Annotated in this window: 110 protein-coding genes (1 of these 110 only partly in view); 32 read left to right on the top strand and 78 right to left on the bottom strand. The window is 66.0% G+C overall.

Features of this window, described 5'->3' with window-relative positions:
- Positions 1-121: 121 nt before the first annotated feature.
- The 4 genes from VOI27_RS01155 to VOI27_RS01140 are packed head-to-tail and all read right to left on the bottom strand — an operon-like array spanning position 122 to position 2,648.
- A complete protein-coding gene (locus VOI27_RS01155) occupies positions 122-961 on the bottom strand; it encodes an ATP-binding protein (protein ID WP_323763438.1) in 840 nt (279 codons plus the stop codon).
- Complete coding sequence (gene tatC, locus VOI27_RS01150; RefSeq protein ID WP_323763437.1) at positions 961-1,881, bottom strand: twin-arginine translocase subunit TatC; 921 nt, start codon at positions 1,879-1,881, stop codon at positions 961-963. Before tatC ends, VOI27_RS01155 begins: the two co-directional genes overlap by 1 nt.
- On the bottom strand, positions 1,881-2,417 hold the full coding sequence (gene tatB, locus VOI27_RS01145; RefSeq protein ID WP_323763436.1) for a Sec-independent protein translocase protein TatB: 537 nt from the start codon (positions 2,415-2,417) through the stop codon (positions 1,881-1,883). The genes tatC and tatB overlap by 1 nt, the downstream gene beginning before the upstream one ends.
- 6 nt (positions 2,418-2,423) lie before the next feature.
- Complete coding sequence (locus VOI27_RS01140) at positions 2,424-2,648, bottom strand: twin-arginine translocase TatA/TatE family subunit (RefSeq protein ID WP_323763435.1); 225 nt, start codon at positions 2,646-2,648, stop codon at positions 2,424-2,426.
- Between the two features lie 201 nt (positions 2,649-2,849).
- Between VOI27_RS01140 and VOI27_RS01135 the strand changes: the two genes are divergently transcribed.
- A complete protein-coding gene (locus VOI27_RS01135; RefSeq protein WP_323763434.1) occupies positions 2,850-3,512 on the top strand; it encodes a helix-turn-helix transcriptional regulator in 663 nt (220 codons plus the stop codon).
- Here the strand turns inward: VOI27_RS01135 and VOI27_RS01130 are convergent.
- The 3 genes from VOI27_RS01130 to VOI27_RS01120 form a co-directional block, all read right to left on the bottom strand.
- A complete protein-coding gene (locus VOI27_RS01130) occupies positions 3,509-5,608 on the bottom strand; it encodes a DEAD/DEAH box helicase (protein WP_323763433.1) in 2,100 nt (699 codons plus the stop codon). The two genes, VOI27_RS01135 and VOI27_RS01130, sit on opposite strands and share 4 nt — an antisense overlap.
- Positions 5,609-5,751: 143 nt before the next feature.
- Positions 5,752-6,810, bottom strand: coding sequence for an ABC transporter ATP-binding protein (locus tag VOI27_RS01125; protein ID WP_323763496.1), 1,059 nt, complete (start codon positions 6,808-6,810; stop codon positions 5,752-5,754).
- A 182-nt stretch (positions 6,811-6,992) separates the two neighbouring features.
- Entirely contained in the window at positions 6,993-7,772 is a 780-nt protein-coding gene (locus VOI27_RS01120) for an SDR family oxidoreductase (protein WP_323763432.1), read from the bottom strand.
- A 182-nt stretch (positions 7,773-7,954) separates the two neighbouring features.
- Between VOI27_RS01120 and VOI27_RS01115 the strand changes: the two genes are divergently transcribed.
- On the top strand, positions 7,955-8,959 hold the full coding sequence (locus tag VOI27_RS01115; RefSeq protein WP_323763431.1) for a Hint domain-containing protein: 1,005 nt from the start codon (positions 7,955-7,957) through the stop codon (positions 8,957-8,959).
- A 110-nt stretch (positions 8,960-9,069) separates the two neighbouring features.
- On the opposite strand, the gene VOI27_RS01110 is transcribed toward VOI27_RS01115, so the two are convergent.
- Positions 9,070-9,321 carry a Rho termination factor N-terminal domain-containing protein gene (locus VOI27_RS01110; RefSeq protein ID WP_323763430.1) on the bottom strand — a complete coding sequence of 84 codons (252 nt, stop codon included), beginning with the start codon at positions 9,319-9,321 and terminating at the stop codon, positions 9,070-9,072.
- Between the two features lie 97 nt (positions 9,322-9,418).
- On the opposite strand from VOI27_RS01110, the gene VOI27_RS01105 reads away from it, so the two are divergent.
- The 4 genes from VOI27_RS01105 to VOI27_RS01090 all read left to right on the top strand — a co-directional run bounded on the left by VOI27_RS01105 (position 9,419) and on the right by VOI27_RS01090 (position 15,653).
- A complete protein-coding gene (locus VOI27_RS01105; protein WP_323763495.1) occupies positions 9,419-11,026 on the top strand; it encodes a peptide chain release factor 3 in 1,608 nt (535 codons plus the stop codon).
- Positions 11,027-11,159: 133 nt separating this feature from the next.
- A complete protein-coding gene (locus VOI27_RS01100) occupies positions 11,160-12,980 on the top strand; it encodes a glycosyltransferase family 2 protein (RefSeq protein ID WP_323763429.1) in 1,821 nt (606 codons plus the stop codon).
- The gene (locus tag VOI27_RS01095) at positions 12,977-13,921 is read left to right on the top strand and encodes a glycosyltransferase family 2 protein (protein ID WP_323763428.1); all 945 of its coding nucleotides are present in this window, start codon (positions 12,977-12,979) and stop codon (positions 13,919-13,921) included. The genes VOI27_RS01100 and VOI27_RS01095 overlap by 4 nt, the downstream gene beginning before the upstream one ends.
- Positions 13,922-14,129: 208 nt before the next feature.
- Positions 14,130-15,653, top strand: coding sequence for a DEAD/DEAH box helicase (locus tag VOI27_RS01090; RefSeq protein WP_323763427.1), 1,524 nt, complete (start codon positions 14,130-14,132; stop codon positions 15,651-15,653).
- A gap of 53 nt (positions 15,654-15,706) precedes the next feature.
- Here the strand turns inward: VOI27_RS01090 and VOI27_RS01085 are convergent, their stop codons facing one another.
- The 39 genes from VOI27_RS01085 to VOI27_RS00895 all read right to left on the bottom strand — a co-directional run bounded on the left by VOI27_RS01085 (position 15,707) and on the right by VOI27_RS00895 (position 49,409).
- The gene (locus VOI27_RS01085; protein WP_323763426.1) at positions 15,707-16,132 is read right to left on the bottom strand and encodes an OsmC family protein; all 426 of its coding nucleotides are present in this window, start codon (positions 16,130-16,132) and stop codon (positions 15,707-15,709) included.
- Positions 16,133-16,338: 206 nt separating this feature from the next.
- A complete protein-coding gene (locus VOI27_RS01080) occupies positions 16,339-18,006 on the bottom strand; it encodes a ribonuclease J (protein ID WP_323763425.1) in 1,668 nt (555 codons plus the stop codon).
- Positions 17,996-18,784 (bottom strand): type III pantothenate kinase, encoded by a 789-nt coding sequence (locus tag VOI27_RS01075; protein ID WP_323763424.1) that lies wholly within the window; start codon positions 18,782-18,784, stop codon positions 17,996-17,998. Before VOI27_RS01075 ends, VOI27_RS01080 begins: the two co-directional genes overlap by 11 nt.
- A 14-nt stretch (positions 18,785-18,798) precedes the next feature.
- The gene (locus VOI27_RS01070; RefSeq protein WP_323763423.1) at positions 18,799-19,554 is read right to left on the bottom strand and encodes a biotin--[acetyl-CoA-carboxylase] ligase; all 756 of its coding nucleotides are present in this window, start codon (positions 19,552-19,554) and stop codon (positions 18,799-18,801) included.
- Between the two features lie 111 nt (positions 19,555-19,665).
- Positions 19,666-21,105 carry an NADH-quinone oxidoreductase subunit NuoN gene (gene nuoN, locus VOI27_RS01065; RefSeq protein ID WP_323763422.1) on the bottom strand — a complete coding sequence of 480 codons (1,440 nt, stop codon included), beginning with the start codon at positions 21,103-21,105 and terminating at the stop codon, positions 19,666-19,668.
- Between the two features lie 11 nt (positions 21,106-21,116).
- Positions 21,117-22,658 (bottom strand): NADH-quinone oxidoreductase subunit M, encoded by a 1,542-nt coding sequence (locus VOI27_RS01060; protein ID WP_323763421.1) that lies wholly within the window; start codon positions 22,656-22,658, stop codon positions 21,117-21,119.
- A complete protein-coding gene (gene nuoL, locus VOI27_RS01055; protein WP_323763420.1) occupies positions 22,658-24,871 on the bottom strand; it encodes an NADH-quinone oxidoreductase subunit L in 2,214 nt (737 codons plus the stop codon). The genes VOI27_RS01060 and nuoL overlap by 1 nt, the downstream gene beginning before the upstream one ends.
- 4 nt (positions 24,872-24,875) lie before the next feature.
- On the bottom strand, positions 24,876-25,181 hold the full coding sequence (nuoK, locus tag VOI27_RS01050) for an NADH-quinone oxidoreductase subunit NuoK (protein ID WP_323763419.1): 306 nt from the start codon (positions 25,179-25,181) through the stop codon (positions 24,876-24,878).
- A gap of 255 nt (positions 25,182-25,436) precedes the next feature.
- Positions 25,437-26,039 (bottom strand): NADH-quinone oxidoreductase subunit J, encoded by a 603-nt coding sequence (locus tag VOI27_RS01045; RefSeq protein WP_323763418.1) that lies wholly within the window; start codon positions 26,037-26,039, stop codon positions 25,437-25,439.
- A complete protein-coding gene (locus VOI27_RS01040; protein ID WP_323763417.1) occupies positions 26,036-26,443 on the bottom strand; it encodes a carboxymuconolactone decarboxylase family protein in 408 nt (135 codons plus the stop codon). Before VOI27_RS01040 ends, VOI27_RS01045 begins: the two co-directional genes overlap by 4 nt.
- Positions 26,440-26,934, bottom strand: a complete 495-nt coding sequence (nuoI, locus tag VOI27_RS01035) for an NADH-quinone oxidoreductase subunit NuoI (protein WP_323763416.1) — start codon at positions 26,932-26,934, stop codon at positions 26,440-26,442. Before nuoI ends, VOI27_RS01040 begins: the two co-directional genes overlap by 4 nt.
- Entirely contained in the window at positions 26,934-27,191 is a 258-nt protein-coding gene (locus VOI27_RS01030) for a hypothetical protein (protein ID WP_323763415.1), read from the bottom strand. The genes nuoI and VOI27_RS01030 overlap by 1 nt, the downstream gene beginning before the upstream one ends.
- 1 nt (position 27,192) lies before the next feature.
- Positions 27,193-28,233 (bottom strand): NADH-quinone oxidoreductase subunit NuoH, encoded by a 1,041-nt coding sequence (nuoH, locus tag VOI27_RS01025; RefSeq protein WP_323763414.1) that lies wholly within the window; start codon positions 28,231-28,233, stop codon positions 27,193-27,195.
- A 6-nt stretch (positions 28,234-28,239) separates the two neighbouring features.
- A complete protein-coding gene (locus VOI27_RS01020) occupies positions 28,240-28,647 on the bottom strand; it encodes a hypothetical protein (protein ID WP_416374623.1) in 408 nt (135 codons plus the stop codon).
- A complete protein-coding gene (nuoG, locus tag VOI27_RS01015; RefSeq protein WP_323763413.1) occupies positions 28,644-30,665 on the bottom strand; it encodes an NADH-quinone oxidoreductase subunit NuoG in 2,022 nt (673 codons plus the stop codon). Before nuoG ends, VOI27_RS01020 begins: the two co-directional genes overlap by 4 nt.
- 5 nt (positions 30,666-30,670) lie before the next feature.
- A complete protein-coding gene (locus VOI27_RS01010; RefSeq protein ID WP_323763412.1) occupies positions 30,671-31,066 on the bottom strand; it encodes a DUF5333 domain-containing protein in 396 nt (131 codons plus the stop codon).
- Entirely contained in the window at positions 31,063-31,404 is a 342-nt protein-coding gene (locus tag VOI27_RS01005) for a hypothetical protein (protein ID WP_323763411.1), read from the bottom strand. Before VOI27_RS01005 ends, VOI27_RS01010 begins: the two co-directional genes overlap by 4 nt.
- Positions 31,405-31,409: 5 nt before the next feature.
- Positions 31,410-32,708: an NADH-quinone oxidoreductase subunit NuoF gene (gene nuoF, locus VOI27_RS01000; protein ID WP_323763410.1), complete on the bottom strand. Its 1,299-nt coding sequence runs from the start codon at positions 32,706-32,708 to the stop codon at positions 31,410-31,412.
- Between the two features lie 15 nt (positions 32,709-32,723).
- Positions 32,724-32,942, bottom strand: coding sequence for a DUF5337 domain-containing protein (locus VOI27_RS00995; RefSeq protein WP_323763409.1), 219 nt, complete (start codon positions 32,940-32,942; stop codon positions 32,724-32,726).
- Positions 32,943-32,952: 10 nt separating this feature from the next.
- A complete protein-coding gene (locus tag VOI27_RS00990; RefSeq protein ID WP_323763408.1) occupies positions 32,953-33,534 on the bottom strand; it encodes a hypothetical protein in 582 nt (193 codons plus the stop codon).
- A 43-nt stretch (positions 33,535-33,577) separates the two neighbouring features.
- A complete protein-coding gene (locus tag VOI27_RS00985; RefSeq protein WP_323763407.1) occupies positions 33,578-34,861 on the bottom strand; it encodes an NADH-quinone oxidoreductase subunit E in 1,284 nt (427 codons plus the stop codon).
- Positions 34,861-35,415 carry a hypothetical protein gene (locus VOI27_RS00980; protein WP_323763406.1) on the bottom strand — a complete coding sequence of 185 codons (555 nt, stop codon included), beginning with the start codon at positions 35,413-35,415 and terminating at the stop codon, positions 34,861-34,863. The genes VOI27_RS00985 and VOI27_RS00980 overlap by 1 nt, the downstream gene beginning before the upstream one ends.
- 34 nt (positions 35,416-35,449) lie before the next feature.
- A complete protein-coding gene (locus VOI27_RS00975) occupies positions 35,450-35,740 on the bottom strand; it encodes a hypothetical protein (RefSeq protein ID WP_323763405.1) in 291 nt (96 codons plus the stop codon).
- On the bottom strand, positions 35,737-36,966 hold the full coding sequence (locus VOI27_RS00970; RefSeq protein WP_323763493.1) for an NADH-quinone oxidoreductase subunit D: 1,230 nt from the start codon (positions 36,964-36,966) through the stop codon (positions 35,737-35,739). Before VOI27_RS00970 ends, VOI27_RS00975 begins: the two co-directional genes overlap by 4 nt.
- Before the next feature lie 2 nt (positions 36,967-36,968).
- Positions 36,969-37,142, bottom strand: coding sequence for a hypothetical protein (locus VOI27_RS00965; protein WP_323763404.1), 174 nt, complete (start codon positions 37,140-37,142; stop codon positions 36,969-36,971).
- Positions 37,142-37,771 (bottom strand): NADH-quinone oxidoreductase subunit C, encoded by a 630-nt coding sequence (locus VOI27_RS00960; RefSeq protein ID WP_323763403.1) that lies wholly within the window; start codon positions 37,769-37,771, stop codon positions 37,142-37,144. The genes VOI27_RS00965 and VOI27_RS00960 overlap by 1 nt, the downstream gene beginning before the upstream one ends.
- Positions 37,772-37,780: 9 nt before the next feature.
- Positions 37,781-38,257, bottom strand: coding sequence for an NADH-quinone oxidoreductase subunit B family protein (locus VOI27_RS00955; protein WP_323763492.1), 477 nt, complete (start codon positions 38,255-38,257; stop codon positions 37,781-37,783).
- 122 nt (positions 38,258-38,379) lie between these two features.
- Entirely contained in the window at positions 38,380-38,745 is a 366-nt protein-coding gene (locus VOI27_RS00950; protein ID WP_323763402.1) for an NADH-quinone oxidoreductase subunit A, read from the bottom strand.
- A 293-nt stretch (positions 38,746-39,038) separates the two neighbouring features.
- The gene (locus tag VOI27_RS00945; RefSeq protein WP_323763401.1) at positions 39,039-39,818 is read right to left on the bottom strand and encodes a crotonase/enoyl-CoA hydratase family protein; all 780 of its coding nucleotides are present in this window, start codon (positions 39,816-39,818) and stop codon (positions 39,039-39,041) included.
- Positions 39,811-40,677: a hydroxymethylglutaryl-CoA lyase gene (locus tag VOI27_RS00940; protein ID WP_323763400.1), complete on the bottom strand. Its 867-nt coding sequence runs from the start codon at positions 40,675-40,677 to the stop codon at positions 39,811-39,813. Before VOI27_RS00940 ends, VOI27_RS00945 begins: the two co-directional genes overlap by 8 nt.
- Complete coding sequence (locus tag VOI27_RS00935) at positions 40,674-41,336, bottom strand: glutathione S-transferase family protein (protein ID WP_323763399.1); 663 nt, start codon at positions 41,334-41,336, stop codon at positions 40,674-40,676. The genes VOI27_RS00940 and VOI27_RS00935 overlap by 4 nt, the downstream gene beginning before the upstream one ends.
- Positions 41,333-43,276, bottom strand: coding sequence for an acetyl/propionyl/methylcrotonyl-CoA carboxylase subunit alpha (locus VOI27_RS00930; protein ID WP_323763398.1), 1,944 nt, complete (start codon positions 43,274-43,276; stop codon positions 41,333-41,335). The genes VOI27_RS00935 and VOI27_RS00930 overlap by 4 nt, the downstream gene beginning before the upstream one ends.
- Complete coding sequence (locus tag VOI27_RS00925; protein WP_323763397.1) at positions 43,269-43,694, bottom strand: ASCH domain-containing protein; 426 nt, start codon at positions 43,692-43,694, stop codon at positions 43,269-43,271. Before VOI27_RS00925 ends, VOI27_RS00930 begins: the two co-directional genes overlap by 8 nt.
- Before the next feature lie 8 nt (positions 43,695-43,702).
- Complete coding sequence (locus VOI27_RS00920; RefSeq protein WP_323763396.1) at positions 43,703-45,310, bottom strand: carboxyl transferase domain-containing protein; 1,608 nt, start codon at positions 45,308-45,310, stop codon at positions 43,703-43,705.
- A gap of 106 nt (positions 45,311-45,416) precedes the next feature.
- Positions 45,417-45,983: a hypothetical protein gene (locus tag VOI27_RS00915; protein ID WP_323763395.1), complete on the bottom strand. Its 567-nt coding sequence runs from the start codon at positions 45,981-45,983 to the stop codon at positions 45,417-45,419.
- A 25-nt stretch (positions 45,984-46,008) separates the two neighbouring features.
- The gene (locus VOI27_RS00910) at positions 46,009-46,737 is read right to left on the bottom strand and encodes a flavodoxin family protein (protein ID WP_323763394.1); all 729 of its coding nucleotides are present in this window, start codon (positions 46,735-46,737) and stop codon (positions 46,009-46,011) included.
- 35 nt (positions 46,738-46,772) lie between these two features.
- A complete protein-coding gene (locus VOI27_RS00905; RefSeq protein ID WP_323763393.1) occupies positions 46,773-47,177 on the bottom strand; it encodes a DUF1622 domain-containing protein in 405 nt (134 codons plus the stop codon).
- A gap of 61 nt (positions 47,178-47,238) precedes the next feature.
- Positions 47,239-48,402, bottom strand: a complete 1,164-nt coding sequence (locus VOI27_RS00900; RefSeq protein WP_323763392.1) for an isovaleryl-CoA dehydrogenase — start codon at positions 48,400-48,402, stop codon at positions 47,239-47,241.
- Between the two features lie 359 nt (positions 48,403-48,761).
- Positions 48,762-49,409: a DUF1236 domain-containing protein gene (locus VOI27_RS00895; RefSeq protein ID WP_323763391.1), complete on the bottom strand. Its 648-nt coding sequence runs from the start codon at positions 49,407-49,409 to the stop codon at positions 48,762-48,764.
- A gap of 357 nt (positions 49,410-49,766) precedes the next feature.
- On the opposite strand from VOI27_RS00895, the gene VOI27_RS00890 reads away from it, so the two are divergent.
- The gene (locus VOI27_RS00890; RefSeq protein WP_323763390.1) at positions 49,767-50,243 is read left to right on the top strand and encodes a CreA family protein; all 477 of its coding nucleotides are present in this window, start codon (positions 49,767-49,769) and stop codon (positions 50,241-50,243) included.
- Here VOI27_RS00890 and VOI27_RS00885 read toward each other — a convergent pair.
- A complete protein-coding gene (locus tag VOI27_RS00885) occupies positions 50,219-51,424 on the bottom strand; it encodes a DegT/DnrJ/EryC1/StrS family aminotransferase (RefSeq protein WP_323763389.1) in 1,206 nt (401 codons plus the stop codon). The two genes, VOI27_RS00890 and VOI27_RS00885, sit on opposite strands and share 25 nt — an antisense overlap.
- Positions 51,425-51,476: 52 nt before the next feature.
- Positions 51,477-52,151, bottom strand: coding sequence for an HAD-IA family hydrolase (locus tag VOI27_RS00880; RefSeq protein WP_323763388.1), 675 nt, complete (start codon positions 52,149-52,151; stop codon positions 51,477-51,479).
- Positions 52,152-52,260: 109 nt separating this feature from the next.
- Between VOI27_RS00880 and glmU the strand changes: the two genes are divergently transcribed.
- The 4 genes from glmU to VOI27_RS00860 are packed head-to-tail and all read left to right on the top strand — an operon-like array spanning position 52,261 to position 56,667.
- Entirely contained in the window at positions 52,261-53,616 is a 1,356-nt protein-coding gene (gene glmU, locus VOI27_RS00875) for a bifunctional UDP-N-acetylglucosamine diphosphorylase/glucosamine-1-phosphate N-acetyltransferase GlmU (RefSeq protein ID WP_323763387.1), read from the top strand.
- Positions 53,616-55,439 (top strand): glutamine--fructose-6-phosphate transaminase (isomerizing), encoded by a 1,824-nt coding sequence (glmS, locus tag VOI27_RS00870; protein WP_323763386.1) that lies wholly within the window; start codon positions 53,616-53,618, stop codon positions 55,437-55,439. Before glmU ends, glmS begins: the two co-directional genes overlap by 1 nt.
- A complete protein-coding gene (locus VOI27_RS00865; RefSeq protein WP_323763385.1) occupies positions 55,439-55,990 on the top strand; it encodes a pyridoxamine 5'-phosphate oxidase family protein in 552 nt (183 codons plus the stop codon). The genes glmS and VOI27_RS00865 overlap by 1 nt, the downstream gene beginning before the upstream one ends.
- Positions 55,987-56,667 (top strand): DNA alkylation repair protein, encoded by a 681-nt coding sequence (locus VOI27_RS00860; protein WP_323763384.1) that lies wholly within the window; start codon positions 55,987-55,989, stop codon positions 56,665-56,667. The genes VOI27_RS00865 and VOI27_RS00860 overlap by 4 nt, the downstream gene beginning before the upstream one ends.
- Here the strand turns inward: VOI27_RS00860 and VOI27_RS00855 are convergent.
- Positions 56,657-57,154, bottom strand: a complete 498-nt coding sequence (locus tag VOI27_RS00855) for a hypothetical protein (RefSeq protein ID WP_323763383.1) — start codon at positions 57,152-57,154, stop codon at positions 56,657-56,659. The genes VOI27_RS00860 and VOI27_RS00855 overlap by 11 nt on opposite strands.
- A gap of 82 nt (positions 57,155-57,236) precedes the next feature.
- Here VOI27_RS00855 and moaA point away from each other — a divergent pair, with 82 nt between their 5' ends.
- Positions 57,237-58,244 carry a GTP 3',8-cyclase MoaA gene (gene moaA / locus VOI27_RS00850; RefSeq protein ID WP_323763382.1) on the top strand — a complete coding sequence of 336 codons (1,008 nt, stop codon included), beginning with the start codon at positions 57,237-57,239 and terminating at the stop codon, positions 58,242-58,244.
- 158 nt (positions 58,245-58,402) lie between these two features.
- Here the strand turns inward: moaA and VOI27_RS00845 are convergent, their stop codons facing one another.
- On the bottom strand, positions 58,403-59,209 hold the full coding sequence (locus VOI27_RS00845; RefSeq protein ID WP_323763381.1) for a glycosyl transferase: 807 nt from the start codon (positions 59,207-59,209) through the stop codon (positions 58,403-58,405).
- A gap of 156 nt (positions 59,210-59,365) precedes the next feature.
- Here VOI27_RS00845 and VOI27_RS00840 point away from each other — a divergent pair, with 156 nt between their 5' ends.
- Together VOI27_RS00840 and rsgA are read left to right on the top strand one after the other, a co-directional pair.
- Positions 59,366-59,740, top strand: a complete 375-nt coding sequence (locus VOI27_RS00840; protein ID WP_323763380.1) for a DUF2934 domain-containing protein — start codon at positions 59,366-59,368, stop codon at positions 59,738-59,740.
- A gap of 207 nt (positions 59,741-59,947) precedes the next feature.
- Positions 59,948-60,982 (top strand): ribosome small subunit-dependent GTPase A, encoded by a 1,035-nt coding sequence (gene rsgA, locus VOI27_RS00835; protein ID WP_323763379.1) that lies wholly within the window; start codon positions 59,948-59,950, stop codon positions 60,980-60,982.
- A gap of 223 nt (positions 60,983-61,205) precedes the next feature.
- Here rsgA and VOI27_RS00830 read toward each other — a convergent pair whose 3' ends face one another.
- On the bottom strand, positions 61,206-62,369 hold the full coding sequence (locus VOI27_RS00830; RefSeq protein WP_323763378.1) for a M20 aminoacylase family protein: 1,164 nt from the start codon (positions 62,367-62,369) through the stop codon (positions 61,206-61,208).
- A gap of 53 nt (positions 62,370-62,422) precedes the next feature.
- Positions 62,423-64,240 carry an ABC transporter ATP-binding protein gene (locus tag VOI27_RS00825; protein WP_323763377.1) on the bottom strand — a complete coding sequence of 606 codons (1,818 nt, stop codon included), beginning with the start codon at positions 64,238-64,240 and terminating at the stop codon, positions 62,423-62,425.
- Positions 64,241-64,497: 257 nt separating this feature from the next.
- On the opposite strand from VOI27_RS00825, the gene VOI27_RS00820 reads away from it, so the two are divergent.
- The 4 genes from VOI27_RS00820 to VOI27_RS00805 all read left to right on the top strand — a co-directional run bounded on the left by VOI27_RS00820 (position 64,498) and on the right by VOI27_RS00805 (position 69,554).
- Positions 64,498-66,195, top strand: a complete 1,698-nt coding sequence (locus VOI27_RS00820) for a peptide ABC transporter substrate-binding protein (RefSeq protein WP_323763376.1) — start codon at positions 64,498-64,500, stop codon at positions 66,193-66,195.
- A gap of 86 nt (positions 66,196-66,281) precedes the next feature.
- Positions 66,282-67,319: an ABC transporter permease gene (locus tag VOI27_RS00815; protein WP_323763375.1), complete on the top strand. Its 1,038-nt coding sequence runs from the start codon at positions 66,282-66,284 to the stop codon at positions 67,317-67,319.
- Positions 67,312-68,262 (top strand): ABC transporter permease, encoded by a 951-nt coding sequence (locus VOI27_RS00810; protein WP_323763374.1) that lies wholly within the window; start codon positions 67,312-67,314, stop codon positions 68,260-68,262. The genes VOI27_RS00815 and VOI27_RS00810 overlap by 8 nt, the downstream gene beginning before the upstream one ends.
- A 209-nt stretch (positions 68,263-68,471) precedes the next feature.
- Positions 68,472-69,554: a YeeE/YedE family protein gene (locus VOI27_RS00805; protein ID WP_323763373.1), complete on the top strand. Its 1,083-nt coding sequence runs from the start codon at positions 68,472-68,474 to the stop codon at positions 69,552-69,554.
- Here VOI27_RS00805 and VOI27_RS00800 read toward each other — a convergent pair.
- The 7 genes from VOI27_RS00800 to VOI27_RS00770 form a co-directional block, all read right to left on the bottom strand.
- Complete coding sequence (locus tag VOI27_RS00800; RefSeq protein ID WP_323763372.1) at positions 69,481-70,770, bottom strand: DUF3422 domain-containing protein; 1,290 nt, start codon at positions 70,768-70,770, stop codon at positions 69,481-69,483. The two genes, VOI27_RS00805 and VOI27_RS00800, sit on opposite strands and share 74 nt — an antisense overlap.
- 488 nt (positions 70,771-71,258) lie before the next feature.
- Positions 71,259-72,692, bottom strand: coding sequence for an NAD(P)(+) transhydrogenase (Re/Si-specific) subunit beta (locus tag VOI27_RS00795; protein ID WP_323763371.1), 1,434 nt, complete (start codon positions 72,690-72,692; stop codon positions 71,259-71,261).
- A gap of 13 nt (positions 72,693-72,705) precedes the next feature.
- Positions 72,706-74,277, bottom strand: coding sequence for a Re/Si-specific NAD(P)(+) transhydrogenase subunit alpha (locus VOI27_RS00790; RefSeq protein WP_323763370.1), 1,572 nt, complete (start codon positions 74,275-74,277; stop codon positions 72,706-72,708).
- A gap of 250 nt (positions 74,278-74,527) precedes the next feature.
- Positions 74,528-75,385: a lysophospholipid acyltransferase family protein gene (locus VOI27_RS00785; RefSeq protein WP_323763369.1), complete on the bottom strand. Its 858-nt coding sequence runs from the start codon at positions 75,383-75,385 to the stop codon at positions 74,528-74,530.
- 138 nt (positions 75,386-75,523) lie between these two features.
- Entirely contained in the window at positions 75,524-78,232 is a 2,709-nt protein-coding gene (locus VOI27_RS00780; protein WP_323763368.1) for a M1 family metallopeptidase, read from the bottom strand.
- A 71-nt stretch (positions 78,233-78,303) separates the two neighbouring features.
- Positions 78,304-78,714, bottom strand: coding sequence for a CopD family protein (locus VOI27_RS00775; RefSeq protein WP_323763367.1), 411 nt, complete (start codon positions 78,712-78,714; stop codon positions 78,304-78,306).
- Positions 78,715-78,718: 4 nt separating this feature from the next.
- Positions 78,719-78,991: a DUF2312 domain-containing protein gene (locus tag VOI27_RS00770; RefSeq protein WP_323763366.1), complete on the bottom strand. Its 273-nt coding sequence runs from the start codon at positions 78,989-78,991 to the stop codon at positions 78,719-78,721.
- Positions 78,992-79,107: 116 nt separating this feature from the next.
- Between VOI27_RS00770 and VOI27_RS00765 the strand changes: the two genes are divergently transcribed.
- The gene (locus tag VOI27_RS00765) at positions 79,108-79,323 is read left to right on the top strand and encodes a hypothetical protein (RefSeq protein ID WP_323763365.1); all 216 of its coding nucleotides are present in this window, start codon (positions 79,108-79,110) and stop codon (positions 79,321-79,323) included.
- Positions 79,324-79,435: 112 nt separating this feature from the next.
- Here VOI27_RS00765 and VOI27_RS00760 read toward each other — a convergent pair whose 3' ends face one another.
- Positions 79,436-79,651, bottom strand: coding sequence for a hypothetical protein (locus tag VOI27_RS00760; protein ID WP_323763364.1), 216 nt, complete (start codon positions 79,649-79,651; stop codon positions 79,436-79,438).
- Positions 79,652-79,892: 241 nt separating this feature from the next.
- On the opposite strand from VOI27_RS00760, the gene VOI27_RS00755 reads away from it, so the two are divergent.
- A complete protein-coding gene (locus VOI27_RS00755; RefSeq protein ID WP_323763363.1) occupies positions 79,893-80,324 on the top strand; it encodes a TIGR01244 family sulfur transferase in 432 nt (143 codons plus the stop codon).
- Between the two features lie 14 nt (positions 80,325-80,338).
- Here VOI27_RS00755 and VOI27_RS00750 read toward each other — a convergent pair whose 3' ends face one another.
- The 5 genes from VOI27_RS00750 to VOI27_RS00730 all read right to left on the bottom strand — a co-directional run bounded on the left by VOI27_RS00750 (position 80,339) and on the right by VOI27_RS00730 (position 86,440).
- The gene (locus VOI27_RS00750) at positions 80,339-81,445 is read right to left on the bottom strand and encodes a FliM/FliN family flagellar motor C-terminal domain-containing protein (RefSeq protein WP_323763362.1); all 1,107 of its coding nucleotides are present in this window, start codon (positions 81,443-81,445) and stop codon (positions 80,339-80,341) included.
- A gap of 67 nt (positions 81,446-81,512) precedes the next feature.
- Positions 81,513-84,230: an ATP-binding protein gene (locus tag VOI27_RS00745; RefSeq protein ID WP_323763361.1), complete on the bottom strand. Its 2,718-nt coding sequence runs from the start codon at positions 84,228-84,230 to the stop codon at positions 81,513-81,515.
- Positions 84,227-84,502 (bottom strand): hypothetical protein, encoded by a 276-nt coding sequence (locus VOI27_RS00740; RefSeq protein WP_323763360.1) that lies wholly within the window; start codon positions 84,500-84,502, stop codon positions 84,227-84,229. Before VOI27_RS00740 ends, VOI27_RS00745 begins: the two co-directional genes overlap by 4 nt.
- Positions 84,499-84,867 carry a response regulator gene (locus VOI27_RS00735; protein WP_323763359.1) on the bottom strand — a complete coding sequence of 123 codons (369 nt, stop codon included), beginning with the start codon at positions 84,865-84,867 and terminating at the stop codon, positions 84,499-84,501. The genes VOI27_RS00740 and VOI27_RS00735 overlap by 4 nt, the downstream gene beginning before the upstream one ends.
- 259 nt (positions 84,868-85,126) lie before the next feature.
- Positions 85,127-86,440 (bottom strand): helix-turn-helix domain-containing protein, encoded by a 1,314-nt coding sequence (locus VOI27_RS00730; RefSeq protein WP_323763358.1) that lies wholly within the window; start codon positions 86,438-86,440, stop codon positions 85,127-85,129.
- A gap of 223 nt (positions 86,441-86,663) precedes the next feature.
- Here VOI27_RS00730 and VOI27_RS00725 point away from each other — a divergent pair, with 223 nt between their 5' ends.
- The 9 genes from VOI27_RS00725 (at position 86,664) to aat (ending at position 95,364) form a co-directional block, all read left to right on the top strand.
- On the top strand, positions 86,664-88,010 hold the full coding sequence (locus VOI27_RS00725; RefSeq protein ID WP_323763357.1) for a substrate-binding protein: 1,347 nt from the start codon (positions 86,664-86,666) through the stop codon (positions 88,008-88,010).
- Positions 88,011-88,112: 102 nt separating this feature from the next.
- Complete coding sequence (locus VOI27_RS00720) at positions 88,113-89,144, top strand: branched-chain amino acid ABC transporter permease (protein WP_323763356.1); 1,032 nt, start codon at positions 88,113-88,115, stop codon at positions 89,142-89,144.
- A gap of 4 nt (positions 89,145-89,148) precedes the next feature.
- Positions 89,149-90,366, top strand: coding sequence for a branched-chain amino acid ABC transporter permease (locus VOI27_RS00715; protein ID WP_323763355.1), 1,218 nt, complete (start codon positions 89,149-89,151; stop codon positions 90,364-90,366).
- A gap of 12 nt (positions 90,367-90,378) precedes the next feature.
- Positions 90,379-91,137, top strand: a complete 759-nt coding sequence (locus VOI27_RS00710) for an ABC transporter ATP-binding protein (RefSeq protein WP_323763354.1) — start codon at positions 90,379-90,381, stop codon at positions 91,135-91,137.
- 78 nt (positions 91,138-91,215) lie between these two features.
- The gene (locus tag VOI27_RS00705) at positions 91,216-91,971 is read left to right on the top strand and encodes an ABC transporter ATP-binding protein (RefSeq protein ID WP_323763353.1); all 756 of its coding nucleotides are present in this window, start codon (positions 91,216-91,218) and stop codon (positions 91,969-91,971) included.
- A gap of 197 nt (positions 91,972-92,168) precedes the next feature.
- Positions 92,169-92,648: a hypothetical protein gene (locus VOI27_RS00700; RefSeq protein WP_323763352.1), complete on the top strand. Its 480-nt coding sequence runs from the start codon at positions 92,169-92,171 to the stop codon at positions 92,646-92,648.
- Between the two features lie 221 nt (positions 92,649-92,869).
- Positions 92,870-93,355, top strand: coding sequence for an acetyl-CoA carboxylase biotin carboxyl carrier protein (gene accB, locus VOI27_RS00695; protein WP_323763351.1), 486 nt, complete (start codon positions 92,870-92,872; stop codon positions 93,353-93,355).
- Positions 93,356-93,365: 10 nt separating this feature from the next.
- Complete coding sequence (gene accC / locus VOI27_RS00690) at positions 93,366-94,712, top strand: acetyl-CoA carboxylase biotin carboxylase subunit (RefSeq protein ID WP_323763350.1); 1,347 nt, start codon at positions 93,366-93,368, stop codon at positions 94,710-94,712.
- Between the two features lie 4 nt (positions 94,713-94,716).
- Entirely contained in the window at positions 94,717-95,364 is a 648-nt protein-coding gene (gene aat, locus VOI27_RS00685; protein WP_323763349.1) for a leucyl/phenylalanyl-tRNA--protein transferase, read from the top strand.
- Here the strand turns inward: aat and VOI27_RS00680 are convergent.
- The 7 genes from VOI27_RS00680 to VOI27_RS00650 all read right to left on the bottom strand — a co-directional run bounded on the left by VOI27_RS00680 (position 95,331) and on the right by VOI27_RS00650 (position 101,434).
- The gene (locus VOI27_RS00680; RefSeq protein WP_323763348.1) at positions 95,331-95,687 is read right to left on the bottom strand and encodes a DUF2155 domain-containing protein; all 357 of its coding nucleotides are present in this window, start codon (positions 95,685-95,687) and stop codon (positions 95,331-95,333) included. The genes aat and VOI27_RS00680 overlap by 34 nt on opposite strands.
- Positions 95,684-96,136 (bottom strand): outer membrane lipid asymmetry maintenance protein MlaD, encoded by a 453-nt coding sequence (gene mlaD, locus VOI27_RS00675; protein WP_323763347.1) that lies wholly within the window; start codon positions 96,134-96,136, stop codon positions 95,684-95,686. The genes VOI27_RS00680 and mlaD overlap by 4 nt, the downstream gene beginning before the upstream one ends.
- Positions 96,137-96,146: 10 nt before the next feature.
- Positions 96,147-96,530, bottom strand: coding sequence for an NADH:ubiquinone oxidoreductase subunit NDUFA12 (locus tag VOI27_RS00670; RefSeq protein WP_323763346.1), 384 nt, complete (start codon positions 96,528-96,530; stop codon positions 96,147-96,149).
- Between the two features lie 96 nt (positions 96,531-96,626).
- Complete coding sequence (gene clpX, locus VOI27_RS00665; RefSeq protein WP_323763345.1) at positions 96,627-97,892, bottom strand: ATP-dependent Clp protease ATP-binding subunit ClpX; 1,266 nt, start codon at positions 97,890-97,892, stop codon at positions 96,627-96,629.
- Between the two features lie 125 nt (positions 97,893-98,017).
- The gene (locus VOI27_RS00660; RefSeq protein ID WP_323763344.1) at positions 98,018-98,647 is read right to left on the bottom strand and encodes an ATP-dependent Clp protease proteolytic subunit; all 630 of its coding nucleotides are present in this window, start codon (positions 98,645-98,647) and stop codon (positions 98,018-98,020) included.
- A gap of 116 nt (positions 98,648-98,763) precedes the next feature.
- A complete protein-coding gene (locus tag VOI27_RS00655) occupies positions 98,764-100,737 on the bottom strand; it encodes an ATP-binding protein (protein ID WP_323763343.1) in 1,974 nt (657 codons plus the stop codon).
- Between the two features lie 109 nt (positions 100,738-100,846).
- Positions 100,847-101,434 carry a riboflavin synthase gene (locus tag VOI27_RS00650; protein ID WP_323763342.1) on the bottom strand — a complete coding sequence of 196 codons (588 nt, stop codon included), beginning with the start codon at positions 101,432-101,434 and terminating at the stop codon, positions 100,847-100,849.
- 81 nt (positions 101,435-101,515) lie between these two features.
- On the opposite strand from VOI27_RS00650, the gene VOI27_RS00645 reads away from it, so the two are divergent.
- The 3 genes from VOI27_RS00645 (at position 101,516) to VOI27_RS00635 (ending at position 106,132) form a co-directional block, all read left to right on the top strand.
- Complete coding sequence (locus tag VOI27_RS00645) at positions 101,516-102,826, top strand: capsular biosynthesis protein (RefSeq protein ID WP_323763341.1); 1,311 nt, start codon at positions 101,516-101,518, stop codon at positions 102,824-102,826.
- Positions 102,827-102,923: 97 nt separating this feature from the next.
- Entirely contained in the window at positions 102,924-104,093 is a 1,170-nt protein-coding gene (locus VOI27_RS00640) for a polysaccharide biosynthesis/export family protein (protein WP_323763340.1), read from the top strand.
- A gap of 5 nt (positions 104,094-104,098) precedes the next feature.
- Entirely contained in the window at positions 104,099-106,132 is a 2,034-nt protein-coding gene (locus tag VOI27_RS00635) for a capsular polysaccharide biosynthesis protein (RefSeq protein ID WP_323763339.1), read from the top strand.
- Between the two features lie 62 nt (positions 106,133-106,194).
- On the opposite strand, the gene ribD is transcribed toward VOI27_RS00635, so the two are convergent.
- The 5 genes from ribD to VOI27_RS00610 form a co-directional block, all read right to left on the bottom strand.
- Positions 106,195-107,295 (bottom strand): bifunctional diaminohydroxyphosphoribosylaminopyrimidine deaminase/5-amino-6-(5-phosphoribosylamino)uracil reductase RibD, encoded by a 1,101-nt coding sequence (gene ribD / locus VOI27_RS00630; RefSeq protein WP_323763338.1) that lies wholly within the window; start codon positions 107,293-107,295, stop codon positions 106,195-106,197.
- A 16-nt stretch (positions 107,296-107,311) separates the two neighbouring features.
- Positions 107,312-107,779 carry a transcriptional regulator NrdR gene (gene nrdR / locus VOI27_RS00625; protein ID WP_048532372.1) on the bottom strand — a complete coding sequence of 156 codons (468 nt, stop codon included), beginning with the start codon at positions 107,777-107,779 and terminating at the stop codon, positions 107,312-107,314.
- A 431-nt stretch (positions 107,780-108,210) separates the two neighbouring features.
- Positions 108,211-109,020, bottom strand: coding sequence for a hypothetical protein (locus VOI27_RS00620; RefSeq protein ID WP_323763337.1), 810 nt, complete (start codon positions 109,018-109,020; stop codon positions 108,211-108,213).
- A 159-nt stretch (positions 109,021-109,179) separates the two neighbouring features.
- Entirely contained in the window at positions 109,180-110,838 is a 1,659-nt protein-coding gene (locus tag VOI27_RS00615; RefSeq protein ID WP_323763336.1) for a hypothetical protein, read from the bottom strand.
- 17 nt (positions 110,839-110,855) lie between these two features.
- Positions 110,856-110,946 carry the 3' portion of a phage tail protein gene (locus VOI27_RS00610; protein ID WP_323763335.1) on the bottom strand. It continues 3,233 nt past the right edge of the window, so only the last 91 of its 3,324 coding nucleotides appear in the window; its start codon lies beyond the right edge, outside the window; its stop codon occupies positions 110,856-110,858.

Genomic DNA, 110,946 nt, shown 5'->3' with positions numbered 1-110,946 from the left:
CCTTGTTCCGGGCCGGCGCATACCGCGAACGGAGCAGAGGGAGATGGAGGCCCGACCGTGAATAGCCGCCTCTCCTCCGACTGACATCCTAACCTTGATGTGAGCCGGGCCGACGCAAGCCTCAGCCGAGCGTCGCGCCGTGACGTCCCGCGAGATCGGTAAAGAACTGCCAGGCCACCCGGCCAGACCGCCCGCCGCGCGTCGCCTGCCACTCGACCGCTTCGGCGCGCAGAGCGTCGTCGGCGATCTCCAGCCCGTAGGCGTCGCAATAGCCGCGGATAATCGACAGGTATTCGTCTTGCGAGCAAGGGTGGAACCCGAGCCACAACCCGAACCGATCCGAGAGCGAGACCTTCTCCTCGGTCGCCTCGGACGGGCTGATTGCCGAGGAGCGCTCGTTCTCGATCATGTCGCGCGGCATCAGGTGGCGGCGGTTCGACGTCGCATAGAACACCACGTTCTCAGGCCGCCCTTCGATCCCGCCGTCCAGCACCGCCTTCAGCGACTTGTAATGCTGGTCGTCATGGGAAAACGACAGGTCGTCGCAGAACAGCACGAAGCGCTCGCTACGGCCCCGCAACAGCCCAAGCAGACGACTCACCGAGGGCAGGTCCTCGCGCTGCAGCTCGACGATCTTGAGCCCTTCACCCTGCCGCAGCACCTCAGCATGCACCGCCTTGACCAGCGAGGACTTGCCCATGCCCCGCGCGCCCCACAAGAGCGCGTTGTTCGCCGGCAACCCGCGGGCGAACTGCAGCGTGTTGGCGAGCAGCGTGTCGCGCGCCCGGTCGACGCCGATCAGCAGGTCGATCGCCACCCGGCTGACCTCGGGCACCGGTTGCAGGCGGTCGGGCTCGACGTGCCAGAGAAAGGCCTCGGCGGCGTCGAAATCAGGTGCGGCCAGCGGAGCGGGCGCCATCCGCTCCAGCGCGTCGGCGATGCGTTTCAGTGCTTTGCTCATCAGCTCTTGTCCGGTTTTCCGAGATCATCTTCGTCCTCATCGAATTCCGACATCAGCGGGTCATCGGCAAGGTCGTCGGCCTCTTCGTCATCCTCGAACCACAGGCCTTGGGCGCGCAGGTCCTTCTCGCGCTTGCGGTCGACCCGGCGAACCAGAAAGATCGAGACCTCGTAGAGCCCGTAGACCACCACGAAGAGGATCACCTGGGTGATCACGTCGGGCGGGGTCACCAGCGCGGCCAGCACGAGGATCGCGACCACGGCGTATTTGCGCACCGCGCCCAGGCCCTCGGCATTGACCAGTCCGGCCTTGCCCATCAGCGTCAGAAGCACCGGCAACTGAAAGCACAGGCCGAAGGCGACGATGAACTTGATGGTGAGGTTGAGGTATTCCTGAGCCGAGCCCTGGAAGACCACCGAAAGCCCCTGGGTGACCTCTTCGCCGACCACCGCCTCGCCCTCGGCCCCGAACTGCTGGAAACCGAGGAAGAAGTCATAGGCCAGCGGCGTCACCACGTAAAAGGCAAAGGACGCGCCGAGAAAGAACATGAAAGGCGAGGCCACCAGGAAGGGCAGAAAGGCGCCCTTTTCCGACTTGTAGAGCCCCGGTGCCACGAAGCGCCACAACTGGTTGGCAATGAACGGAAATCCGAGCATGAAGCCGCCCAGGAACGAGACCTTGATGGCGACGAAGAAACCCTCCTGCGGCGAAATGAAGATCAGGTCGCAGTCCTGCCCGCGCTCGGCCAGCACCTGGCAGAGCGGATTGGTCAGGAAGTTGAAGATCGGCGTGGCGACGGTGAAACAGATCACCATGCCGATCAGGAAATAGACCACGCAGCGAATAAGCCGCGTGCGCAGTTCCGCCAGATGCTCGATCAGCGGGGCCGAGCTGTCTTCGATCTCGTCGGGATGGCTCATCAAAGGTCTTTCTGGTCCTGCGCGGGCGCACCCGCCGCGGCTTCTGCCGCCTCGGCGGCCTTGACCGCCTCGTCGGCCTCGCGCCGCTTGCGCTCGGCGGCGGCGCGGGCGGTGGCGGCCTGGATCTTCTTGGCCTGGGCGTCGCGCTTGGCGGTCTCGGACGCGTCGACCTTGGGCGCTCCGGCCTTGTCAGCGGTCGTGTCACCGGCCTTTGGCGTTCCCGGCTTCGCCTTGTCCGCCTTCTTGCCGTTTTCCAGGTCGCCCAGCGGGTCGGCCACCTGCCGGGCGGCGTCCTTGACCCCGTCCATCGCCGATTTCATCGGGTTGGTCGCGGTGTGGATGGTCTTCTTGATGTCGCTCACCCCGGCCTCGTCGGCGGCCTCGTTCATCGCGCGGCTAAACTCGCGCGCCATGCCACGGGCGCGGCCGACGAACTCGCCGGCGCGGCGGAACAGCACCGGCAGGTCCTTGGGGCCGACGACGATCAGCGCCACCACCCCGATGACCAGAAGCTCGGTCCAGCCAAGGTCGAACATCGGGGCTTATACCTTGTCTTTTTCGTCGTGCGGGGTGACGTCCTTGGCGGTGTCGCCGGTCTTGTCATCCAGCTCGTCACTCTCTTCGCTGCCGTCCTTCACGCCTCTTTTGAACGCGGTGATGCCCTTGCCCACCTCGCCCATCAGCGATGAAATCTTGCCGCGGCCAAAGAGCACCAGCACGACGACGGCAATCAGAAGAAGGCCGGGAAGGCCGATATTGTTCAGCATGGGTTCTGTCTCCACCTCTCGCTTCCGCGCCAGCCGCGCGGCTTCTCGGTATCGTGCATAAAGCCTTCGCCCCGGCCCTGAAAGTGGCAAAACACCCTATTGAGGGGCACGGGGCGTGGCAATTTCGGGCGCATTCTGACATTCAGGTGTCAGGTGACAGATTAATGTCAGTAATGGGCGAAACCGCGGAGCGAATCACGCATGAAACGGGCCGATCGGCTGTACCGACTGATGGAGCGTCTGAAGGATGGCACCTTGCACCGCGCCGAGGATCTGGCGCGCGATCTCGGCGTCTCGGTGCGCACGATCTATCGCGACATGGACACGCTGATCGACAGCGGCGTGCCGGTGATCGGCGAGCGGGGCCTGGGCTATTCGGCGCAGGCGGCAATCACCCTGCCACCGATCAACCTCACCGATGCCGAGCTCGAGGCCTTGCACCTGGGGCTCGCGGTGGTGGCGCAATCCGGCGAGGATGAGATGGCCGAGGCGGCACGCGCGCTCTCGGCCAAGATCGACGCACTCCTGCCAGAGGATCACGCGGCCCCGGCGCAGTTCGCCTTTGCCGCCTACCCGTTCGAGGCGGCGGCGCGCGGCTTTCGCCACATGCCGGCGTTTCGCGCCGCCATCCGGTCGCGGCAGAAGCTGCGGATCACGCTCGAGGACGGCACGCGGCACGACCTGCGGCCGCTGGAACTGCGCTACTGGGGGCGGATCTGGGCCTGTGTCGGCTGGAGCGAGAGCCTCGGCGATTTCACCAGCTTCCGCATCGACCAGATCGAGACATTGGCGCCCCTGCCCGGCCTCTTTGTCGAGGAGCCGGGCAAGAGACTACAGGATTACCACGCGCGGCCGGGCCGTTAGGGCTTGCGGCGCGGCGGCTGGCTGCCGCCCTTGCGGGGGGCGGCGGGCTTGCCCGGCGGGGTGAAGCGCTTGGAGGTATCGGAGGCACTGGCGCGCGGCTTGGCGGGCTTGCTGAAGCCCTTCGCCCCCGGACCCTTGCCACCGGGAGCCTTGCCTGCCAGCGCCTTGCCCGGCACAGGTTTGCCACCGGGTTTGCCGCCGGGCTTGCCAGCGGGCTTGAACGGCTTGCCACCGCCGGCTTTCGGCCCCTTGTCAAAGCCACGCGGTTTGTCGTCGCGGCGCGGTGCCTCGGCGGGTTTGGCGCGTTTCTTGGCCGGACCGTGGGTCTCGGGATCGGCGGGCTTGTACTCTTTCGGTGCCGGACGCGGCGCTTTCGGAGCCTCGTCGCGCGGCGGGCGCGGGCTGTCGAAGTCGCGTTTTGGGCGCGGGCTGTCAAAATCGCGCTTCGGACGCGGGCCGTCGAAGTCACGCTTCTGGCGCGGCTTGCCGGGTCCGCGGTCGTCCCGCGGCGGGCGCGGACCCTGCGGCGGCGCCTCGGCGGGGCGGACGGTGACGTTTTCATCCAGCACGTTGTCGGCGCCAAGCGTCGCCATCAGGCTCGGCAGCGCGGCCTCGGTCAGTTCGACGAAGGTCTCGTTCTGCTGCACCCGGATGGCGCCGATCGAATCCTTGTCGAGCCCGCCGGCACGGCACAGCAACGGCAGGATCCAGCGCGCCTCGGCGCGGTCATCGCGGCCCACCGAGAGCGCCACCCAAGCGCTTGGTCCGAAGGGCTTGCGTTCCTTGCGCTCGGGGCGGGTGTTGGGATCGGAGAGCTCCTCGGGCGCGGAATGGCGCGAGCGGGCCAGCCGCAGATAGGCCGCGGCGATCGCCTCGGGCGTATGCAGGTCGAGCAGGCGCTTGGCAAACTCGCTCTCGTCCTCGCGGATCGCCTCGGACCAGGTGGGATCGTTCAGCAGCCGCTCCTCGTCGCGGCGCAGGATCTCGTCGGCACCGGGCGCCACGGTCCATTCGGCGGACACCTTGGCCATCTTGAGCAGCCGCTCGGCCTTCTTGGCAACCTTGGGCGGCACGATCAGGGCGGAAATCCCCTTGCGCCCGGCGCGGCCGGTGCGGCCCGAGCGGTGCAGCAGGCTCTCGAAGTTCGACGGCAGCTCGGCATGCACCACCAGTTCGAGATTGGGCAGGTCGATGCCGCGCGCCGCCACGTCGGTGGCGACGCAGACCCGGGCGCGGCCGTCGCGCATCGCCTGAAGCGCATGGGTCCGCTCGGTCTGGCTCAGCTCGCCAGACAGGCAGACGACGGAAAAGCCGCGGTTGGCAAAGCGTGCGGTCAGCCGGTTCACCGTGGCGCGGGTGTTGGCAAAGACGATGGCGTTCTGCGCGTCGTGATAGCGCAGCACGTTGATGATGGCGTTCTCGGCGTCCTGCTGGGCGACCCGCAGCGCCTGATAGGCGATGTCGGCGTGCTGGCCCTTTTCGGCCAGAGTGGTCACCCGCACCGCGTCGCGCTGGTAGTTCTGCGCCAGTTTGACGATCATCGGCGGCACGGTGGCCGAGAACAGCAGCGTGCGGCGCTCTTCCGGCGCCTCGCCCAGCATGAACTCGAGGTCTTCGCGGAAGCCCAGATCGAGCATTTCGTCGGCCTCGTCGAGCACCACCGCGCGCAGCTCGGTCATGTCGAGCGAGCCGCGCTGGATGTGGTCGCGCAGCCGGCCGGGGGTGCCCACGACGATATGCGCGCCCCGCTCCAGCGTGCGGCGTTCGTCGCGCATGTCCATGCCACCGACGCAGGAGGCGACCCGCGCGCCGGTCTTGCCATAGAGCCAGTCAAGCTCGCGCGTCACCTGGAAGGCGAGCTCCCGGGTCGGTGCGACCACCAGCGCCAGCGGCGCCGCGGCGCGGCCGAACTGGCCGTCATCGTCGAGGATGGTCGGGCCGATGGCGAGGCCGAAGCCCACCGTCTTGCCCGAACCGGTCTGGGCGGAAACCAGCAGGTCGGAGCCGGAAAGCTCTGGGTCGGTGACTGCCGTCTGCACCGGGGTCAACGTGTCATAGCCACGCTCGGCAAGCGCATCGGACAGGGTCTGGATCATGTGGAAAACCGTTCTGAGTGGCGGGCGGGGCAGGATGCCGGCCCATCTGCCCCTAAGGACAGGTTGCGAAACCGCTTGCCTAACGCAAAGCGGCGGGAATGTACATGGTCAATCGCACCGCGCGCGATCTGTCGCAGCGGGGCTCAGCCCACGCGGGGAAAGACGAAACAGCGGTCGCGGCGGATCGACAGCCACAGCGGCGTGCCCTTCTTGGGCAGAAAAACGTTGGGCACGGTGGCGCGCAGGGTGGTGTCGTCATGGTCCATGCGGAACTCCACAAGGCTCTCCTTGCCCATGAAGCGCGCGCGCTCGACCACGCCGCGCGCCGCCACGCCGCGCTCGGCGGTGGGATGCGGGCCTTGGCCCGCACGGTCGAAGTCGATGCCGACATGCTGCGGCCGGAACACGATCTCGACCTGGGCGCCATCGGGCAGACCGGGGGCCAGGAAATCGCCGAAGGGCGTATCCACCAGCGCCCCGTGAACTTCGCTCTCGATCACGTTGATATCGCTGAAGAAAGCCACGGCAGCCTTATCCTTGGGCGCGCGGTAGATATTGTAGGGCGCGCCCTGCTGCACGATCCGCCCGTCGCGCATCAGCGCGATCTCGTCGGCCATGCGCATTGCCTCTTCCGGCTCATGGGTCACCAGCAGGACGGCGGTGTCCTCTTCCTTGAGCACCGCCAGCGTCTCGTCGCGGATGCCGTCGCGCAGCCGGTTGTCGAGACCGGAAAACGGCTCGTCCATCAGCATGATCTTGGGCTGCGGCGCCAGCGCCCGGGCCAGCGCCACCCGCTGCTGTTCGCCACCAGAAAGCTCATGCGGATAGCCGTCGATGAAGCGCTCGAGACCCACCTTGGCCAGCATCTCCTCGGCCCGGGCCCGCGCTGCGGCGCCCTTTTCGCGCAGCCCGAAAGACACGTTGCGCCCCACCGTCAGATGCGGAAACAGCGCGAAATCCTGAAACATCAGCCCGATCGAGCGGCGCTCCGGCGGGACACGAAACAGCGTGTCGCAGATCAATTGGCCGTCGACATAGATCTCGCCGGCGTCCTGCATGTCGACCCCCGCAATCATCCTCAGCGTCGTCGACTTGCCACAGCCAGAGGGACCGAGCAGGCAGGTCACCTGCCCCGGCTGGATCGACAGCGAGACGTCGTCGACCACCCGGCGGCCCTCGAAATTGCGCACGAGATTGCGGATTTCAAGGCGCGGCGGCGGCGGGGCGGGCCGCGCCTCGTGGCTGGGGGCGGGCCGCGCGTCGGCTCTGGGGTCTGGCTTGGGTTCGGGCGGCAAGGGGGCCTCTCGCTTTTCCGATCAAAACAATCGGCTTCGGCGTCAGATAACAACCCCCGCCCCGCCCTGCAAGCATCCGCCGGCGCGGTTCAGAGCGTGCTGTTCACCCCGCCACCGTCGAGCAGCAGGTTCTGACCGACGATGAACCCGGCATGGCCCGAGCAGAGAAAGGCGCAGGCGGCGCCGAATTCCTCGGCGGTGCCGTAGCGGCCGGCGGGAATGGACTTGCAGCGCTGCGCCTTGGCCTCTTCCGGGGTGATCCCCTGCTGGTCGGCAACGCCCTTGTCGAGCGAGACGGCGCGGTCGGTGGCATGGATGCCCGGCAGGAGGTTGTTGATCGTCACGCCGCTGCCCGCCACCTGCCGCGAAGTGCCCGCGACAAAGCCGGTAAGCCCGGCACGGGCCGCATTCGACAGGCCCAGCACCGGGATCGGCGCCTTGACCGATTGCGAGGTGATATTGACCACCCGACCCCAGCCGCGGTCCATCATGGCCGGCACCAGCGCCTGGATCATCGCGATCGGCGCCAGCATGTTGCCGTCGAGCGCCTTGATGAAATCCTCGCGGTCCCAGTCCTGCCACATGCCCGGCGGCGGGCCCCCGGCGTTGTTGACCAGGATGTCGGCCTCGCCCGCGGCTTCGAGCACCTTGGCCCGGCCCTCTTCGGTGGTGATGTCGGCGGCCACCGCCGTCACCTCGACGCCATGTGCGTCGCGGATCGCCTGCGCGGTTTCTTCCAGCGCCTCGGCGCCGCGGGCGTTGATCACAAGGTTGACACCGGCCTCGGCCAGCGCCATGGCGCAGCCGCGGCCCAGACCTTTCGACGCCGCGCAGACCACCGCGCGTTTACCGCTAATTCCCAAATCCATCAGATATCTCCCTGTTCCGCTTCGCATCTGTCGGGCTTTGCCCTAATGTTGTCAATCACGGGCGCCTGCACGCCATGGCCGGAAAATCGCCCGGCGGTTTTCCCAGTGGTGCCACAATCGGCGATCAGAGTAAGCCCCGTAACAGAGTTTTCCCGTCCTTGCGCGGGCATTCGGAGATCGGCATGGCACGCGGTACGACCCAGACCCTTTCGGTGTATCAGTCCGGCGACCTGACGGTCGTCGACGGCGCCAACCTTGGCGATCCGCTGGGGTTCGGCGCGGATCTGCAGCATGACGACGTCTATCACCTCACCGCCGGGGCCCGCTGCCGCGAACTGCGGACCGGCCAGAGCGGGCCGCGCAGCCTGCACCTGGCCGAAGGCACGCGGCTGGGCCGGGCTGGCCGCGCGGTCTATGTCGATTGCTGCATCACCTTCATGTGCAACGACGGCGATACCGTCGATCTGATCGTGCTGGTCGAGGTCGACGCCGACGGCATGGTGGCGGCGACATATGGCCTGCCGCTGGGCCCGCTGCGCGCCAAGACCGACTACCGCATCATCGGCCTCGATTACGACACGCCCGAGCGGCGCTTTGCCGAGGTTGCCTGCGTGTCCTTTACCCATGGCACGATGATCACCCTTGCCAGCGGTGCGCAGAAACCGGTGCAGGACTTGCTGGCCGGTGACCGGGTGCTGACCCGAGATGACGGGCCGCAGCCGCTGCGCTGGATCGGCCAGACCACCCGACGCGCCACCGGCGAGGACGCGCCGATCCTGATCCGCGCCGGCACGCTCAACAATGTCGACGACCTGCTGGTCAGCCCCGATCACCGGCTCTTTGTCTACCAGCGCCACGATCACATGGGCGCCGGTCGCTCAGAAGTGCTGGTCAAGGCGCGCCATCTGGTCAACGGCGACAGCGTGCGCCGGATCGAGGGCGGGTTCGTTGAGTATTTCCAGCTGCTGTTCGACGACCATCAGATCATCTATGCCGCCGGCATCGCCGCCGAGACCCTGCTGGTCGACACCCGCACCCGGGCCGCCCTGCCGCAGGCGCTTGACGCCACCCTGAGCGCAGCCTTGCCGGCCCATGACAACCGTCTGCGCAGCGACTTCGAGCTGAGCGAAAGCCTCGCCAGTCGCCCCGACGCCGCCGAACTGCTGCGCCGCGCCTCGACCCGCTAGACACCCCCGCCCCGGACCTGATCCGGGGCCTCGTCCCTTGCCTCCTGTCACAGGGCTCAGGCCCGGCTCAGGCACGTCGCGCCCTGTCGGTTCCGAGACCGGACTCACCCCTACTTGCGCAGCGCCGCGATCAGCTCGTCCTTGTCCATGTCGCTGCGGCCCTCGATGTCGAGCTCCTGCGCCCGGTCATAGAGCTCCTCCTTTGTCCAGTCCTCATAGGGCGGCTGCTTGCCACCCTTCTTCGACGGCTGCTGCTCGTCATTGGCCTGGGCATTGGCGATCCGGGCGGCCTTTTCCTTTGACGCACCATCGTCGCGCAGCGATTGATAGGTCTCTTCGTCCTTGATGCTGGGGTTGGGCATGACCCTGCTCCTTTCCGTTGCACGTTCCCGCGAGGCCAGGGGTGCGGACACGCCGCGCCATATTGCGCCGCGACCGGGCAGGCTCTATACGCGCGCCATGCTTGACGTGACGCCAAACCGCCCTGACCTGCCCCGGGAAATAGCCCGGCGGCGCACCTTTGCCATCATTTCGCACCCCGACGCCGGCAAGACCACGCTGACCGAGAAATTCCTGCTCTACGGCGGTGCGATCCAGATGGCCGGACAGGTGCGCGCCAAGGGCGAGGCACGGCGCACGCGCTCGGATTTCATGCAGATGGAGAAGGACCGCGGCATCTCGGTCTCGGCCTCGGCCATGTCGTTCGATTACAAGACCTTCCGCTTCAACCTCGTCGACACGCCGGGCCACTCGGATTTCTCCGAGGACACCTATCGCACGCTGACCGCGGTCGATGCGGCGGTGATGGTGATCGACGGCGCCAAGGGGGTGGAAAGCCAGACCCAGAAGCTGTTCGAGGTCTGCCGGCTGCGCGACCTGCCGATCCTGACCTTCTGCAACAAGATGGACCGCGAGAGCCGCGAGACCTTCGAGATCATCGACGAGATCCAGGAGAACCTGGCGATCGACGTCACCCCTGCGAGCTGGCCGATCGGCGTCGGGCGCGATTTCATCGGCTGCTACGACCTGATCAACGACCGGCTCGAGCTGATGGACCGCGCCGACCGCAACAAGGTGGCTGCATCGATCGAGATCAAGGGGCTGGACGATCCGCTTCTGGCCAAGCACGTGCCGGCCGAGCTGCTCGAGCCGTTCCTCGAAGAGGTCGAGATGGCGCGTGAACTGCTGCCCAAGCTCGACCCGCAGGCGGTGCTCGAAGGCCATATGACACCGATCTGGTTCGGCTCGGCGATCAACTCCTTCGGCGTCAAGGAGCTGATGGAAGGCATCGGGACGTATGGTCCCGAACCTCAGCCGCAACGCGCCACCCCGCGCGAGATTTCGCCCGAGGAAACAAAGGTTTCCGGCTTTGTCTTCAAGGTTCAGGCGAACATGGACCCCAAGCACCGCGACCGGGTGGCCTTTTTGCGGATGGCCAGCGGGCATTTCAAGCGCGGCATGAAGCTGACCCATGTGCGCACCAAGAAACCGATGGCGGTGTCGAACCCGGTGCTGTTTCTCGCCTCGGACCGCGAACTGGCGGAAGAGGCCTGGGCCGGCGACATCATCGGCATTCCCAACCACGGCCAGCTGCGCATCGGCGATACGCTGACCGAGGGCGAGGCGCTGCGCGTCACCGGCATCCCGTCCTTCGCGCCAGAGCTGCTGCAGACCTGCCGCGCCGGCGATCCGATGAAGGCCAAGCATCTGGAGAAGGCGCTGATGCAATTCGCCGAGGAAGGCGCGGCCAAGGTGTTCAAACCCTCCTTCGGCTCGGGCTTCATCGTCGGCGTCGTCGGCGCGCTCCAGTTCGAGGTCCTCGCCAGCCGGATCGAGCTGGAATACGGCCTGCCGGTGCGCTTCGAGCCGTCGCAGTTCACGTCGGCGCGCTGGGTGCAGGGCGACAAGCTGGCGGTCGACAAGTTCACCAATGCCAACAAGCAGCACATCGCCCACGACAATGACGGCGACATCGTTTATCTCACGCGTTTGCAGTGGGATATCGACCGGATCGAACGCGATTACCCAGAGGTCACGCTGACCGCGACCAAGGAGATGATGGTCTGATCTCCGTATTTCCCTGTCGGGTTTAACCTTGTTTTAACCTGCCGCGGCCAGGATCGCGGCAGGTCCGATGAAACAGGCCGGGGCCGGGTCTGCGGCAATTGCAATACGCCCCTCAAACCTGCAAAGTCGCCTCATGAATGACACGTTGCACCCCGACCGCATGCCCGACCCAAGCGCTGAGCGCAGCCCGACCTATGACGATGGCATCGACGGCGTGCTGGCCCAGATGGAGGCCCGCCGCGAACCGCTGAAATTCTCCAAGCGCGAGCGCCTGCCGGGGCTCGACGTGGATTTCGCGCCGCTCAAGGCGCACTTGGTGCCGCCGCCGGCAGACGACCCGCTGCGCGCCGCACCGGTGCGCTCGTCGAACCGGCGCAAACTGCTGGAGATCCGCGAGGAGCTTGCCGGGCGCTCCGAGCTTTGCGCGCTGCACGGGCTGTTGATCGCGCATCTGCGCAAATCCGGCCAGCCCGAACACACCGCGGCGCTGTTCCACCGGATCTGGGCCGAGGAGCATGACCACCTGCTGGACCAGCTCGATCCGCGCTGGCTGGTCTCGGCGCTGACCACCTTTGGCGATCACGGCCAGACCGAAGTGCAGCGCCGCGTCGGCCAGGCGATGACGGTGCTCTTCGGCACGATGAAGCTCTACGAGAGCGAGCGCCGCTATTCCGGCCTCTCGGCCGACCGGCCCTTCGCGCTTACCGGCAAGGATCGCGGGCCGCTGCCGCTCGAGATGGATGCCTTCCACCTGCCGGCCGGCGGGCTCGACGTGAACATGCTGGGCCGGCTCTGGATCGATGCCGGCGAGGATGACGTGCTGCGGCCCTTGGCGCGCCACCTGCTCGACCTGCTGATCCACGATCCGCGCACCGTGTTCCGCCGCCTGCGGATCATGCGCAAGCGCAAGGAGCGCCGTGACGCCGCCCAGACTGCCGACCAGGCCGCCGACACGGACAGCCCCGAGGCGAAGATCACCGCGCCGGTCCCCCATGTGCCGCCGCGCCGTGGCCCCCTGCCCACTTGGGGCGTGGTCTGCACCACCCATGCGCCGCTGGCCGAGATCCAGCGGTTCGCCGCGCATTACCTGCATCTCGGCGCCAGCCGCGTCACCCTTTATCTCGACAGCCCGGCGCCAGAGGTCGGCGCCTTTTTCGCCGGTCACGCCGCGATCGAGGTGATCACCTGCGACGCCGATTTCTGGCAGACCGCTGGCAAGCGCCGCCCCGAGGCGCATCAGCTGAGGCAGGCCCACAACGCCACCCAGGCCTATCGCGCCTCCGAGCTCGATTTCCTCGGCCATTTCGACACCGACGAGTTTCTGCTTCCAGAGGTCGAGGTGGCCCGCGGCCTGCGATTCATGCCGGAGAATTGCGCCCAGGCCCGGGTGCGCCCGGTAGAGCTTCTGGCCGCCCAGGACGGACCGCCACGGCATTTCAAGCGCAGCCACCGGCAGGCCGGCGTTCCACGCGCGGCGCTGAGCGAGATCTACCCCAATTACGGCGCCTATCTCACCGGCGGTTTCGTCAGCCACACCAGCGGCAAGGTCTTTGCCCGCACCCGTCTGGCCGATGTCCGGTTTGGCATCCACGGGCTGCGCCTTGACGGTATGGCGGTGGGCAACGAGGCCGACCTGCCGCGGATGAAACTGGCGCACTGCCATGCCGCCAGCTTCGACCATTTTCGCGACCGGGTGAGGTTCCGCCTGACCCGCGGCTCCTATCGCAAGCCGGAGGACGACGATGCGATGCGGCTGGGCGATGTGCTCGATTTCGTGCTCGACACCGAGGGCGACGCCGGACTGCGCCATTTCTTCGACGAGGTCTGCAGCGACAGCGCCGCCCTGCGCGAGCGGCTGGCGCGCCACGACATGCTGGTAACGCAGGAGCTCGACCTCGACGCCAGGGTCCGCGAGGTCTTTGGCCCCCGCGCCACCGCCGCCGGCGCCGCATGACCCGCTGGGGCATCGTCTCGACAATCAAGGCGCCCGAGCGCGACATCCTGAACTTCGCCGCCTACCACCTCGAGCGCGGTGCGCATCGGCTCTACATCTACCTCGACGCGCCGGAGCCTGCGGTGATCGCCCGGCTCAAGGCGCATCCGAAGATAAAGGTGGTGGCCTGCGACGACACCTGGTGGGCCAAGCGCAAAGGCCGGCCCGAGAAGCACCAGTCGCGCCAGTTCCTCAACGCCCGCCACGCCTATAACCGCAAGATCGAGGTCGACTGGCTGGCGCATATCGACGTCGACGAATTCCTCTGGCCGCAACGTCCGATTGCCGAGCAACTCTCGGATCTGCCGGAGAGCTGCCTTTGCGCCCGCGTCCGCCCGATCGAGGCGCTGGCCCCCGCCCCGGGCGAGAACCCGTCCGAGACAAGCTTCAAGGCCTTCCACCTCGCCCCCGCCGAACGCCAGGATGCTGCCGAACGGGTCTTTCCCACCTATGGCCGCCACCTCAGCGGCGGTTTCCTCAGCCATGTCGCCGGCAAGCTGTTCTATCGCACCGGCATCGACGGGCTGCGGGCCAAGATCCACAATATCGAGGTACAGGGCGCGCAGAACCCCGGCGAAGTGGCGTTGTCCGAGACCGAGCTCTGCCACATGCATGCGCAAAGCTGGCAGGATTGGCAGACCACCTATCGCTACCGCATGGCCAAGGGCTCCTACCGCGCCGAGCTCAAGCCGCAGGTCAACCGCGCCGCCGGCGGGCTGAGCCTGCACGACCTCTTCACCGAGATCGAATCCCACGACGGCGCGGCCGGGTTGCGCGCCTTCTACGACGAGATCTGCGTCGCCACGCCGGCGCTCTGCGACCGTCTTGCCATCGAAGGCCTGCTGCGACGCTACGACCTGGCGCTCGACGCGGCGCGCGAAAGCCAGTTTCCCGGCTCTTGAAACGCGGAAAACCGGCCCCATCTGTCACAATGCCGCGACAATCGGCCCAATTCGTGCCGATTGTTCACGCTGCATTGCAGCATGATTGACCGCGCGCCTTTTGCAGGTTAGAAGCCCCGCGCGGGGATCATGCTGCGAAAACGCAGGGCCATACGGGCCTCCCTGAAAATACGTGCGGGCCAGAGGTGTCCGTAAACAACGGACACACATGACGAAATTTTCTGATCTCGATCTGAACCCGAAAGTCCTCAAGGCCGTCGAAGAAGCCGGTTACGAGACCCCCACGCCGATTCAGGCGGGCGCCATCCCGGCCGCGCTGCAAGGCCGCGACGTGCTGGGCATCGCCCAGACCGGCACCGGCAAGACCGCCAGCTTCACCCTGCCGATGATCCACATGCTGGCGCGCGGCCGCGCCCGCGCCCGGATGCCGCGCAGCCTGGTGCTCTGCCCGACCCGCGAACTGGCCGCCCAGGTGGCCGAGAACTTCGACACCTATGCCAAGCACGTCAAGCTGACCAAGGCGCTGCTGATCGGCGGCGTCTCGTTCAAGGAGCAGGACCTGCTGATCGACAAGGGCGTCGACGTCCTGATCGCCACTCCCGGCCGGCTGCTCGACCATTTCGAACGCGGCAAGCTCCTGCTCACCGGCGTGCAGGTGATGGTGGTGGACGAGGCTGACCGGATGCTCGACATGGGCTTCATCCCCGACATCGAGCGCATCTTCTCGCTGACGCCGTTCACCCGCCAGACGCTGTTCTTCTCGGCCACCATGGCGCCCGAGATCGAACGCATCACCAACACCTTCCTGTCGAACCCCGAGCGCATCGAAGTGGCCCGCCAGGCCACCGCGTCCGAGACGATCGAACAGGGCGTGGTGATGTTCAAGGCGTCGCGCCGCGACCGCGAAGGCAGCGAGAAACGCAAGGTCCTGCGCGCGCTGATCGAGGCCGAGGGCGAGAAATGCACCAACGCCATCGTCTTCTGCAACCGCAAGACGGATGTGGATATCACCGCGAAATCGCTGAAGAAATACGGCATGGACGCGGCGCCGATCCATGGCGATCTCGACCAGTCGCAGCGCACCCGGACGCTCGATGCCTTCCGCAACAACGAGCTCAAGATCCTGGTCGCCTCCGATGTGGCCGCGCGCGGCCTCGACGTGCCTTCGGTGAGCCACGTGTTCAACTTCGACGTGCCCAGCCATGCCGAGGATTACGTGCACCGCATCGGCCGCACCGGCCGTGCCGGCCGCGATGGCAAGACGCTGATGATCTGCGTGCCGAAGGATGAAAAGAACTTCGACGCGATCGAGAAGCTGCTGCAGAAAGACATCCCCCGCGTCGAGAACCCTCTGAAATCCGAGGAAAATCCGGACCGCGCTCAGTCCGACGAAACCCCCGAGGCCGAGGCCGCGCCCAAGCCCGAACGGCGCAGCCGCAAGCCGCGCGCTGAGCGTGCAGAGCGCCCGGAACGCCAAGAGCGTGCAGAGCGCCCCGAGCCCGCAGAGCGCCCCGAGCCCAAGGAAACCGCCGCAGCAGCCCCCGAGCCGCAGGAACGTCCCCAGCGCTCGGAGCGTCCCGAACGCAGCGAGGCCCCGAAGCCGCAGGAGAAACCGGCGCGTGGCCGGGGAGGCCGTGGCCGCTCCGGTGGTGGTGACAGCAAGGTGGTGGGCATGGGCGATCACATGCCGCAGTTCATCGCGCTCAGCTTCGACGAGCGCCGCGCCAGCTGACGGAAAAAAGGCGGGGTCTCACCCCGCCTTTCGCATTTCAGCGCTGACAGACCTCAGACCAGCTTGGCGTCCAGCGTGATCTCGGCATTCAGCAGCTTCGAGATCGGGCAGCCGTCCTTGGCGGTATTGGCCGCCTTCATGAACTCTTCCTCGCTCGCGCCGGGCACCTTGGCCTCAAGCACGAGATGCGATGCCGTCACCGCGAATCCGCCGTCCTTTTGCTCCAGCGACACCGTCGCCTTGGTCGAGATGTCATCGGCGGTAAACCCCGCCTCGCCGAGAATCATCGACAGCGCCATCGAGTAGCAGCTGGCATGCGCCGCCGCGATCAGCTCTTCCGGGTTGGAGCCCGTCTCGCCCTCGAACCGCTTGTTGAAGCCGTAGTTGACCTTGTCCAGCACGCCCGACTCGGTCGAAACCGTGCCGCTGCCGTCCTTCAGGCCACCTGTCCAATTCGCGGAACCGGATTTCTTGATCATGGATGCTCTCCCTTGTCTGGTTGCACGGCCCTCTGGCCGCTCTTCCCAGACAATAGAGCGTCCCGCCGCGCTTGCACCCTAGAACCGCGAATAATTTCGCCCGAACCCGACCGACGCGCAGGTCCCCTGCTTCTTCTCGCCGGAAATCCTCACGTCGCTCCGGGGCAGAGCCCCCGGCGCCTTTGACACGCGCAGACGTGGCGAAATCAGCTCAGCCGGCTGACGATCACGGTCACTTCCGGCTTTTTGCCGATCTCGTTCATCGTGGAGTTGCGGGTGATCCGCCGCATGTCCTCGTCGAGCTTGTCGTCATCGCGCAACGTCTTGTCGGCGGCGCGACCGAGGTATTGCGACAGGTCCTCTTCCAGCACATCGACCAGCGGCGCGTTGCTGCGGCCGATCTCCGGCAGGCCCATGACCTCGCACCAGGGGTTGCCCAGCGGTTCATCCTCCTCGTCGAGGATCACCGTCACCACCACATGACCGTTCAGCGCCATGCGGATCCGGTCGCGGATGATGCCGTCCATCGCGCCAACCTGGATGCCGCCATCGAGATAGACCCGACCGGTCTCGACAAAGCCCGCCACTTCAGGCCGGTTGCCCGAGAGGTTGAGCATGGTGCCATTGATCGCCAGCGCCGCCGCCCGGCCCTTGCGCTGGGTCAGCTTGACGTGTTCGCGCAGGTGGCGGTGCTCGCCATGCATTGGAATCACCATCTGCGGCTGGACGATGTCCTGCATCCGCTCGAGATCGGGGCGGTTGGCATGGCCTGAAACGTGATAGAGCCCCGAGCTGTCGTCGACCACGTCGACGCCTTTCTCGGAGAGCTGGTTCATGATCCGGATCACGCCCTTCTCGTTTCCGGGGATGGTCTTGGAGGAGAACAGGAACAGGTCACCCTCCTTCAGCTCCAGCCCGTTGTACTTGCCGCGCGCCAGCTGGGCGCTCGCCGCCCGGCGCTCGCCCTGACTGCCGGTGACCAGCAGCATCAGGTTCTCGCGCGGGATCTGGCTCGCCTCTTCCGGCGGCACCACCTTGGGGAAATCGCTCAGCACGCCGGTCTCGATCGAAGCCTCGATCATCCGCCGCATCGCCCGCCCCAGCAGCACGATCGACCGCCCGGCCCGCTGGCCGGCCTCGGCCAGGGTCTTCACCCGGGCCACGTTCGAGGCGAATGTCGTGGCGCAGACCAGCCCGGCGGCGCCGGCCACCAAGGTCTCGATCTCGGGGCCGACGGTCACTTCCGAACGGCCGGCATGCTGCGAGAACACATTGGTCGAATCGCAGACCAGTGCCTTGACGCCGGGCTTGGCCACCTCGGCCCAGAGCGCCGGGTCAAAGGCCTCGCCCACAACCGGGGTCTCGTCGAGCTTGAAGTCACCGGTGTGCAGAACGCGGCCCTGCGGCGTGTCGATCACCAGGCCAGAGCTCTCCGGGATCGAGTGCGAGATCGGCAGAAAGCCCACCTTGAAGGGCCCCGCCTGTACCGTTTCGGGCCAGGCAGAGACGGTCTTGACCGTGCTTTCGGGCAGGCCCTTCTCGTCCATCTTGCGCCGAGCGATATTGGCGGTGAAGGCGCGGGCATAGACCGGCGCGCCGAGGCGTTCCCAGAACTGGTGGATGGCGCCGACATGGTCTTCGTGGGCATGGGTGACAAAGATCGCCTCGAGCCGGTCGCGGCGCTCGATCAGCCAGGTCATGTCGGGAAAGATCAGATCGACCCCGGGCGTGCCGTCCATGTCAGGGAAAGTCACCCCCAGGTCGACGAGGATCAGGCGCTCCTTGTCCTCGGGCCCGTAGCCATAGACATAGGCATTCATGCCGATTTCGCCAGCCCCGCCAAGCGGCAGGTAGATGATGCGTTCACTGCTCATGGGCAATCCCGTTTTCCTTGTTGTAGGCATGGATCACCGTCAGCCCATGCATCGTCAAATCGTCTTCGATGGTGTCAAATAGCATGTCCCCCTGTGCGAACAAGGGCGCAAGCCCGCCTGTGCCGATGATCCGCATCGGACGGGCATATTCTGCACGGATCCGCTCGGTTATGCCGGTCACCAGACCGACATAGCCCCAGAACACGCCGGACTGGATGCATTGCACCGTATTGGTGCCGATCACCTTCTCGGGCTGGCTGATGTCCACATGCGGCAGTGCCGCCGCCCCCATGTGCAGCGCCTCGAGGCTGAGGTTCACCCCCGGCGCGATCACCCCGCCGACATAGGCGCCATCCTCGGCCACCACGTCGAAGGTGGTGGCAGTGCCGAAATCCACCACGATCAGGTCGCCGCCATGGCGATCGAAGGCACCGGCGGAATTGACCAGCCGGTCCGGCCCCACCGCGGTGCCGGCATCGACCCGCGGCTGGATCGGCAGGGCGCACTCGGGCTTGCCCACCACCAGCGGCCGGCAACCGAAGAACCGGTCGGCAAAGACCCGAAGGTTGAACACCACCCGCGGCACGGTGGACGAGATGATCACATCGGTGATGTCGGTGTCGATGCGGTAATGCTTGATCAGCGTCGAGTACCAGGTGAAATAGGCATCCGCCGTGCGTGCGTGATGGGTCGAGGTGCGCAGGGTGCAGACAAAGCGCGCGCCGTCCCAGATCGCGAACACGGTGTTGGTATTGCCGCAATCAATGCAGAGCAGCATCGTGCACCTCCCCTTCAGAAAAATACATCCGCCGCCGGGATGGCGACACGGGATTTCGCCGTCTGCAGCACCAGGTTGCCGGTGGCGTCGACATCGGTGAAGGTGCCGGTGGTCTCGGTCTTGCCGGTGCGTGCGGTGATCACCTCGCCGAGCCGCGCCGCCCGCGCCAGCCAGGCCTCGCGGATCGGGGCAAAGCCGTAGGTGGCAAAAGCCGCCTCGTGCCGGGCAAAGGCCGCCGCCAGCGGCACAAGGAATTCTTCCGGCGTCACCGCCGCCCCGGTCTCTGACAGCAGCGACACCGGTCGCAGCGCCCGTGCCTCCACCGCGCCGGGATCGGGCGCCGCGGTGAGGTTGATGCCGATGCCGATCGCCAGCAGGCCGGGCTTCGGGCTCTCCAACAGGATGCCCGCCACCTTGCCGCCATTGAGCAACACGTCGTTGGGCCACTTCAACGCAAAGCTCTCGGCTCGCCCGGTCACCGCGACAAACGCGTCATAAAGCGCCAGCGAGGCCACGAAGGACCGCAACGCCGCCTGCTGCGGCGGGCCCTCGGGCCGCAGCACCAGCGTCGCCGAGAAATTGCCGGCGGTGTCAGCCCAGGGCCGCCCGCGCCGCCCGCGCCCGGCGGTCTGTCGCAAGGCGAGGATCCACTCCGGCCCCGCCAGCCCTTGGGCAATCCGCGCGGCCTCGGCATTGGTGCTGTCCACCTCCGCCAGAACCCTGCGGCCATAGCCCTCCGGCCAGCCATTCTGCGCCAGCGCCTGCTTCATCTTGCCGGGCGTCCGCCTGTTCGCAGGCGAAACGCTCCCTCGGAGCGTTTCCGGGAGGCCTGCTCAACCCCCGCCGGAGGCCTCCGACAGAAGCCACCGAGCTCACACGGTTCAGTTGACAAGCGTCGCCGCCGCAGCCTCTGCCACGGTCTCGAGCCCGAAAAAGTTGACCACGCCCAGAAGCATCACCGCCGCGGACGCCATCAGGAAGCCGTAGAGGATCGGCGAGCCGCCCTTGTCGAGCGCGTCGTCGTTTTCCTGACCGAAGTACATGTAGAAGACGATCCGCAGGTAGTAGAACGCGCCGATCACCGAGGCGATCACGCCCGCCACCGCCAGCCACACGAGGTCGCCCTCGACCGCGGCGCGCAGCACGTATAGCTTGCCGAAGAAGCCGAGGAACGGCGGCACGCCGGCCAGCGAGAACAGCAGGAACAGCATCGCCAGCGCCTTGCCCGGCTCGCGTTTCGAATAGAGGTGCAGGCTGTCGATCGAGACCACCGGCGCGCCGTCCTTGGACATCGACATGATGAAGGCAAAGGTGCCGACGTTCATGGTGACGTAGATCGCCATGTAGATCAGCATCGCCTGCACGCCGAACACCGTGCCGGACGCCAGCCCCATCAGCGCATAGCCCATGTGGGCAATCGAGGAATAGGCCATCAGCCGCTTGATGTTGGTCTGGCCGATCGCCGCGATCGCACCAAGGAACATCGACAAGAGCGACAGGAGGGCGAGGATTTGCTGCCAGTCGCCGGTGATGCCGCCAAAGGCGTCATGCAGGACCCGCGCAAAGAGCGCCATGGCCGCGATCTTGGGCGCAGTGGCAAAGAAGGCGGTGACCGGCGTCGGCGAGCCTTCGTAGACATCCGGCGTCCACATGTGGAATGGCACCGCCGAGACCTTAAAGGCCAGCCCCGAGATCAGGAACACCAGCCCAAACAGCAGCCCGAGCGAGACCTCGCCGGAGGCCGCGAGGATCACACCCTCGAACTGCGTGGTGCCGGCAAAGCCGTAGACCAGCGAGGCGCCATAGAGCAGCAGCCCCGAGGACAGCGCGCCGAGCACGAAGTATTTGAGCCCCGCCTCGGTCGACTTGATGCTGTCGCGGCGCAGGGCGGCAACGACATAGAGCGCCAGAGATTGCAGTTCGAGCCCCATGTAAAGCGCCATCAGGTCGCCGGCCGAGACCATCATCATCATGCCGACGGTCGCCAGAGCGATCAGCAGCGGGTACTCGAACTTGAGGATCGAGCGCGCCGGCTTGTAGCCCTGGCTCATCGCCAGCACCGCCGCTGCCGAGAGCAGGATCATCACCTTGGCAAAGCGCGCAAAGCTGTCGTCGATGAACATGCCATGGAAGGCGGTGACCGTGGTGCCGCCGCTGGTGGCGATATAGAAGGCCAGCGCCACGAAGACCGCGGCGGTGATCCATGTCAGCAGCCCCGCCAGCTCGTCCTTGGCGGTATAGACCGCCGCCAGCAGTGCCAGCATCGCGTAAACCGCCAGCACGATCTCTGGAAGGATGACGCTCAGATCAGCCTGAATCATGGTGCGGCTCCTTAATGCCCGGCCACCTGGACCGCATCATCCGATGCGGCCAGGGCCGTCTGATAGTTGGATACGAGCGCCTCGACCGAGGGCCCGATGATATCTGTGACCAGCGCCGGATAGACGCCCAGCAGGATCGTCATCACCACCAGCGGCGCAAAGATCGCGCGTTCGCGGCGGGTCATGTCGGTGATGGTGCGCAGGCTTTCCTTGATCAGGTCGCCGAACACCACCCGGCGATAGAGCCAGAGCGCATAGCCGGCCGAGAGGATCACGCCAGAGGTGGCAACCGCGGCAACCCAGGTGTTGGCCTGGAACATGCCCATCAGCGTCAGGAATTCGCCGACAAAGCCGGAGGTGCCCGGCAGGCCGACATTGGCCATGGTGAACAGCATGAAGATCAGCGCATAGGCCGGCATCCGGTTCACCAGCCCGCCATAGGCGTCGATGTCGCGGGTGTGCATCCGGTCATAGATCACGCCGACGCAGAGGAAGAGCGCCCCCGAGATGAACCCGTGCGAGATCATCTGAAAGATGGCGCCGTCGATGCCCTGCTGGTTGGCCGAGAAGATGCCGGCGGTGACATAACCCATGTGCGCGACGGACGAATAGGCGATCAGCTTCTTCATGTCCTCCTGCACCAGCGCCACCAGCGAGGTGTAGACGATGGCGATGGCCGACATCCACAGCACCAGCGGCGCCAGAACATCCGCCCCCACCGGGAACATCGGCAGGCTGAAGCGCAGGAAGCCGTAGCCGCCCATCTTCAAGAGGATCGCCGCCAGCACCACCGAGCCGGCCGTCGGCGCCTGAACGTGCGCATCCGGCAGCCAGGTGTGCACCGGCCACATCGGCATCTTGACCGCAAAGCTGGCAAAGAACGCCAGGAACATCAGCGTCTGCGCCCCACCCACAACATGGATGCCCAGCAGAGAGAAGCTCTCGGAGCCGAATTCGTGGTTCATCAGCGTCGGGATATCGGTGGTGCCGGCCTGGACGAACATGACGACCATGGCCACCAGCATCAGCACCGAGCCGATGAAGGTGTAGAGGAAGAACTTGAACGAGGCGTAGATCCGGTTCTTGCCGCCCCAGATGCCGATGATCAGGAACATCGGGATCAGCCCGGCCTCGAAGAACAGGTAGAACAGCACGATGTCGAGCGCCATGAAGACGCCGAGCATCAGCGTCTCCAGCACCAGAAAGGCGATCATGTATTCCTTGACCCTGACACTGATGTTCCAGCTGGCCGCGATGCAGAGCGGCATGATGAAGGTGGTCAGCAGGACAAACAGCACCGAGATGCCGTCGACGCCCATCTTGTACTTCAACCCGAGCAGCCAGTCGGCCTCTTCGACGAACTGGAAACCGGTGTCGTTCGGGTCGAACTGCGCAAGAATGAAGAGCGAGATCAGGAAGGTCGCCCCGGTGGCGATCAGCGCCAGCCACTTGGCATTGCGGTTCGCCGCCGCGTCGTCGCCGCGCAAGAAAACGCCGAGGATCAGCGCGCCAAGAGCCGGGATGAAGGTGACAATGGAAAGCAGGTTGTCCATCAGTGCGCTCCTGTGCCGATGGTCATCCAGGTGATCAGAAGCGCGAGGCCGATCACCATGGCAAAGGCGTAGCTGAAGATGTAGCCGGACTGGAACCGCCCGGCGAGACGGGTGAAGAACGGGATCACGCCCATCGAGACGCCGTTGATCGTGCCGTCGATCGTGTTCTCGTCGCCGCGCTTCCACAGGAAGCGGCCGATTGCCTTGGCGGGCTGGACGAAGAGGAAGTCATAGGCCTCGTCGAAGTACCACTTGTTGAGCAGGAAGAGGTAAAGCGGCCGCTGCTGCTCGGCCAGCCGGGCCGGCAGCGCCGGGTTGAGGATGTAGAACCAGAAAGCCACCCCAAAGCCGATCAGCATGGCGACGAAGGGCGAAACCTTGACCCAGACCGGCGCATGGTGCGCCTCATCCATCACGTGGTTGTCGGGCGACATGTAGATCGCGCCCTTGGGTGCCTGCCCCGCCGCGACCGCATGGTCGTCGTCGGTGGGCATGGCGTCATCGGCCCCGGCGCTCTCGACACCGTGGTCGGTATCGGTGACCGCATCCTCGGTCAGCGCATCGGCCACGCCTTCGCCATCGCCCTCGGCCGCCTCGCGGGTTGCGGCCCCGATGCCTTCGCCGTGGTCGCCGCCCGCCTCGGGGGCATGGGCCGCGTCCTCATGGCCGGCCTCGACATGGTGATCTGGAATGCCGAAGAAGCGGTTGACCTGTGAGTGATCGCCAAAGAACGAGCCATACCAGATCATCCCCGCCAGCACCGAGCCCAACGCCAGCACGCCGAGCGGCACCAGCATGACGGTCGGGCTTTCATGGGCGTGCTCGTGGGTGTGCTTGTCGCCACGCTGTTTGCCGTAGAAGGTCAGGAACATCAGCCGCCAGCTGTAGAAGCTGGTGAACAGCGCCGCGACGACCAGCGCCCAGAAGGCAAAGCCGCCCTGGGTGCCGGCCCAAGCGCTCTCGATCACCGCGTCCTTGGAAAGGAAGCCGGCGAAGCCGATATGGGTCAGCGGAATGCCGACGCCGGTGATCGCCAGCGTGCCGATCATCATCGCGCCAAAGGTATAGGGGATCTTCTTGCGCAGGTTGCCATAGTTCCGCATGTCCTGCTCGTGGTGCATCGCGTGGATCACCGAGCCGGCGCCGAGAAACAGCATCGCCTTGAAGAAGGCATGGGTGAACAGGTGGAACATCGCCACCGAGTAGACCCCGACGCCGGCGGCAACGAACATGTAGCCGAGCTGGCTCATGGTCGAATAGGCGATGACGCGCTTGATGTCGTTCTGCACCAATCCAATCGTTGCGGCGACAAAGGCGGTCGCGGCGCCGAGGAAGGTGATGAAACCGGTGGCCTCCGGCGCATATTCCATCAGCGGCGACATGCGGCAGACGAGAAAGACGCCGGCGGTGACCATGGTCGCGGCGTGGATCAGCGCCGAGACCGGCGTCGGGCCTTCCATCGCATCCGGCAGCCAGGTGTGCAGGAAGAGCTGCGCCGATTTGCCCATCGCGCCGATGAACAGCAGAAAGGCGATCAGGTTGGCGGCGTTCCACTCGGTCCAGAGGAAGGTGAGCTGGGTCTCGGCCATTTCTGGCGCGGCAGCAAAGATATCATCAAAGCGGATCGAGTCGGTCAGGAAGAACAGCGCGAAGATGCCGAGCGCAAAGCCGAAATCGCCGACCCGGTTGACCACGAAGGCCTTGATCGCGGCGGCATTGGCCGAAGGTTTGCGGTAATAGAACCCGATCAGCAGGTAGGAGGCGACCCCGACGCCCTCCCAGCCAAAGAACATCTGGACGAGGTTGTCGGAGGTCACCAGCATCAGCATGGCGAAGGTGAAGAACGACAGGTAGGCAAAGAAGCGCGGCTTGTAGGTCTCGCCCTCCTTCCACTGCGGATCATGCGCCATGTAGCCGAAGCTGTAGAGGTGAACGAGCGCCGAGACCGTGGTGACCACGATCAGCATGATCGAGGTCAGCCGGTCGAGCCGGATCGACCAGTCGGTCGAGAGCGAGCCGCTCTCGATCCAGCGCATGATCTGGATGTGCTGGGTCTCGGCCCCGTGGGTCAAGAAGACGATCCAGGAGAAGGCGCAGGCGGTGAACAGCAGCCCGGTGCTGATCCACATGGCGCCGCGTTCGCCGATCAGCTTCCAGCCGAAGCCTGCGATCAGCGCACCCACCAGCGGGGCAAAGAGGATGATGCTTTCCATGGCCCTAGCCCTTCATCACGTTGACGTCTTCCACGGCGATGGTGCCGCGGTTGCGGAAGAAGCAGACGAGGATGGCCAGCCCGATGGCCGCCTCCGCCGCCGCCACGGTAAGGACGAAGAGGGTGAACACCTGCCCCACCAGATCGCCGAGATAGGCAGAGAAGGCGACGAAGTTGATATTGACCGCCAAGAGCATCAGCTCGATCGACATCAACAGGATGATCACGTTCTTGCGGTTCAGGAAGAGCCCGAAGATGCCGATGACAAACAGCACCGCGGCCACCGTCAGATAATGTTCAAGTCCGATCATGTCGTCCCTCTGGGCTTTGGCCCTGTTTTCGTCTTGTCCGTCCCGGGGCTGGCCCGGGTTTTCGTCTCGTCACGCCCCGGGCTGCCCCGGTCACCGTCCCGGGCTGTTTCCCCCGGCCGCCGTCCCGGACCTGATCCGGGACCTCTTCCTTCGCCTTCGCCCCGGCGGCCCCGGATCGGGGTCCGGGGCACGGTGTCGCCTGTCGAAGCCCCGCAAAGGGAAGCCTCGGATCAGGTCCGGGGCCGGGCCACGGCCTTACAAGCCCTGGCCCGGCTTCACGTCCTTCAACTCCATCGCCTTGGCCGGATCGCGATACATCTGCGCCAGCACGTTCTGCCGCTTGACGTCCTGGCGGTGGCGCAGGGTCAGCACGATCGCGCCGATCATCGCCACCAGAAGGATCAGACCCGCGAGCTGGAACAGCAGGAAGTAATGGTCATAGAGGATCACCCCCAGCGCATGGGTGTTGTGCATCTCCACCGGCGTCACATGGGCGCGCAGACCCGCCGCCGCCTCGGAGGACTCCCAGGCGCCGACCGCCATGCCGAACTGCATCACCAGGATCACCCCGATCAACAGCGCCAGCGGCATGTATTGCGCCATCTCGGCCTTGAGTTCGGCGAAATCCACGTCGAGCATCATCACCACGAAGAGGAACAGCACCGCCACCGCGCCGACGTAGACGATGATCAGCAGCATCGCCACGAACTCGGCCCCGAGCAGCACGAAGAGCCCCGCCGAGGACAGGAAGGCCAGGATCAGCCAGAGCACCGAATGCACCGGGTTGCGGGCGATCACGGTGAACAGCCCGCCTGCCAGCGTGCTGAGAGCGAAGAGGTAAAACGCGAAGACGGTCATGTATCGTCATCCTCTTTGTCGTCCATCACGTCGCGCGCGAGGTCCATCGCGCGGGTCATGGCGGGAAGGCCGGCGAACATCGACATCTGGGCGATGGTCTCGGCGATTTCATCCTTGGTGGCCCCGGCCTCCATGGCGTGGCGCACGGTCATTCGGAACGGCGTTTCCGCCTGCGCGCCCTGCATGGTCAGCCCGGCGAGGGTCAGCAGCAGCCGGGTCTTGGCGTCCAGCCCCTCCTTCGAGATGCCGCGGCCGAAGGCCATCTCCATCATTTCCTTGGGCATGGTCGGCCAGAGCGCCTCGTAGCCCTTGGGCGAAAAGGTCTCGAGCGCCGGGTTGAAGGCCTTGGCCATCTCCTGGGCCTGCTCCATCATCAGCTCGAAGGGGGTTTTTCCTGTGCTCATCGGTAGGGCGCGTCCACGGCGAGATTGGCGGCGATCTCGGCTTCCCAGCGGTCGCCGTTCGCCAGGAGCTTGGCCTTGTCGTAGAACAGCTCCTCGCGGGTCTCGGTGGCGAACTCGAAGTTCGGCCCCTCGACGATCGCATCGACCGGGCAGGCCTCCTGACAGAAGCCGCAGTAGATGCATTTGGTCATGTCGATGTCATAGCGCGTGGTGCGGCGCGAGCCGTCCTCGCGCGGTTCGGCATCGATGGTGATCGCCTGCGCCGGGCAGATCGCCTCGCAGAGCTTGCAGGCAATGCAGCGTTCCTCGCCGTTGGGATAGCGGCGCAGCACATGCTCGCCCCGGAACCGGGGGCTCAGCGGGCCTTTCTCATGCGGATAGTTCAGCGTCGCCTTGGGGGCGAAGAAATACTTCAGCCCGAGCTTGAAACCCTGAAAGAAATCGTTGAGCAGGAAGTACTTGGCCGCACGGCCATAGTCGATATCAGCCATCAGTCGTCCCCTTCGCCAGCATCATTTGCCGGCGGTGCGCCGGCCCCGGGCCGGCTGTTGCTCTCTGCGCCGGCGTCGGGCGCCGCGCCGTGCCGGGCCGCCCAGCGAAAGATCGCGGCGGCGACCTCGTTCTGCTGCGGCAGCGGGTTGCCGTCGTCGTCATAGTCGGGCAGCCCGCAGTCCTGCACCACGAAATCGGCCAGCGACACCATGTCGATGTATTTCGCGTCGAGAATTGCGTCTTTCAGATCAGACATCTCAGCCTCCCACGGTCCAGCGGGCATAAGCGCCCCAGAACCAGTCGAATTTCGCGGCAAAGGCCACGAAGACCACCCACACGAGGCTGAACGGCAGGAACACCTTCCAGCCCAGCCGCATCAGCTGGTCATAGCGGTAGCGCGGGGTGATCGCCTTCACCATCGCGAAGATGAAGAAGAAGAAGGCCATCTTCAGCACCATCCAGAACACCCCGTCGGGCAGGCCGGGAATGGGCGAGAGCCAGCCGCCGAAGAACAGCAGCGTGGTCAGCGCGCACATCAGGAAGATGGCGATATATTCACCGGCCATGAAGAGCAGGAACGGCGTCGCGGAATATTCCACCTGGTAGCCCGCCACCAGCTCGGACTCGGCCTCGGGCAGGTCGAAGGGCGGGCGGTTGGTCTCGGCCAGCGCCGAGATGAAGAACAGGAAGACCATCGGGAAATGCGGCAGCCAGTACCACGAGAAGAAGCCGAAGCGGCCGTCCTGTGCCTCGACGATATGGCCGAAGTTCATCGAGCCCGACGACAGGATCACCCCGATGATGATCAACCCGATCGAGACCTCGTAGGAGATCATCTGCGCCGCCGAGCGCAGCGAACCCAGGAACGGGTACTTCGAGTTCGACGCCCAGCCGCCCATGATCACGCCATAAACCTCGAGCGAGGACACCGCGAAGACATAGAGGATCGCTACGTTGATCTCCGACAGCACCCAGCCGTCCGAGAACGGGATCACCGCCCAGGCGATCACCGCGAGCACGAAAGACATCAGCGGCGCGAGGAAGAACACCGTCTTGTCGGCGCCGGCGGGCACCACCACTTCCTTGACCACGTATTTCAGCGCGTCGGCCACCGATTGCAGCAGCCCGAAGACGCCGACCACGTTGGGGCCGCGACGCATCTGCACGGCGGCCCAGATCTTGCGGTCGCCATAGACCAGGAACAGCAGCGAGATCATCACGAAGCCCAGCACCGCAAGGCACTGCGCAAGGATGGTGAGGCCAATTCCGAGCGGGGTCGTAATAAAGAATTCAGACATGGTCCCTCACACTGTCGGAATGCGTCTCTCGCGGCAATTCGCCACCACGACTTCGGCATCTATTGTCTTCAATCCATCGGGCAGCGCCGGCGAGATGGTGTAAACCGCATCCCCCCGCCAAAGGCCAGCCTCAACTTCCCGTGTCGTCCGCACGTGGCGGGCAAATCCGTAGCCGCGGATCAGCGCATATTGCGCCGCGGCGCATTCGGCATAGTCGGCCACGTCCTGCACATCCCGCGCGCCGGTCATCTCGACGTGGAAATTCACCAGATCGCCCTCGAGCAGCCGGGTCTCGATGCCCCGGTACTCGGGCTCGAACGGGATATCGCGCGCCGTCTCAGACATCTCGCAGCCGCCAAGCGCCATCACGGGCAGCAGTGCCGCCCGGAGCCATATCGGGATATGCGCGATCATTCAGCCGCAATTCGCTTCTCCGTCCGGGCCTTGTGGGCGGCGCTGAGCTCGGCCATCAGGGCGCTGGCCCGCGCAATCGGATTGGTCAGGTAGAAATCCGTGACCGCGCCGCGGAAGTCGGCCTCGCCCAATTTGCCCGCCTCCAGCGGCTGCCAGTCGTTCTCGGCGACCTCGTCGATCTTTTTCAGATGCGGCACCGCCTTGACCAGCGCCTGACGCAGCTGCGCGAGGCTGTCAAACGGCAGCTTGGCGCCCAGCTCGCCCGAGAGCGCCCGCAGGATCGCCCAGTTCTCCTTGGCCTCACCAGGCGCAAAGCTCGCCCGCAGGGCCAGCTGCGGCCGGCCCTCGGTGTTGACGAAGAGGCCGTTTTCCTCGGTATAGGCCGCGCCCGGCAGGATCACGTCGGCCCGATGCGCGCCGCGGTCGCCATGGCTGCCCTGGTAGATCACGAAGGGCCCCTCCCCGATCTCGATCTCGTCGGCCCCGAGGTTGTAGACCACATCGGCGCCGTCCAGGGCCGCCGTCATGCCGCCCTCGGTCACCGCGCCCACGTCCATCGCGCCGACACGGCCGGCGGCGCCGTGCAGCACCAGGAACTTGCTCTCGGTATGGGCGGCAAACTCCATCGCCTTGGCCAGCACCGCCGCGCCATCGGCCTCGCGCAGCGCGCCCTGGCCGATGATCACCAGCGTCTCGCGGCTGAGCGCGTCGGCGTTGTCGCCGTCCACCAGCTTCTGAAGCGCGGCGCGGTCGCTGCCGATGTGGAAATAGTCATAGGTCAGATCGACCGCCTCGCCGACCACGCCGACCTTGGCGCCGCGCGACCAGGCGCCGCGGATGCGGGCGTTGAGCACCGGGGCCTCGAGCGCCGGGTTGCAGCCGATCAGCATGATCGCGCCGGCGCTGTCGATATCCGCGATCGACGCGGTGCCGACATAGCCCGAGCGGTTGCCGGCCGGCAGATGCGCGCCATCGGTGCGGCATTCGACATGGCCGCCCTGCCCCTCGATCAGCGCCTTCAGCGCATAGGCGGCCTCGACCGGGGCCAGATCGCCTACCAGCCCCGCCGCCTTCTCGGCCCCTTTCAGGGCCTCCGCGGCCCGGCTCAGCGCCTCGGGCCAGGTCGCCGGGCGCAGCTTGCCGTTCTCGCGGATGTAGGGTTTGTCAAGACGTTGCCGGCGCAGCCCGTCCCAGACAAAGCGCGTCTTGTCGGAGATCCACTCCTCGTTCACGCCGTCATTGTTACGCGGCAGGATGCGCATCACTTCGCGGCCCTTGGTGTCGACCCGGATGCTCGATCCCAGCGCGTCCATCACGTCGATGGTCTCTGTCTTGGTCAGTTCCCACGGCCGGGCGGTGAAGGCATAGGGCTTCGACACCAGCGCGCCCACCGGGCAGAGGTCGATGATGTTGCCCTGCAGGTTGCTGTCCAGCGTCTCGCCGAGATAGGCAGTGATTTCGGCATCCTCGCCGCGCCCGGTTTGCCCCATCTGGGTGATGCCGGCCACCTCGGTGGTGAAACGCACGCAGCGGGTGCAGGAGATGCAGCGGGTCATGTGGGTCTCGACCAGCGGGCCGAGGTCGAGATCGTCAACCGCGCGCTTGGGCTCGCGGAAGCGCGAGAAGTCGACGCCATAGGCCATCGCCTGATCCTGCAGGTCGCATTCGCCGCCCTGATCGCAGATCGGGCAATCCAAGGGATGGTTGATCAGCAGGAACTCCATCACCCCCTCGCGGGCCTTCTTGACCATTGGCGAGTTGGTCTTGACCACCGGCGGCTGGCCCTCGGGGCCGGGGCGCAGGTCGCGCACCTGCATGGCGCAGGAGGCGGCGGGTTTCGGCGGGCCGCCCACCACCTCGACAAGGCACATGCGGCAGTTGCCGGCGATCGACAGGCGTTCGTGATAGCAGAACCGCGGCACTTCGATGCCGGCGACCTCGCAGGCCTGGATCAGGGTCATCGCCCCGTCCACTTCCACTTCCTTGCCGTCGATGATGATCTTCTTCAGGTCGCTCATGGCTCTCACTTCGCTTTCAGAAAGGCACCGATCTGGCTGCCCTTCTCGATCTCTTCACGTCCCAGCGCGCAATAGGTCTCGGGCTGGCCGCCGACCACGCCGCGCGCCTTCATATAGGCCGCGGCCTCGCCCTCAAGCCGCTTGCGCTCGGACTTGCTCTCGACGAACTCCTCGATCGCCTCGGCGCTGTAGCCCATGTCGCGGGCCTGCGCCTCAAGCGAGCGGATGAAGGACCATCCGGCAATCATCCGCGCACCCATCGTCGGGCAGGCAATGCGGATCTGATCGGCGATCATCACCGCGCGCAGGCCGTCGTTGATCGGCTTGACCGTCGCCAGGGACGGCAGTGCCAGCGCGGGGCCGGCCAGCGCGAGGAGCATCACGATACCAAAACGTTTCATGTCAGACACCGTCCTTTCAGCACGACCTTGTCACCGTCCATTGGCAGCACCTCTGCCTCTGGAGAGACCTCCCAGGCAATATCGGAGACGCCGAAATTGAGGATGCAATAGCGCGTCCCCTGATAGCGCACCGCTTCGCGCACGCCCGCGGCGCTGCGCGCGGCCGGGCCGGCGCTGGCAATGAAATCCCGCCGGTCGGATGTGTCGGCGGTCTCGGCCCTGCCGCGGAAATCGACGCCGTCGAAGGTGACGCTTTTCGAGGAAAAGAAATCCGTCACGCCGCCGCAGGCGGAAAGCCCGAGACCGGCAAGAAGAAGGAGGAGGGCCTGCGGCTTCATCGCTCTCATTCCGCCGCCATCGCGCCCATGCGGCCGGTCTTCTTTGCCTTGATCCGATCCTCGATCTCCTCGCGGAAGTTCTTGATCAGACCCTGGATCGGCCAGGCCGCGGCATCGCCAAGCGCGCAGATGGTATGGCCCTCGACCTGCTTGGTGACGTCGAACAGCATGTCGATCTCCTCGACCTCGGCCTCGCCGCGCACCAGCCGGTCCATCACCCGCATCATCCAGCCGGTGCCCTCGCGGCAGGGCGTGCACTGGCCGCAGCTTTCGTGCTTGTAGAACTTCGACAGCCGCCAGATCGCCTTGATGATGTCGGTCTGCTTGTCCATCACGATCACCGCCGCGGTGCCGAGGCCGGAGCCCAGCTCGTTGCGCAGGTAATCGAAGTCCATGATCGCGTCCTTCATGTGCTCGCCGCGCACGCAGGGCACGGAAGAGCCGCCGGGGATCACCGCCAGCAGGTTGTTCCAGCCGCCGCGGATGCCGCCGCAGTGCTTGTCGATCAGCTCTTCGAAGGAGATCGACATCGCCTCTTCGACGACGCAGGGGTTTTCCACATGGCCCGAGACGGCAAACAGCTTGGTACCGGCGTTGTTGGCGCGGCCAAACCCGGCGAACCATTCCGGCCCGCGGCGCAGGATGGTCGGCACCACCGCGATGGATTCGACGTTGTTCACCGTGGTCGGGCAGCCGTAGAGGCCGGCGCCGGCCGGGAACGGTGGCTTCATCCGGGGCATGCCCTTCTTGCCTTCGAGGCTCTCGATCAGGGCGGTTTCCTCGCCACAGATATAGGCGCCGGCGCCGTGGGTCAGGTAGATGTCGAAATCCCAGCCCGAGCCGGAGGCGTTGCGGCCCACCAGACCGGCATCATAGGCCTCGTCGATGGCGATTTGCAGCGCCTCGCGCTCGCGGATGTATTCGCCCCGGATGTAGATATAGCAGGCATGGGCCTGCATCGCGAAGCTGGCAATCAGGCAGCCTTCGATCAGCGTATGCGGATCATGGCGCATGATCTCGCGGTCCTTGCAGGTGCCGGGCTCGGATTCGTCGGCGTTGACCACCAGATAGGCAGGGCGGCCGTCGCTTTCCTTGGGCATGAAGGACCACTTGAGACCCGTGGGAAAGCCCGCGCCGCCACGACCGCGCAATCCGCTCGCCTTCATCTGGTCGATGATCCAGTCGCGGCCCTTGCCGATGATGTCCGACGTGCCATCCCAGTGGCCGCGCTTCTTGGCGCCGTCCAGCGTCCGGTCATGCATCCCGTAGATGTTGGTAAAGATCCGGTCCTGATCCTCGAGCATGTGCGATGCCACCTTTTAATTGCCCTGACGCTTGCGCCAGATCTGATAGATATTGACGAACGCCCAGATGAACGCCGCCAGGGCCAGCAGATCGATCAAGAGCGCATAGCGCCCCGCCAGACCGATCCTGGGCCCGATAAACTGGGCCGCGAGCCAGGCCAGCATGGTGCCGGCAATCACCAGCGCGGTGACGCGCCCCTGCCGTGCGATCTGCTGTTCGGTCTCGCGTGTCATGCCCACTTCCTCAGCGGCGGCCGGGCTCGTAGCGCCAGCTGCCCTTGCGTGTGCTCAGTTCTGCCTCGCCGGCCAGAACGGCCGAGGGGGTGATCAATGGCCGGGTCGGTGCCGCCGGAGCTGCAGCCGGGGCCGGTTTCGCGGGGGCCTCTTCGGCCGGTCCGGCCTCCTCGGCCCTTGCGGGCTTCGGTGTGCCCTCATAGCGGTAGCTGCCCTTGCGGCCGGCCAGTTCCGCCTCTCCCGCCAGCGGCGCAGAGGGCGACACGCGCACGGCCCGCGGCTGTTGCGCGACCTCGGGGGCCGGTTCGGGCGCGGGCTGCGGGGTCGGGGCCACGCCGGTTCCCGCGGGGGCGGCCGCGGTGCTGGTGCTTGCGGCGGCGGCGCTGCGGCTGACCGGGCCGTCACGGCTGTCGCCGCAGACCAGGCGGGTCAGGCCGACCCCCATCACGCCATAGCCGATCAGGCCGGTCAACAGGGCGCTGAAAAACCCGAGCCCGGTGGTCAGGAACAACAGCACGAAAAGCAGCGCCCCGGCTCCGGCGGCGCCTTTCCAGCAGATGCTGCGGCATTTTCCCTGTGTCATCCCGGCCATGGCTCTCACTCCCGTCTCACTGGTGTCGATGTTGCGAAACATCTCACTCCTTATCACGGGTGGCGGTGTCAGTCTCGCCACCTTCGGCCAGGACCTTGGCCTGAGACATCCAGTCGTCGCGGCTCACCCGCCCCTTGAAGCCTTCGAGGTTGTGATCGACCCAGGCGACCTCTTCCTCGGACCAGTTGGCAATCTGGTCGAAATGATAGAACCCCAGCCGATGGCACATCTTTTCGAGCTTGGGACCGATGCCCTTGATCTTCTTGAGGTCATCGCCCTTGCCGTCGCGCGGACCCTCAAGCGCCTGAGGGCGCTGGCCGACGGTGACCGCCTCGCCCTCGGGGGCGGCCTGCGCCCTTGCGGGCTCGGGCGCCTTGTCGGGCGTGCTGTCAGAGCTGTCACCGGAGTCATCGGCGGTGACGTTCTCGACATCCTCGGTCGGATGGCCGGCCGCCTCGGCCTCGGTCTCGGGCGACCGCGACGAGATCGGGTGGCCCTTGGTGGTGGCATGGGCCTCGCGCGTGTCGATGCCGGTCTCATCGACCGGATCGCCCTTCGACGGGCGCGGCTGCGGGGTCATCGGGGTGGTCACGCTGGCCGGCTTGTCGTCGTGGTTGCCGCCCTGCTGCCAGGGCGCGCGCAGTGCGACCTCACTGCCGTCGATCCGCTTGATGGTGTCGCCAATATCCGTCGCCAGCTGCGCCGAGGCGTTGTACTGATGGCGGTCGTCGCTGCCCTCGGCAAGGCTGGTCAGGCCCGCGGCCGGCTCCGACGTATAGCGCCCGTTCTGCGGCCCCGGTACCGGCACCTTGCCGGCCGCCAGCTCGTCGATGATCTCGGCCAGGCGCTCGGTCGTCAGGTCCTCGTAATAGTCCTTGCCGATCTGCGCCATCGGCGCATTGGCGCAGGCGCCCAGGCATTCCACCTCTTCCCAGGAGAACCGCCCATCCTCCGAGAGCTGGTGCGCCGCAGGGGCAATTTTCTCGCGGCAGACGCCGATCAGGTCCTCGGCGCCGCAGATCATGCAGGACGTGGTGCCGCAGACCTGGATATGTGCAAGCGATCCAACCGGTTGCAGCTGGAACATGAAGTAGAACGACGCCACTTCCAGCACCCGGATATAGGCCATGCCCAGCATGTCGGCGACATGTTCGATGGCCGGCCGGGTCAGCCAGCCCTCCTGCTCCTGGGCGCGCCACAGGATCGGGATCACGGCGCTGGCCTGGCGGCCCTCGGGGTATTTCGTCACCTGCGCTTCGGCCCAGGCCAGATTGGCCTCGGTAAAGGCAAAGCTTTCGGGTTGATCAGGGTAGAGACGTCGCAGCATCAGGCTTTTCCTTCCGCAACCAGGCGGCAACCGGTCAGGACCTGGTACTGACCACCCAGAAATTCGCTCAGCGCGGCAAAGACCGCTTGTGTATCCGTGTTCTCGGGGCTCAGATCGCCCGGCGAGACATCCCTCAGCCGTTTTGACAGGCCGCGGAGTTTCTGGGCCAGGTAGGCCCGGTATTTGTCGAGGCTTTCCAGCACGCTGGCCTTGGTCAGCCCGGCATCGAGCGCATCGAGTTTCGGCACCACCTCGCGGTGGAACAGCGCCAGCCGCTCGGGCGTCTCGACCGCCACCTGCGGCGGCCAGACCTCCTGTGTCAGCATCTCGGGCACCGCGGCGCGCAGCACCCGGTCAAGCTCGGCGGCGTCGTCGAAGTTGTCGAAGCAGATGTCGAGCTTGCGTTCCAGAAAGCGGGTTTCCGAGGCCTCGACAAAGGAGGTCCGAGCATACCACGCCTGCACCGCGACAAACAGCGCCGCCACCAGCGTCGAGGCCGCCAGAACGGTGGTCGAGGGATCCCGCGCCGGACGCGGCGTGCCGGTCCCGCTCATGCGCCCTGCCCCCGATATGCCCGCGGCGTCAGCCTCATGCAGTGCAGCTCCCCGAGATCAGCCGCACGCCGCCGCTTTCCAGCCGCAGCGCCTCGTCGCGGGCCAGCTTCTGCTCGGTAATGGCAATGGCCTGTTCACGGGTCAGACCGGCCTGGAACTCGAGCGCGCCGTAATCGGCCTCGCTGACCAACTGGCAGCCTAGCGTCGCGACAGCGGCATCATAGGCCGCAAGGTCCTCGACCCCGGTGCCCTGCGGTGGCAGCGCCATGCAGCCGGCCAGAGCCGGTGCGAGGATAAGGAAAAGCCCGTAACGTCCTGTCTTCACCGGTCGATCTCCCCGAAGACCACGTCCATCGTGCCGATGATCGCCGCCACGTCGGCCAACTGGTGGCCGGTGGCCACATAGTCCATCGCCTGCAGATGCAAAAAGCCCGGCGCGCGCAGCTTGGCACGGTAGGGCTTGTTGGTGCCGTCGGCCACAAGGTAGACGCCGAACTCGCCCTTGGGCGCCTCGACCGCGGCATAGACCTCACCCGGCGGCACATGGAAGCCCTCGGTATAGAGCTTGAAATGGTGGATCAGCGCTTCCATCGAGGTCTTCATCTCGGTCCGCGACGGCGGGGTGATCTTGCCCCGTGCAAGAATGTCGCCCTGCCCCTCGGGAGCGCGCAGCTTCTCGATCGCCTGGTGGATGATCTTCAGCGACTGGCGCATCTCCTCCATGCGGACGAGGTAGCGGTCATAGCAGTCGCCGTTCTTGCCCACCGGGATCTGGAAGTCGAATTCGTCGTAGCATTCATAGGGTTGCGCGCGGCGCAGGTCCCAGGCCAGCCCCGAGCCGCGGACCATGACGCCGGAAAAGCCCCATTCGAGAATGTCTTCCTCGGTGATCACACCAATATCGGCGTTGCGCTGCTTGAAGATGCGGTTCTCGGTCAACAAACCGTCGATATCGCTCAGCACGACGGGAAACTTCTGCGCCCAGGTCTCGATATCATCGAGCAGGTCCGGGGGCAGGTCCTGATGCACGCCGCCGGGCCGGAAATAGGCCGCGTGCAGCCGCGCGCCGCAGGCCCGCTCGTAGAACACCATCAGCTTCTCGCGTTCCTCGAACCCCCAGAGCGGCGGGGTCAGCGCGCCCACGTCCATCGCCTGCGTCGTGACGTTCAGCAGGTGGTTGAGGATGCGGCCGATCTCGGAATAGAGCACCCGGATCAGCGAGGCGCGGCGCGGCACCTCGACGCCGGTCAGCTTCTCGATGGCGAGACACCAGGCGTGTTCCTGGTTCATCGGCGCTACATAGTCGAGCCGGTCGAAATACGGCAGGTTCTGCAGGTAGGTCCGGCTCTCCATCAGCTTCTCGGTGCCACGGTGCAGCAGGCCGATATGCGGGTCGCAACGCTCGACGATCTCGCCGTCAAGCTCGAGCACCAGCCGCAGAACCCCGTGCGCCGCAGGGTGTTGCGGGCCGAAGTTGATGTTGAAGTTGCGGATTTTCTGTTCGCCGGACAGGGCGTCGGTGCTGCCGTCGTCGAATTTCGAGCCGTCCATCATCAGCGCTTCTCCATTTCCTGAAGCTTGGTGGCCATAAGCCACAGCAGGATCAAGGTGCCGAGCGGGATGATGCAGGCCAGCGCCCAGAGCTTGTCATAGCCGAAATGCGGCAGCAGTTTCATCATCGGAATGATGGTCAGCACCGCCATGACGATCCAGATCAGCGTGCCCATCACTTGGCCTCCTTGCTGACATGGCCGTCCGGCGCAGTCTTGTCATCGCCGGGCAGGATATACTCGGCACCCTCCCAGGGACTCATGAAATCGAACTGCCGGTATTCCTGAACCAGGTTCACCGGCTCGTAGACCACGCGTTTGAGCGCCTCGTCGTAGCGCACCTCGGTGTAGCCGGTGGTCGGGAAATCCTTGCGCAGCGGGAAGCCGCGAAAGCCGTAGTCGGTGAGGATGCGGCGCAGGTCCGGGTGGCCCGAGAACAGGATGCCGAACATGTCGAACACCTCGCGCTCGAACCAGTTGGCCGAGGGGTGAATGCCGGTGATCGAGGGCACCATCGCCTCTTCGCGGATCGACAGGCGCAGGCGGATACGGTGGTTCTGGTACATCGACAGGAAGTGATAGACCACGTCGAAACGCTTCTGCCGCTCGGGATAATCCACCGCGGTGATGTCGACCAGCGACGAGAACTGGCAGTTCGGATCGCTGCGCAGGAATTCCACCAGCCCGGTCAGGTTGGCCGGCGCCACGTTGATGGTGAGCTCGTCATGGTCGACCGACCATCCGAGAACGCAGTCGGGGCGTTTCAGCTCGATATGCGCGCCAAGCTCTTTCAGTGCTGCGGTCATCGCGGTCCCCTACCTTGTGATCGTGCCGGTGCGGCGGATCTTGCGTTGCAGCTGCATCAGGCCATAGAGCAGCGCCTCGGCCGTCGGCGGGCAGCCCGGCACGTAGATGTCGACCGGCACGATCCGGTCGCAGCCGCGCACCACGGAATAGCTGTAGTGGTAATAGCCGCCGCCATTGGCACATGATCCCATCGAGATCACGTAGCGCGGCTCTGGCATCTGGTCATAGACCTTGCGCAGCGCCGGGGCCATCTTGTTGGTCAGCGTGCCGGCCACGATCATCACGTCGGACTGGCGCGGGCTGGCGCGCGGCGCGATGCCGAAGCGCTCGGCGTCATAGCGCGGCATCGAGGTATGCATCATCTCGACCGCGCAGCAGGCCAGACCAAAGGTCATCCAGTGCAGGCTGCCGGTGCGCGCCCAGTTGATGATGTCCTCGGTCGAGGTCAGCAGGAAGCCCTTGTCCTGCAGCTCGGCATTCAGCATCTCGGTGCCGGCCGGCAGGTCAGAGGTATCGAGCGGCGCCAGCGCCGAGGGGCCGGATTTCACCCGGTCGTGCTGCGGGCCCATGCCCTGCACCTCGGTGACATCCGCCTCGGGTGTTTGGTTCACTGCCATTCCAGCGCCCCCTTCTTCCATTCATAGGCAAAGCCGATGGTGAGCACTGCAAGGAACACCATCATCGACCAGAACCCCACCATCGAGATGTCGCGGAAGCTGACCGCCCAGGGGAAAAGGAAGGCGATCTCGAGGTCGAAGATGATGAACAGGATCGACACCAGGTAGAACCGCACGTCGAACTTCATCCGCGCATCATCGAAGGCGTTGAAGCCGCATTCGTAGGCCGAGACCTTTTCCGGGTCGGGGTTGCGGACGGCGAGGATCACGGCGGCCAGGATGAGGACAATGCCAAGTCCGACGGCGACGGCGAGAAAGACGAGAATGGGGAGATATTCCCTGAGCATCTCTTCCACGGGGCAGGCTCCTTTCAGCACGCAGGTCGGGCGTGCGCTCAAATGGCTCGCTGGGCTTGTTCCGGGTTTATCGCTGCCGCCCAAGGGGGTCAATCCACCCGAGAGATATTCGCAATATTAGCTCGAGTCATTAATCGCCCGAAATCTAGGGGTTTCCGGGCGATTTCATCGGGTATCGTGCCTGTCACTCAGGCAAGGTGTCATGCGCTAACAGGGCGTGAGCTGACAGGCCGCCCCGCCCTGCCCCGCAATCGCCACCGCCCCGGACCCGATCCGGGGCCGCGCCCTCCGCCTCAGGCCCAGCCGGGCTTGCGCTTGTCGAAGAACGCGGCAATGCCCTCCTGCGCCTCGGCGCTCTCCCAGCGCTCGGCCAGTGCGCCGGCGGCGAAATCCATCTCCTCCTGGCCGACCCCGCCGCCCAGCGCCCGGATCAGCGCCTTGGCCTCGCGCACCGCGCCCGGCGCGCAGGAGAGGTAAGGCGCCACCTCGGCCTCGACCGCCGCGTCCAGTTCGGCCTCGGGCACCGCGCTGGCGACCAGCCCCAGCGCTACCGCTTCGTCCGCGCCAAAAATCCGCGCCGACATGAAGACCCGCCGCGCCATCGCCGGCCCCATGCGCTTGAGCACGAAGGGCCCGATATTGGCCGGGATCAGCCCCAGCCGGGTCTCGGTGAAACCGAATTTCGCCGTCTCGCTGGCGATCACCGCATCACAGACCGCCATCAGCCCCATGCCGCCGCCAAAACTGTTGCCCTGCACCCGGCCAATCAGCGGTTTCGGCAGGGTGTCGAGCGCCTGCAGCATGGTCGAGAGCTTGGCGCTCTCGCGCCGGCGCGTCGCCGCGTCCATCTCGAACTGCGCGCGCATCCAGCCAAGATCGCCACCGGCGCAAAAGCTCTTGCCCTCCGCCGCCAGCACCACCACGCGCACCGCGTCATCCGCGCCCAGCGCCTCGGCCGCGGCCACCAGATCGGCCAGCATCTGCGCCGACATGGCGTTGTGCTTCTCGCTCCGCGCCAGCCAGAGCGTGGCGACACCGCGGTCGTCGGTCTCGATCCTCACCGTCTCATACATCGTCTCTCTCCTGCCGCATCCGCCGCGCCATCCCGGCCGCCGCGTCGATCACATCGCGTTTCAGCCCGGTCTCGTAGCCCAAGCTTGCCAGCCGGTCGGCCACCGCCTCGGTCGCCACATTGCCGGCCGCGCCCGGCGCGTAGGGACAGCCGCCAAGGCCCCCGACCGCCGCGTCAAAGACCCTGAGGCCCTTCGCCAGCGACGCCTCAATATTGTCGAGCGCGCGCCCGGCGGTGTCGTGGTAATGACCTGCCAGCTTTTCTGCCGGCACCTGCTCTGTCACCGCCTCCAGCATCGCGGTGATCCCCTCCGGTGTGGCCCGCCCGATGGTGTCGCCGAGCGAGATCTCGTAGCAGCCCATGTCCAGCAGCGCCCGCGCCACCCGCGCCACGTCCTCGGGCGGCACCGGCCCGTCATAGGGACACTCCACCACGCAGGAGACATAGCCCCTGACCGGCAAGCCCCGCGCCTGCGCCGCCTCGGCCACCGGCCGGAAGCGCTCGAGGCTCTCGGCGATGGTCGCGTTGATATTGGCCTTGGAGAACCCCTCGGAGGCCGAACCGAAGATCGCCACCTCGTCGGCCCGCGCCGCAATCGCCCCCTCGAGCCCGCGCATGTTGGGCGTGAGCGCGGCATAGGACACCCCTTGGGCGCGGGTGATCCCGGCCAGCACATCGCCCGAGTCCGCCATCTGCGGCACCCATTTCGGGCTCACGAAACTGGCGCATTCGATGCGGCGAAACCCGGCCCGGCTGAGGCAGTCGACCAGCGCGATCTTTTCCGCCGTCGAGATCCGGCGCTTTTCGTTCTGCAACCCGTCGCGCGGGCCGACCTCGAATATCTCGACAGACCTGCTCATGCGCTCACCTCCTCCAACGGATAGAAGTCGCGGTCATAGAGGTCCTGCTCACCATCGCGCGCCTTGGCCCGCTGATAGCCCGGCCGCTCCTTCAACCGGTCCCAATAGGCCTGCAGCCGCGGGAACTCGTCGAACCGCACGTAGTAGCGCGCCAGCTCGAACCCGTAGGAGAACATGATGTCCGCCGCGGAAAAGCCGGAGGCGAGGCAATACTCCCGGTCCCAGCGCGCCTCCATCGCCGCCAGCGCCGCGCGCAGCCGCGCGGTCAGCAGCTTGATCACCGTGGGCGAGGCCTCTGCCGGATCGCGCAGGAAGACCCGGTTGAGATTGAGGTTCTCGACAAGGCAGCCCATGGTCTCGGAATAGCCGATGAACTCGAGGTAGCGCGCCCGGTCCGCCGCGCCCGGCCCCGGTTGCAGCCTTGGCTCGGGATGCTGCTCGCAGAGCCACTGCAGGATCGCGCCGCTTTCGAACAGCACCTCATCGCCATATTCAAGCGCCGGCACCCGGCCAGCCGGCGACAGCGCGCGAAACGCCTCTGTCCGCATCGAGCCATCGCGGATCGAGTAATAGGAGACCTCGAAATCGAGCCCCAGCTCCTCCATCAGCCAGAGCACCCGGAACGACCGGCCCAGCGGCACGTGATGCAGCCGGATCATGCCGCCGCCTCGTCATCCTCGGCCAGCCGGATCAGCGCCGCCCCGGCCTCGACCTGCGCGCCGGCCGCCACCAGCACCTCGGCCACCACGCCATCGCGCGGCGCGGTGAGCGCGTGTTCCATCTTCATCGCCTCGAGCACCGCCAGCCGGTCGCCCGCCTGCACCTCCTGACCGGCAGTAACATCGACCTTCTGCACCATTCCCGGCATCGGCGCCTCGATCACAGAGGCATCGCTCGCCGCCCCGGCCGCCCTGTCGAGCGCCCGGATCACCCGGTAGGCGCGGCCATAATCGGCAAACACCGTCACCACGTCGCCCGCCACCGCAAAGGGCCAGGCCGCCCGGCCGTCCAGAGTCCAGCCGCCGGGGCCGCGCCGCGCCGCGATCACCCGGTCACCGATCTCGACGTCGCAGGCCGCGGGCCCCCGGCTCATCAACCGCAGCGCATGGCGTGTCTCGCCTTCGTCCAGCACCAGAGTGCGCGCCAAAGGTTGCCAAAGCGTAAACCCGGTTGCCCAATCGTCCCCCTCCCAGAGACCGGCCTCGACCAGCGCCGCCTGCGCCAGCGCCGCCGGATTGTCTGCGGGCACCTCGGTAAGCTGCGCGATCTCGCGCCCGATCAGCCCGGTATCCACCTCGCCGCGGCCGAAGCCCGCGTGCCCCGCCAGCGCGCCGAGGAAAGCGAGGTTGGTGACCGAGCCCGCCACCTCGGTGCGCGCCAGGGCTTGCCGCAGGCGCTTCAGCGCGATCTCGCGGGTCGGCCCATGGGTGATCAACTTGGCGATCATCGGGTCGTACCACGGGCTGATCTCATCGCCCGCGCGCACCCCGGTATCGGCCCGCGCACCTTCGGGAAAGGCCAGATGCGTCAACCGCCCGGTCGCCGGCAGGAAGCCAGCCGGCACATCCTCGGCATAGAGCCGCGCCTCGAAGGCATGACCGTCGATCGACAGATCCTCCTGCCGCGCCGGCAGGCGCTCGCCCGCCGCCACCCGCAGCTGCCATTCCACCAGATCGACGCCGGTGATCATCTCGGTGACCGGATGCTCGACCTGCAACCGGGTGTTCATCTCCATGAACCAGAAGCCATCGGCGCGCAGCCCGCCAGAGCCATCGACGATGAACTCCACTGTCCCGGCGCCGCTGTAGCCGATCGCCTCGGCCGCGCGCACCGCCGCCTGCCCCATGGCGGCGCGCATCTCCTCGGTCATGCCGGGCGCCGGCGCCTCCTCGATCACCTTCTGGTGACGGCGCTGCAGCGAACAGTCGCGCTCAAAGAGATGCACCGCGCTTTCGCCGTCGCCAAAGACCTGCACCTCGATGTGCCGCGGCTGGCTGACGAATTTCTCGATCAGCACCGCATCATTGCCAAAGGCGGTGCGCGCCTCGGCCCGCGCGCTCTCCAGAGCGCGCTCGAATTCGCCCGGCTGCTCCACCAGCCGCATCCCCTTGCCGCCGCCGCCCGCGACCGCCTTGATCAGAACCGGATAGCCGATTTCGTCGGCGCGCGCCGCCAGCCCGTCCTGCGAGGCGCCGTGATAGCCCGGCACAACCGGCACCCCGGCCTCTTCCATGAGCTTTTTCGCCGCATCCTTCAGCCCCATCGCCCGGATTGCCTTGGCCGAAGGACCGATGAAGGTCAGCCCCGCCGCTTCCACCGCCTCGACAAACTCCGGGTTCTCGCTGAGAAACCCGTAGCCCGGGTGGATCGCCTGCGCGCCCTCGGCCAGCGCAACCTCGATGATCTTGTCGCCGCGCAGATAGCTTTCGGCCACCGCCGCCGGCCCGATGCAGCGCGCCGCATCGGCCATCGCCACATGCGCCGCGCCTGCGTCCGCCTCGGAATAGACCGCCACGCAGCGCACGCCCAGCGATTGCGCCGTCTTCATCACCCGACAGGCGATCTCGCCCCGGTTTGCGATCAGGATCGTGTCAAACATCGGTTTCTCCCAGAAAATCTTCGACCAGCCGGAACCGTTCGCAGACAAGCAGCATGTCCGGGCTCCAGCCACCGTTGCGTTCGAAATAGGCGCGATGGTCGCGCTGCCAGCCGGGCAGATCCGCGCTCTCGCCCTCGGCCATGGCGAAATCGGCCTCAACCTCGTCAAAGCGGCACTGGCGCAGGTCCAGGGTCTCGATCACCAGCGCCGGGCGGCCCGCCCAGTCGAGCGCGATGTCCCGGCGTCCGAGCTCGGGCAGGGTCTCGCCGCCCTCCTGAAACTCCCGCAAGGCGCCGCAGGTGGCGGTCTTGCGCCCGGAGCGCACCAGCGCCAGCAACTCGGTGCAAAGCGCTGCGCTGTCGCCGAAGGTGAATGTCGTGGCGCCGGGATAGCGGGCCTTGGCTTGTTCAAGGTTCATTGCAGGCCTCACATCCGAAACACGCCGAAGCGCGTCTCGTCGATCGGTGCGTTCAGAGCCGCAGACAGCGACAGCGCCAGCACCTCGCGCGACTTGCGCGGATCGATGATGCCGTCGTCCCAAAGCCGCGCCGAGGCATAGAGCGGGTGGCTCTGTTCCTCGAACATCTCGACCGTCGGGCGCTTGAACTCGGCCTCTTCGTCGGCGCTCCAGCTGCCGCCCGAGCGTTCGATGGCGTCGCGTTTCACCGTCGCCAGCACGCCCGCCGCCTGCGCCCCGCCCATCACCGAGATCCGGCTGTTGGGCCAGGTCCAGAGGAAGCGTGGCTGGTAGGCGCGGCCCGACATGCCGTAGTTGCCGGCGCCGAAGGAGCCGCCGACCAGCATGGTGATCTTGGGCACCGAGGTGGTGGCCACTGCCGTCACCATCTTGGCGCCATGCCGCGCAATCCCCTCGTTTTCGTATTTGCGGCCGACCATGAAGCCGGTGATGTTCTGCAGGAAGACCAGCGGCGTCTTGCGCTGCGAGCAGAGCTCGACGAAATGCGCGCCCTTCTGTGCCGCCTCGGAAAACAGCACGCCGTTGTTGGCGATGATCCCCACCGGGCAGCCCTTGACCTGCGCAAAGCCGGTCACCAGGGTCTCGCCGAAGCGCGGCTTGAACTCGTCGAAATACGAGCCGTCGACCAGCCGGGCGATCACCTCGCGAATGTCATAGGGCGTGCGCAGGTCGCCCGGCACCACGTCGAACAGCTCTTCGGGGTCATAGGCCGGCTCCTCTGCCGTAGGGTGGGTTTGCAACCCACCGCTGCCGGGCCCGCCCAGCGATCCCACCGCCCGCCGCGCCAGCGCCAGCGCGTGGCTGTCGTCCTCCGCCAGGTAGTCCGCCACCCCCGAGAGCCGGGTATGCACATCGCCGCCGCCGAGGTCCTCGGCGGTCACCACCTCGCCCGTCGCCGCCTTGACCAGCGGCGGCCCGGCGAGGAAGATCGTGCCCTGCTCCTTGACGATGATCGTCACGTCCGACATTGCCGGTACGTAAGCCCCGCCGGCGGTGCAGGAGCCCATGACCACCGCGATCTGGGCAATCCCCTTGGCCGACATCCGCGCCTGATTGTAGAAGATCCGGCCGAAGTGGTCGCGGTCCGGGAACACCTCGTCCTGGTTGGGCAGGTTGGCACCGCCGCTGTCCACCAGATAGACACAGGGCAGATGGTTCTCCTCGGCGATTTCCTGAGCGCGCAGGTGCTTCTTGACCGTCATCGGGTAATAGGTGCCGCCCTTCACCGTGGCGTCGTTGCAGACCACCATGACCTCGCGCCCCATCACCCGGCCGATGCCGGCAATCGCGCCTGCCGCCGGGGCCGCGCCATCGTACATGCCATGCGCCGCGGTGGCGCCGACCTCGAGAAAGGGCGAGCCGGGGTCGAGCAGGTTGGCCACCCGCTCGCGCGGCAGCATCTTGCCGCGAGAGACATGCCGCTCGCGCGATTTCGCGCCGCCGCCGGCCGCGGCGGCCTCGGCCGCCTCCTGCACCACGCGCAGCGCCTCTTCATGCGCCGCGCGGTTGGCCCTGGCCGCGTCCGATCCGGTCACCAGCTTCGATGTCAGCTTCATGTTCCGCGCCTCCTGCGCAATTCCGGCCCTCCGGCGAGGGCCCTTCGTCCTGTCTGTTGCAATGTCTCGGCGCCCATTTCCGACGCATGGTTTTCGACGCCGGTCATCAGCGCTCCGGCCGCGCCTTTGGCCGGGGCGGCGGCGGTGGGTCGGCCCATCCCGCGCGCACTGCCGGCTCCGCCAGCCCGAGGTAGCGCCCCACTTGCCAGGCCAGCAGCGCGGACTTGAGCCGCAGGTTGGCCTCGCGCGCCGCGCACCAGGTTGCCATCGCCTCGGTCGCCCCGGCGCAATCCGGCCCGGCCGAGACATCCCGCGCCAGATGCCAGGCCGTGTGATAGAGCCGCTCCGGCAGGCTCTCGCCCTCTGTCTCGGGCTCGGGCAGTCCCGCCATCACATGCCCGTGCAGCACATGCTGTGCGCCGGCCAGCGCCTTCTGACAGGGCAGCGGCGCATCTGACCGGTCGCAGCGGGTGACGCCGATGTTGCCGCAGTATTCCACCCCGCGCACATCCCAGAGGTCGAAATCCGCGGCGTCGAGCGGCCGGTCGCGATGCATCTGCAGCGTCCACTCGTAGCGCGCCACCTCGGCGTCGATGCAAGCGTCGAGCGGCGGCAGCGCCTCCTGCCCGCGCGCGCCATCGGCAAGGCCCAGCACGGCCAGGGCAGCCGCCATGGTGATCTGCGCCCCGCCCGTCATTTCAGGCCCGGTAGTCCGGGTTTTCGTAGTCGAAACGGCAGCCCGCCTCGAAGGCCTTGCGGTCGTTGCCCTCGTTTGGGTAGCCGCCGGCGTCGTGCAGCATCCGGGCCGCGTGCATCAGGTTCCAGGTCATGATCGTGGTGTTGCGGCGGGTGAAATCGTTGTCGAAGCCCACCGGTGCGTCGCCCTCCTGCGCATCCCCATAGGACGGCCCCGGCCCGGCCTCGCCGATCCAGCCGCAATCGGCCTGCGGCGGGATGGTGTAGCCCAGGTGCGACAACGCATAGCCGATGGTCATTGCCGCATGCTTGATGCCGTCCTCGTTGCCGGTGATCACGCAGCCGCCGACCTTGCCGTAATAGACCGACTGGCCCTTGTCGTTGAGCTCGCCCGACATGCCATAGAGCCGCTCGATCAGCACCCGGCAGACCGAGCTTTTCTCGCCCAGCCAGAGCGGCGTGCCGATCACCAGAATCTGCGCGGCCTGCACCTTCTCCCAGATCTGCGGCCAGTCATCCTGCCCCCAGCCGTGTTCGGTCATGTCCGGATAGACCCCCGGCGGCACCTGCCAGTCGAGCAGATGCAGATGCTCGACGCTGATGCCTTTCTTTTCCATGATGTCCGCCGAAGCGCCCATCAACAGGCGGGTGTGGCTCGTGTCGCCGTCCTTCTTCAACGAGGTGTTGATGTAGAGCGCCTTCAGCCCGGCAAATCTAGCTGTGACTGTCATCTGGTTTCCTCCCATGGGGTCGAGCCTAGCACAGCCTACTCACCCAGGTCCTTTTTCAGCTGCTCCAGCTCGCGATCGAGGAAGAAGGAGGTGATCGATCGGATCACCACCAGCAGCCCGAGGAACATCAGGTCCGAGAAGGCAAGGCTCAGCGCGGTGTGGATGATGTCCGACACGATGAAGAGCTCGAGCGAGGCCAGGATGTAGCGGCCAAGCTCGATGCGCTCGCGGTTGGTCTTGTTGACGCGGTCCGAGCCGCGCTGGAAGATCTCGGCGCCGGTGACGCCAACGATGAAACGCACCGCCCCCAGCAGGATCAGCACCACAGCAGCGATATCGACGATGGCGGCGGCCCATTCGAGGAGTTCCACAAGCCAGTGAAACTGGCCATGCAGAATGCCGCCCTCGAGTTCCAGATCGACAAGACTACCCAAAATCACACCCCTTCTCGCTGCGCGTCGGTTCGCTCTCCCAACCCGGGCCCGGAAGCCGCGGTTCCGTTCAGCCCATCTTGCTCATCATCTCGCGGCCGATCAGCATGCGGCGGATCTCGCTGGTGCCGGCGCCGATCTCCATCAGCTTGGCATCGCGGAAGATGCGGGAAACCGGGGTCTCGTTCATGAAGCCCGCGCCGCCCATCGCCTGCACCGCCTGATGCGCCACCACCATCGCCTCCTCGCTGGCATAGAGACAGCAGGCGGCGGCGTCCTGACGGGTGACCTCGCCGCGGTCGCAGGCCTTGGCGACCTCGTAGACATAGGCGCGGGCCGAGTTCATCTTGGTGTAGATGTCCGCGAGCTTTCCCTGCATCAGCTGGAACGAGCCGATCGGCTGGCCGAACTGCTTGCGCTCGGCCATATAGGGCATGATCTCGTCGAGACAGGCGGCCATGATGCCGGTGCCGATCCCGGCCAGCACAACCCGTTCGTAATCGAGGCCCGACATCAGCACGCGCACGCCGCGGCCCTCTTCGCCGAGGATGTTGTCGAAGGGCACCTCCACATCCTCAAAAACCAGCTCAGCGGTGTTCGAGCCGCGCATGCCGAGCTTGTCGAAATGCTTCGACGTCGAAAACCCCTTCATCTCCTTCTCGATCAGAAAGGCGGTGATGCCCTTGGACCCGGCCTCGGGGTCTGTCTTGGCATAGACCACAAGTGTGTCGGCGTCGGGGCCGTTGGTGATCCAGAACTTGTTGCCGTTGAGACGGTAGTGATCGTTGCGCTTTTCGGCTTTCAGCTTCATCGACACCACGTCAGAGCCGGCGCCTGCCTCCGACATCGCCAATGCGCCCACATGTTCACCCGAGACCAGCCGCGGCAGGTATTTCTGCTTCTGCTCGGCGGTGCCGTTCAGCTTGATCTGGTTGACGCAGAGGTTGGAATGCGCGCCGTAGGACAGCGAGACCGAGGCCGAAGCCCGCGCGATTTCCTCGACCGCGATGACATGCGCAAGATAGCCCATGCCGGCGCCGCCGTATTCCTCGGGAACCGTGACGCCCAAGAGACCCAATTCGCCCATCTCTTTCCAGAGTTCGTTGGGGAATTCGTTCTTGGCATCGATTTCGGCTGCCATCGGCCGGACCCGGTCCTGCGCCCAGCGGTGCACCATCTCGCGCAGCGCGTTTACGTCTTCGCCCAGATCAAACGCCATCACCGCGTTGAACATGACCTCTCCCCTCCGGTTAATGAACAAGTGTTCAATAAATTCATACCAGCAGGTTTCGAGTCGGTCAATGGCAGAGATCCGGCCGTCGCGGCGCCAAGCATCGCGGCGAACTGACGGGCACACTTTATCAGAGGCATGCCTCCGGCATGACGATGCGTGGCGGGCTTGAAGCCCGCTGGTAACGCGCGGGAGAATGCGCCGGCTGACGGCTGGCGCATCAATGACCAAGAGACCTGTCAGCAGCGACACAATGTGCCGTGGCGCCCTTGGACCACCTGCGCCCGATCAAGCGCCCTCGCCACTCACGAAAAAAGGGCAGCCCATCAGGCTGCCCTCGTAGTCTCCGAAATCAAACCGCCTTAGCGCACGATATAGACGATCCGGCGTTCGGTCGGATCCACCAGCACCGGCTGGCCGTTGATATAGACATAGCGCAGCTCGGCGTCGGGGATCTCGACCAGCTCGACCGTGTCAGGCACCACGGCGCCCTGCACCACCTCACCCTCAAGATAGATCGGGTCGAGCGTATTGGTGCGCACATAGGTCACCACCTCCTCGTCGGGCTGAGCCGCGGCGCCGGCAGAGCCGGCCAGCAGACCACCGGCCACGGCGCCGACCGGACCGGCCACGAGCGCACCGGCCACGGCACCGACAGTGCCGGCACCGGCAAAGGCCTCGGCGTCCTTGGAGGTATCGTAGGTCACGGTCTCGATGGTGACCTCGGGCGCGACAATGGCCATCGGGGTTTCTTCGACCATGGCGGTCAGGTAGTTGCCATAGGCCCAGCCCTCGGTGCCGTTATAGGACACCTTACACCAGTTGGATTCCTCGATGCAGCCGTCGACGTTGGCCTCTGCCTCGCCATCGATCACGCCGATGATCTCGTACTGCGGGCCGGGGCCGGCGCGGAGGTTGAGGTCGGTGACAGCGGTGGCGGTCATGGCGGCGGAGGCCGACCCTGCGGCGAAAATCGCGGTCGAGGCGGTCAGAAGTGCTGTGCGGAACATGGAATGTCTCCTTTTCACTTTGGTCTGAAGCAGCACGGGTTGCGCTGCGTTCGGGGCGTAAATGCCCGGCCGACAGCGTTTGTTCCGCGCCCGACGACACACCTTCCTGTTTCCGCAAATCATTCCATTTATTGGCAAATCTCCGCCACTTCACCCCAGATGCTCGGCGTTTCGCCGCCGATCCGCGCGAGGGGGATGCAACCTTTCGGACGCTGTTGCATTCGGGCGCGTGGCGCCGGCGTGGCAGGCAATCGGGAACCGCGCGCGCAATAGAGGCGTTGAGCCGTGACCCCGGTCGCGCGACCGGGATCTTTCGCCGTGCCCGCCGGGCCCGCCACCCCAGCCAGGAGACCGTCCATGCCCACCGCCCTCGCCCGCCTCTGCTCTGCCGCAGCCCTAGGCCTCGTGCTTGCCGCGCCTCTCGGGGCCGAACAGGTCGGCGAGATCGACGTCGACTGGGTGGGCAACGACATCATCGTCGAGGCAGTCGCCGACCCCAAGGTCAAGGGCGTCACCTGTCACATCGCCTATTTCGAGCGCGGCCTGTTCGACCGGCTGTCGAAGGGCAACTGGTTCGAGGACCCGTCCAATGCCTCGATCGCCTGCCGGCAGACCGGACCGATCTCGCTCGGCAACATCGAAACCGACGAGGAAGGCGAGGACGTGTTCCGCACCTCGCGCTCTATCATCCTGAAATCGCTGCGGGTGAAACGGATCTTCGACGAGGACAACCAGACCCTGATCTACGTCGCCCATGCCGCCGAACTGACCGACGGCTCGGCCAAGGTCTCGATGTCGACGGTGCCGCTTTACAACGCCGTGCTGCAGGATTGATGCACCGCGCTCACCTCGGCGCGGATGATCCGCGCGATCAGGGCGCAATCGTCGAGACTGAAGGTCAGCGGCAGGCGCATGTCAACGATGCCCCTCAGCACCCGGTCGCTGGCGGGCATCGGCTCTGACGGCGCATAGCGCCAGCTGTCGTAGCGCGAAGTGAAAGCCACAGGCTCGGCGCCGCCGAACCATTTCAGATCGACGCCCCGCGCGGCGCAGCGGCGCAGAACCTCGGCGATCTTCTCTTCCGGCCAGTCGAGCAGCAGGAACTGGATCGACGAGCCGACGAAGGTCTCGCCCTCGCGCCGGCGGATAAGCTGCAGCCCCGGCGTGTCGGTCAGCCCGTCTTCGACCGTCCTGTAGCGCGCGTTCCAGCGGTCGATCTGGGCCTCCAGCGCGCGCAATTGCGGCCGCAGGATTGCCGCGCGCAGGTGATCCATCCGGCCGGAAACATTCGGCGTGTCGTATTTCACCCGCTCGAAGACCTCCGGCCCCGGCGCCGCCAGATGCCGGTCATAGAGCATGTAGGACCCCGACAGCATCACCGCCCGCGCCGCCACCTCTTGGTCATCGGTGACCAGCAGGCCGCCCTCGCCAGAGTTGACATGCTTGTAGGTCTGGCAGGAATAGCAGCCCAGCACCCCGTGGCGCCCTGAGGGCACGCCGTTCCAGAAGGCACCCATGGTATGGGCGCAATCCTCGATCACCTGCACGCCTGCCCCGTCGCAGATTGCCATCAGCCGGTCCATGTCGCAGATATGGCCGCGCATGTGGCTCAGCATCAGCACCTCGGCCTGGTCCACCTTGGCCGCCAGATCGTCGAGATCGATCACCAGCCCCTCGGTCACCCCGACGAACACCGGCACCGCGCCGACCGAGGCAATCGCCCCCGGCACCGGCGCCAGGGTGAAGGCGTTGGTCAGCACCCGGTCGCCGGGCTTGACCCCGATGGCGCGCAGCCCGCAGGCCATGGCATAGCCGCCGGAGGCCACCGACAGGCAGTATTTCGCCCCGACCTGCGCCGCGAATTCCTGCTCGAGCAGCGCCACCTCGCCGGCCTCGCCCTCGGCCACGTTGTAGCGGTGCAGCCGGCCCGATTGCAGAACCGCCAGCGCCGCCGCGATCCCCTCTTCCGGGATCGGCTCCTGCTGGGTGAATGTGCCGTGAAATCGCTCGCTCATGCGCAACTCTTGCGGCGTGCCCGAGGGAACGTCAACCGCGCAAGCTGCGCATTTATTGCGCACCTTCCCCGAGCGCCAGCTCCACCACGCCCGGCAGGTCTGCATAGGCCTCGAGCAGATGCTCGGGCTCCAACGCGGCCATGTCATCGCCGGACGGCCCGAAGGTCACCAGAACGCTCGGCACACCGGCCGCCCGCGCGGTCTCGCGGTCGGTCACGCTGTCGCCCACCAGCAGCGAGCGGTCCACCGTGCCCCCCGCCCGTTCCACCGAGGCGCGGTAGGGCGCGGCGTCGGGCTTGCGCACCGGCAGGGTATCGGCACCCACCAGCGAGCCAAAGAGATCGCGCACGCCGAGCGCCAGCAGCAGCTTGTCGGCCAGCCGCTCGGGCTTGTTGGTGCAGATGCCGGTGCGGATACCGGCGCTCTGCAAGCACCCGATCGCCTCGACCGCGCCGGGATAGAGCACCGTGGTGTGGTGCAGCGCGGCGCCGTATTCCTCCAGCAGCCGTGGATACCAGGCGTCGATGGTGGCGAAATCATCCGCCCGGCCCAGCCGTTCCATCCCCAGCAGCAGCATCGCCCGACCACCGCGCAGCGCGGTGCCGGCGTCACCGGGGCCCAGCAGATCGCCCTCGCCCATGGCGCGGAAACAGGCATTGGCGGCGGCCAGCAGATCGCCGCTGGTGTCGGCCAGCGTGCCGTCGAGGTCGAAGATCACGGTGCGCATTGGTGGGCCTTTCCTGTCACAGACAGACATCCAAAGTGAGCGGCGCCGCCTTGCAGCGCGCGTGTCAGCGGATAAAACGGGTCCAAGCCAATTACAAAGAGAATCTGTTATGAGCATTGCCCTGGTCATCCTCGCCGCCGGAAAAGGCACGCGGATGCGGTCCGATCTGCCGAAAGTTCTGCACAAGGTGGCCGGCGCACCGCTTTTGGCCCATGCCATGGCCTCTGGCGCCAGCCTGGAACCGGAACGCACGGTGATCGTGACCGGCCATGGCGCCGATCTGGTCGAGGCCGCGGCCCGGGGTCTGGATGACGCGGCGGCCTGCGTGCTGCAATCGGAACAGCTCGGCACCGGTCACGCTGTGCTGCAGGCGCGGCCGGCGCTCGAGGGCTTCACCGGCGATGTCATCGTGCTCTATGGCGACACGCCCTTCATTCGCCCCGAAACGCTCGAGGCGATGGTCGAGGCGCGCAAGAGCCATGACGTGGTGGTGCTGGGCTTCACCGCCGCCGACCCTGGCAAATACGGCCGGCTGGTGATGGAAGGCGACGAGCTGATGCAGATCGTCGAGTTCAAGGACGCGGGCCTGCGCGAACGCGCCATCGACTTCTGCAATTCCGGGGTGATCGCGGCCAGCGCCGAGACGCTCTTTGGCCTGCTCGATCAGGTCGGCAACGACAATGCTTCTGGCGAATACTACCTCACCGACATCGTGGCGCTGGCGCGCGCCTCGGGGCTCTCGGCCACCGCCGTCTCCTGCGACGAGGCCGAGACCATGGGCGTGAACTCGCGCGTCGATCTGGCCGCGGCCGAGGCCGGCTTCCAGTCGCGCCGCCGCGCCGAGGCGCTGGTCGAGGGGGTGACCATGGCGGCGCCCGACACCGTCTGGTTTGCCCATGACACCTGGATCGGGCCGGATTGCGAGATCGAGCCCAATGTCGTCTTCGGCCCCGGCGTCACCATCGAGAACGGCGCCCATATCCGCGCCTTCAGTCATCTCGAAGGCTGTCACGTGTCGCGCGGTGCGGTGGTCGGCCCCTACGCCCGCCTCCGCCCCGGCGCCGAGTTGGCCGAGGACGTCAAGGTCGGCAACTTCGTCGAGATAAAGAACGCCCAGATCGACGAGGGCGCCAAGGTCAACCACCTGAGCTATATCGGCGACGCCCACATCGGCGAGAAGGCCAACATCGGCGCCGGCACCATCACCTGCAATTATGACGGTGTCTTCAAGCATCGCACCGAGATCGGCGCGCATGCCTTCATCGGCTCGAACACCATGCTGGTGGCGCCGGTCAAGGTGGGCGCCGAGGCGATGACCGCCAGCGGCGCGGTGATCACCAAGGACGTGCCCGAGGGCGCGCTGGCGCTGGCCCGGGCCGATCAGGTCAACAAACCCGGCCTCGCGCGAAAATTGTTCGAAAAGTTAAAATCCAGAAAGGCCAGACAGGCCGGGAGCAAAGCATAATGTGCGGAATTGTCGGGTACCTTGGCGGCCATGAAGCCGCCCCGATCCTCGTGGACGCGCTGAAACGGCTGGAATACCGCGGCTACGACAGCGCCGGCATCGCCACCGTTCACGAGGGCCATCTCGAGCGCCGCCGCGCGGTCGGCAAGCTGGTGAACCTGTCCGACAAGCTGGTGCATGAGCCGCTGGCCGGCAAGTCCGGCATCGGCCACACCCGCTGGGCGACCCATGGCGCGCCGTCCGAGATCAATGCCCACCCGCATTTCACCGGCACCGTCGCGGTCGTCCACAACGGCATCATCGAGAACTTCCGCGCCCTGCGCGCCGAGCTTGCCGCCGCCGGTCACGCCACCGAGACCGACACCGACACCGAGACCGTGGCGCTTCTGACCCACCACCACCTGAGCCAGGGCAAGACCCCGGTCGAGGCCGCCAACGCCGCGCTCGATCAGCTTGAGGGCGCCTTCGCGCTGGCCTTCCTGTTCGACGGCGAAGAGGACCTGATGGTTGCCGCCCGCAAGGGCTCGCCGCTGGCAATCGGCCATGGCGACGGCGAGATGTACGTGGGCTCAGACGCCATCGCGCTGGCGCCGCTGACCGACAAGATCACCTATCTCGAAGAAGGCGACCGCGCGGTCCTGACCCGCACCAGTCTCGAGATCCGCGATGAACAAGGCCGGCTGGCCAACCGCCCCACCAAGACCGTCTCGCTCGATGCCTCGAGCGTCGACAAGGCCGGCTACAAGCACTACATGGCCAAGGAGATCGCCGAACAGCCGGCGGTGATCCAGAACGCCATCACCGAATACCTTGACGAGAGCGGCACCGGGCTTGCCTGGCCCGACAGCCTGCCGGACTTTTCCAAGGTCGAGCGGGTGACCATGGTGGCCTGCGGCACCGCCTTCTACGCCTGTTTCACCGCCAAATACTGGTTCGAGCGCATTGCCCGCCTGCCGGTCGAGGTCGATATCGCCTCGGAATTCCGCTACCGCGAGCCGCCGATCACGCCGCGCACCGCCGCGCTGTTTGTCAGCCAGTCCGGCGAGACCGCCGACACCCTGGCCGCACTGCGCTATGTCCGCGACAAGGCCGACCACGTGATCTCGGTGGTCAACGTCCCCGAAAGCTCGATCGCCCGCGAGAGCGACACCGCCCTGCCGATCCACGCCGGGGTCGAGGTCGGCGTGGCCTCGACCAAGGCCTTCACCTGCCAGCTCACGGTGCTCTTCCTGCTGGCGCTCAAGGCGGCGCATGACCGTGGCCAGATCAGTGCCGAAGAGCTGCAGGATCACCTCGCCGCCCTGCGCGCGCTGCCGGCGCAGATCAACGACGCGCTGACCCTGAGCGACGCGCTGCAAAAGATCGCGCATGACCTTTCCGAGGCCAGCGACGTACTCTTCCTCGGCCGCGGGCTGATGTACCCTCTGGCTTTGGAAGGCGCGCTGAAGCTCAAGGAGATCAGCTACATCCACGCTGAAGCTTATGCATCGGGCGAGCTCAAGCACGGCCCAATTGCCTTGGTCGATCCGCATGTGCCGGTGGTGGTCCTTGCGCCGCGGGATTCGCTCTTCGACAAGACCGTGTCGAACATGCAGGAGGTCATCGCGCGCTCCGGCCGCGTGGTGCTGATCACCGATGCCAAGGGCCAGGAAGAGGCCGGCGAGGACGTCTGGCACAGCCTTGCCCTGCCGGCGGTGCCAGAGCTTCTGACGCCGCTGCTCTATGCCATCCCGGCGCAGCTTCTGGCCTATCACACCGCCATCGCCAAGGGCACCGATGTCGATCAGCCGCGCAACCTCGCCAAATCGGTCACGGTGGAATAATGGGCAAGCAGTTCGACGCCCTGAGCGACGCCCATCGCAGCTTCATCGAAGCGCAGCACATGTTCTTCTGCGGCACCGCCGCCGCAGAGGGCCGGGTCAATATCTCGCCCAAGGGGATGGACAGCCTGCGGGTGCTGGGACCCAACCGGATCATCTGGCTCAACATGACCGGCTCGGGCAACGAGACCGCCGGCCATCTGGCGGAGACCCCGCGGATGACGCTGATGTGGTGCTCGTTCGACCGGCGGCCGCAGATCCTGCGCACCTATGGTACCGCCCGCACCCTGCACCGCGATGCCGCAGACTGGGACGAGATGCTGGGCCATTTCGGCGACCGGCTTGGCGCGCGTCAGATCTATGAGTTGAGGATCGACCTGGTGCAGACCTCCTGCGGCTATTCGATCCCCTTCATGGAGTTCACCGGTGACCGCGACACCCTCACCCGCTGGAACGAGGACAAGGGCGAGGCCGCGATCCGCGACTATTGGGATACCCGCAACCGCAAGACCATCGACGGGCTGCCCACCGGCATCGATGCCAACCTCGGATGACCCTCGAAGGCGCCCTTCTCGAGTTGCGGGCCTATGCCGAGGACGGCCGCGCAGCGGACATGGCGCGCTATCACAAGGCGCCCCGCCCGTATCTGGGCGTACCCAACACCGCGATCAACGACCTGACGAAATACTGGCGGCGCGCTCTGTCGGTCGAGGAGCGCGTGACGCTGGCCGACGCCCTGTGGCGGACCGACATCCACGAGGCGCGGATTGCCGCCGCCAAGCTGCTGACCCAGGCGCGCATCCGCCCCGACGATGCCGTCTGGGCGCTGATCGCCTCGTGGGTGGCCGAGTTCGACGCCTGGGCGATCGCCGATCACGTCTGCATGGCCGGCCAGCGCCGGCTGACCGCCGATCCGTCGCGGATCGATGACGTCGAGACCTGGACCGCGTCTGAGCAGATGTGGACCCGCCGCGCCGCGCTGGTCATCACCCTGCCATGGGCCAAGCTGAGCCATCCCAAACCGCCGCAACAGGTGGAACGCGCCCGCATCCTCGGCTGGGCGGCGGGCTATGTGGACGATCCGCAATGGTTCATCCAGAAGGCCGTGGCCTGGTGGCTGCGCGACCTGACCAAACATGCGCCGGAGCTGACGGAGGCTTTTCTGGCCGAGCATGGCGACCGGATGAAACCCTTTGCCCGCCGCGAGGCCGGCAAATACCTCAGTTCCTGAACACCCGCAGCGTGACCAGCTCGGTCAACGGTGCATCGATCAGACGCATCGCCGGCAGAGAGATGCGGCTGCCGGCGGTGGCGGCGCCCTCGATCGGGATCAGCTCGACCTGGGCCGATTTCCCCGATTCGGGATATTCGACCCGGCCCTGCGCCGGAGCATCGACCAGCGGCGTCTCGAGCCAGAAGCCGGGCTTGGTCGGATCGCCCAGCGAGGCCACGGTGGAGCCCAGCGCCTGCGCGCCGGTCTCTGCCGGCACCGCGGCGGCGGCTTCGCGGTCCTCGGCGCTGGTGGTGTCGAACGCCTCTTCCGAGGCGGCATCGGCCGGCGGCGCCGGCGCCACCGTCTCCAGCGGCGCGGCAGCGTCACCGGCAGAGGTCTCGGCAGGCGCATCCGCCTGACGCTCTCGCTGCTGGAACGGGGTGCCCATCTCGGCGCAGCCCGTCAGCACAAGCGCCGAAGCGCAGAGGAAAAACCGGGTCATCATGGCGGCAGGTTACGCCATTGGTCGCGGCCGTCAACGCCACATTCCCCTTGTCCGGCCCGGCCCGCGTCCTTACCTTCACCGCATGACTGTGAAACTCGTCGATCCCTTTGCGCGCCCGATCTCCTACCTTCGGGTTTCGGTCACCGACCGCTGCGATTTCCGCTGTGTCTATTGCATGGCCGAGAACATGACCTTCCTGCCCAAGAAGGAACTTCTGACGCTGGAAGAGCTCGACCGGATGGGCTCGACCTTCATCGGCCTCGGGGTGGAAAAGCTGCGCATCACCGGCGGCGAACCGCTGGTGCGGCGTGATATCATGACCTTCTTCCGCGCGATGACCCGCCATCTCGACAGCGGCGCGCTCAAGGAACTGACGCTGACCACCAACGGCAGCCAGCTCGAACGTTTTGCCGATCAGCTGTTTGCCGCCGGGGTGCGCCGGGTGAATGTCTCGCTCGACACGCTGGACGAGCAGAAATTCGCCCGTGTCACCCGTTGGGGCCGCCTGCCCCAGGTGCTGCGCGGCATCGACGCGGCGCAGCGCGCGGGCCTCAGGGTCAAGATCAACACCGTGGCGCTCAAGGGGTTCAACGAGGACGAGCTGTTTGCCCTCACCGCGTGGTGCGCCAGCCGCGACATCGACCTGACCTTCATCGAGGTCATGCCGATGGGCGATCTGGGCAACGAGGACCGGGTCGGGCAATACTGGTCGCTCGACGACCTGCGCGACCAGCTGCGCCGGCAGTATACCCTCACCGATCTGCCGGAGCGCACCGGCGGCCCGGCACGCTATGTCCGGCTCGAGGAGACCGGCCAGAAGATCGGCTTCATCACCCCGCTGACCCATAATTTCTGCGAAAGCTGCAACCGCGTGCGGCTGACCTGCACCGGCGAGCTCTTTATGTGCCTCGGCCAGGAGGACAACGCCGATCTGCGGGCCGCCCTGCGCAACCATCCGGAGGACGACGCGCCGCTCGAGGCCGCCATCCGCGCCGCGATCGCGCTGAAGCCCAAGGGGCATGATTTCGACTATTCCCGCCAGCGCGCCGATGGACAGGTTTCGCGCCACATGAGCCATACTGGCGGCTGACCCCTCGGCGCAGAAAAAGGGGGCCAGCCCCCTCGGCCGAGGGGCCTCACCCCCGGAGGTTTATCTGGCAAGATGAATGAAGGAGCGCGCGCCTGTCTTCATCTTGCCCGACAAACTCTCCCCGAAGGGTCGCTCTGCCGCCGGACGTGACGTCTCGATCAGGCCCAGTCTGGCCCGAGATCGGCGCGGGCGCGGTCGATCCAGTGATCCTTCAGCCATGTGCAGGGCTTGGAATAGCGGATCAACGACCCGCTGTAACCATCGACCGCGTCGGGCATTTTCGGGCGGCCGTGGAAACAGACCACGCGGGCCTCTTCCGGCAATCGCGGGGCGGCGAGGTAGTTGCGGGGGAACGGGTTGCAATCGTATTTGTAGCTGACCACCCAATCGCCGGGGATGTAGTCGAAGACGCCGTTGTCCATCGCCTTGTGTGAGGTGTAGCGCTGTTCGGAGCCGCGGGCTTTTTCCACCTCTTCATAAGGGTTTGCGGCGAGGTCCGCATAGAGGAACCCATGTGCGGACGGGTCGAAGCGGAACACCGATCCGTGGCCGGTGGGCCGGCCCTTGCGAGCCTCGGTCCAGTCGTGACGCATGGCGATCCTGCCCTGAGACATCGCCCAGATCGGCGTCAGGTCGCCGGTGATCACCACGTCGAGATCGAAGCCCAGCACCGGCCCGTCGAGATCGGGCACGAGGCCCGGGCGGAACAGCGAGACCTTGCGCATCGCGCCTTGCCGGTTGGCCACCGCAAGCGCCGCCGCCATCGGCTCGGCGAAGGGCTCCACCGGCAGGTCGAGCAGTTCGATGTCGGGATGCAGACCGGCGCGCTCCTCGGTCATGCAGAAAAACCGCACCGGGTGGTCGATATTGCGCCGCACGCCGGAATAGAGCCGGTTGACATACTCCGGGCCAAACAGCGTGCCCCACTTGATGCACATGATGTTCGCGGTCTGGGCTTGCGTCATCCTCGGCTCCTTGTTGCTGCCCCGCCCGGCTTATCGCGGATCATTTTGCCATGCCAGCGGGGATGTGACATTTCTGCACAGCGGCGAGGAATTGTGCGATGGCCTGAAATTTGCTATGCCTGTTAGCGCTAACCACACCCATGAGCGAGGGGAACCATGTCCCAGGGTCACACCACCGATACCACTGCCATTGCCGAAGCCGCGTTTTATCTTTGGCTGGACGAGGGCCAACCGCATGGCCGCGATCAGGAATTCTGGCTGCGCGCCGAGCAGTCTCTGAGCGCTGCCATCGCCAAGCCCAAGGCGCGCCGCGCGACGCCCCGCAAGGCTGCAGCCCCGAAGGCCGCCGCTGCTGCGACCAAGTCGGCCGAAACGGCGACAGCGAAGGCCGTTGCCAAGGCCCCGGCCAAAGCCAAGGCACCTGCCAAGGCGAAACCCGCCAAGCCGGCGGCGAAGGCTGCCGCCAAGACCGTGAAGGCGCCCGCCAAGGCCGCCGCAAAACCCCGGGCCGCGGCCAAGCCCAAGGCCTGAGCCTTGTGGCGGGTGGCATGCTGCGGCCATCCGCCAAATCCCTTGATCCGCCGCCCACGGCGGATTAAGGTCCGCGCAGCATATGTTTCAGCGCAGGAGGGCTTCATGGAGAATGTCGGCACCCTGCGGGCCTCGCTCTGACGGCGCCCGGTTCGGAATGATGCTTGGACCCCGAGCATGCGATCCACCTGAAACAGGACAAAACCCTTGAACGACAAAACCCTGCCTGACCTTGGATGGTCGGAACATTTCGCGCGTCAGCTCTCTGAGAGCGACGCCGATCACAGCCCTGCCCGTGTGGCGGAAATCCATCGCGACCGGCTGGTCGTGGTCACCCCCGGCGGCTCCTTCAACCTGCACCCGCGCGAGGCCAGCGGTGCCTATGCGGTGGGCGACTGGGTGCTGACTGATGGCACCTCGGCGGTGCGCCGGCTGACGCCGGTCTCAGACCTCAGCCGGCGCGCCGCCGGTCCGGGCGTCGCGGCGCAGCGGATTGCCGCCAATATCGACACCATCGGCATCGTCACCAGCTGCAACGAGGATTTCTCGGTGCCGCGGCTCGAGCGCTATCTGGCGCTGGTCTCCTCTGCCGGCTGCCTGCCGCTGGTGATTCTCACCAAGGCCGACAAGGCCGAGGATGCCGCGGGTTACCTGCGACAGGCCGAAAAGCTCTCGCCGCTGGTGACCGCGCTGGCGCTCAATGCCAAGGACCCCGAGGAGGCCGCGCGGCTGACGCCCTGGTGCTCGAAGGCGCAGACCCTGGCGCTGATCGGCTCGTCCGGTGTTGGCAAGACGACGTTGCGCAATACGCTGACCGGCGAGACGGCGGAAACCCGCGAAGCCCGCGCAGATGACGCCCGCGGGCGGCACACCACCACCTTTCGCGCGCTCAGGCCGACGCTGGCCGGTGGCTGGCTGATCGACACGCCGGGGATGCGCGAATTGCAGCTTGCCGATGCCTCCGAGGGGATCGGCGCGGTGTTCGACGACCTCGAGGTGCTGGCCTCGGCCTGCCGGTTCAGCAACTGCGGCCATGACAGCGAGCCGGGCTGTGCGGTCAAGGCGGCGGTGGACGCCGGCGCGGTCGAGCCCGAGCGGGTGGCGCGCTGGCAGAAGCTTCTGCGCGAGGACCGGTACAACTCGGAGACGCTGGCGCAATCGCGCGACCGGCAGAAGCGTTTTACCAAGCGGGTCAAGGGCGCGATGCAGAAGGCCCAGATCAAGCGCGACGTCGAGAGATAGGTCGTCCCCCGTCCCGGCCCTGCGCCGGGACCGCCTACCGGGTTGGGGGCGAGGCCCCGGATCAGGTCCGGGGCGGGGATTGGGTATGTCCGGCAGGCGTTCCTTGGCAAGCGGGGTCGGCAACGGGCTGTCGAGAGGAGCGTACGTCCTCCGGCCTTGCCCCGGGACCTCGCGTCCGACACCCATCGCGAGGCCGCGGATCAGGTCCGGGGCGGGCCGCGCGTCAGGCGGCGGGCATGCGGCTCTCGACGATCTCGGCCCACCAGGAACAGCCCGCGGGGATCGCCTCGTCGTTGAAGTTGTACTTCGGGTGATGCACCGCCGCGGTGTCGCCGTTGCCGACCAGGATATAGGCCCCGGGCCGCTCTTCGAGCATATAGGCGAAATCCTCGCCGCCCATCACCAGGGGCGCGGTGGCGCAGTCGCCGGCGACCTTGCGGGCCACCTCGGCGGCAAATTCGGTCTGTTCCTCGTGGTTGACCATGCAGGGGTAGCCGCGGTGATAGGTCACCTCTGCCGTGCCGCCAAAGGTGGCGGCAATGCCCTCGCAGATTGCCGTGAGCCGGGTCTCGGCCAGGTCGCGCATCTCGGCCGACATGGTGCGCACGGTACCCATGAGCTCGACCTTCTGCGGGATCACGTTGAAGGCGTTCGACGAGGTCTGGAACGAGGTCACCGAGACCACCACCTGATCGACCGGATCGGCATTGCGGCTGGCAATCGTCTGCAGCGCCAGCACCGCCTGCGCCGCCATCACCGTGCTGTCGACGGTCTCCTGCGGCTTGGCGGCGTGACCGCCGCGGCCCTCGAAGGTGATCTCGAACTGGTCGGTGGCGGCAAAGAAGGCGCCCGGGCGGATCGCGAAGCTGCCCAGCGGCACGCCGGGCCAGTTGTGCATGCCATAGACCTCCTGGATGCCCCAGCGCGCCATCAGACCGTCGTCGCACATCTCCTTGCCGCCGCCGCCGCCCTCTTCGGCGGGCTGGAAGATCACCACCACGGTGCCGTCGAAATTGCGCGTCTCGCTGAGGTACTTGGCGGCGCCGAGCAGCATTGCGGTATGGCCGTCATGGCCGCAGGCATGCATTGCCCCGGGCGTCTTCGAGGCATAGTCGAGGCCGGTCTGCTCGTGGATCGGCAGCGCGTCCATGTCGGCGCGCAGACCGATCACCTTGCCGGACCTGTCGGCCTTGCCGCGGATCACGCCGACCACGCCGGTGCGGCCGAGGCCGGTCACCACCTCGTCGCAGCCGAAGTCGCGCAGCTTTTCGGCCACGACGCCGGCGGTGCGATGGGTGTCGAAGAGGATCTCGGGGTGCGCGTGCAGATCGCGGCGCCAGGCGGTGATTTCCTCCTGAAGCTCGGCAAAACGGTTCTTCACGGGCATGATCGGTCTCCTTTACTGCACTGGCTCAGGGGTGCGCCTTTCCGACCCCGCCGTCAATATCCCGACGCGGTCGTCAGGACAAAGTGATCGGGGCCGGCCTGCCGGTATTCCGAGCGTTCGGGCCTGTGGCCGAGAGGATGAACTGGCGATGGGATGGGTTTGAACGCAAGGTCTTTTTCCAGCTTGCGCCGCTCAGGATCGGCGACCGGCACCGCCCTGATCAGCGCTTGCGTATAGGGGTGCTGCGGGGTGTCGAGCACCGCCGCCCGCGGCCCGATCTCGACAATACGGCCAAGGTACATGACGGCTATGTCATGGCTTATCCGTTCCACCACCGCCATGTCATGGCTGATGAACAGGAACGACAGCCCCAGATCGGCCTGCAACCCCATCATCAGGTTCAAAACCTGCGCCTGCACCGAGACATCCAGCGCCGAGACCGCTTCGTCGGCAACGATCAGTTTCGGGTTCAGCGCCAGTGCCCGGGCGATGGCGATGCGCTGGCGCTGGCCCCCGGAGAGCTCATGCGGGTAGCGCCGCAGGAAGCTGCGCGGCAGCTGCACCCGGTCAAAGAGTTCGGCCACCCGGTCGGTCAGCGCGCTGCCGGAGGCGAGGCCGAAATTGCGCAACGGCTCGCTCACCTGATCGATCAGCCGCATCTGCGGGTTGAGCGAGGCGAAGGGGTCCTGAAAGATCATCTGCATGTCGCGCCGCGCGAGGCGCAAGCCACCCGGCCCCAGTCCGGTGACATCGGTGCCGTCCAGCAGCACCTGCCCCGAGGTCGGCTCGACCAGCCGCAGAATGGAACGCCCGGCAGTGGATTTGCCGCAACCCGATTCGCCGACGAGGCTGAGGGTGCGGCCCCGGTTGAGGGTAAAGGAGACATCCTCGACCGCATGCACCTGCGCCACCCGGCGACGCAAGAGACCGCCCCTGACGTCAAACCGCGTGGTCAGGTTGCGCACGCGCAAGAGCGGCGCCGCGCTGCCGGGGATCGCGGCCGCCTGAGCCACCGCCCCCGGCAGGCGCATCGGCTCCGGCGCCGGCTTGCCGCGCATTTCGCCCAGCCGCGGCACCGCGGCGAGCAGCGCGCGGGTGTAGTCATGTTGCGGCGCGGCAAAGATCCGGCCCACCGGCCCCTCCTCGACCTTGCGGCCCCGGTGCATCACCACCACCCGGTCGGCGATCTGCGCCACCACCGCCATGTCATGGGTGATGAACAGCACCGCCGTGCCGGTCTCGCGCTTGAGCCGGTCGATCAGCGCCAGGATCTCGGCCTGGATGGTGACGTCGAGCGCGGTGGTCGGCTCGTCGGCGATCAGCAGGCGCGGCTTGCAGGCCAGCGCCATGGCGATCATCACCCGCTGGCGCATGCCACCCGACAACTCGTGCGGATATTGCTTCAGCCGCCGCTCCGGCTCCGGCATCCGCACCTGCTGCAACAGCTCGAGCGCGCGGGCGCGGGCCTGTTGTGCGCTCATCCCGCGATGAAGCCGCAGCCCCTCGGTGAGTTGTCGGCCGATGGGAAACACCGGGTTGAGCGCGGTCATCGGCTCTTGAAAGATCATCCCGATCTCGTTGCCGCGGATGGCGCGCATCTCTTCCGGCCGGGCCTGCGCCAGATCGGTCGCGCCGCCCTCGCGCCGGTCAAACAGCAGCCGCCCGCCGGCGATCTCGCCGCCGCCGAATTCCACCAGCCGCATCAGCGCCAGCGAGGAGACCGATTTGCCGGAACCGGATTCGCCCACCAAGCAAAGCGTCTCGCCGGGGTGGATGTCAAACGACAGGTCGGCCACGCCCACCACCGGACCGGACCGGGTGTCAAAGGTGACGCGCAGGCGATCGACCCTGGCAATCGGCTGATCGAGCATCTGGCGGGGCTCCTGTGGGGGCGGTCTGCGAGGTCCGGCAGGCTAGGCCCCGCCTCGACCGGTGTCAAACGCCGGCGGTCACGGGCTGTGGCCGCACGACAGCACTTGCATTTCTTTCAGCTTCTGTTTCGATATGCACACGTGCAAGGGGTAGCCATTAACCTCTCTCACCCTTAGGCCCTCCGCACCAGCCTAACACGATCGAACGCACGCGGCCCCATTCCGGCCAGCGCGGCACATCCACCAAGGAGACCCACATGACAGCCAGATCCCTTCTGCTCGGGGCGACAGCGAGCTTTGCGATGGCCACCGGCGCGCAGGCCGAACGCGGCAGTGATGGCGAGGTCCGCATCCTCTATTGGCAGGCGCCCTCGACGCTGAACCCGTTCCTGTCAGGCGGGCGCAAGGACACCGAAGCGGGTGGCATCATCCTCGAGCCGCTGGCGCGTTTCGACGAGGAAGGCATTCTGACCCCCTGGCTGGTCGACGAGATTCCCACGGTCGAGAATGGCGGCGTCAGCGAGGACCTGACCCAGATCACCTGGAAACTCTCGCCCGGCATCACCTGGTCAGACGGCACGCCGCTGACCTCGGCCGACGTGAAATTCACCTACGAATACTGCACCCACCCCGAGGGCGGCTGCGCCCAGCAGTCCAAGTTCAACGGCATCACCTCGGTCGAGACACCCGATGCGCAGACTGTCGTGGTCACCTTCGACAGCCCGACGCCCAACCCGCATGTGGCCTTTGTCGGCATGGAAAGCCCGATCCTGCAGGCGGCGCAATTCGCCGATTGCCTGGGCGCGGCCGCCTCGAGCTGCACCGAGGCCAATTTCGCTCCCATCGGCACCGGCCCCTTCGTGGTCGAGGAGTTCCGGCCGAATGACGTGATCGTCTATGCCGCCAACGAGAACTACCGCAAGCCCGACCGGCCCTATTTCGCCAAGGTCACGCTCAAGGGCGGCGGCGATCCGGCCTCGGCGGCGCGGGCGGTGATGGAGACCGGCGAGTTCGACTACGCCTGGAACCAGCAGCTGGCACCAGACATCATCGAGAGCCTCGAGGCCGGCGGCAAGGGGGTCTTCATCTCGGACTTCGGGCCGACGATGGAACGGCTGATGCTCAACCACACCAACCCCGACCCGAGCCTCGGCCCCGACGAGCGCGCGATCATCAAGCCACATCCTTTCCTGCAGAACCCGGCGGTCTACAAGGCGATGTCGATGGCCATTGACCGGCAGCTGCTGGTCGAGGTCGGCTATGGCCCGGCCGGCAAGGTCACCTGCAACTGGGTGCCGGCGCCGGAATGGTACAACTCCGACACATTCGATTGCGCCGAACAGGATCTCGAGGGTGCCAACGCCCTGCTTGACGAGGCCGGCATCATCGACACCGACGGCGACGGCATCCGCGAAAAGGACGGCGTGCCGCTGAAGGTGCTGTTCCAGACCTCGACCAACGCGGTGCGTCAGGACAGCCAGGAGCTGATCAAGCAGATGTGGTCCGACATCGGCATCGAGACCGAGTTGCGCAACATCAATGCCTCTGTGTTCTTCGGCGGCGATGCCGGCAGCCCCGACACCTTCCAGAGGTTCTATGCCGACGTGCAGATGTACGCCAATACCTTCGGCGGCACCGACCCGCAGGGCTATTTCGGCAACGGTCTCTGCGACAAGGCGCCGACCCCCGAGAAACAGTGGCAAGGCGAAAACATCGCGCGCTACTGCAATCCCGCCTTCGACGCGCTGCACGAAGAGCTCACCCGGACGGTGGGCAACGAGGCGCGCGGCGAGATCGGCCGGCAGCTCAACGACATGGCAATCGAGGAAGGCATGATGATCCCGCTGGTCCATCGCGGCACCGTCGCGGCGCGCGCGAACACGCTCGAGGGCGTGGTGATGAACGCCTGGGACAGCGAGCTGTGGAACATCGACGCCTGGCGCCGCGCCGACTGAGCGATCCTTAGGCGCCAGACGGGCTTTCCGCCTGGCGCCCCCCCTTCCCGACAGGCGCACCGGCGCCGTGACAGGCTCTCCCGGACATGCTGACCTATGCCATCAGACGGCTGGTGCTCTCCGTGCCGACGCTGCTCCTCATCGCGCTGGCGATCTTCCTGCTGCTCAACCTCGCGCCCAACGATCCGATGGCGCAGGTGCCGCTGACCGTGCCGCCCGAGGTCAAGCAGAAGATGCGCGAGGCGCTGGGCCTCGGCGAGGCGCTGCACATCCAGTTCTGGAAATGGCTGGTGCAGATGGTCTGGGTCGAGCCGCGGGTACTGGTCGACTGGCTCACCGGCGACAGCGCGCTCTTTGGCTGGCTGCCCGATACCGCGCTCTACCGCGGCGAGCAGCGGGTGATCTCCTGGCAGACCCGCTCGCCGGTGATGGACATCGTCGCGCAGCGGCTGCCGCAGACGCTCTGGGTGGTGGGCACCGCCTATCTGCTGGCCATCGTCATCGCGGTGCCGATCGGCATCTACTCGGCCTACCGGCAGTATTCCTGGTTCGACCAGGCCGGCACCTTCGTGTCGATGATCGGCTTTTCGGTGCCGCCGTTCTTTTCCGGCGTGCTGGTGATCGTGATCTTCTCAGTCCAGCTGGGCTGGTTTCCCTCGATCTATGACACCACGCATCAGGTCACCGACTGGCAGAGCCTGCTGGTCCAGATCAACCAGATGATCCTGCCGGTGATGGTGCTGACGCTGCAGATCACCGCCCAGCTGTCGCGCTTCATGCGCGCCTCGATGCTCGACAACCTCGGCCAGGATTATGTCCGCACCGCGCGCGCCAAGGGCTTGGGCGAGCCCAATGTGGTGCTGGTGCATGTGCTCAGGAACTCGATGATCCCGGTGGTGACGGTGATCGCGCTGGGGGTGCCCAACATCTTTGGCGGTGCAATCATCACCGAGCAGGTGTTCAAGGTGAACGGCATCGGACAGCTGCTGATCACCGCGATCGAAGCCAATGACCTGCCGATGGTGCAGACCCTGACTTTTGTGTTCGCGGTGCTGATCGTGCTCTTCAACCTGCTAGCCGACCTCGCCTACGGGCTGCTCGACCCGAGGATCCGCTATGACTGACCGCGCCGAGGCCCCGCCGCGCAGCCAATGGGCCGAGGTCTGGCACCAGTTCCGCCGCCATCGCGGCGCGATGTTCGGCGCGGCGGTGTTTGTCTTCATCATAGCCGGGGTCTTCCTCGGACCGCTGATCTGGACGGTGGACCCGCAGTTCCTGCCGCGCGGCCGCGATTTCCTGAACCTGCGCGACACAAGGCCGATCTACGTGGCGCTTTGGGATGGTGCGGCCAAGGTGAGCTGGGCGCATCCGCTGGGCACCGACAACCTCGGCCGCGACACGCTGGCGCGGCTGATGTTCGGCGGGCGGGTCTCGATTGCCGTGGGTCTCGCCGCCATGGCGCTCACCGTCGGGCTGGGCACCGGGCTGGGCCTGATCGCCGGCTTCTACCGCCGGCTGGATGCGCCGCTGATGCGGCTCACCGACCTGTTCCTCGCCCTGCCCCTGCTGCCGCTGATCCTCGTCGCCTCGCTGCTCTTTCGCGAGGCGCTGGCGCAGCGGTTCGGCCCCGAAGGCGGCACCTTTCTGCTGATCGTCACGCTGATCGGGCTGACATCGTGGATGCAGGTGGCGCGGATCGTGCGCGGCGACGTGCTGGCGCTGAAAGAGCGCGAGTTTATCCTCGCCGCACGCTCGATCGGCACCACCAATGCGCGGCTGATCACCCGCCACCTGCTGCCCAATATCCTGTCGCCGGTGCTGGTCTCGGCCGCGCTTGGCATCGCCACGGCGATCATCACGGAATCGGCGCTGTCGTTCCTCGGCTTCGGCTTTCCGCCGGATTTCCCCACCTGGGGGCGGCTGTTGAACGACGGCGTCGCACGGCTGTCGAGCTATCCCGAGCGCGCGGTCTGGCCCGGTATCCTGATTTCGCTCACGGTGCTGTCGGTGAACTACCTCGGCGACGGGCTGCGCGACGCGCTCGATCCGCGCATCCGCGGGCGCTGAGCGGCAAATAAGACCGGTTGTTCGGCCTATCGGGCGCGTTGTGCAGGCGATGTTCCCGCCCCTAGTGCCAGCTGGAACGGCTTTCCGCTCAAACCCGCGGCGACAAGTCGACTGTTCCCTGACTTTGCAGCCGAGACCCACACTGCCCCCTTGATCGCGCGGCGTTCAGGGCGCATGTGCATGCGGATCTGCCAAAGGGAGTCTGCCCCATGTTCGAGCAATTCGGGTTCGAGGAAACCACCGTCAAACAGGCCAGCCTCGTGCTCGCCCTGATCCTTGGCGCGCTTTTCGGGGTGCTGGCCGAGCGGACGAAGTTCTGCTTTCGCCGCGCGCTGGTCGGCGAAGACCGCAAGCAGGCCGCCGGCGTCTGGCTGATGGCGCTAGCCACCGCCGTGATCGGCACACAGGCCGCTGTGGCCGCGGGGCTGATCGGCTTTGACGATCACCGCTTCATGACCGGCGATCTCGCATGGCTGGCGATTGCGCTGGGGGGCGCGCTGTTTGGCGCCGGCATGGTGCTGACCCGCGGCTGCATCTCGCGGCTGACGGTGCTGGGCGCCGGCGGCAACCTGCGGGCGCTGACCGTGATTTTGGTGTTTGCCGTGGTGGCCCATGCCACGCTCAAGGGGGTTCTCGCCCCGGCCCGCACCGCGCTGGCCAGCGTCACCCTGCCGCTGGGCGAAAGCATCTCGCTGGCCGCCCTGCCCGGCGGCGCGCTGCTCTGGGCCGGGGGGATCGCGGTTCTGGCGCTGGGCTTCGCGCTGCGTTCGGGCTCCCGTGCCGCGCACTTGGTGATGGCGGGGCTGCTCGGCCTGCTGGTGCCCGCCGCCTGGGTCGGCACCGGCTTCGTGCTTTATGATGACTTCGACCCGATCGCGATGGAGAGCCTGTCGTTCACCGCGCCAGCCACCGAGAGCCTGTTCTGGGTCGTCGCCGGCACCTCGATCGAGCCGGGCTTTGGCGTCGGCTTCTTCGGCGGCGTGCTCGGCGGCGCGCTGCTGGCCGCGCTCGCCTTCCGCTCGTTCCGCTGGCAGAGCTTCGTCTCGCCGCGCGAGACCGGCCGTTACCTGTCGGGCGCGGCGCTGATGGGCGTCGGCGGCGTGCTGGCCGGCGGCTGCACCGTGGGCGCGGGCCTGGCCGGCGTGCCGAGCCTGTCGGTGGCGGCGCTCTTGGCACTGGTCTCGATTGCCGGCGGCGCGCTGGCCACCAATGCGGCGCTCAATGCGGGGCGCCGAGGCGCTTCTTCATCCGGTGCAGCGCCCAGGCGACAAGCAGCACAACCGGCAGAGTGAGCCCGGCCAGCACCCATTCCTTGCTGATCCCGAGGCCCTTGCCGAAGGGATAGGCCAGGTAGCCGGCCAGCGACACCGCGTAATAGCTGATCGCCACCACCGAGAGTCCCTCGACCGTCTCCTGCAGGCGCAGCTGCAGCTCGGCGCGTTTGTTCATCGCCTCGAGCTGCGACTGGCTCTGCGCTGAGCGCTCGACCTCGACCCGGGTGCGCAAGAGCTCGCTGGCGCGCATCGCCCGCTCAGCCATGGTCTCGAGCCGCCGCTGGGTGGATTTCACCGTGCGCATCGCCGGGTCGTAGCGCCGGACCATGAATTCATGCCAGCTCTGACGGCCGTTGAAATGGCTCTCACGCAGCATCTCGATGCGCTGCAACACGATCGCCTCATAGGCCCCGGTGGCGCCGAAACGGAACGAGGAGGTGGCCGATTCCGCCTCCAGCTCGGCCGAGATCGCCAAGAGCGCCTGCAGCGTCTGGTCGGCGGGTGCGCCCTCGTCGGTCATCCGGCTCATCAGGTCGGACAGCTTGTCATCCAGCACCCCCAGAACCGGGCTCAGCTCGCGCGAGCGGGCAAAGCCCAGCATCGACAGCGACTTGTAGAGTTCGATCTCGCAAATCCGCTGCAGGATGCGCCCCACCCGGCTGGCGCCGGTGCCCTCGGCCGGGAACACCGCGAACCGCATGTGACCCGCGGGATCGATGCGGAAATCACCGGCGACGATCGCAGCACCCTCGAGCACGTGGCTGACCGCGAGGCTTTCCGGAACGAACCACTCCTGCAGTTCGTGGTTGAGCATGTCGTATTCCGGCGGCGCCTCGACCCGGATCAGCGCCGAGCTCACCCGCTGGCCCGGCGCATTGGCCAGCCAGTCGCGCGGGAAGACATCGAAATCCGCCGGATCGAAGGGCCGCTCGCCCAGCCCGTCCATGAAGACCGAATAGGTCACCACCTCGGTGTGGCTTTCCCACTTGAGATTGTGCTTGCCGATCTGCGCCGAGTGATGAGTCGCGCCGGGCTGCGGATGCGGCGCGCCATAGCGGTCGAGCAGGTCGATCAGATGCGCCAGATCCTCGGTCTTGTCACGAGAGGCCGCGTTATTCTCTTTTCTGACAACGAGATAGACCGCCCTACCGGGCGCATGTGCGCGTGGAAACGGCCGCGCATGCAGCTCGTTGGAGAGCTGGTATCGCAGGGGATGATCGGTAAATTCACGCATGGCTGCAGCCTTGATGTTTTGCGCAACCTAGCCGCTTACCACCGCTGGCAAAAGGAAGTTATTGTCGCACTTTCAACAAGTTACGTGAATACAATGGCATACCGCGCTCAGCGTCCCGGTGGCCCGAGGCAAACGGGGCGCCGCATCGCTGCGCCGCCCCGGAGGATCTGGAGAAACAGAGCCCGGTTCAGGCGGCTTTTTTCAGCGCCTTCTTGGCCTTCTTCAGCTTGGCTTCCTGCTTTGCGACCTTCTTCTTGCGGTCGGCCACTTCTTTTTTCAGGTCTTTGATCTTTGCTTTGCTCGCCATGGTCTGGCTCCTTGCACTAGGGTTTCACACGCGGTCTGCGCCGCGACACAGCTATCTATAATATAGCTAATGTATATACGTAAACCCTTGTTTGCCGGAGCGGCAAAAGAAAAGGCCTCCCCGGATCGCTCCGGAAAGGCCCTGATGTTGCCTCGGCTGGGGCGTCCCCCCCAACCGCGGGTCAGTCGATCAGCGGCAGCAGCCTGTTCAGGCTCTCTTTCGCGTCGCCATAGAACATCCGCGTATTGTCCTTGAAGAACAGCGGGTTCTCGATGCCGGAATAGCCGGTGCCCTGGCCGCGTTTCGACACAAACACCTGCTTGGCCTTCCAGCATTCCAGAACCGGCATGCCGGCGATCGGGCTGTTGGGATCGTCCTGCGCCGCCGGGTTGACGATGTCGTTCGAGCCGATGACGATGGCAACGTCGGTCTCCGGGAAGTCCTCGTTGATCTCGTCCATCTCCATCACGATGTCATAGGGCACCTTGGCCTCGGCCAGGAGGACGTTCATGTGGCCCGGAAGCCGGCCCGCCACCGGGTGGATGGCGAAGCGGACGTTCTTGCCCTTGGCGCGCAGCTTGCTCACCAGTTCCGAGACCGCGTTCTGCGCCTGCGCCACCGCCATGCCGTAGCCGGGGATGATGATGACACTGTCGGCGTCGTTCAGTGCCGAGGCGACGCCGTCGGCATCGATCGCCACCTGCTCGCCCTCGACCGCCATCTGCTCACCCGCCGGGCCGCCGAAGCCGCCGAGGATGACGCTGACAAAGTGACGGTTCATCGCCTTGCACATGATGTAGGACAGGATCGCACCCGAAGACCCAACCAGCGCGCCGACCACGATCAGCAGATCGTTGCCCAGCGAGAAGCCGATCGCCGCCGCGGCCCAGCCCGAATAGCTGTTGAGCATCGAGACCACCACCGGCATGTCGGCGCCGCCGATGCCCATGATCAGGTGGTAGCCGATGAACAGCGCCGCCAGGGTCATCAGGAACAGCGGGAAAAAGCCGCCAGTGTTGAAGTACCAGATCAGGCAGACCACCGAGAGGATCGCCGCTGCAAGGTTGAGCATGTGCCCGCCCGGCAGCTTGGTGGCGGCCGAGGTGACCTTGCCGGCCAGCTTGCCAAAGGCCACGACCGACCCGGTAAAGGTGATCGCACCGATGAACACACCGAGGAACAGCTCGACCTTGAGGATCGCCAGTTCGGCACCGGATTTATGCGCCAGCACGCCGGCAAACCCGTCGAGCGCGGCGCGTTCGGCCGGGTCCATGGCCAGCACCCGGCCCATCTCGAAATGCGCGTTGAAGCCGACGAAGACCGCCGCGAGACCGACCAGAGAGTGCATCGCCGCGACCAGTTGCGGCATCTCGGTCATCTGCACCTTCTTGGCGACATAGACACCGATCACGCCGCCACCGGCGATCAGGATCAGCGACAGCAGCCACAGGCCCGAGCCGGGACCGACCAGCGTGGCAAAGACCGCAAGGCCCATGCCGACAATGCCGTACCAGACCGCGCGCTTGGCGCTTTCCTGGTTCGACAGACCGCCGAGCGAAAGAATGAAGAGAACAGCCGCAACAACATAGGCGGCAGTGGTGAATCCGAATTCCATCTGCACGGACTCCTTAGGATTTCTGGAACATGGCAAGCATGCGCCGCGTGACGAGGAAGCCGCCGAAGATGTTGATTCCGGCCATGAAGATCGACAGCGCCGCCAGCAGGATCACGAGGAACGACCCCGAGCCGATCTGCATCAGGGCGCCGAGGATGATGATCGAGGAGATCGCGTTGGTGATCGCCATCAGCGGGGTGTGCAAGCTGTGTGCCACGCCCCAGATCACCTGGAAGCCCACGAAGACAGCCAGCACGAAGACGATGAAGTGCTGCATGAAGCTCGCAGGTGCCACGAGACCCACCAGCAGCATCAGCACGCCGCCGACACCCAGCAGGGTGAACTGCTGCTTGGTCTGCGCCTTGAAGGCCGCGGTTTCCTTGGCCCGCTTCTCCTCGGCGGTGAGCTCCTTGGGCTTTTCCTTCTTCTGCGCCGCGATCGCCTGAATTTTCGGCGGCGGCGGCGGGAAGGTGATCTCGCCCTTGTGGGTCACGGTGGCGCCGCGGATCACGTCGTCGTCCATGTTGTGGTTGACCGTGCCGTCCTTCTCGGGGGTCAGGTCGGTCATCATGTGACGGATGTTGGTGGCATAGAGCGTCGAGGCCTGGGCCGCCATGCGCGAGGGGAAGTCGGTGTAGCCGACGATGGTCACGCCATTGTCGGTCACGATCTTCTCGTCTGGCACGGTGAGCTTGCAGTTGCCGCCCTTCTCCGCCGCCAGGTCGACGATCACCGAACCGGGCTTCATCGCCTTGACCATGTCCTCGGTCCAGAGCTCGGGCGCCTCGCGGTTGGGGATCAGCGCCGTGGTGATGACGATGTCCATCTCGGGCGCCAGTTCACGGAACTTGGCCAGCTGAGCTTCGCGGAATTCCGGGCTGGACACCGAGGCATAGCCGCCGGTGGCGGCGCCGTCGGCCTGCTCTTCCTCGAAGTCGAGGTAGACGAACTCGGCGCCCATCGACTCGACCTGCTCGGCCACCTCGGGACGCACATCGAAGGCATAGGTGATCGCACCCAGCGAAGTCGACGTGCCGATCGCGGCGAGGCCGGCGACACCGGCGCCGACCACCAGCACCTTGGCCGGCGGCACCTTGCCCGCGGCGGTCACCTGACCGGTGAAGAAGCGGCCGAAGTTGTTGCCGGCCTCGATGACAGCGCGGTAGCCCGCGATATTGGCCATCGACGACAGCGCGTCCATCTTCTGTGCGCGGGAAATCCGCGGCACCATCTCCATCGCGATGACAGAGGCGCCGCTGGATTTGGCGGCTTCCATGCCGGGCTCGTTGCCGGCGGGATTGAAAAAGGAAATCAGCGTCTTGTCGGCGGTCAGATAGCCCAGCTCGCTGGCATCGGGCTGGCGCACCTTGGCGATGATGTCGGCCTGCGCCCAGAGGTCCTCGGCGCCGTCGACCACGGTCACCCCGGCCTCACGGTAAAGCTCGTCCGAGAACCCGGCGCGCGTCCCGGCCCCGGATTCGATCAGGCACTCATGGCCCAGTTTCTGCAATTGCCGGGCAGAGTCCGGCGTCATGGCGACCCGCGCTTCGCCCTCGAAAACTTCCCTTGGCGTTCCGATTTTCACGTGTGCGTTTCCTTCGTCGGTTACGTCGTTCCATGGCGCAATAAACTCTGCGCAATAATCTTTCAACGCGACTTCCGTCGCTTGGCAAGATTACAGGTCGATTCCCTGCCGGCACTTCATATTTGTTGCTCTGCAGCATGTCCATGCCGCGACGTAAATCACTAAATCTGATGAATTATTTGCAATGTCGGGCGGAGCACCCTCCACTCAAGGTGAAGCTGGCGCCGCAACGCACCGGTCATCGGGTGCTTCAGGCCAGCTCGGGCGCATGCACCAGCGGCAGGGCGCGCTCGTAGTCCGACCGCCCGCCGCCCAGCGACAGCGTGGCCTCGCGCAGCATGGCGATGCCCTCTTCCGGTTTTGCCGGGATATCCTCGGCCGCGATCGGCGCGCCCACTTGGATGCGGAACCGCTGGCTGTGCTTGTTCAGGGTCTCGTGAAACAGGGTGATGTCGCGCAAGCTGGGGTGGATCGCGTCGAAAAGGTAGAACAGCGCCGAGTTGCGCGCCTCCATCCGCAGCGGGATCACCGGCAGGCCGAACTTGCGCGCCAGCGTCACCGGAGAGGACATCCACGGCCGCTCGTAAAGCCTGAGGCCGCGCCGCTTGGCCAGCCGTCCCGAGGGAAAAATCACCCCGAGCCGGCCGTCCGTCACCGCCTTGCAGGTGTAGGCCATGGTCTGGCGGGTCTTGGCATGGCTGCGCTTGTCCTTGCGCCATTCGACCGGGGCGATCATCCCCTCCATCTGCGGCAGAACGCGCAGGATGTCATGATTGGCGAAGAAGTAGCAATCGGGACGTTTGCGCGCCAGAAGCCGGTGCAGGATAATTCCATCCGCGATGCCGGTGGGGTGGTTGGCGACGATCAGCGCCGGTCCGGCGGCCGGGATATGCTCGAGCCCCTCGGCCTCGACCTGCCGCGCCAGTAGCCGGCCCATGCGGTCCATGATCTCGGGATAGGGCGCATCGCGCAGCTCGCCGGCCAACGCAACGGTTTCCTCGTAGCTCAACACGCGGTCGAGGAGGCGGCGGGCCAGTCGCGCGGGGAACCGGTCTGCGAAGAGCCAGTTGGCGCGCTCTTGAATCAGTGGGTCTATGCGATCTCTCATTCGCCCAAATCGTCATGGCTTGGCAACAACTTCATGACATATGGCGCGATTTCGCAGCAGGGAAAGGCGAAGGGTGCAAAAACCGCCCGCCTTGCGCTGAAACCCGCCGCCCCTTTCGGACCGGGGCGGCGGGGCTGCTCAGGAGGCCGCGAGCATCCGCGTGACCATCTCTGTGGTGTCGCGGCTGAGGTCCGGGGTCGCGGCGATCCGCTCCAGCGCGGCCTTTGCATGACCCTGACGGGTGGCGTCATAACGCCGCCAGGTCTGGAACAGCGCACACATCCGCGCGGTGGTCTGCGGGTTCTTGGCATCCAGCGCGATCAGCTTGTCGGCCATCAGCGCATAGCCCGCACCCGAGCCGTGGTGAAAGCCCGCGTGGTTCATCCCCAGCGCGCCCATCACCGCGCGGAAGCGGTTGGGGTTGGTCAGGGTGAACTCCGGATGCTGCGTCAGCCGCAGCGCCACCTCCGCCGCCTGCGCCGGGGCCGCGTGGGCGACCTGCAGCGCGAACCACTTGTCCATCACCAGCCGGTCCTCCCGCCACTGCTCGGCAAAGGCCGCCAGCTCGGCCTCGCCCTTCTTGCCGGCAATCAACAGGCTGGAGAGCGCCGAGAGCTGCAGCGTCATATTGTCGGCGCTCTGATACTGCCGCGCCGCCTGGTCGCCGCCGTCGATCCGGCTGAGCAGCGACAGCACCGCCCCGGCCAGGTCCCGCTTGCCGGCCTGTTCGGCATCCGGGCGGAAGGGCGCCTCGACCTGGTTCTCGGCATAGAGCACCGGCAGCAGGTCCTGCAGATGCTCGGCAATGCGCAGCTTCAGCGCCTCATGCGCGCTGTAGATCGCATCCGGGTCCGGTGTCTCGCCCTGGTCGTGCAGCACCTGGGCGATCTCGGATTGCGTCGGCAGCACCAGCATCTGCGCCCGCAGCGCCGGGTCGAGCGCCCGGTCGCGCAGCACGGCACTCAGACCGTCGAGGTAATCGGCATCGGGCTTGGCATCCCCGGTCACCATGTCGATCAGCGTGGCGCGGGCCAGGGTGCGGCCGGCCTCCCACCGGTTGAAGGCGTCGCTGTCATGCGCCAGCAGAAAGGCGGCCTCGGCACTGCCGAGGGTCCGGTTGAGGATCACCGGCGCCGAGAAATCGCGCAGGATTGACGGCACCGGCCGGGCGGCCAGCCCGGAAAAACGGAAGCTCTGCTCGGCCTGGGTCATTTCCAGCACCTCGGTCGCGCGAACCTCGTCGCCGTTCTGACCGATCAGACCCACGGCGATCGGGATCACCTGCGGCAGCTTCTCGGCCTGCCCCGGCGTCGGGCGGGTGTGCTGCCGGAAGGTGAGCGTGTAGGTGCCGCCAGCGGCTGTCGCCGCCGCGCCCCGGACCTGATCCGGGGCCTCCTGGCCTGCGCGGATGTCCCGGGCCGGGGGCCGGGACGCGGGCGCACCGCCCGCGCTGGTGTCGCCTTCTCCCCAGGTCTCCTCGACCGTCAGCCGTGGTGTGCCGGATTGCGAATACCAGCGCTTGAACTGGCTCAGGTCGCGGCCCGTCGTGTCCTCGAAGACCTTCAGCCAATCCTCGATTGTCGCCGCATCGCCGTCGTGACGCTGGAAATACAGGTCGACTGCTTTGTAATACGCCTCCTCTCCGACAAGTCGTTTCAGCATGCCGATTACCTCGGCGCCCTTTTCATAGACCGTGGCGGTGTAGAAATTGTTAATTTCCTGGAAACTCTCCGGCCGCACCGGGTGGCTCAGCGGGCCGTTGTCCTCTGGGAACTGGCGCCCGCGCAGGTCCATGACGTCGCCGATCCGCTTGACCGGGGCCGAGCGCACGTCCGAGGTGAACTGCGCGTCGCGGAACACGGTCAGCCCCTCTTTCAGGCAGAGCTGAAACCAATCGCGACAGGTGATCCGGTTGCCGGTCCAATTGTGGAAATACTCATGCGCGATGATCGCCTCGATCCGCTCGAAGTTCATGTCGGTCGCCGTCTCGGGGCTGGCCAGAACCGCGGAAGAGTTGAAAATGTTCAACCCCTTGTTCTCCATAGCCCCCATATTGAAGTCATCTACAGCGACGATGTTGAAGATATCCAAGTCATATTCGCGCCCATAGACCTCTTCGTCCCAGGCCATCGAGCGTTTCAACGCTTCCATACCAAAGGCACATTTGTGCAGATCGCCCTTGCGCACCCAGATATTGAGTTCGACCTCGCGGCCCGATTTCGTGGTGAAGCTGTCGGGGTGATTGACCAGATCTCCGGCGACCAGTGCGAAGAGGTAGGCCGGTTTCGGCCAGGGATCATGCCACTCAGCCCAGCCCGCGCCCTGCCCGACCTTGTTGCCGTTCGACAGCAGGACCGGCAGATCGCCCTCGATGCGCACGGTAAAGACCGACATCACGTCGGGCCGGTCCGGGTAGAAGGTGATCTTGCGAAAGCCTTCGGCCTCGCACTGGGTGCAATACATCGCATCCTTTTTGGTCTGGCTTTCGCCGCCTCTGACGTCCAGCGGCGACATGTACAACCCCTCCAGCGCCGTGTTGCTGGCGGGGTCGATCTCGACCTCGGCTTCCCAGGTAAAGGCTCCCTCTGGCACCGCGCAGGTCAGACCCCTGTCGCTCACCTCGGGCGAGACCTCCTTGCCGTCGATCCGCGCCGAGATCAGCGTAAGATCCTCGCCATGCAGGAAAAACGTCTTGTCACTGGCCGCAGGATTGGGCGCAAAACGGATCTTCGACAGCACCCGCGTGGCATGCGGCGCCAGCCGAAAGGTCAGCTCGACGCTTTCTACGGTAAAGCCGAAGGGCGTGTAATCCTTGAGATGGATGGTCTGGGGGGATGCGTCTTTCATGGCGGGCCTGCTCCAAATGGGTCTGGAGCGGAAGGTAGGCGCTGCGCCGGTGGGCTACAACCCGGGCCTGCTCAGAACGGTTTGACCACCACCACCCAGAGCACCGCCACCACGCCCAGAACGCTGATCTCGTTGAATATTCTCAGGAAAAGATCGCTCTCGCGAAAGGTGCCGCCGCGCGCCCGTGCCACCATCCGGCCGGTCAGCACGTAGTGCCCCGCCAGCAGCGTCACCAGCGCCAGCTTGAGCCAGACCCAGGGCGCGAAATCCCAGGCCCAGCCGAGCCAGAGGCCGGTCAGGAGCGCGATCACCCCAAGACCGGCCGAAAAGCGATAGAGCCGGTAGGTCAGATCCCCCAGCGGACCGAATTCGCCCAACCGCGCCCATTCGCGCTTCCAGTAGATCAGCGCCCGGGGGACCGCGAAGATCGAGGTCATCCAGCCCATGACGCAGAGCAGATGCAGGATCTTGACCCAGTCCATCGGCTCAGGACATGCCCAGCGCTTCCTTGTACATCTCGAGCACCGCCTCTTCCTCGGCGATGTCGTCCTTGTCACGCTTGCGCAGGGCGATCACCTTGCGGATCACCTTGGTGTCGTAGCCACGCCCCTTGGCCTCGGCCATCACCTCTTTCTGCTGCTCGGCGATGTCCTTCTTTTCCTGATCCAGCCGCTCGAAACGCTCGATGAACTGGCGCAGCTCATTTGCGGTCACCTTGTAGCTGTCGGAAAGTCCGGTGTCGTTCTCGGTCACGTCCATGATGTGCTCCTGCCTGTTTTCAGACGTTGCTAGCTTTGCCGGGCGTCTACCGCAAGACCCTTGCGATGGCACGCCGCTTCTATTACCGACGCGCGAAATGACGCAGGAGACGAGACATGGACTGGCTGATCTGGGGCGGCGCCGCGCTGTCGGTGATAGGGTTGCTCGGGCTGGTCTGGTGCATCGTCACCGTGATCCGGGCGCGCAAGGCCGATCTTGACGACGCGGCAATGCGGGCGGTGATGCAGCGGGTGCTGCCGCGCAACCTCGGCTCGCTGTTCCTGTCGGTCATCGGGTTGATGATGGTGATCGTCGGCATTTCCTTCGGCTGACGAACCGGTCCTTCAGCTGAGAAAAGGGCCCGCCCCGCGAAGGGGCAGACCCGGGCTTTGTCCGGCGCTCAACCGGGCTTTGTCCGGCGCTCAACCGGGCTTTGTCCGGCGCTCAAACCGGCAGGTTGTCGAATTGCGCCTCGATCTCTTCCTCGATGCGGTCCTGTTCCGGCCGTGCACCCGGCCGATAAAGCCTGACGCCATCGGTCGCTGCCCGGCGCTTCATCGCGGCAAGATGCGCCCGCAGGCGCGAGCGGTCGATCGGGCCGCTGTCGGCGATCTGGGCTTCGATATCGGCAATCAGGTTCTGATATTGCAGTTTCGTCATAGTGGTCCTCCCCGTAGATGCGGTTATAGCAGTTTGGCAGATTCGCTTAACGGTTTTATGCAGGCTATGGTTGTATACCGGCTGGTTTTGGCCGGGATTTCGGCCATCTTCCGGGCGTTGCACGATTTTCCGGCAGGCGACAAATTGTCTCTGTGACCCGCGGCACCCGGCCGTTGGCCCCTGGGCCGAGGTGATGCGGCGGCAACTGGACAGGGGCGGCGCGCCGAACTAAGAGAGCAGCATGGATATCAGGCATATTGACGAGAGCTATCACGTCTCTCCCCAGATCACCCCCGAGGACACTGCCGCGCTGGCCGCGGCCGGGTTTTCGACCGTCATCTGCAACCGCCCCGACGCCGAAGTGCCGCCGCAGCTGCAGGCCGCGGCAGTGCAAAGTGCGGCCGAGGCCGCGGGCTTGGCGTTTCACCTCCTGCCGCTGACCCATCAGACCATGACGCCGGAGAATATCGCCGAGCAGGCACGTCTGGTGAGCGAGGCCGACGGTCCGGTGCTGGCCTATTGCGCCTCCGGCACCCGCTGCACGGTGATCTGGTCTCTGGGCCAGGCGATGGCCGGCGCGCGCAGCACCGACGACATCCTCGCGCGGGCCGCCGAGGCGGGATATGACCTCGCCGGGCTGCGGCCACAGCTCGAGATGATGCGCCAGGGCTGAGCCCGCCTGCCGGATCATTCGAAGCCCGCATTGCCGAGGTCCTGCGCGTTGCCAAGCGGCACCACGCCGGGCGCCCCTTCCGGCGGGTCGTCAAAATCCAACGGCGGCAGCTCCGGCAGATCGGCCGGAGCTGCCAGAGCCGTCTGACGCGGCAGCGCGGCTTGAGGCGGGATCTGCGGCTGCGCCTCGCGGGGCCCCGGGTCTGCCTGCCCGCCTTCGCTGCGTCTTGTGTCAGAGCGTCCTGTCGTCCCGCGCTCTGCCGGGCCGAAACGCACCGCCCAATGCTCGCCCATCCGGCCAAGCCGCGCTTTGCCGGCGAGCGTGCCATCGACCGAGCGCAGCTCTGCCGCGCCAAGCGACAGGCCGGTCAGGGGCAGCAGGTCGCCGGGCTGCAGCGCCCCGGCGCGTGCCAGCGGCAGAGAGACCCGGCCGGCGATGACCTTCAGCTCGGCCGGCACCTGCAGCAAGCTCTCGCCCGTGGCCGCACCAGCATCGGGCGTCGGGCGCTCGGCCGCCTCGGCCATCGGCAGCAGCAGCAGCACCTCGCCGATCCGCCGGCCCAGCGCCACGTCGACCGTCAACCGCAGCAGCCGGAACCGCGCCGCATCCAGCGCCAGCGCCAGCGCGCGGCCGTCCTCGGCCATGGCACCGAAACGGTAGCCGACCATCCAGTCATGCCCCCTGCCCTTCGGCGTCACATCCTCCTCGAGAGCGTGATCGACCCGCTCGAACGCGGCATCGAGCCAGGGCGCGACCATTGCCGCATCGGTGGGGGTCAGCCGGCGGGTGCCGACCTCGAGCGTGCTGACCACGCCGATCACCTGCACCTCGATCAGCGCCGCGACCATCGCCCGGCTCAGCCCGACCGCACCGCGCGCGCCCTCTGGCCCGTCGAGCAGCGCCACCAGCATCTCCTCGCCGCAGGCCTCGGCCACCTCGTCAAGAGAGAGCTGCGATGTCCGGACCTCGGTCACCTGCAACGGCAGCTCGTAGAGCTGCGCTGCCGCCCGCGCCAGCCCCAGCCGCAGGGCCCGGGCCGGCGACATCTCGCGCGTGTCCTGCGCCCTGCGCGCGGCAGAGGCCAGATCCCTGAGCAGATTCTTGCGTTGGCTGTCTGCCATGATTCCCGGTCACCACGGGGCCGGACAGGCCCTTTCAACATACCCCTCGATCTATGGCGTCAATTGGTTAACTTCGCCTTACCCCCGGACGGGCCGCAGCCGCCACGGCCGGCAGGGTGACGCGGAAATGCGCATGGCGCTCGCTCGGCAGGTAATCCACCGCGCCGCCGAGCCGTTCCATGATCTGCCGGCAGATCGACAGGCCAAGACCCGCGCCCCCGGCCATCTGCGGGCTGGCGCGGGCGAACTTCTCGAAGATCAGGTCGCGGGCCTCTGGCGGAATGCCGGTGCCATTGTCGATGAAATCCACCCTGACGCGACCATCCGAAAGCGACTGCGCGGCGATCCGCAGCTCTGGCACCGCGGCGTCGCAATATTTGCGCGCGTTGGCGATCAGGTTGATGAAGACCTGCCCGAGACGATCGAAATCGGTCTCCAGCGCGATTGCCTCGGCGCCCTCGTCGCGCAGCACCCGCAGACCGGCATCGCCCTCGGCGGCGGCGGCCGAGACCGCCTTGTCCAGCGCCGCGCGCAGGTCGCCCTGACGGATGTTGAGATTGACCTGTCCGTTTTCCAGCACGCTGAGATCGAGCAGATCGTCGAGCAGCCGGGTCAGCCGGATGGATTCGTCATGGATGATCGAGCAATACCTGCTCTGCTCTTCTGGCGAGACATCGGCCGAATCGCGCAGGATCTCGGAGAACGCCCGGATCGAGGTCATCGGGGTGCGCAATTCGTGGCTGATCTGGCTGAGGAAGGCATCCTTCTGCACCGACAGCCGGGTCAGCTTGTCATTGGCCTCTCGCAGTTTGGCGGCGGTGGCGGCCAGTTCCTTGGATTGCGCCTCGAGCCGGTCGGAATACTCGATCATCTGCGCGGTCTCGTCGGCCACTGCCAGCAACTCATGCACCGAGACGCTTGCCCCGCCGACAATCTGCGCCACCATCGCATGCGCCGTCGCCGCACCCACCGAGCCGGAAAGCTCGCGCTCGAGCCGTTGCAGGAAGTCGGGGCTGGGCTCTGGCAGCTCGCCGGGCCGCACCGGGCGGCCCGACTGCCGCGCTGCCTCCTGCTCGAAAAAGGCCTGCGCCTCGCGGGCGCCGAGGATGCGCTGCGCCATGACCATCAGATCCTCGGTCTGCGCCGCCCCGGCCGACCAGCTGCGCGCCGGGCCGGCCTGATTGAGCACGTTGACGAACTGCGCGCCCTGCAGCCGTTCCAGCGGAGTCGGAAAACTTGCCAGCGAGACGATGAGAAAGCTCAGAGCGTTGAGCAGCAGCGACCAGAGCGTGGCATGCACCAGCGGGTCGATCCCCTCGATCCCGAACAGCGCCTGCGGCCGGAGCCAGCCGATCCCGAACAGGCCCTGATCGAGGATCGCCTGCGGCATGATCCCGCCGCCGAGGCTGGGCAGGAACAGCGAATAGCCCCAGAGCCCGAAACCGACGCTGAGACCGGCCAGCGCGCCCAGACGCGTCGCCCCGCGCCAGTAGAGCCCGCCGATCATCACCGGCAGCACCTGCGCCACCCCGGCAAAGGACACCAGCCCGATCGAGGCCAGCGCCGCGCCGCCGCCGGTGATGCGGTAATAGACATAGCCCAGCGCCACCACGCCGGCGATCGAGATCCGCCGCGACAGCAGCACCACGTGGCGCACGTCGCCCGACACGCTGGCCCGCCCGCCGGTCCAGCGCAGCCAGAGCGGCATGACGATATGGTTCGACACCATGGTCGCCAGCGCCAGCGCCGCCACGATCACCATTGAAGTGGCCGAGGAAAACCCGCCGAGGAAGGAAAAGATCGCCAGCGCCGTCTGGCCCTCGGCCAATGGCAGGGTGAGGACGAAGAGATCGGGGTTGGCCCCCGCCGGCAGCCGCTCCAGCCCCATGACCGCAATCGGCACCACGAAAAGGCTCATCAGCAAAAGGTAGCCGGGAAACGCCCAGGAGGCGGTGCGCAGATGCGCCTCGTCGGCGTTTTCCACCACCATCACCTGAAACATCCGCGGCAGGCAGAGACAGGCCGCGCCGGACAGCAAGGTCAGCGCCGCCCAGCGGCCGCCATCCATCTGCCAATGACCGATCTGAGAGGCATCGATCCGCGCCAGGGTCTCGCTCACGCCCCCGGAGAGCCCCCAGACCACGAAGACGCCGACCGCCAGCAGCGCCACGAGCTTGACCACCGCTTCGACCGCGATTGCCATGACGACGCCGTGGTGGCGCTCGTTGGCATCGAGGTTGCGGGTGCCGAAGAGCACGGTGAAGAGCGCCAGCCCCATCGCCACCCAGAGCGCGGTCGAGACCCGGGCGCCATCGCCGCGGCCCGGCTGGCCCACGGCATCGGCAAAAGACGCGAAGGAGAGCGTCACCGACTGCAGCTGCAGCGCGATATAGGGGGTGGTGCCGACCACGGCGAGGATGGTGACCCCCACCGCCAGCAGGTTGGACTTGCCAAACCGCGCCGAGATCAGGTCGGCGATCGAGGTCACCCGCTGCGCCCGGCCGACCCGCACCAGCTTGCGCAGCACCCACCACCAGCCGATCATCACGATGGTGGGGCCGAGGTAGATGGTGATGTATTCCAGCCCCGACCGCGCGGCATATCCCACGGCGCCGTAAAAGGTCCAGGCGGTGCAGTAGATCGACAGCGACAGGGTATAGACCATGGGCGAGCGCAGCCAGCGGCCGCGGCCGCGCAGGGCGCTGCGCTCGGCCACGAAGGCGACGAGAAAGAGCAGCGCCACGTAGACCGTGCAGACCGCGATCAGCAGGTTGACGGTGTTCATTCCGCCTCGCCCCGCCGCTCCTCGGGCAGGTCCTCGCGGTCGTCGCGCAGGAAGATCGACAGCCCCATCGCCGCACCGACCAACGCCGCCCAGACCGCGAAGAGGTAGATCACCGCGCTCGACATGGCGACGCCGCCCGCTCCTTCGGCCCAGAGCAGCGGCACCAGGATCAGCACGATGCCCAGCACCGGCAGGACCCGCGCCGCATCCTGCAGCCGGCGCCGGCGATAGGTCTGGCGTTCGACAAACAGGTGCCGCGGGCGATCGCTCATGCCTCGGTCAGCTCGCGCACGGTTTTCAGCATGTCGGTGTTCGAGAACGGCTTGGTCATGAAGCGGCTGGCACCGGCGGCGGCGGCCATCTCGCGATCCCGGGTCTGGCCGCGGGCGGTGAGGATCAGCACCGGAAGCGCGGCCCAGCGCGCCGAGGCCCTGAGCTCGCGCAGGATCTCGTAGCCAGACCGGCCCGGCAGCATGACATCGAGGATCAGCAGGTCGGGCCTCCGCCGCGCCACCGTCTCGAGCGCGTCATGGCCATTGGAATGCGTGAAGACCTCCCAGCCGTCGCGCGACAGGAAGAACTTGATCGCCTCGATGATGTTCGGCTCGTCCTCGATGACGAGAACCCGTTTGCCCATCGCATCCTCCTCCCCGGGTCAGCGTCGTGCAAGACTGTCAGCCGGGCAGTTATCCGCCGATTTCGGAGCCAAGTCAAAAAGCTTTGTCAAAACGGGAGCGCGGCGCCGGGGGCTGGCGGCGGAGATGGGGGCTCTGCCCCCGGCCTGCGGCCTCCCCCGGAGGTTTATCCGGCAAGATGAAGCTGGGGAGCCGGTTCTGTGTTCTTCGGGATTGGAGAACCTTTGCCGGGCTTCTTTATGAGAGGGGCGCCTGCGTCGGTCAGAGGCCTTCGGCCAGGACCGAGGGTTCGCGGCGTGCACGGCAAGCGCTGCGGGCGCAGATCCGGCAGGAGACGCCGATCGGCACCGGGGCGGGACCGGTCTGTGCGGCGGTCGCGGTCGCGAAGGAGGGGCGGAAGAGCATCACCGCCTCGATCCGCGCCACGTCGCCAAAGCGCATGCCGCCGGTGGGTTCGGCGACCGAGAAGGTCTCGAAGCGGCGGGCGTCGCGGGCGGATTGCTCGACCAGGCGGTAGATCGGCTGCGCCGGCCGGGTGAGCGCGGTGAACAGCGGCCAGAGCGCGCAGGCGGCGCCGAACCGCGGCAGCGGGAACTCGTCGAGCGGCTTGCGAAACAGCAAGGTGCCGGAGGCATCGCAGATCACCAACCCCAGCGGCCCGAGGCCCGCCTCGGCCGGCAGGGTCGCCAGCCGGTGCAGCGCGCTGCCCAGCGGCGCGTCGAAGGCCTGTGCCAGTCCGGCCGGATCGAAGCCGTGGCTGGCGGTGAAGTCGCGCAGGGGCCCGAGCGGGATGCGGCTGACGTCGCGGGCATAGCGGGTCAGATAGCGCCGCACGGCATCCCGCGAGGCCGCCATGGTGAGCGCGGCCGAGCCGTCGACGATCTCGTCGACCGTGCGGCTGGCCTCTTCCAGCACCGGAAAGTGGTGGGCGTTCTCCTCGAGGAAGGCCTCGACCTCCTCCTGCGGCGAGGTCAGGTTGGCCTCGCTGTCGGCTGAATCGAGGTATCGCACCAGCGCGGTCGAGCTTTCCGCCAGCCGCCGCGCGTCCTCGTTTATGTTGCGGTGGAAGCGGTCGCGCCATTCCGGCTCGATCTCGCCGGTCTCGGCGAGGATGCCGGCGGTCGACCGGATCGAGGTCACGGTGGAGAGCATGTCGTGCAGCGAAGCCGCCAGATGCGGGTCGTGGGTCAGCCGGTCGGTCAGGGTCTCGACCGTGCGTTCCAGAGCATCGATCCGCTTGCGGCTGTCGGCCAGCAGCGCCGCCCAGCCGGGGAAGCGCCCGGCGAACTCGTCGATCCGGTCGAGCTCGGCCTTGAGGTCGGGGCGCGCGGCGGCAGCCTCGCGCAGGGCGGCGATCAGCGCCACCTCGGCGCCTTCGACCAGCGCCGAGGGTTCGACCTCGAGAATGCGGGCAATGGCGAGCAGCAGTTTTCCGCCGATTCTGCGCCGGTTGTGCTCGATCAGGTTGAGGTAGGAGGCCGAGATGCCCGCCGCCTCGGCCAGCGCCGCCTGCTTGAGCCCGAGGGCGGTGCGCCGCTCGCGGATACGGGTGCCTGTCAGAGTGTCGCGGGCCATGGGCATTTCCCCGGCAGTTTCAAGGGCGTTCTGCAGTGCAGAAAAACTTCTTTACAATTTCTGCCGCTGCATTGTCCATTTATTTACAAAAAAACCGTTCCGCATAAAGCCCTTGTTGCGAAATTTTCTGTGCTGCCGCGATAATGACATTGCACGAAAAGTGCCGTGTGTCCCTGGGAAGAGGAGCCCCGAGGGACACCAATCATCAAACGGGAGGATTTCCATGTCCAATTCGAACTTCACGCGCCGTGGCGTGCTGCGCACCGGCGCTGTCACCGCCGGCGGTCTCGCGCTGCCCACGATCCTGACTGCCGCCAGCCATTCGGGCTATACCAATGCACCCTCCGGCGGCACCGTCACGCTGGGCTTCAACGTGCCGCAGACCGGCCCCTATGCCGATGAGGGCGCCGACGAGCTGCGCGCCTATGAGCTGGCGGTCGAGCACCTGAACGGCGAAGGCGACGGCGGCATGCTCAGCACCTTCTCCTCGAAGGCGCTCGAGGGCACCGGCATCAACGGCATGAAGGTCGAATATGTCACCGGCGACACCCAGACGAAGTCCGACGCCGCGCGGGCCTCGGCCAAGTCGATGATCGAGAAGGACGGCGCGATCATGATCACCGGCGGCTCGTCCTCGGGCGTGGCGGTGGCGGTCCAGGGTCTCTGCCAGGAGGCGGGCGTGATCTTCATGGCCGGTCTGACCCACTCCAACGACACCACCGGCAAGGACAAGAAGGCCAACGGCTTCCGCCATTTCTTCAACGCCTACATGTCGGCCGCCGCGCTGGCGCCGGTGCTCGAGAAACTCTACGGCTCGGACCGCAAGGCCTATCACCTGACCGCCGATTACACCTGGGGCTGGACCCAGGAGGAATCGATCGCCTCGGCCACCGAGGCGATGGGCTGGGAGACCGTCGAGAAGGTCAAGACGCCGCTCGCCGCGACCGACTTCTCGTCCTATATCGCGCCGGTGCTGAACTCCGGTGCCGATGTGCTGGTGCTGAACCACTACGGCGGCAACATGGTCAACTCGCTGACCAACGCGGTGCAGTTCGGCCTGCGCGAGAAACAGGTCAACGGCAAGAACTTCGAGATCGTCGTGCCGCTCTATTCGCGCCTGATGGCCAAGGGCGCCGGCGAGAACGTCAAGGGCATCCACGGTTCCACCAACTGGCACTGGTCGCTGCAGGATGAGGGCTCCAAGGCCTTCGTGAAATCCTTCGGCACCAAATACGGCTTCCCGCCGAGCCAGGCGGCGCATACCTGCTACGTGCAGACGCTGCTTTATGCCGATGCCGTGCAGCGGGCCGGCAGCTTCAACCCCTGCGCGGTGGTCGAGGCGCTCGAAGGCTACGAGTTCGACGGCCTGGGCAACGGCCCGACGCTCTATCGCGCCGAAGATCACCAGTGCTTCAAGGATGTGCTCGTGGTGCGCGGCAAGGAAAACCCGACCTCGGAGTTCGACCTTCTCGAAGTGGTCGAAGTCACCCCCCGCGCACAGGTGGAATACGCCCCCGATCACCCGATGTTCGCCGGTGGTCAGCTGGGGTCGTGCAACCCGGGCGCTTAAACCGCACCGCAGACCTAGGGTGGGCAGCAATGCCCACCTTCACCGTTCGCCCGGGCCACAGCGTCCGGGCGCGCCACCAATGTATCCGCGAGGGGTGGAACAATGGACGCAATATTCCTGCAAATTCTAAACGGCCTGGACAAGGGCTCGGCCTATGCGCTGATCGCGCTGGGGCTGACGCTGATCTTCGGCACGCTGGGCGTCGTGAACTTCGCCCATGGCGCGCTGTTCATGATCGGCGCCTTCTGCGCCGTGACGCTGCAGCGCATCCTGTCACTGAGCTACGAGACCATCGACGAGACCCAGACCGACTTTCTCGGCAATCCGCTGAAGGTCAAGGTACCTTATGTCGAGAGCTGGTTCGGCCCAGAGACCGGTGCCGCGATCATCGACTGGTCGGTGCCGCTCGCGATCCTGTTTGCCATCCCGATCATGATCGCCATCGGCTTCATCATGGAGCGCGGGCTGATCAAGCATTTCTACAAGCGTCCCCATGCCGACCAGATCCTCGTGACCTTTGGACTGGCGATCGTTCTGCAGGAGATCATCAAGTATTTCTACGGCGCCAACCCGATCCCCACCGGTGCGCCGGATGTGTTTCGCGGCTCGTTCGATTTCGGCGTGCTGCTGGGGTTTGATCCCAACGCGATCATCTACCCCTACTGGCGGCTGGTCTACTTCGCCTTCTCGGCGATCATCATCGGCGGTGTCTTTGCCTTCCTGCAGTTCACCACCTTCGGCATGGTGGTCCGCGCCGGCATGGCCGACCGCGAGACCGTGGGTCTGCTCGGCATCAACATCGACAAGCGGTTCACCATCATGTTCGGCGTCGCCGCCGCGGTGGCGGGGCTGGCAGGTGTGATGTACGCGCCGATCAACTCGCCCAATTATCACATGGGCATGGATTTCCTCGTGCTGAGCTTCGTCGTCGTCGTCGTGGGCGGCATGGGCAGCCTGCCCGGCGCGGTGCTGGCAGGGTTCCTGCTGGGCATCCTCGAGAGCTTTGCCTCGATGAACGAGGTGAAATCCATCCTGCCCGGCATCGACCAGATCATCATCTATGTGGTCGCGATTATCATTCTGCTCACGCGCCCTCGGGGCCTCATGGGCCGCAAAGGCGTGATGGAGGACTAAGCGCATGTTCGGACTGGACAACAAAGACACCAAGCTTCTGCTGATCGTCGCGGTGATGGCGCTGTTCGCGCCCTTCATCCTCAACCCCTTCCCGGCCGGTTCAGGCATGGCGCAGTTCAACGCGGGCTATCCCGACCTGATGCAGCGCTTCGTGATCTTCGGCATCTTCGCCATCGGCTTCAACATCCTCTTCGGGCTGACCGGCTATCTCTCCTTCGGCCATGCGGCCTTTCTCGGGGTCGGATCCTACTCGGCGGTCTGGGTGTTCAAGCTCTTGGGCATGAACGTGCTGCCGGCGATCGCGCTTTCGGTGGTGGTGGCGGGCCTCTTCGCCCTGCTCATCGGCTTCATCTCGCTGCGCCGTTCGGGCATCTACTTCTCGATCCTGACGCTGGCCTTCGCGCAGATGTCCTTTAACCTCGCCTATTCGGTGCTGACACCGATCACCAATGGCGAGACCGGGCTGCAACTGACGCTGGATGATCCGCGTATCCTGGGCGAAACCGCCCGCGCCGATGGCTCGATCCCGGTGACCAACATCCTGCCGGGCGTCGAGATGCGGTCCTCCTTCGACATGGTGATCGGGCCCTGGGCCTTTACCTTCAACGTCGGCTACTACCTCTGCGCGATCTTCATGCTGCTGGCCTTCTACCTTGCCATCCGCATCTTCCGCTCGCCCTTCGGCATGATGCTGCGGGCGGTGAAGTCGAACCAGCAGCGGATGAACTACACCGGGCTCAACACCCGCCCCTACACCCTGGCGGCCTTTGTGATCTCGGGCATGTATGCCGGGCTCGCCGGTGGGCTGATGGCCTCGATGGACCCGCTTGCGGGCGCCGAGCGGATGCAATGGACGGCCTCTGGCGAGGTGGTGCTGATGACCATCCTCGGCGGCGCCGGCACGCTGATCGGGCCGGTGCTGGGCGCGGGCTTCATCAAGTATTTCGAGAACATCTTCTCGAAGCTCAACGACAACGTGCTGCACGGCTGGTTTGCCTTCATGCCCGACGGGCTCGAGGAAGTGATGGTCGCGCTGGTGCATCCCTTTGTCGGCAAGGGCTGGCACCTGACGCTGGGCATCCTGTTCATGCTGGTGGTGATCTTCCTGCCAGGTGGGCTGGTCGAAGGCGGCCAACGCGTCGGACGGCTGTTCCGCCGCCGTGACATCAAATCCAGCGATGCCGAGGCCGATGCCGCCCGGCAGCGCAAGGCCGCGGAATAAGGAGCGAACGACATGGGTATTCTCGAAGTCAAGGATGTCGGCAAGCGCTTCGGCGGGCTGCAGGCGCTGGGTGACGTCAACCTGAGCATCAAGGAAAACACCTGCCACGCCATCATCGGCCCCAATGGGGCGGGCAAGTCGACGCTGCTCAACTGCCTGATCGGCAAGCTGATCCCGGACACCGGATCGGTGATGTTCGACGGCCAGTCGGTGCTCGGACGCACCCCCTACCAGATCTGCCAGATGGGCATCTCCCGCGTCTTCCAGACGCCCGAGATCTTCGGCGATCTCTCGGTGCTGGAAAACATGATGATCCCGATATTCGCCAAGCGCGACGGGGCCTTCGAACTCAACGCCTTTTCCAACGTCTTTGCCCAGAAGGACGTTCTGGAACAGGCCGAGCACATGCTGTCGGAGATGAACCTCGCCGACAAGCGCCACATGCATGCCGCCTCGATGTCGCGCGGTGACAAGCGGCGGCTCGAGATCGCCATGTGCCTGAGCCAGAACCCCCGCCTGCTGCTGCTCGACGAGCCGACGGCCGGCATGGCGCGGGCCGATACCAACAACACCATCGACCTGCTCAAGCAGATCAAGGCGGAGCGCGACATCACCATCGCCATCATCGAGCACGACATGCACGTGGTGTTTTCGCTGGCCGACCGGATCACCGTTCTGGCCCAAGGCACGCCGCTGGTCGAGGACACGCCCGACAAGATCAAGGGCCATCCCAAGGTCCGCGAAGCCTATCTCGGCGAAAGTGCCGCCTGATCCAACCGCGCCCCGGACCAGGTCCGGGGCCTCCACCGCCATGAGGCCCCGGATCAAGTCCGGGGCGGGGAGCGCAAGATGACCATCAAACCGGATTTTTCAAAGAACGCCAATCGGGCGGAAACCGCCCCGGCCTTTCTCTCGGTCTGGGACATGCATGCCTATTACGGCGAGAGCTACATCGTCCAGGGCGTGAGTTTCAACGTGCACGAAGGCGAGATCCTCGCGCTGCTGGGCCGCAACGGCGCCGGCAAGACCTCGACCCTGCGTTCGATCGCGCGGATCGGCTCGCCGCTGGTCACCCAGGGCGAAATCTGGCTCGACCGCCAGCCGCTGCACCTGATGGCGAGCCATGAAGCGGCCGCCAACGGCTTGGGGCTGGTGCCCGAAGACCGCCGCATCATCCCCGGCCTCACGGTCGAGGAGAACCTGCAACTAGCGCAGATCGCGCCGCCGATCGGCTGGTCGCTCGAGCGGCTCTACGATCTCTTCCCCCGGCTCGGCGAGCGCCGCAAGCAGGAGGGCGTGACGCTCTCTGGTGGCGAGCAGCAGATGCTGGCGATTGCCCGGGCGCTGGCGCGTGACATCAAGGTGCTGCTGCTCGATGAACCCTACGAGGGGCTTGCGCCGGTGATCGTCGACGAGATCGAAAAGACCCTGATGCATATCAAGTCGCAGGGCATGACGACGATCCTGGTCGAACAGAACGCAGTGCGGGCGCTGGAACTGGCTGACCGCGCGGTGATCCTCGACACCGGTGGCATCGTCTTCGACGGCACCGCCGCCGAGGTGCTCGAGAACGACGAGCTGAGGGCGGAATATCTCGCGATCTGATCGCGTTACGGGGTTGGTAACGATTTCGGCCGCGCCCCTGCACCCCGGCGGGCGCGGCTTTTTCCACCTTTCTTGATTAATAGGGTTTTAAGGAGAACCTCCCGTGCGGGCGGCGCCTGTTAAGGCTGCGTTAAGGCTTTTTCATCATTCTTCAGACAGTCACACGATCCTGTCACCACTCACCTCGGGAGCTGAGAATGATGTTTACCGCCGTTCTGCCGCTTTCGGCACCGCATACCACCGGACATCCGGCCGCCCTGCCGCAGGATCTGGAGCGGCGCCAGGCCGACACCCGCGTCACAGCGGCCAAGCCCGGTGCCGAGGCCGGCGATGCCCGCAGCGACCGCTCCACCGGCCAAGACACGCCCCGGCATGCCGCCCGTGGCCAAGAGCCGGCCACCGCCCCGCCGACCATCCTTCAGCTCAAGATCAACACCATGCTGCAAGAGCAGCAACAACGCCTCGCCGAAGAAGCGCGCGCTCAGACCCCCGCCGGCACCGCCCCGACCGAAGACCCGGTTGACTTCGGCCAGATCCTCGCCGCCCTCTCCCCTAAGCCGGCGGATCCTGCGGAGCCGGAGGCGCCGGCGCCCCCCCCGCACAGCCCGGTCAGCACGCTTTACGCCGCGGTCTCGACCCCGGAGGCGCCGGAACCCGCGCTGAGCAAGGCGGTCTGAGCCCCGCCTGTGGACCCGGGCCGCGGCGCCCGCCGCGAGAAGGGCGAAAATCTCTGCACCACCCCCTGTTTTTCCCCAACGAACCGCGTTATCGGCAGGTTACACACTTGCCGATGGCCGGTTTGATCGCTTTTCACAACCGTTTCGCTGGCCTATAAGCAACCTCGGGCCGAGATGGCACAAGACCGGCCCGCGGGGCACAACAACGGGTGGAAACGAGAATGACGAAGAATACGCATGACGCCGATGTGACCTTTATCGAAGCGCTCGCAAAGCTTCTGCACGACAACGACCTGACCGAGCTTCAGGTCAAGCGCGAGTACGGCGAGGATGACAGCCTGAACGTGCGTGTCAGCCGCGCCGCGCCGGTCGCCGCGCCGGTTCAGGTTGCCGCACCGGCGCCTGTGGCCGCCGCCCCGGCCGCCGCCGCACCTGCCGCCGCCGACAGCGATGCCAACGACCCGGCCAATCACCCCGGCGCCGTGGCCTCGCCGATGGTCGGCACCGTCTACATGCAGGCCGAACCGGGCGCGCCCAGCTTCATCAGTGTGGGCGACACCGTCTCCGAGGGCGACACCCTGCTCATCGTCGAGGCGATGAAGACCATGAACCACATCCCTGCGCCCCGTGCCGGCAAGGTCACCCGCATCCTGGTCGGCGACGGCGACCCGGTGGAGTTTGGCTCGCCGCTCGTGATCCTCGAGTAAGGGGCCACAGATGTTCGATAAAATCCTGATTGCCAACCGTGGCGAGATTGCCCTGCGGGTGATCCGCGCCTGCCGTGAAATGGGCATCGCCAGCGTCGCGGTGCATTCCACCGCAGATGCCGACGCGATGCATGTGCGCATGGCCGACGAATCGATCTGCATCGGCCCGCCGCCCTCGCCGCAGAGCTACCTGTCGATCCCCTCGATCATCGCCGCCTGCGAAGTCACCGGCGCCCAGGCGATCCACCCGGGCTATGGCTTCCTGTCCGAGAACGCCAATTTCGTGCAGGTGATCGAGGATCACGGCCTCACCTTCATCGGCCCCACCGCCGAGCACATCCGCATCATGGGCGACAAGATCACCGCCAAGGACACGATGATCAAGCTCGGTGTGCCATGCGTGCCCGGATCGGAAGGCGGCGTGCCCGACCTCGCCACCGCGAAAAAGCTGGGCCAGGAGATGGGCTATCCGGTGATCATCAAGGCCACCGCCGGCGGCGGCGGCAAGGGGATGAAGGTCGCCACTTCCGACAAGGACATGGAGCGCGCCTTCATGACCGCCCGCGCCGAGGGCAAATCGAACTTCGGCAACGACGAAGTCTATATCGAGAAATACCTGCAGAAACCGCGCCACATCGAGATCCAGGTCTTTGGCGACGGCAAGGGCCAGGCGGTGCACCTGGCCGAGCGCGACTGCTCGCTGCAGCGCCGCCACCAGAAGGTCTTCGAAGAAGCGCCCGGCCCCTCGATCTCGCCGGAAGAGCGCGACCGCATCGGCAAGATCTGCGCCGAGGCGATGGCCAACATCAACTACATCGGCGCCGGCACCATCGAGTTCCTCTACGAGGACGGCGAGTTCTACTTCATCGAGATGAACACCCGCCTGCAGGTCGAACACCCGGTGACCGAAGGCATTTTCGGCGTCGACCTGGTGCGCGAACAGATCCGCGTCGCCTCTGGCCTGCCGATGTCCTTCACGCAAGATGACCTGAAGATCAACGGCCACGCCATCGAGGTGCGGATCAACGCCGAAAAGCTGCCGAACTTCTCGCCCTGCCCCGGCCGCATCACCCAGTATCACGCCCCCGGCGGCCTTGGCGTGCGGATGGATTCGGCGCTCTATGACGGCTATTCCATCCCGCCCTACTACGACAGCCTGATCGGCAAGCTGATCGTGCACGGCCGCGACCGCGAAGAGGCGCTGGCGCGTCTGCACCGCGCTCTGGGCGAGCTGATCGTCGACGGGATCGACACCACGATCCCGCTGTTCCACGAGCTGTTGCACGAGCCGGCGATCCTGTCTGGCGACTACAACATTCACTGGCTCGAAAAGTGGCTGGCCCGCAACCTGGGCTGATCGCGTGACGGATCCGGCCCATGCGCTGGACCCTGACCTGGTGCTTCAGGCCTATGCCGCGGGCATCTTTCCCATGGCCGAGCGGCGCGACGACCCGGAGGTGTTCTGGGTCGATCCGCGCCGCCGCGGCGTCCTGCCGCTCGAGGGGTTCCACCTGTCGCGCTCGCTCGCCCGCAGGCTGCGTCGTACGCCGCACGAAATGCGGATCAACACCGCATTCGCCGAGGTCATGCAGGCCTGCGCGGCCCGCGACGAGACCTGGATCAACCCGCCGATTTTCGAGGTTTTCCAGGTATTGCAGGCGCATGGCCACGCCCATTCCCTGGAAATCTGGCAGGAGGATGCACTGGTTGGCGGGGTTTACGGGCTGGCGATCGGCGGGCTGTTCTGCGGCGAATCGATGTTCTCACGTCGCACCGACGCCTCCAAGATGGCGCTGGCCTACCTGGTCGACCGGTTGCGCCTGGGCGGCTTCAGCCTCTTCGATACCCAATTCCTGACCGATCACCTGGCCTCTCTGGGCGCGGTAGAGGTGGCGCGTTCGGAGTATCACCGCCGGCTGCGCGCCGCGACCTCACAGGAGGCATCTTTTCAGGCGCCGCCCCTGGCGCGCGCCGATCAGCTGCTGCAGCGCATGACCCAGACGTCGTAACGGGCATGATCGAGCGCGTTGAGCGCCGGCGACGAGGCGATCATCCAGCCGGAAAATACCGGCTGATCGGCGCCCGTTTCCCAGATGTTGAGAAAGGCGAAGGCATCGCCCGACGGGTCGCCCTCGGGGTAGCGGCATTCGGTCATGTCGATGCGCAGGTTGCCGAATTCCGTGACGCCGCCATTGGCCAGCTCGAGATCGGTGGTCTCGCCCGACACCTTGTCGAGCCCGCGCAGTACCGCGCCGGTGCCGCGGGTCGCGGGCTCCTGCGCGGCAAGCGGCAGGGCAGCCAGGCAAGCCGCGGCCAGGATCAGCTGTTTCATCGGGTGTCCTCTCCGCCAGAGACGAATTTCAGCAGCAGCGAAATCAGGCTCACCGCGCCCTGGGTGTCCTCCATCTCCTGCCCCGGTTCGAAATAGAACGGCGATCCCCCGGGCACGATCTCGACGAAGTTGCCGCCGAGCAGCCCCTCCTGGGCAATCACCACCGCGCTGTCATCGGGGATGCGGATGCCCTCGGCGACGGAAAACACGGTGTCGGCGCGAAAGGTCTCGGCATTGAGCGCGACCTCGGTCACCGCACCGATCTTGACGCCGGCCAGCCGCACGTCGGTGCCGACCTGAACGCCCTCGAGCGAGCGAAAACTGGCCTGCAGCGGATAGCCCTGGCTGCCTTGGGCGAGCCCGGCGGCCTGACCGGCGTAGACCAGGAAGCCGAGGGCAACCGCAAGGACGGCGCCGCCGACGAGAACTTCGGCTTTGTTTTCAGACATGTGAGCGGCCTTATTCCGGCGTCCAGGCCTCGTAGTCCTGTCGCGGCGCAGGCTCGACCCGGCGCAGCGAGCCGGCCGGCGCATAGGCCAGCGGCGTGCCGGTCAGGTTCTCCTGATGCGGCTTTTCCCAGGTCTTGTGTAGCAGCGGCCGTGTGCTCGGCGGTTCCTTGAAGGTGTGGTGCAGCCAGCCGTGCCATTCCGGGTTCACCCGGCTGGCCTCGACCTCGCCGTTGAACATCACCCAGCGGCGCTTGCCGTCACGGGTCTCGAAATAGACGTTGCCCTGATCGTCCTCGCCCACTTGAACGCCGTTGCGGCGGGTGTAGAGCTGGGTGTTCAGCGTCGAACCGTTCCACCATGTCACGGCGCGCAGAAGCGTGTTCAGGATACCCATGGAAGCCTCCGAATTGTTGCCACCGGTATGGAGCACCGGTGGGCAAAGATCCAGCCGCAAAGACGACGGCCGGGCTAAGGCCCGGCCACCGCGTGACTAGCCCGCCGTCGCCGGTGTCTTTTCCGCGTCGGCATAGATCATCAGCGGCGCGGCGTCGGAATTGACCGCCTCCTCGTTGACGACCACCTCGTCGATATTCTCCATCCCCGGCAGTTCGAACATCGTGTCGAGCAGGATGTCCTCGAGGATCGAGCGCAGCCCGCGGGCGCCGGTCTTGCGCTCGATGGCGCGCTTGGAGATCGCCACCAGCGCCTCGTCGGTGAACGAGAGCGTGGTGTCCTCAAGCTCGAACAGCCGCTGGTACTGTTTGACCAGCGCGTTCTTGGGCTTGGTCAGAATGGTCACCAGGGCATCTTCGTCGAGATCCTCGAGCGTCGCCAGCACTGGCAGACGACCGACGAATTCCGGGATCAGGCCGAATTTCAGCAGGTCCTCGGGCTCGAGATCCTTGAACACCTCGCCGACGCCGCGGTCGTCATTGTCGCGCACATCGGCGCCGAAGCCCATGGCCGAGCCCTTGCCGCGGGCCGCGATGATCTTGTCGAGGCCGGCAAAAGCGCCGCCGCAGATGAACAGGATGTTGGTGGTGTCGACCTGCAGGAATTCCTGCTGCGGATGCTTGCGGCCGCCCTGCGGCGGCACCGAGGCCACGGTGCCCTCCATCAGCTTCAAGAGCGCCTGCTGCACGCCTTCGCCCGACACGTCGCGGGTGATCGAAGGGTTTTCCGACTTGCGGGTGATCTTGTCGACCTCGTCGATATAAACGATGCCGCGCTGCGCCCGCTCGACATTGTATTCACTCGACTGCAGCAGTTTGAGGATGATGTTCTCGACATCCTCGCCGACGTAACCGGCCTCGGTCAGCGTCGTGGCATCGGCCATGGTGAACGGCACATCGAGGATGCGCGCCAGCGTCTGCGCCAAGAGCGTCTTGCCGCAGCCGGTGGGGCCGATCAGCAGGATGTTGGATTTCTGCAGCTCGATGTCGCCGGATTTCGCCGCGTGGTTCAGCCGCTTGTAGTGGTTGTGCACCGCGACAGAAAGCACCCGCTTGGCGACCGCCTGGCCGATCACGTAGTCATCGAGCACCTGGCAGATCTCTTTCGGCGTGGGCACCCCGTCCGAGCTCTTGAGCCCGGCCGATTTGGTTTCCTCGCGAATGATGTCCATGCAGAGTTCGACGCATTCATCGCAGATGAACACCGTCGGTCCGGCAATCAGCTTGCGCACCTCGTGCTGGCTCTTGCCGCAGAAGCTGCAGTAGAGGGTATTCTTGCTGTCACCGCCGGTTGTCGTCGCCATGTCTTACCTTTCGGAGCCTGTCTGTGCTCTTGTGACGCTGCGCTCACCACCGCCACAGGCTTTCACCCAGCTTAGGACAGGCGGCAGGGGGTCACAATTGCAAAATGCCCCCTGCCGCCCCCTGGTTATTCTTCGGCGCCAGCCTTGGCGCGGTTTTCCACGATCTCGTCGATCAGACCCCAGTCCTTCGCATCCTCGGGAGACATGAAGTTATCCCGCTCGAGCGCGGCTTCCACCTTTTTCAGGGTCTGGCCGGTGTGCTTCACGTAGATTTCATTCAGCCGCTTCTTCAGCTTCAAGGTCTCCTCGGCGTGGATCATGATGTCCGTCGCCTGGCCCTGGTAGCCGCCGGAGGGCTGGTGGACCATGATACGCGAGTTGGGCAGCGAAAAGCGCATGCCCTTTTCGCCTGCGGTCAGCAGCAGCGAACCCATCGAGGCCGCCTGACCGATCACCAGCGTCGAAACCTTGGGCTTGATGTACTGCATGGTGTCATAGATCGACAGGCCGCTGGTCACCACGCCGCCGGGCGAGTTGATATACATCGAGATGTCTTTCGACGGGTTCTCGGCCTCGAGGTGCAGCAGCTGCGCCACGATCAGCGACGACATGCCGTCATGCACCGGGCCGGAGACGAAGATGATCCGCTCCTTCAGCAGGCGGGAAAAGATGTCGTAGGCGCGTTCGCCCCGGCTCGTCTGCTCGACGACCATGGGGACGAGCGTGTTCATGTAGGTCTCAATCGGGTCGCGCATCGCAGCCTGCCTCTTGTGCTCTGGGGTTTGTACCCCCTCCGGAATGACCAGAGTCTTAGTCATGGGCTTGGAGGGCTGCAAGGGGCGGCGGGGAAAAGCTGCCGGCGCACCGGGGCTCAGGCGACGGCCAGCTTGCGCGCCTCTGCCTCCGGCAGGGCGGGCCGGCCAAAGCGGCTTTCGCCGTAGTCGCCGACATAGACCACCGGCAGGTCGGGAAAGCGGCGTTCGATGTCGGCGCGGATCTGGTCGCCGTCGATGCCGCCGAACCGGCCTTCGTCGATCAGCACCACCGACGGCAGCCTGGCGCCATCGAGGCTGTCGAGCGCCTCCTGCTCGGTGCCCACCTGGCGGACCTTGCGGCCCTGGCTGTTGAGGTAGCCGAGGAATTCCCGGTTGCGCCGGCCGGTATCGGCCACCAGCAGGATGTCGACCGGCAGCGCGCTCTCCTCGGCCGGGGCGGGCCCGGCCTCTTCGAGGCTGTCGACCGGCAGCGCCATGGTGATCGCGGTGCCCTCGCCCTCGGTGCTGTCGATCAGCAGCCCGCCGCCGCTTTGCTGGCAGACGCCGTTGACCGAGGCGAGGCCCAGGCCGCTGCCCTTGCCGGCGCCCTTGGTGGTGAAATAGGGCTGCACCGCCTTGCGCATCGTGGCTTGGTCCATGCCGGTGCCGGTGTCCCTGACCTCGATGACCAGATGCGCGCCCGGTGCCAGACCGGCGCCGAGGTTGTAGCTGGCGGTCTCATCCTCGGTGAGGGTCTTCTGCGCGATCGAGACCTGAAGCTCGCCGCCCGCCGGCATGGCGTCGCGCGCATTGACCAGAAGGTTGAGCAGCGCCCGTTCCAGCGTGGCATCGTCGAGCCTGACCCGGCCCAGGATGCCGGACTCAGCCGTCAGGGTGACCGAGATATTGGTCGGTGCCACACGCGTGAACAGGTCGACCACCTGTTCGGCGATCGAGACCACATCTCCCTCGCCGCCCTGCCCGCGCGACTGGCGGCCGGACTCCAGCAGCTGGCTGGTCAGACCGGAGGCCCGGTCGGCGGCATTGATTGCCTCGCGCAGGTACTTGGCCGAGCCTGCGGGATCGATCTCCATCAGCTCGAGATTGCCGCGCAGCGCGGTGAGGGCGTTGTTGAAATCATGCGCCACGCCGGCCACGATCTGGCCAAGGATGCGCAGGTTCTCGTCGCGGGCGCTGTTGATCTCGATGTTCTGCAGGGCGCGGTCGGAGGCGTTCTCGAGCGCCGAGATCCGTTTCTTCTTGTCCTCCAGCCGGTCGATCTGGAAGCCGACGACCAGCGCCGAAGCCACCAGCAGGGCAATCATCGCGCTGCACAGGAAGACCAGCCGGAAATCCGGGGTGATCCAGTCCCGCAGCGTCATGAAACGGGTCAGCTCGCCGATCGCCAGCACGCCCAGCACCGAGAGGATCAGCGAGGCGCGCAGGATCACACTCTGCCGGCGCGGGCCCAGCAGGCCGCGGAAATGCGGGCTCTCGCGGTTCGACAGCGCCAGCGACAGGTTGAGCAGGAAGATGCCGGCGGCGGTATGCACTGACATTTCCTTGAACCCCAGCACGTCACGCACCGAAGCGGTGGAGAGCGCATGAGCCATCAGCGCGGTGCCAGAGATCAGCGCGCAGAGCCCGCCGGCGGTGATGGCGACGGTGCGCGCGCCGGGGACCGGCACCGCCATGGCTGCCACCGCGACGCCAAGCCCGAGCAGACAGAAGCCGGTGGCCCAGGCCATGCCATCGCTGGCCTCGAGCCCCCCGCGGCGCATCACCGGCTCGACGAAATAGGCGCCGACCACCGCCCACAGCGCCAACACCGCCAGGCTCGCCACCACCGGGGGCCAGCGGTTGATCACCGCCAGCGTGCCGATGCTGGCAAAGACCAGCGCCAGCGCCGTTTCCGGCACCATCGCCGGCAGATCGGCCCGCAAGCGTACCACGCTTTCAAAGCCCAGACCCCAGCCGAGGCCCAGCACCGCAAGCGCCCAGAGCAGCGGCAGCGCCGCAAGGAAATTCGTCCAGTCCGGCCGGTGGGCCGACCGCAGGTTCACCCGATGTATCTTCAACTCATGTATCATCGACAGGCTCCGCCAACCGAAAGGTCATGCTTTCGGGAGAGGCTAGCCGCCCATGGTTGCCAAGATGTTAAATTTGCAATTCACCGCGAATTGCCGCCGTTTTCCGCCCTCAGCCCCAGTCGCGCAGCCGCGCGACATAGCGCGCCAGGGTGTCGATCTCGAGGTTGACACGGTCGCCCTCTGCCGCCCGGCCCCAGGTCGTCACCTGCTGGGTGTGCGGGATGACGTTGATGCCGAAATCGCAGCCTTCGACCTCGTTGACCGTCAGCGAGGTGCCGTTGAGCGCCACCGAGCCCTTGGGCGCGATGTATTTCGCCAGCGTCTCGGGCGCGCGCAGGGTCAGCCGGGTCGAATCGCCCTCGGCGCGGATGCCCACGATCTCGGCCACACCGTCGACATGGCCCGAGACGATATGCCCGCCCAGCTCGTCACCGACCTTGAGCGCGCGTTCGAGGTTTATGGTCCGCCCCTCGGCCCAGAGGTCGAGATTGGTCTTCAACACGGTCTCGGCGCTGATGTCGACATCGAACCAACCCTCGCCCAGCGCCACCGCCGTCAGGCAGACCCCGTCGCAGGCGATCGAGGCGCCGATCTCGAGTGTCGCGGTGTCATATCCGGTGGCGATCCGCGCCCGCAGGTCGCCGCGTTTCTCCAGAGCCGCGATCCGGCCCATGTCGGTGATGATCCCGGTAAACATCGTTTTCCCTCGCCGCTTGTGCTGCTTTCGGCCATATTTTCGTCCAGATGGCTTGCTACCCATGGCCCGTCAAAAAACCGTATGAGGGAATTCCGCCTGATGGGCAACGGCGCCGGAGAGAAAAGGGTCTTCCTGTTCCTGCAGGGTCCGCACGGGCCGTTTTTCCACCGGCTGGGGCGGATGCTGCGGATGACCGGGGCGCAGGTCTGGCGGGTGGGGTTCAACGCCGGCGACCGGGCGTTCTGGTTCCATCCCAAGAGCTTCATTCCCTACACCGGCGCGCCCGAGGACTGGCCCGAGACCTTTGCCGGGCTGATCGCCGACAAGCAGGTCACCGACATCGTGCTCTATGGCGACACCCGTGCGGTGCATGCCGAGGCGGTGCGGATCGCGCGCGACCGCGGGCTGACCGTGCATGTCTTTGAAGAGGGCTACATGCGCCCCTACTGGGTGACCTACGAGCGTGGTGGATCGAACGGCCATTCGCGGCTGATGGAGATGCCGGTGGACGAGATGCAGCAGGCGCTGCAGCTGTCTGACATGGAGGCGCCGCTGCCGCCGGGCCATTGGGGCGACACCCGCCAGCACGTGTTCTACGGCGCGCTCTACCATTGGTTCGTGATGTTCCGAAACGGCGACTACCGCAACTTCCGGGCCCATCGCGACCTGCCGGTGACGATGGAATTCGCGCTCTATCTCAAGCGGCTCTTGCTGATGCCGCTGCACGCGCTCGAGCGCCGCGCCTCGACCTTCGGCATCCGCCACGGCGGTTATCCCTATCACCTCTGCCTGTTGCAGCTGGAACATGACGCCTCGTTCCTCGAACATTCGCCGTTCAAGCGGATGACCGAGTTTCTCGAACTGGTGGTCGAAGGCTTCGCACAGGGCGCGCCGGGCCACCATCACCTGGTGTTCAAGGCGCATCCGCTGGAGAACGGCCGCACCAACATCCGCCGCGAGCTCAGGCGCCTGGCCGAGAAGTTCGGCGTCACCGGACGGGTGCACTACGTCCGCGGCGGCAAGCTGGCGCCGCTGCTCAATGACGCCCGCAGCGCGGTGACGGTCAATTCCACCGCCGGCCAGCAGGTGCTCTGGCGCGGCATTCCGCTGCGTGTCTTCGGCCGCGCCGTCTATGCCAAGCCCGAGTTCGTCTCGATGCAGCCGCTCAAGGAATTCTTTGCGGCGCCAGACCGGCCCGACAACCGGGCGTACAAGGATTATCGCCGCTACCTGCTGGAAACCAGCCAGGTGCCCGGCGGCTTCTACTCCTCCAAGGGGCGCCGGCAATTGCTGCGGCTGGTGGTCGACATGATGCTGTCACCCGAAGATCCCTATGACGGATTTAAATCCGGCACCGCGGCCCCGCGGCAACAGTTGCGGCTGGTGACCTGACCCCTGTCGGTGCGCCCTCTGGCTTTTAGATACGGATTCCCGTAGCCTACCGCAAAAAGCTGAGGCAGCATAACGACAAGGTCGAGGAGACCGAGCAGTGAAGAACCATCAGACACGATGGGCCCGTTCCGTGGCCCTGCTTCTTGCCGTATCGTTCGCGGCGTCCTGCGGATTGCCGCGCTCCGGCCCGAACAAGAGCGAGATCTTCGCCGGATCGGTGCAGCGCGAGGGCGATGCCTTTGTCGTCAGTGTCAATGACCGGGTGACCCGCGCCACCGGCGTGGTGCCGGCGCTGGGCTTCTCGGAGAGTTTCAAGACCGCCGGCGTCATCGGCTCCGACGTGATCCGCCCGGGCGACACGATGGGGCTGACGATCTGGGAAAACGTCGATGACGGGCTGCTGGCGGGCGAAACCGGCTCCTCCACCATTCTCGAGACCGTGCAGGTCGATGGCGCTGGCTTCATCTTTGTGCCCTACGCGGGCCGCATCAAGGCTGCCGGCAACACCACCGAGGCGGTGCGCCGCATCATCACCCGCAAGCTCGAAGAACAGACCCCCGATCCGCAGGTCGAGATCCGCCGCGAGGCCGGTGACGGCGCCACGGTGTCGATCGTCGGTGCCGTGGGCGCCCAGGGCGTCTATGCCATCGAGCGGCCGACCCGCACCCTGTCGTCGATGATGGCGCGCGCCGGCGGCGTGACGATCGAGCCCGAGATCGCGCAGATCACCGTCACCCGGGGCGGTCACACCGGCAAGATCTGGTTCGAGGACCTCTACGCCCATCCCCGCATGGACATCGCCCTGCGCGGCGGCGACAAGATCTTGATCGAGGAAGATACCCGCGCCTTTGTCGCCCTCGGCGCCACCGGCGCGCAATCGCGCGTGCCCTTCGAGACCCAGACCCTCTCGGCGGTCGAGGCCATCGCCCAGGTCGGCGGGTTGCTCGCAAGCTCGGCCGATCCGACCGGCGTCTTCGTGCTGCGCAACGAGGCCGAGGTCATTGCCGAAAACGTGCTTGGCCGCGACGACCTGCAGGGCCCGCAGCGGATGGTCTACGTGCTCGACCTGACCGAACCCAACGGTCTGTTCATGGCGCGCGACTTCATCATCCGCGACGACGACCTGCTCTATGTCACCGAAGCGCCGCTGTCACAGTGGAGCAAGACCATCGCCGCCCTCACCGGCAGCCTCGGTGCGGTCACCACGCTGACCTCGACCGCGACCTCGGTCGGCGCGCTGGCCTCTGGCGACCTGACCGGCGGCTGACCGGCGTGACGGCCCGCACCGACGACAGGGACGCCGGGACCGAAAGGCCCCGGCGTCTCTATGTCTACAACGGCGGGTTCCTGACCCAGCGCCGCCTGCGCCGCATGCTGACGCTCGCGGGCTACGACATTCGCCTCGGCCTGCCCGGCCCCGACGACCTTGTGGGCCTCTGGGGCCAGAGCCCGACCGCGCATCGCGGCGAGGCCGTGGCCGCCCGCCGCGGCGCCGCGATCCTGCGCATCGAGGACGCCTTCCTGCGCTCGCTGCAGCCCGGCCGCGCCGGTCACGAGCCGCCGCTGGGGCTGATGATCGACCACGGCGGGGTGCATTTCGACCCGGCGCAGGTCAGCGACCTGGAACGCCTGCTGGCGCAGGCGCCGCTCGACGATGCCGGTCTGATGACCCGCGCCTGCGATGCCATCGCCCGCATCAAGGCAGCCCATCTGACCAAGTACAGCGGCTTCGATGACACGGCCCCCGCCCCGGCGCCGGGCTATGTGCTGGTGATCGACCAAACCCGCGGCGATGCCTCGGTGCGGGCCTCGCGCGCCGGCCGGGCACAGTTCCAGGAGATGCTGGTCTTTGCCCAGGAAGAGCATCCGGGCACGCCGGTCGTGATCAAGACCCACCCCGAGACCGCGCGGGGGCTGCGCGCCGGGCATTTCACCGAGGCCGACGGCACGGACCGCATCACCCTGCTGAGCGATCCGGTCAGCCCCTGGCGGCTCTTCGAGGGCGCGGTCGGGGTCTATACGGTGTCGTCTCAGATGGGCTTCGAGGCAATTTTCGCGGGCCACCGCCCGCGGGTCTTCGGCCAGCCGTTCTATGCCGGCTGGGGGCTGACGGCGGATGAAAACCCGGTGCCCCGCCGCGAACGCAGGCTGACCCGGCACCAGCTTTTTGCCGCGGCGATGATCCTCTATCCGAAGTGGTACGACCCCTACGGCGACCGGCTCTGCCAGATCGAGACCGCGCTCGACACCTTCGAGGCGCAGACCCGCGCCTGGCGCGAGGATCACCGCGGCTGGGTCGCTTCGGGCATGCGTCTGTGGAAGCGTCGGCCGCTGCAGAAGGTCTTTGGCCACGCCCGGCCGATGGTGTTCGAGGAGGACCCTGCCAAGGCCCGCAGCCTGGCCGAGACCGAGGGCCGCCGCCGCATGGCCTGGGCCGGCAAGGCAGGCGCGCAGGACGATGTGGTGCGGGTCGAGGATGGCTTCCTGCGCTCGCGCGGGCTGGGCGCCGCGCTGGTGCCGCCGCTGTCGCTGGTGGCCGATGACCTGGGCATCTATTACGATCCGCGCCGCGAGAGCCGGTTGGAGCGGCTGATATCCGACAGCGCGGCGCTGCGCCCCGACCAGCTGCACCGCGCCTACGGGCTGCGCCGCGACATCCTCAAGGCGCGGCTGAGCAAGTACAACCTGCGCGGCGCCGCGCCCGACCTGCCCGAGGGCCACCGCATCCTGGTGCCGGGACAGGTCGAGGACGATGCCTCGATCCGCACCGGCTGCGGCGTGCTGTGCACCAACCGCGGGCTGCTCGAGGCGGCGCGCGCGGCCAACCCCGAGGCGGTGATCCTCTACAAGCCGCACCCCGACGTGGAGGCCGGTCTGCGCCAGGGCGCGGTGCCAGAGGCGCGGGAGCTGGCCGACCTGGTTCTCGAGAGCGCCGACCCGGTGGCGCTGCTCGATCAGGTGCAGGAGGTCTGGACGCTGACCTCGCTGCTGGGCTTCGAGGCGCTGCTGCGCGAGGTGGCGGTGACGACCCTTGGCGTGCCGTTCTATGCCGGCTGGGGGCTGACCCGTGATCTGGGTGACGTCCCCGAGCGGCGCCGTGCGCGGCCCTCGCTCGATGCGCTGGTGCATGCCACGCTGATCGCCTATCCGCGGTATTACGACCCCGTCACCGGGCTGCCCTGCCCGCCGGAGGTGGTGGTGAACCGACTGGCCGAGGGCGCCCTGCCCGGCCCCGGCATGGCCAACCGCCTGCTGTCGAAATTGCAGGGCGCCTTCGCCAGCCAGGCGCATCTCTGGCGCCGCTGAGCGCTTCTCCAGCCCGTGCGGCCCGTCCGCGCGCCGACAGCCCGCACGGGCTGGAGAAGCGGCTAGTCCTCCCTGCGTCGCCAGACCGACATCACATCACCGCCCACGGGCCGGGTTTCGGCCAGCTGCAACCGCGGCGCCTCGGCCAGCCGCTCGACACCCAGCGCGCCGATCGCCGGCTGGCCCTCGGCCCCCAGCACCGCACCGGCGGTGAAACAGATCAGCTCGTCGACCAGCCCCGCCGCCAGCAGCGACGCCGCGAGCTGCCCGCCGCCCTCGCAGAACACCCGCGTCAGCCCGGCAGCCCCCAGCCCCTGCAACACGTCGCCCATGTCCACCTGCCGCCCGGTCAGCCGGCAGGGCAACAGCCGCGCCCCGAGCCCGTCCCAGGCGTCGCGCAGCGCCGGCTCGGCATCGGGTCCATGACAAAGCCAGACCGGCACCTCGCCCGCGGTGCGAGCCAGCGTGCCGGGGAGCGGCAGGTCGAGCTTGCGCGAGACCACAATCCGCACCGGTTGATGGCTCACACCCAGGTCCCGCACGGTGAGCGACGGATCATCCGCCCGCGCCGTGCCCGCCCCCACCATCACCGCGTCATGACGCGCACGCAGCGCATGCACCTCGCGCCGCGCCTCGGGGCCGGTGATCCACTGGCTCTCGCCGGTGGCGGTGGCGATGCGACCGTCGAGGGTGGTGGCAAGCTTCAGCGTCACGCACGGCCGGCCTTCGCGGACCCTGCGGAAAAAGCCCGCATGATCGCGCGCCGCCTCGGCCTGCCGCACCCCGGTCTCGACCGCGATGCCGGCGTGGCGCAGCATCGCGATGCCGCGGCCCGAGACCCGCGCGTCGTCATCCTCGAGCGCCGCCACCACCCGCGCCACGCCGGCGGCGATCAGCGCCTCGGCGCAGGGCGGGGTCTGGCCGTGATGGGCGCAGGGCTCCAGAGTCACGTAGGCGGTGGCCCCCCGCGCCGCGGCGCCCGCCTGAGCCAGCGCCTGCGGCTCGGCATGCGGCCGCCCGCCCGGCTGGGTCCAGCCGCGGCCGACGATGCGGCCCTGCTTGACGATCACGCAGCCCACCGCCGGGTTGGGCCAGCACCGGCCCTGGGTGCGACGGCCGAGCCCCAGCGCATGCGCCATGTGGCGCAGATCTTCGTCTCTCATGACACCTGCTGTCGCCTCAGCCCTCTTTCGGGGCGTCGGGGCGCAGCTCGCTGACGAACTTGTCGAAATCATCGGCCGCCTGGAAGTTCTTGTAGACGCTGGCAAAGCGCACATAGGCCACCGTGTCGATCCGGGCCAGGCTCTCCATCACGATCTCGCCGATCTGCTTGGAGGGAATGTCGGTCTCGCCCATGCTCTCGAGTCGCCGGACGATGCCGGAGATCATCTGATCCATGCGCTCGGGTTCGACGGGGCGTTTCTGCAGCGCGATGCGGATCGAGCGCTCGAGCTTGTCACGGTCGAAATCCTCGCGCCGGCCGTTGGTCTTGATCACCACCAGGTCGCGCAGCTGCACCCGCTCGTAGGTGGTGAACCGGCCACCGCAGGCCGGGCAGAAGCGCCGCCGCCTGATCGAGACGTGGTCCTCGGCGGGCCGTGAATCCTTGACCTGAGTGTCGATATTTCCGCAAAACGGACAGCGCATCGGCCGTTCCCCTTTTCCTCTGTTCCGCCTCCCATGGGTCTCATCGCCCACTTATCCACAAAGTATAGGAGAGCCGCCCGCATTTGGGTAGAGCGAAAATCGCGCAACAATATTGTGTGGCAGGTCAGCGCGTCATGTGGCTCCAATGACGTCCACCGGTCGTATCCTTGCCAGCCTGGCTTCCAGTCTCGTTGTAGCGTGAAACCAAAATTTGCAGAGTTTGAAAGCAATATTTGCAGCAGACGTGCTTTTGACCCGCCTTCACCACGCGGACCTTGGACCCTACAAGTGAGGGACTTGGTGGGCAAAAGGACACCCTACGCCAAGCGGTCTTTCGCGTTCATCAACTACCTATCGAATCCAAATCCGGCTCGGGGAGGTCACTTCCAAAAAGCTCCCGTGCCAGAAGCGCCCCGCGCTCGATGAGTTCCTTAAGTGAACGATACAAAAAATCTGCCCCTCAACAAGTCCGGCGAATGTTCGTGCAAAGAGGTCTTAAGCGCTGCCGCCATGGCTCGCAGGTTTCCTCGCTTAACTTCGGCCTCTTGAGTCAGCCTTCCATATTCACCAAATTTTCGATTATGTTTGAAAGTAGAGTGGGGGGTCAGTTCGAACGGTAGATACTCCTCCGTCAGCTCAGCGAGAGCCTTCAATTCCGACTCCAAGCTACAGTACGCCGCCTCAAAGTCTTTGAATTTGGCTTCCCAAATGGTCCAACCCTCGTCGGGCTCATCGTCATTATCAAGAACACCGAGCACCTCGGCTCTCTCCACCAATTCCCTAACGACTTCCTCTTTGGCTGAAAAAAATGCCGAAACGCGCGAAGCGACAATCGCGTCCCGTGAGATTCTACCGAACATAGAGAAGAAAATCCGGCGATTCTCCTCCATAAGCCTAACCTCATCAGCCATCTTTCGAAGCTCGGATTCAAACTCGTTCTGCAGTGATTCATGCTGTTTTTGGAGCTTACAGTGCTCCCTGAGAGCATGCGCTAAGTTGTGGTAGTGAACAATAAGCACCAACGCCAACACTAATGCGAACACCAGAGATAATTGCCACGGCAATACGCTGATCTTTTCGAGTGCCTCAAGTGTCTTCGCATTGGGATTATTGGCGAACTCCAATACGACATAAATATATTTAGCGATCCCTAGCGTAGTTGTCGCAACAGTCGCACTTAACCCAACGACCCCTACAACAGCCAAGCCAGTAGAATGTACCGCTACCTTTAAACGTTTCATAGAGTAACCATCTCGATTGAAGATCATTATGTCGAAACTTCTACAATTAACCTCGTGCAAACGCGATCGGCACTGAAGATGTCCCTTAGTGACTGCGCCGTGGGACGCGTGTCAGGCAAAGATTATTCTTTCCGAATCTCTGCTAGCTTCTCAGAGAATTTAACCTTGCACGGAAACGTGCAAATTAAAATATGCAATGGCCTGAGCCTCAGCATCGAACTCGACGACGTCCAGCGCCGACACTCGGAACGTGTGGCTTGCACCCGAACCATTGCCGATGCGAAGTCCGACAGTGTTCGTATCGACAGCTCGCGCGACTCCGCCCATCGGCACCCATTCACCGGTCACGATCAGGTTCTCGAAATCACGGGCGAGTGTGGTGTTTGCCTGGAGCCGGAGAGACGTCGGCATCCCTGAGACTTGCAGGTAATCGAAACGGTAGCAGTACCATTTTCCAGACGTCAAAGATGCCTGCGTGCCAACGTTCACATAGCCATCAGGCTGGGTAAATTCAGAGCATTTCTCGAATAGAACGCTGTCGTCAACTTGGGTGGATATGAGGTTGCCAGGATCGCCGCCGAGCGTGATTCCGCTGGTCCCGTCGAAGGTCTGAGAAATGAGCGACGTGCCATTGTTTGTCGGCCGCTTGATCAGTTTGGTTCGCGGCGCGGTTTGATAGGCATCCGAGTAAGTCCCCGCCGGTCGTTTGCAGTGCACGAGGCTCTCGACCGCAAGGCCCGGAACTCCCTTGAAACCGTCGGTATTCAGATTGATGACCCGCAGCCGGTTAGTGGCTCCGATCGTGAACTCCGTCTGGTCATCGACGAACACGCCGTCGAGCAAAACGCTGCTGTTGTTGAACTCGACCTTGCGCATGATCGAACCGCGGATAATCGCATAGGCCGTGTTGTCCAGGCGGATGTCACGAGGGACGCAGATCACCCCGTCAATATCGACCGTCGCGAACGATGCGTTACCCTCGAACCAAACATGGTCAATCAGCACCGGAACCACGGATGACGCGTAATTGCGCACGAAGATGCCAAAGCCATAGTTGCTCTCGATAACGGTGCCTGGCAACCAGGAGGTCTGACCGGTGCCGGTCAGCTCGGAGTCGATAAGGAACGCGGCCTTGTAGGAACGTGCCCATTCGCCGCCCTGGAAGGTATCGCAGCCCGCGTGCATTTCGTTCGGCAGCGGCTTGTCTTCGGCACGGTAGCCGTAGTTGCAGTATTTGGTGGAAACGCTGCGGAAGTTGTTGCCAATGTTTCCGAACCGCTTGCGAATACCCACATCGCAGTTTTCGATCAGCAGCCGCTCGAAATCCCGCCGACCGGCAAGGCGATCATCGGACCCCGCCCGATTGAGATCGATGCCGTCGCCCCGGGTTCTGTCGACGCCATTCAGATAGAGCCCACTCACCAGGCCGTAGCGCCAGCCGTTCAGGCTGTTGTTGCTGACACCGAGAATAAAACTGGAACCTGGAAGCGCCTTCAGGGTTCCGCCGCCCTCAATCGGCGTGTCTCCCAAGTAAAGGTCTTTCACAGCGTAGTTGCCGTCGGCCAAGATCTTTCTGCGGCCATATGTGCTGCGCACGGCAGCGAAGGCTGGGGTATCGTCCGTTTCCCCGTCAGCAGCGGCGCCAGCCTTCGCCAAGGCAATGTCGTTTTGGTCAACAGCCTCCAGTAGCTCGGGTGCTGCCAGCACCTGAGAGGTCAGTCCTGCCAGCGTCTGGCGTGCCGTTGAGCCCCCGCTCATCGCCAGTACGTGCTCGCTCGTTTCAACGATCGGAAGGCTGTCTGTGGATTGACCTGCCATTCTCTGCCCCTTCAGGCCTATATCACCTGCGTCGAAACTGGCCCGTCGAGCTGGCCCGGGACATTCGCAACATTGTGCGGCGCGACGTAGTACTCGTAGAGCCCGGCC

The sequence above is a fragment of the Marinovum sp. genome (assembly GCF_034669705.1).
Taxonomy (GTDB): domain Bacteria; phylum Pseudomonadota; class Alphaproteobacteria; order Rhodobacterales; family Rhodobacteraceae; genus Marinovum.
The sequence above is the reverse complement of the archived record's forward strand: the minus strand, read 5'-3'. Positions and strand labels throughout refer to the sequence as shown.

What these genes read in the sequence shown, in the direction of transcription:
- VOI27_RS01155 (WP_323763438.1), bottom strand. Translation starts at nt 961, where the DNA reads ATGAGCAAAGCACTGAAACGCATCGCCGACGCGCTGGAGCGGATGGCG.
- tatC (WP_323763437.1), bottom strand. Translation starts at nt 1,881, where the DNA reads ATGAGCCATCCCGACGAGATCGAAGACAGCTCGGCCCCGCTGATCGAG.
- tatB (WP_323763436.1), bottom strand. Translation starts at nt 2,417, where the DNA reads ATGTTCGACCTTGGCTGGACCGAGCTTCTGGTCATCGGGGTGGTGGCG.
- VOI27_RS01140 (WP_323763435.1), bottom strand. Translation starts at nt 2,648, where the DNA reads ATGCTGAACAATATCGGCCTTCCCGGCCTTCTTCTGATTGCCGTCGTC.
- VOI27_RS01135 (WP_323763434.1), top strand. Translation starts at nt 2,850, where the DNA reads ATGAAACGGGCCGATCGGCTGTACCGACTGATGGAGCGTCTGAAGGAT.
- VOI27_RS01130 (WP_323763433.1), bottom strand. Translation starts at nt 5,608, where the DNA reads ATGATCCAGACCCTGTCCGATGCGCTTGCCGAGCGTGGCTATGACACG.
- VOI27_RS01120 (WP_323763432.1), bottom strand. Translation starts at nt 7,772, where the DNA reads ATGGATTTGGGAATTAGCGGTAAACGCGCGGTGGTCTGCGCGGCGTCG.
- VOI27_RS01115 (WP_323763431.1), top strand. Translation starts at nt 7,955, where the DNA reads ATGGCACGCGGTACGACCCAGACCCTTTCGGTGTATCAGTCCGGCGAC.
- VOI27_RS01110 (WP_323763430.1), bottom strand. Translation starts at nt 9,321, where the DNA reads ATGCCCAACCCCAGCATCAAGGACGAAGAGACCTATCAATCGCTGCGC.
- VOI27_RS01105 (WP_323763495.1), top strand. Translation starts at nt 9,419, where the DNA reads ATGCTTGACGTGACGCCAAACCGCCCTGACCTGCCCCGGGAAATAGCC.
- VOI27_RS01100 (WP_323763429.1), top strand. Translation starts at nt 11,160, where the DNA reads ATGAATGACACGTTGCACCCCGACCGCATGCCCGACCCAAGCGCTGAG.
- VOI27_RS01095 (WP_323763428.1), top strand. Translation starts at nt 12,977, where the DNA reads ATGACCCGCTGGGGCATCGTCTCGACAATCAAGGCGCCCGAGCGCGAC.
- VOI27_RS01090 (WP_323763427.1), top strand. Translation starts at nt 14,130, where the DNA reads ATGACGAAATTTTCTGATCTCGATCTGAACCCGAAAGTCCTCAAGGCC.
- VOI27_RS01085 (WP_323763426.1), bottom strand. Translation starts at nt 16,132, where the DNA reads ATGATCAAGAAATCCGGTTCCGCGAATTGGACAGGTGGCCTGAAGGAC.
- VOI27_RS01080 (WP_323763425.1), bottom strand. Translation starts at nt 18,006, where the DNA reads ATGAGCAGTGAACGCATCATCTACCTGCCGCTTGGCGGGGCTGGCGAA.
- VOI27_RS01075 (WP_323763424.1), bottom strand. Translation starts at nt 18,784, where the DNA reads ATGCTGCTCTGCATTGATTGCGGCAATACCAACACCGTGTTCGCGATC.
- VOI27_RS01070 (WP_323763423.1), bottom strand. Translation starts at nt 19,554, where the DNA reads ATGAAGCAGGCGCTGGCGCAGAATGGCTGGCCGGAGGGCTATGGCCGC.
- nuoN (WP_323763422.1), bottom strand. Translation starts at nt 21,105, where the DNA reads ATGATTCAGGCTGATCTGAGCGTCATCCTTCCAGAGATCGTGCTGGCG.
- VOI27_RS01060 (WP_323763421.1), bottom strand. Translation starts at nt 22,658, where the DNA reads ATGGACAACCTGCTTTCCATTGTCACCTTCATCCCGGCTCTTGGCGCG.
- nuoL (WP_323763420.1), bottom strand. Translation starts at nt 24,871, where the DNA reads ATGGAAAGCATCATCCTCTTTGCCCCGCTGGTGGGTGCGCTGATCGCA.
- nuoK (WP_323763419.1), bottom strand. Translation starts at nt 25,181, where the DNA reads ATGATCGGACTTGAACATTATCTGACGGTGGCCGCGGTGCTGTTTGTC.
- VOI27_RS01045 (WP_323763418.1), bottom strand. Translation starts at nt 26,039, where the DNA reads ATGACCGTCTTCGCGTTTTACCTCTTCGCTCTCAGCACGCTGGCAGGC.
- VOI27_RS01040 (WP_323763417.1), bottom strand. Translation starts at nt 26,443, where the DNA reads ATGAGCACAGGAAAAACCCCCTTCGAGCTGATGATGGAGCAGGCCCAG.
- nuoI (WP_323763416.1), bottom strand. Translation starts at nt 26,934, where the DNA reads ATGGCTGATATCGACTATGGCCGTGCGGCCAAGTACTTCCTGCTCAAC.
- VOI27_RS01030 (WP_323763415.1), bottom strand. Translation starts at nt 27,191, where the DNA reads ATGTCTGATCTGAAAGACGCAATTCTCGACGCGAAATACATCGACATG.
- nuoH (WP_323763414.1), bottom strand. Translation starts at nt 28,233, where the DNA reads ATGTCTGAATTCTTTATTACGACCCCGCTCGGAATTGGCCTCACCATC.
- VOI27_RS01020 (WP_416374623.1), bottom strand. Translation starts at nt 28,647, where the DNA reads ATGATCGCGCATATCCCGATATGGCTCCGGGCGGCACTGCTGCCCGTG.
- nuoG (WP_323763413.1), bottom strand. Translation starts at nt 30,665, where the DNA reads ATGAGCGACCTGAAGAAGATCATCATCGACGGCAAGGAAGTGGAAGTG.
- VOI27_RS01010 (WP_323763412.1), bottom strand. Translation starts at nt 31,066, where the DNA reads ATGAAACGTTTTGGTATCGTGATGCTCCTCGCGCTGGCCGGCCCCGCG.
- VOI27_RS01005 (WP_323763411.1), bottom strand. Translation starts at nt 31,404, where the DNA reads ATGAAGCCGCAGGCCCTCCTCCTTCTTCTTGCCGGTCTCGGGCTTTCC.
- nuoF (WP_323763410.1), bottom strand. Translation starts at nt 32,708, where the DNA reads ATGCTCGAGGATCAGGACCGGATCTTTACCAACATCTACGGGATGCAT.
- VOI27_RS00995 (WP_323763409.1), bottom strand. Translation starts at nt 32,942, where the DNA reads ATGACACGCGAGACCGAACAGCAGATCGCACGGCAGGGGCGCGTCACC.
- VOI27_RS00990 (WP_323763408.1), bottom strand. Translation starts at nt 33,534, where the DNA reads ATGGCCGGGATGACACAGGGAAAATGCCGCAGCATCTGCTGGAAAGGC.
- VOI27_RS00985 (WP_323763407.1), bottom strand. Translation starts at nt 34,861, where the DNA reads ATGCTGCGACGTCTCTACCCTGATCAACCCGAAAGCTTTGCCTTTACC.
- VOI27_RS00980 (WP_323763406.1), bottom strand. Translation starts at nt 35,415, where the DNA reads ATGAGCGGGACCGGCACGCCGCGTCCGGCGCGGGATCCCTCGACCACC.
- VOI27_RS00970 (WP_323763493.1), bottom strand. Translation starts at nt 36,966, where the DNA reads ATGGACGGCTCGAAATTCGACGACGGCAGCACCGACGCCCTGTCCGGC.
- VOI27_RS00965 (WP_323763404.1), bottom strand. Translation starts at nt 37,142, where the DNA reads ATGGGCACGCTGATCTGGATCGTCATGGCGGTGCTGACCATCATTCCG.
- VOI27_RS00960 (WP_323763403.1), bottom strand. Translation starts at nt 37,771, where the DNA reads ATGACCGCAGCACTGAAAGAGCTTGGCGCGCATATCGAGCTGAAACGC.
- VOI27_RS00955 (WP_323763492.1), bottom strand. Translation starts at nt 38,257, where the DNA reads ATGCTGAATGCCGAGCTGCAGGACAAGGGCTTCCTGCTGACCTCGACC.
- VOI27_RS00945 (WP_323763401.1), bottom strand. Translation starts at nt 39,818, where the DNA reads ATGTATGAGACGGTGAGGATCGAGACCGACGACCGCGGTGTCGCCACG.
- VOI27_RS00940 (WP_323763400.1), bottom strand. Translation starts at nt 40,677, where the DNA reads ATGAGCAGGTCTGTCGAGATATTCGAGGTCGGCCCGCGCGACGGGTTG.
- VOI27_RS00935 (WP_323763399.1), bottom strand. Translation starts at nt 41,336, where the DNA reads ATGATCCGGCTGCATCACGTGCCGCTGGGCCGGTCGTTCCGGGTGCTC.
- VOI27_RS00930 (WP_323763398.1), bottom strand. Translation starts at nt 43,276, where the DNA reads ATGTTTGACACGATCCTGATCGCAAACCGGGGCGAGATCGCCTGTCGG.
- VOI27_RS00925 (WP_323763397.1), bottom strand. Translation starts at nt 43,694, where the DNA reads ATGAACCTTGAACAAGCCAAGGCCCGCTATCCCGGCGCCACGACATTC.
- VOI27_RS00920 (WP_323763396.1), bottom strand. Translation starts at nt 45,310, where the DNA reads ATGAAGCTGACATCGAAGCTGGTGACCGGATCGGACGCGGCCAGGGCC.
- VOI27_RS00915 (WP_323763395.1), bottom strand. Translation starts at nt 45,983, where the DNA reads ATGGCGGCTGCCCTGGCCGTGCTGGGCCTTGCCGATGGCGCGCGCGGG.
- VOI27_RS00910 (WP_323763394.1), bottom strand. Translation starts at nt 46,737, where the DNA reads ATGACAGTCACAGCTAGATTTGCCGGGCTGAAGGCGCTCTACATCAAC.
- VOI27_RS00900 (WP_323763392.1), bottom strand. Translation starts at nt 48,402, where the DNA reads ATGTTCAACGCGGTGATGGCGTTTGATCTGGGCGAAGACGTAAACGCG.
- VOI27_RS00895 (WP_323763391.1), bottom strand. Translation starts at nt 49,409, where the DNA reads ATGTTCCGCACAGCACTTCTGACCGCCTCGACCGCGATTTTCGCCGCA.
- VOI27_RS00890 (WP_323763390.1), top strand. Translation starts at nt 49,767, where the DNA reads ATGCCCACCGCCCTCGCCCGCCTCTGCTCTGCCGCAGCCCTAGGCCTC.
- VOI27_RS00885 (WP_323763389.1), bottom strand. Translation starts at nt 51,424, where the DNA reads ATGAGCGAGCGATTTCACGGCACATTCACCCAGCAGGAGCCGATCCCG.
- VOI27_RS00880 (WP_323763388.1), bottom strand. Translation starts at nt 52,151, where the DNA reads ATGCGCACCGTGATCTTCGACCTCGACGGCACGCTGGCCGACACCAGC.
- glmU (WP_323763387.1), top strand. Translation starts at nt 52,261, where the DNA reads ATGAGCATTGCCCTGGTCATCCTCGCCGCCGGAAAAGGCACGCGGATG.
- glmS (WP_323763386.1), top strand. Translation starts at nt 53,616, where the DNA reads ATGTGCGGAATTGTCGGGTACCTTGGCGGCCATGAAGCCGCCCCGATC.
- VOI27_RS00865 (WP_323763385.1), top strand. Translation starts at nt 55,439, where the DNA reads ATGGGCAAGCAGTTCGACGCCCTGAGCGACGCCCATCGCAGCTTCATC.
- VOI27_RS00860 (WP_323763384.1), top strand. Translation starts at nt 55,987, where the DNA reads ATGACCCTCGAAGGCGCCCTTCTCGAGTTGCGGGCCTATGCCGAGGAC.
- VOI27_RS00855 (WP_323763383.1), bottom strand. Translation starts at nt 57,154, where the DNA reads ATGATGACCCGGTTTTTCCTCTGCGCTTCGGCGCTTGTGCTGACGGGC.
- moaA (WP_323763382.1), top strand. Translation starts at nt 57,237, where the DNA reads ATGACTGTGAAACTCGTCGATCCCTTTGCGCGCCCGATCTCCTACCTT.
- VOI27_RS00845 (WP_323763381.1), bottom strand. Translation starts at nt 59,209, where the DNA reads ATGACGCAAGCCCAGACCGCGAACATCATGTGCATCAAGTGGGGCACG.
- VOI27_RS00840 (WP_323763380.1), top strand. Translation starts at nt 59,366, where the DNA reads ATGTCCCAGGGTCACACCACCGATACCACTGCCATTGCCGAAGCCGCG.
- VOI27_RS00830 (WP_323763378.1), bottom strand. Translation starts at nt 62,369, where the DNA reads ATGCCCGTGAAGAACCGTTTTGCCGAGCTTCAGGAGGAAATCACCGCC.
- VOI27_RS00825 (WP_323763377.1), bottom strand. Translation starts at nt 64,240, where the DNA reads ATGCTCGATCAGCCGATTGCCAGGGTCGATCGCCTGCGCGTCACCTTT.
- VOI27_RS00820 (WP_323763376.1), top strand. Translation starts at nt 64,498, where the DNA reads ATGACAGCCAGATCCCTTCTGCTCGGGGCGACAGCGAGCTTTGCGATG.
- VOI27_RS00815 (WP_323763375.1), top strand. Translation starts at nt 66,282, where the DNA reads ATGCTGACCTATGCCATCAGACGGCTGGTGCTCTCCGTGCCGACGCTG.
- VOI27_RS00810 (WP_323763374.1), top strand. Translation starts at nt 67,312, where the DNA reads ATGACTGACCGCGCCGAGGCCCCGCCGCGCAGCCAATGGGCCGAGGTC.
- VOI27_RS00805 (WP_323763373.1), top strand. Translation starts at nt 68,472, where the DNA reads ATGTTCGAGCAATTCGGGTTCGAGGAAACCACCGTCAAACAGGCCAGC.
- VOI27_RS00800 (WP_323763372.1), bottom strand. Translation starts at nt 70,770, where the DNA reads ATGCGTGAATTTACCGATCATCCCCTGCGATACCAGCTCTCCAACGAG.
- VOI27_RS00795 (WP_323763371.1), bottom strand. Translation starts at nt 72,692, where the DNA reads ATGGAATTCGGATTCACCACTGCCGCCTATGTTGTTGCGGCTGTTCTC.
- VOI27_RS00785 (WP_323763369.1), bottom strand. Translation starts at nt 75,385, where the DNA reads ATGAGAGATCGCATAGACCCACTGATTCAAGAGCGCGCCAACTGGCTC.
- VOI27_RS00780 (WP_323763368.1), bottom strand. Translation starts at nt 78,232, where the DNA reads ATGAAAGACGCATCCCCCCAGACCATCCATCTCAAGGATTACACGCCC.
- VOI27_RS00775 (WP_323763367.1), bottom strand. Translation starts at nt 78,714, where the DNA reads ATGGACTGGGTCAAGATCCTGCATCTGCTCTGCGTCATGGGCTGGATG.
- VOI27_RS00770 (WP_323763366.1), bottom strand. Translation starts at nt 78,991, where the DNA reads ATGGACGTGACCGAGAACGACACCGGACTTTCCGACAGCTACAAGGTG.
- VOI27_RS00765 (WP_323763365.1), top strand. Translation starts at nt 79,108, where the DNA reads ATGGACTGGCTGATCTGGGGCGGCGCCGCGCTGTCGGTGATAGGGTTG.
- VOI27_RS00760 (WP_323763364.1), bottom strand. Translation starts at nt 79,651, where the DNA reads ATGACGAAACTGCAATATCAGAACCTGATTGCCGATATCGAAGCCCAG.
- VOI27_RS00755 (WP_323763363.1), top strand. Translation starts at nt 79,893, where the DNA reads ATGGATATCAGGCATATTGACGAGAGCTATCACGTCTCTCCCCAGATC.
- VOI27_RS00750 (WP_323763362.1), bottom strand. Translation starts at nt 81,445, where the DNA reads ATGGCAGACAGCCAACGCAAGAATCTGCTCAGGGATCTGGCCTCTGCC.
- VOI27_RS00745 (WP_323763361.1), bottom strand. Translation starts at nt 84,230, where the DNA reads ATGAACACCGTCAACCTGCTGATCGCGGTCTGCACGGTCTACGTGGCG.
- VOI27_RS00740 (WP_323763360.1), bottom strand. Translation starts at nt 84,502, where the DNA reads ATGAGCGATCGCCCGCGGCACCTGTTTGTCGAACGCCAGACCTATCGC.
- VOI27_RS00735 (WP_323763359.1), bottom strand. Translation starts at nt 84,867, where the DNA reads ATGGGCAAACGGGTTCTCGTCATCGAGGACGAGCCGAACATCATCGAG.
- VOI27_RS00730 (WP_323763358.1), bottom strand. Translation starts at nt 86,440, where the DNA reads ATGGCCCGCGACACTCTGACAGGCACCCGTATCCGCGAGCGGCGCACC.
- VOI27_RS00725 (WP_323763357.1), top strand. Translation starts at nt 86,664, where the DNA reads ATGTCCAATTCGAACTTCACGCGCCGTGGCGTGCTGCGCACCGGCGCT.
- VOI27_RS00720 (WP_323763356.1), top strand. Translation starts at nt 88,113, where the DNA reads ATGGACGCAATATTCCTGCAAATTCTAAACGGCCTGGACAAGGGCTCG.
- VOI27_RS00715 (WP_323763355.1), top strand. Translation starts at nt 89,149, where the DNA reads ATGTTCGGACTGGACAACAAAGACACCAAGCTTCTGCTGATCGTCGCG.
- VOI27_RS00710 (WP_323763354.1), top strand. Translation starts at nt 90,379, where the DNA reads ATGGGTATTCTCGAAGTCAAGGATGTCGGCAAGCGCTTCGGCGGGCTG.
- VOI27_RS00705 (WP_323763353.1), top strand. Translation starts at nt 91,216, where the DNA reads ATGACCATCAAACCGGATTTTTCAAAGAACGCCAATCGGGCGGAAACC.
- VOI27_RS00700 (WP_323763352.1), top strand. Translation starts at nt 92,169, where the DNA reads ATGATGTTTACCGCCGTTCTGCCGCTTTCGGCACCGCATACCACCGGA.
- accB (WP_323763351.1), top strand. Translation starts at nt 92,870, where the DNA reads ATGACGAAGAATACGCATGACGCCGATGTGACCTTTATCGAAGCGCTC.
- accC (WP_323763350.1), top strand. Translation starts at nt 93,366, where the DNA reads ATGTTCGATAAAATCCTGATTGCCAACCGTGGCGAGATTGCCCTGCGG.
- VOI27_RS00680 (WP_323763348.1), bottom strand. Translation starts at nt 95,687, where the DNA reads ATGAAACAGCTGATCCTGGCCGCGGCTTGCCTGGCTGCCCTGCCGCTT.
- mlaD (WP_323763347.1), bottom strand. Translation starts at nt 96,136, where the DNA reads ATGTCTGAAAACAAAGCCGAAGTTCTCGTCGGCGGCGCCGTCCTTGCG.
- VOI27_RS00670 (WP_323763346.1), bottom strand. Translation starts at nt 96,530, where the DNA reads ATGGGTATCCTGAACACGCTTCTGCGCGCCGTGACATGGTGGAACGGT.
- clpX (WP_323763345.1), bottom strand. Translation starts at nt 97,892, where the DNA reads ATGGCGACGACAACCGGCGGTGACAGCAAGAATACCCTCTACTGCAGC.
- VOI27_RS00660 (WP_323763344.1), bottom strand. Translation starts at nt 98,647, where the DNA reads ATGCGCGACCCGATTGAGACCTACATGAACACGCTCGTCCCCATGGTC.
- VOI27_RS00655 (WP_323763343.1), bottom strand. Translation starts at nt 100,737, where the DNA reads ATGATACATGAGTTGAAGATACATCGGGTGAACCTGCGGTCGGCCCAC.
- VOI27_RS00650 (WP_323763342.1), bottom strand. Translation starts at nt 101,434, where the DNA reads ATGTTTACCGGGATCATCACCGACATGGGCCGGATCGCGGCTCTGGAG.
- VOI27_RS00645 (WP_323763341.1), top strand. Translation starts at nt 101,516, where the DNA reads ATGAGGGAATTCCGCCTGATGGGCAACGGCGCCGGAGAGAAAAGGGTC.
- ribD (WP_323763338.1), bottom strand. Translation starts at nt 107,295, where the DNA reads ATGAGAGACGAAGATCTGCGCCACATGGCGCATGCGCTGGGGCTCGGC.
- nrdR (WP_048532372.1), bottom strand. Translation starts at nt 107,779, where the DNA reads ATGCGCTGTCCGTTTTGCGGAAATATCGACACTCAGGTCAAGGATTCA.
- VOI27_RS00620 (WP_323763337.1), bottom strand. Translation starts at nt 109,020, where the DNA reads ATGAAACGTTTAAAGGTAGCGGTACATTCTACTGGCTTGGCTGTTGTA.
- VOI27_RS00615 (WP_323763336.1), bottom strand. Translation starts at nt 110,838, where the DNA reads ATGGCAGGTCAATCCACAGACAGCCTTCCGATCGTTGAAACGAGCGAG.